Below are 115,343 nucleotides of genomic sequence, written 5' to 3' on the forward strand. Positions count from 1 at the left end.
CGCGCTGGGCAAAAACTGCGTTGTTGCTGCAGATCTGGCTGAAATTTCATTCGGCGAGTTTGACGGGGTTTCATTTGACGATCTCAGCCAGCACTGGCCGCAGCTTGAACGTTACTGGCAGGACCCGGTGAATAACACCCTGCCAGGAGCGGAAAGTCTTTCGCTGTTTCACGAAAGAGTGATTTGTGGTTTCCGGCAGGTTCTGAATGCAGAGGCAGAGCTGACCATGGTGGTCACTCATGGCGGAGTGATCCGTATGTTACTGGCTCATGTATTGGGTCTGGACTGGAAAAATCCGTTAATCTATTCCCGGCTTGCCATCGCCAATGGCAGTGAAACGCATCTCGAATACTATCCGGGTGACGAGGATGTGATCCGTGTGCTGTCTGTGGGTGAAGTAAAGGATTAATTATTTAATAACAATGATGTAACATGGAATTATTCCCCGATCACAAGGATGTCACCATGGTCAGTTCATTGTTTCCGGATTCTTCATTTCTTCAGTCAACGCTCGATGATATTGCGCCCACTGACCCGACTCTGGCGCTGGAAAGCGGTGAGCTTCGCTGGCTCAGCAGGGGAATGGCAGAGTTTGTTCCCGCAGGACAGGGGCCGGATACGCCTTATATGGTGCTGTCATCCGGGATCCACGGTGACGAAACCATTGGCATGGAGATTGTCAGTGAGCTTATCTCTGAAATAGAGCAGGGAGTGCTGGCTTGCCGTACCCGCTGTCTGTTTATTATCGCCCACCCGCAGGCAACGCATGATCACACCCGGTTTATCGACGAAAATCTTAACCGTCTGTTTGCCGGAGCGGGAGAGCACACCAGTTGCGAAACCGAAATTGCCAAACGCCTGATGAGTGAAGTCGACCGCTTCTACAGCGGCAGTGAAATGTCCCAGCGCTGGCATCTGGATCTGCACAGCGCGATCCGTGATTCCAAACACTATACCTTTGCCGTCAGTCCGGCCAGCCCGCATCCGGTCAGAAGCCGTGCGCTGTGTGATTTTTTAGCAAGTGCACGGATTGAAGCCGTGCTGCTTTCTGAGGCGCCGTCCAGTACCTTCAGCTGGTACAGCGCAGACAAACACGGCGCTCAGGCACTGACGATGGAACTTGGTAAAGTCTGTCCTTTTGGCAGGAACAAGTACCGCAAAGTAGCGGCGTTTTCCAAAAACCTTCGTCATCTGCTGGCCGGTGAAGAATACAAAGGCCGTCAGAGAGCGCCAAAAATCTACCGGGTGACCCGTACCATCATCAAAACCCACCGCGAGTTCAGTTTTACCTTTGCTGATACCCTGGCCAATTTCACCCGGTTTAAGAAAGGTGAGTTGCTGGCTATCGACGGAGAGGAATTTATCTACGCTGAGTGTGACCGTGAAGCAGTGGTGTTTCCGAACTCCAGGGTAGCGATCAATCATCGTGCCGCCCTGATGGTGACGGAGACCCCAATGCGGTTTGAAAACGATCAGTTGATTGCGCAATAGCGGTAAACCCGGCGTTACCGGACTATGGTTCTTGGCAAGCGCCGGGCAAATCGGTAAGGTAATCCCACTTTTAGCCGATTCTTCTTGTTATGGATTTCAACCAGTTACTACAGCGTCACCACAGGCGCTGGCAAAAAGCCTTTGTTGTTGGCGGGATAGCCCTGTCGCTGCTGTCTCTGCTCTACCTGGCGCTGGGTGAAGTCTGGATAACCCCTTTCAGTTTTTCTGAGCCTTTAAGTCAGATGCTGCTGGTTGAGCTGCGCATGCCACGATTGTTTTCTGCGCTGGCGATAGGCGCGGCGCTGGCCGTCTCCGGTGCCAGCCTTCAGGTATTGCTCGGTAACCCGCTGGCAGAACCCGGCGTGCTCGGGATCTCCGGCGGTGCCAGTGTGGCGATGATCATTTTGTTGTTTTTCTTACCCTTCGCACCTACCGCCGAAGTGACCATGCTGGCTGCGGTACTCGGCTCGCTGGCTTTTACCATGCTGCTGGTGTGGCTGGCACGCAGCATGAAGCTCAGTACGCCAAGACTGCTGCTGGTTGGGGTGGCGATTGGTATTCTGACCGGCGCAGTGGTTACCTGGGCATTTTATTTCAGTGATGATATGAGCATGCGGGCCCTGATGTACTGGCTGATGGGCAGCATTGGCGGCACCAGCTGGTCCCAGCATACCCTGACAGTTTTGATGCTGCCGGTGATCTTCTGGCTTTGCCGTCAGGGCAGTAAGCTCGATAAGCTGATGATAGGGGAAGTTCACGCCCGTCAGCTGGGTGTGGATGTTGACAGGCTTCGCTGGCAACTGATTCTGGCGGTGTCGCTGCTGGTGGGTATGGCTGTCGCGCTGGGCGGGATCATCAGTTTTGTTGGCCTGGTCGTGCCGCATTTGCTGCGCCTTGGCCTGGGCAGTGAGAACCGCTATCTGTTGCCGATGTCCGCCCTGGCTGGCGGCAGTCTGCTGGTGTTTGCCGATATCATTGCCCGTACCGCGCTCGATTCTGCTGAACTGCCACTTGGCGTGGTCACCACTTCGGTGGGGGCGCCTGTCTTTATCTGGATGCTGCTAAGAAATCATGATTTACGTTAACCAACTCAATGTATCGCCCCGGCTGCTTCCACTCTCTTTTCAGCTTGAAAAGGGTGAAATACTGCATGTAATTGGGCCCAATGGCAGCGGCAAAAGTACGCTGCTTTCGGCGGTATCAGGCCTGCTTGACTGCCAGGGGGAAGTCCGGATTGAGGATACCCTGATAAGTGACTGCTCTCTGGAAATGCTGGCCACCCGCCGGGGCTATCTGCCTCAGCAGGCAAGGCCGGCGTTCAGTCTCAGTGTGTATCATTTCCTTTCACTTTCTGTACCGGCGACTGCACCGCAGGATCAGGTCATGGATGTACTGGAGTCTGTTTGTCACAGGCTTAAAGTCAGCGATAAACTCAGCCGTCAGGTGAGCCAGCTTTCCGGTGGTGAATGGCAGCGTGTCCGGCTGGCAGCGATTTGCCTGCAGGTGTGGCCATCCCTCAACCCGTATGCAGAGCTGCTGTTGCTCGATGAACCGGCAGCGCCGCTTGATATCGGCCAGGAAAAATTGCTTTACGATTTGATTGATGAAGTTGCTTCGCTGGGGCTAAGCGTCATCATGGCCAATCACGATCTCAACCGTACCCTTCACCGGGCTGATAAAGCACTGTTGCTTGATCGCGGCGTGATGAAAAAGTTTGGTGATGTGGAGTCGGTGCTCTGCCCGGATCTGCTGAGTGAAGTGTATGAGACAACGGTGCGTAAAGCAGACCTTGATGGCAGGCCTCATTTGCTGTTTTAGGTGATAAAAGAAGGCCGCCAAAGGGAGGCAGGCGGCCGAAGTACAACAATATCAGCGGCCGGAAGTCCGGCTCAAAACTCAGGCAGGGTAGTGCTTAAACCGCACACCCATCATCTGTTCCATACAGTGAACCACCTGGCAGCTGTAACCAAACTCGTTGTCATACCAGATGTAGAGCACGCAGCGGTTGCCTTCCGCAATGGTGGCTGCACCATCAATCACGCCCGGGTGGCGCGAGCCTATGATGTCGCTGGAGACCACTTCGGTCGAATCTGTGTAATCAATCTGATCAGACAGCGGAGAGTGAAGCGCCATTTCACGCAGGTACAGGTTCATCTCTTCTTTTTCAGCTTCTGACGACAGGTTCAGGTTTGCCACCGCCATTGAAACGTTTGGCGTCGGTACGCGGATAGCGTTGCCGGTCAGTTTGCCGGTCAGCTCCGGCAGCGCTTTGGATACGGCTTTCGCGGCACCGGTAGAGGTCAGAACCATGTTCAGCGACGCAGAACGGCCACGGCGCTCGCCGCTGTGGAAGTTGTCGATCAGGTTCTGGTCGTTGGTGTAAGAGTGAACGGTTTCAATATGGCCGCTTTCGATGCCGTATTTATCGTTAATGGCCTTCAGTACCGGGGTAATCGCGTTGGTGGTACAGCTCGCCGCTGAGATGATTTTGTCATCTTCCTGAATCACCGTTTCGTTCACACCAAACACCACGTTCTTCAGGTCGCCTTTTCCTGGTGCGGTCAGCAGCACTTTGTCTGCGCCAGCGCACGCCAGGTGACGGCTCAGGCCTTCAGAGTCACGCCATACACCGGTGTTGTCGACCACCAGCGCGTTTTGAATACCATAGCGGGTGTAATCCACATCTTCCGGGCCGGATGCGTAGATAAACTGGATAAAGTTACCGTTTACGATAAGCGCGCTGCGCTCTTCATCAACCGTGATGCTGCCGTTAAAGTTACCGTGTACCGAATCGCGGCGCAGCAGGCTTGCACGCTTGGCCAGATCGCCGTCTTTGCCACCGCGGACAACCACAGCGCGCAGGCGAAGCGGGTAGCCAGCGCCACTTTTTTCAACCAGCAGGCGGGCCAGCAGGCGGCCGATACGACCAAATCCGTACAGCACCACATCTTTGGTTTGATTATCTTTGGTGCATTTAAGCGGATCTTCCAGAGCGGTTGCCAGGTAGTCACCCAGACCGGCCAGGTCTTCGTGATGCTTCCAGTAGCCATCGGCCAGGCGGCCAATATCGATCTGGCAGGCGTTAAGCGGCAGGTCGTTGAGCATTTCCAGCAGTGGCAGGGTTTGCTCTGTCGACAACTCTTCACCGGTATAGCGGCGTGCCAGGCGGTGCGCTTTGATAATGTCGATGGTGGAGGCGTTGATCAGCATACGGCCAAACAGGGTAATTTCGACGCCTTTGTTACGATACAGCTGACCAAGAAGAGGGGAGATGGCTTCGGCATTGGTTTGGCTGGTTTGCCAGTCAAGAAGATACTTTTCCGGGCTCATTGTATTAGGGGACCTTTTTCACGTTGTTGATACAAAAAAGCGGCATGAACGGAGGGTATTCATACCACGGATAACAGATGACAAAATATGCCATTGTTGAATTGTTGTTTCTTTAATGTGGCCGGATTGTAAGGGTTGAAATATTAATCTGCCAGCAAAATTAAGTGGCAAAAAACGTGGGGGATTTAAGCGAATACTGTTTTATATACCGTCAGCTGTTTTTTAGAATCAGGAGGTTAGAGTTGGCTTATTTTGAATGGCGAAATATCCGTGCCAGGAAATCAGCACGGTTTACAGAGGAGTTGTTGTTAATTTTGTGATCGGTTGGGCGGCCTTAAAGCTTGACCGCCTCTAAATTGAATAGATTTTGGACCCGTTGACCTGTTTAAGATCACTTATGTCCAGGCTGACCGTTTTGACGGTCAGCTGGCTGGTCGCGGGTGGTGCCGGATTTTCTGTTTTGTGATCATGGCTCGGGTAAGTCAGCACCATAGCGGTGATCGCTGCGGTAACGTAAAACACCAGAGCGCACTGTTTGCGCATGGCACGTTTGATTCGGGTTCTTTTACTTGTTGTTTTTAACTTCTTCATATTCGCCCTCAATTACGTCCGGATCGGTCCGGTAAACGCTCTGTCGCATCTGCTTCTGGAGTCGCTTGCCGGTAAAGAAAGCGGCAATGGCGATAAACGGCATCATCACAAGCCCCACGATCAGGGAGAAAAATCCGATAAACATCGCAAATACAGAAACAAGCAGTCTGGTCATATATCCTCATTCGTTGCACCGGACACTCTCCGGCGATGAGTTAATACTACTGGTACGAAAATGAATGGAAGATGAATTAAAAAACGGGTGCGTGGTTCGTGGGCGCTTCGCTGCGTGGGACGTGGAAAGGACGGTGCGGTATGTGGTTCAGGAGCCTAATACGGGGTTTACGTTCATGCTTTTGCTGTGAGGGCAAAGGGTTTCATTTGGTGTCATTCCCATCCAACTCGTTGATAAAGCTGTCGAAGTCGTAATCTGTATCGTCACTTAGCTCACCTTCAATCAAAAGCTGGCGTAGTGTCGTCAGTTTGGTTTCCTGATTTTCCAGTAAACGCAGGGCTGAGCGGATCACTTCGCTGGCAGAGCCATAGCGGCCGCTTTGAACCTGATCTGAGATAAAACTGTCAAAGTGGTCACCTAATGTAACGCTGGTGTTTTTGGCCATGAGAGAACTGCCTGATACCAAATAATACTCAATTGTGGTATCGGGCTGGTGATAATACAAGCAGGTTTTCAATCCCCCTGGCTGTTTGTCTCTTCTTACTGAGGCGTCTCCACCACCTGTAACTGTTGGTGCTTCTCATAGCACCTAGGCCTTCTCGGGCAGACTGCGCCGCGTGAGCAGATCAGCCTTGCGCGGTTATCGATGCCGCGTTCTATCCAGTTGATGTTGAGGATCCGGGCGACAGTCATCAGCAGTTTTCTCACTTTGAGCGGGATGACCGCGGTGCCGCCGTTTTGTACGCAGGCTTCTTTCAGAGCGGTGGCGACCGCGACGGCGTCGTGTCCCTGGGCGTTGATGGCCGGGTTTAGGTCTACGCCGCTGCACAGTACGTGTGGGTTGCCGGCAAAGTCTTTTACTTTGACCGATTCACAACAGTAAATATGGGGCACATCGTTCTGGATAAGGATTGAGATCTGCGCCACGCTGACGTTGAACTCTTTATCTTTGGTAACCATGCGAAATACTGACCAGTGCTGACACGGGTCTTCGACCATTCGCATGTTGCCCCACGGGAGCGGAATGCCATTGCCCCGGTAAACGGCTTTCAGTTTTCCCGGATTATAGGCATCAAAGTAATGCCAGTGCGGGTAGGGGGAAACCGCTGTCATCCGGCGCATCGCGATGGACTCGGAAACCCCGGCCAGTTTACATACGCTCAGTTCATAGCCGTGGCGGTCGAGAAGCTGGCGGAACGGCACGCGGGGGCAGAGCAGGGCTCCTGCAAAAAATGAGCATTCGAAGTCCCGCCAGGCGTGGAGGATTTTGGTGGAGTCCAGCTCCACCGAACTCGATGGCTGCTGTTCATCCCTAAGCCCGTAGCTGGGGTTGGCATCCGCCACCACCATGCTTTTCTCTCCGTCACCTTTGTGCAGTACCATGTGGCCAATGTTAACCGCCAGATCGTATTTGAGCCGTATCGGGTCTTTCTTCAGCATGGTGTTGATATGCAGGATATTCGGCGGCTGAAAGAAGGAGCGCTTTACCCTCTGGCGCTCACCCAGTGCGCTGTCACTTACCGGCTCCGGCGTTTCACTGAACCAGCGGATTTTCAGCCCCACTTCTTCACAGATCTCATACAGCTCTTCGACACTCAGCGGCATGCGTTTACGGCCGACTTCTTCTGCCGCCCGTTCCAGATCCGGGAAGTGATTCAGGTTGTGCTCCTGATAGGCGCGGATCAGCAGGTGGGCGAACTGACGCCCGGTGGTGCCGGTCTGGCTTAACATCTCAGGGATCGCGATTTGCAGAATATCGTTGGAGAACAGAAAGCCAGGCTCCAGTGCCATGCCTTTGATCCCGCCCCGGGTGCCTTTTTCCGGCACGATTTCCTGCTGCTCGTTCACATCATCGAGAAACCACTTCACCGGTTTTTGAAAAACAGCGGCGATCACTTCCAGCATTTCTTCCCCCGGTACCCGTTTTCCCCGTTCGATCATTGAGAGGTAGGAGACAGACGGCGCCGAATCCGGGTCGACTTTTACGCAGCGCGCAGAGAGGTCTTCCAGAGTTAAATGGTTACGTTTCCGTAAGTTACGGATCTTTGTGCCCAGAAAATGGGACTGGCGGAACAGACTTTTGGTCGATTTCATAACTGTAAAATTTACACTGTGTAATTTTCTTTGTGAAATTTTAGTTATTAATTCGTTAAAGTAAAACCCGGTTGAGCAACAAATGTGAGTATTTACTCAAAATAACGGATTTCTCACAAAGGACAAAAGCTCAAACGGAAACCATTTTCAGGGACGAACACAAGGACGAAGCCATGAACTTACCACTAAGCAGGGAATGCCAAATCCATCAGGGCTTCTGTGAGTTTATTAATCAGGAAGTGCTGCCTTTGACCGGGATCAGCCCTCAGCAGTTCTGGAGTGGCCTGACTCAGTTGGTCAGCGAGTTAACTCCGGTCAATCAGGCGCTGCTCGAAACCCGGACCAGACTGCAAAAGCAGATCGATGAGTTTCATCAGCAGCACCGTTCGTACACCAGTGAGCAGTATCAGGCATTTCTGCGTGAGATTGGTTACCTGCTCGACGAGGGGGAAGATTTCAGCATAGAAACAGAGAATGTGGATGAAGAGATCGCTTCAATTGCCGGCCCTCAGCTGGTAGTGCCGGTGAAAAACGCCCGCTTTGCACTGAATGCTGCAAACGCGCGCTGGGGAAGTCTGTATGACGCCTTGTACGGCACTGATGTAATAAGCCAGAGCGAGCCGGGCCTGCAGCCAGGCAGAAAGTACAACCCGGCCAGGGGTAAGCGGGTTATCGCCTGGGCCAAAGATTTCCTCGATCAGGTGTTCCCGCTTAACGAGGGCTCGCACCACGATGTGGAGAGCTACAGCGTCTATTTCCACAACCTGTTGGCTTACTTTCCCGATGGCAGCAAAACCGGCCTGAAAACACCAGGTCAGTTTGTGGCAGCCAGTGATATGGACCAGGAGCCAAACTCCATCATCCTGAAGAACAACGGCCTGCATATCGAACTGGTGATTAACCACGCCGGAGCCATCGGCAGTCAGGACCTGGCCGGGCTGGATGATATTCAGGTTGAGTCTGCCATGTCAGCCATTATGGATTTTGAAGATTCAATCGCAGCGGTAGACGCCGAAGACAAAGTGGACGCTTACCGTAACTGGTTGGGGCTGGTGACAGGGTCACTGGAAGCCAGCTTTGAGAAAGGCGGTAAAACCCTGACCCGCAGAATGAACAGCGATAAGCACTACACAGGTAAAGACGGACAGGACTATACCCTGCATGGCCGTTCTTTGCTGATGATCCGCAATGTGGGCCACCTGATGACCAGTGACCTGGTGCGCCTGCCAAATGGTGAAGAGGCGCCTGAGGGCACTATTGATGCGGCGGTAACCGCGCTTATCGGCAGTATCGCGCTTACCAACCCGGAGAGCTGCCGGGTGACCAACAGCCGAACCAACAGCATCTATATCGTTAAACCCAAGATGCACGGCCCGGAAGAAGTGGCATTCTCCTGTGAGCTTTTTCGCCGGGTGGAGGAGATGCTCGGGCTTGAGGAGAACACCCTTAAGATCGGCATTATGGATGAAGAGCGCCGAACCTCGCTGAACCTGAAAGAGTGTATCCGCCAGGCGCGCTCCCGGGTGGTGTTTATCAATACCGGGTTCCTGGACCGTACCGGGGATGAAATTCACACCAGCATGCAGGCCGGGCCATTTTTGCCAAAAGGTGAGATTAAAAACCAGCCATGGATCAGCGCTTATGAGCGCAGCAACGTGGCGGTCGGGCTGGCGTGTGGCTTTGCCGGAAAGGCGCAGATCGGCAAAGGCATGTGGGCCATGCCGGATGAAATGGCGCAGATGATGGAGCAGAAAATTACTCATCCGCAATCGGGGGCGACCACCGCCTGGGTGCCGTCACCTACCGCAGCCACTCTGCACGCACTGCACTATCACAAGGTGGATGTGTCTGAGCAGCAACGTACAGCGTCAGCAGACAGCGCAGAGCTGCGCGAGCAGATGCTTCAAATCGCCCTTATGCCACAGGAAGTACAACTGACGCAGCAGCAAATCGGGCGGGAACTGGAAAACAACATTCAGGGTATTCTCGGCTACGTGGTGCGCTGGATTGAGATGGGCGTGGGCTGCTCCAAAGTGCCGGATATCAACGACACCGGGCTGATGGAAGACAGGGCAACCCTGCGGATCTCAAGCCAGCACATCGCCAACTGGCTGACGCATAAGGTCTGCACCAAATCTCAGGTGGACAGCATCATGGCCAAAATGGCCGCGGTGGTGGACAGACAAAACGAAGGCGACCCCGGTTATATCCCGATGACGCCGGACCTGGAGCAAAGCACCGCTTACCAGGCAGCAAGGGCTCTGATTTTTAAAGGCGCAGCACAGCCATCCGGTTATACCGAACCGCTGCTGCACCAGTACCGTAAACAGGCGAAATACCAATAACAATCGTGAAACCAAGTGTGTGAACAGCACAACCAAGTGAAAGGACAGCATCATGGATAACTACAGAACGGAAATCACTAACGCAGGTCAGTTTATCGAACAGCAGGGTAAAACCTGGTCGGCTATCAACCCGGAATACGTGGCACGGATGCGCCTGCAAAACCGCTTCCGCACCGGGCTGGATATTGCCCGCTATACCGCCAAAATCATGCGCGAAGATATGCAGGCCTACGATGAAGACAGCGCTAACTACACCCAGTCACTGGGTTGCTGGCACGGCTTTATCGGTCAGCAGAAGATGATTTCAGTGAAAAAACACTTCAGCACTACCCGTGGCCGTTATCTGTATCTGTCCGGCTGGATGGTCGCGGCGCTGCGTTCGGAATTTGGTCCGCTGCCGGATCAGTCCATGCACGAGAAAACCACGGTCGCGGAGCTGATTGACGAGCTGTACACCTTTCTGAAACAGGCCGATGCCCGCGAGCTGAACCACCTCTACCGTGAACTGGATGGTGCGCGAAACAGTGGCGATACGGTGAAAGCTCAGGCGGTGCAGAACCAGATCGACAACTTTGAAACCCACGTTGTGCCGATTGTGGCGGATATTGATGCTGGCTTTGGTAACGAAGAGGCGACCTACCTGCTGGCGAAGAAGATGATTGAGGCGGGTGCCTGTTGTATTCAGATTGAAAACCAGGTGTCTGACGCCAAGCAGTGTGGTCACCAGGACGGTAAAGTGACCGTGCCGCATGAAGACTTCCTGGCGAAAATCAATGCGGTTCGTTACGCGTTCCTGGAGCTGGGCGTAGAAGATGGCGTAATTGTGGCGCGTACCGATTCGCTGGGCGCAGGCCTGACTCAGAAGATCCCGGTATCACAGACCCCGGGCGATCTGGCTGACCAGTACAACGCCTTTATTGACGGTGAAGAGATCTCCTCACTTAGTGAGCTGGACAGCGGTGATATGGTTCTGAAGCAGGGCAACCGCTACATTAAACCAACCCGGCTGCCAAACGGCCTGATCCGCTTTAAGCCGGATACCGGTGAGGACAGGGTAGTGCTGGACTGTATCACTTCACTGCAAAACGGCGCAGACCTTTTGTGGATTGAGACCGAAAAACCACACGTTCAGCAAATCGCCGGTATGGTGAATCGTATCCGAGAAGTGATCCCAAATGCCAAACTGGTGTACAACAACAGCCCGTCATTTAACTGGACGCTGAACTTCCGTCAGCAGGTATTTGATGCATGGCAGCAGGAAGGCAGAGACGTATCGGCTTACGAGCGTGAGAAACTGATGAGCAGTGTGTACGATGAGTCAGAACTGGCGCGCTCTGCGGATGAACGTATCCAGACGTTCCAGCGTGACGCGGCCCGTGAAGCCGGTATCTTCCATCACCTGATCACTCTGCCAACGTACCATACAGCGGCGCTTTCTACCGACAATCTGGCCAAAGACTACTTCGGTGCAGAGGGTATGCTGGCTTACGTGAAAGGCGTGCAGCGTAAAGAGATCCGTCAGGGACTCTCCTCGGTGAAACACCAGGATATGTCCGGCTCCAACATCGGCGATGACCATAAAGAGTACTTCTCCGGAGACCAGGCGCTGAAAGCGGCAGGGGAGAACAACACCATGAATCAGTTCGCCTGATAAAACCAAAAGGGGGCTTAATGCCCCCAACGTTTCCCTTTTCTTCGTTTGGGCCAGCCATGATGGTTGGCCCATTTTTTTATTTCTGGCTGACCCAGACAGAAACCGAACCGCCGTCGGTTGAGAACTCGCCCCAGCCGTCGTTATTGGTCAGGACTTCACCTTTGACGTTACCCAGCTTGTCCACGTAGCGGGTATTGGCGTGGCCGGTGTACATCCACTTTTTGCCGCCAGGGCCATCACTCATGATCACTGCCATGGAATTCGGATGCTCAGCGTCACCTTCACGGGTCCAGCCGATCACATCCCAGTGGTCCAGGTAGCTGTGCTGCTTGCCGTACGCGTAGTTCTTGCGCAGTGACACCAGCTCTTTAATCGACTTAACCGGCACCATGTTGATGTCATGGCCTTTATCCTTGTACTGAGCGCCATAGTAGTCGGCGTAGAAGACGCTCGGATAGCCTTCTTCACGCAGCAGAATAAATGCGTAGGCCAGCGGCTTGAACCACCAGTCGACGGTAGACTCCAGTGACTGAAGTGGCTGGGTATCGTGGTTCTCAACCAGGGTTACGGCTTTGACCGGATTGTCTTTCATCAGGGTGTTATCCATGATGCGGCGCATATCGTAACGGCCTTCCTGGCGGGATGCCTGGTAGAAGTTCATGTGCAGGGGCGCATCGAACAGGGACATAGTGCCGGACGTTTTGTTGATAAAGTTATGCAGCTGGCCGACATCATAGTTCCAGTATTCACCTACAGTGAACAGCTCTTTGCCGGTCTTCTGGCGAAGGTACTCGATCCACTCTTTAAGGTACTGGTATTTAATGTGCTTAACCGCATCCATACGGAAACCGTTGACTTTGGTGGTTTTAAGGTACCACATCCCCCAGTCTTTCAGCTCCTGTTTGACTTCCGGGTGGTCCATATCCAGGTCGGCGTACATAAGATAGTCGTAGTTACCTTTTTCGCTGCTGACTTCCCAGTCCCAGCCTTTGCCGGCGCCTTTAAAGCGGAAGATGGCTTTCTCTCCGTCATTGGCATCGTAGTCTACACCGTCAAAGTGGTACCAGCGCCACTGGAAAGAAGAGTGCACATCATTACGTCCCGGGAAAGTGAAGTCGACCCAGGCCTCAATCCATTTATGTCCCAGTTCACGGTTGCGGTCATCCCAGTCCACTCTGACTGTGTCGACCCAGGATTTGCCGTCGGCACCGCCGCGGTGGTTAAAAACCACATCTCCGTAGATCTGGATGCCGTTTTTCTGTGCAGCCGCTATAGCGTCCAGGTAGCTTTGTTTATCGCCGTATTTTGTGCGAACCGTACCTTTTTGATTAAACTCACCCAGGTCATACATATCGTAGACGCCGTAACCCACGTCACCGCTGCCGCCCGCGCCTTTATAAGCTGGTGGCAGCCAGAGTGCGGTAAAGCCATTGTCTGCCAGGGCTGGAGCGTTAGTTTCTACCTGATCCCAGAGTTTGCCATCGTCGGGCAGATACCAGTGGAAGTACTGCATCATGGTGCCATTCTGGTGGGCAAAAGCCGATCCGGACAGCAGTAGTGCAAGAGGCAGTATTGCCCGTTTAAATATTCTCGTTGTCATGCTATTTCTCTCTTTATTATTTTTGTTGCAGGCGTACAGGTCAGCGTTTGGTTTGCTGTGTCAGCCAACTTTGCTGACGGGCGTAAAACCAAAACAAAGCGCTTTCCAGACGCGGAGAAGCTAGCACCATTCCGGGCGCACAAATTTTGATCTGCTCTGCAATTTAACTACTGTTAGATTTGTAATATCAATAAGTTGGATCGGGATCTTTTTTGGTGGTAATGAACGTGTCACAGAGTGTAAGCGTGTGTATTCACCGGGGCGGGCAGATCAAAAAAAGGGCAATGGTATTTGCCATCGCCCGGGTTGAGTCTGGTCGTCAGGTGCGGAAACTATCCGAGTTTAAACCGGCTTACTACCGACACCAGTTGTTTTTGAGTTTCGCCTAACTGGTGGACACTCCTGCTGGTCTGCCCGCCGTTTTCAGTCAGGTTCAGCACCATTTGAGAAATGGACGCCATGTTCTGATTGATCTCCTCTGCCACGCTGCTCTGCTCCCGTGCAGAGCCTGCGATATGGCTGACCAGCTCGTTGATTTCATCGATAAAGCGGGTCATGGAATCGAGCGAGTCGTTGACCCGGTTGGTCTGTTCAGCTGCCTGCTGACACTGGTTTTTGGTACGGTCCATCTGCTCTACCACGGTTTGGGTGCCACCGTGGAGTTTATCGAGCATCTCGCTGATCTCTGTGGTGCTGTTGCGGGTGCGTGATGCCAGCGCCCGTACTTCATCGGCGACCACCGCAAAGCCGCGGCCCTGCTCACCGGCGCGGGCCGCTTCAATAGCCGCGTTAAGCGCCAGCAGGTTGGTCTGTTCAGCGATTTCACCGATCACCGCCAGTACATCGGCGATTTTCTGGGTGTCGTGACTCATGCTGATGATGGCTTCGGAAGTGGAGTCCACTTCACTGATCAGTGCAGACACGCCGCTGACGGCTTCATTGACCACCTTGCGTGAGCGGGTACCTTCCTGGCTGGCTTTCAGCGTATGCTGCGCGGCATTACCGGCGTTCTCGGCCACCAGCTCTGCCGTGGTACTCATTTCATGCACTGAGGTGACGGCCAGATCCATTTCATTTTTATGGGCGCTCAACAGCGAGTGGTTATCGTTGATCTGCTTTTCAATCCGGCTGATTTCACTGTCGATGGTTTCGGTAGAGCCTGCGACCTTACTGATCATGGTATGCAGGCTGGCGATAAAACTGTTAATGCCCGTGGCAACCTGGCCCAGATCGTCCTTTGAGTGGACAGCAAGGCGCTGAGTCAGGTCGCCGTTTCCGTTGCCAAGCTCTGACGCCAGTTTGCGCAGGGAAATAATCGGGCGGAAGGTGACGATAATCAGTACCACGCTCAGCGGCACCATCAGCAGCGCGCAGATCAAAAGGGAAGTGGTGATCTGATTATTAAGTGCAGCGGTGTTGGCTGCGATATGGCTTTTATCGATATAACCGGTCAGCGACCAGGTGTCGTCCATTACCTTCAGCTCCATCGGCACAGGAATGTGATCGCCCGGGTTCAGATTGGAAAACAGCACTGTCCCTTTGCCATCTTTTAACTCGGTAAAGGTGCCGGGAATGGCGGTTTTGGTCAGAAACTCGCTGAGCCGGCCAAGATTGAGGAAGTACACACTGCCGGTGGTGGCATCCTGGGGCACGGTAATGGTGACGGTCGGGCTGCCATCGTATTCAAACACATCACTCAGTACCACCTTTCCTGCGGCCTGGCCGATAAGGTTCTGATAGCGGTTGATGGTCGTCTGGTCGTCAAGCATACCATCGCGGTCGAAGAACAGTCCGTAAGTGATTTTAACTATGTTACTGAAGTCGGTTTCCTCAAGAGTGGGCTTAATATCCATGATGCTGACGTCCAGGGTTTTGGCCAGCAGTATGTTGTTCTGTACTGAGTCGAGCACCAGTTCCTTCACCAGATCCATTTTGGTTGTGATGGCATTGGTATCGTTTTTTTCAATGTAGCGGCTGATATGGACATTGGCGCTGATATAGGCGGTAGCGACAGAAACGGATATTAAAAGGAGCACCACCAGATAGAGTTTGGTTTTAAATGATATGTTTTTCATGTTCTTTATTATTCGCAGGAGAGGTCAGACTATTTTAGATTTGTGCAACAGGCCGGGAGTGATGCCAGTCGAAATAAATAATAAAATTCAATTCATCAAATGACTTTAATGGTTTTAATTGCAGGGTGTATCCATATCTTATTGAATTGTAGCGACTAATTGTTTAGTTCATTAAAACCTTTATTGGCATTAAATACCTGATTAAAGCGTTTCGCAGTCACAGTTGGATTTGTCAGGTTCATGGAGAATAAACCTATCAGCCGGGCAATATAAGCCCGCTGAAATAAGGAAATAATCATAATAGGTAACAGAATGAACATGAAACTAAAAAGTGTGCTGATGGGTGCTGCAGTGGCAACTGTAGCAGTAATGCCTCTGAGTAATGCAATTGCAAAAGACTATCCGCCTAAAACCCTGTCGTTTGTTGCGCCATCCGGTGCCGGCGGCGGCTGGGATCTGACGATCCGTACCGTTGCAAAAACCCTGAAAGACACCGGACTTGTTGAAGCAAACATGCCAATTACCAACCGCCCTGGTGGTGGTGGCGCCGTAAACCTTGCTTACATGCAGACTCAGAAGGGATCGGACAAGCTGATTTCAGTTTATTCGCCGCCTATTTTGCTGACCAACCTGACGGGTGCGAGTAAGTACAGCTATCAGGACACCACGCCACTGGCGCGTCTGATCACAGACTATGGTGCATTCGTGGTATCCAAAGACTCTAAATACAAGTCAATCAACGAAGTGATGGAAGCGCTGAAAAAAGATCCTAAGAGCGTGAAAATCGGTGGTACGTCTGCAGCGGGCAGTATGGACCACATCCAGTTCCTGCTGATCGCCAAAGCAGCAGGTGTACCAAACCTGAACAAGATCGACTACATCTCGTTTCAGGACGGTGGTGCAGTGGCTCAGGTACTGGGTGGACACGTTGACCTCATCTCGACCGGTCTGGGCGACGTGGTACAGCTGGTGAAAAGCGGCGACCTTCGCGCTCTGGCACAAACCGCTGACAAGCGTGTAGGTGACGGTGAAGTGGCGAAGATCCCAACCGTACGCGAGCAGGGTATCGATGCGACGTTTGAAAACTGGCGCGGCCTGTTCGGCCCGAAAGATATGCCGGCTTACGCGGTTGAGTACTGGAACAAGACTCTGAAAGAAATGGTGAAAACTCCGGAATGGGCAGAAGCCCGTCAGCGTAACGGCTGGGATGATGCTTACCAGACAGGTACAGAGTTCAACAACTTCCTGGCTCAGACCAACGAGCAATATAAGGAAATTCTGGCAGAAATCTTCTCCCGTAATTAATCAATATTTCAACAATAACCGGTGCCGTCTTACGGGCGGCACCCAAAAAGATATTTTCCAGATCTGTTAATTTAAAAACACAAGGATAACCTATGAAAGACAGTAACGTTCGCCCAAACTGGGATGCGTTTACGGGTTTATTTAGTGTTGCGTTCGGTGTGATATATGGCCTGATGGCGTACACCATGCCAAGAGCCGCATTTGGTAACCCATTAGACCCAATTTATTTTCCTCTCGGTGTGGCCGCTGTTGCCGTAGTTATTGGCGCAATACTGCTGGCTAAAAGTAATTTCAAAGCGTCTCTGACAGCGCTGAACAATCTGCTTAACGAAGATGAGCAAAAGAAGAATGACCGCAAACGCATTCTTTATACCTGCATCATTTCCGTTGGCTACGCGCTGCTTTTTGAAGAGCTGGGCTATGTGATCAGTACCTTCCTGTTCATGTTCTTTATGCTGACGATTACCAGCGGTAAGAAAGCCTGGCTGAAAAGCACGATCATCGCTGCTGCGTTCGCTGTAAGTGTCTACTTTATTTTCTCGACACTGCTCGCCATTAGTCTTCCACCATTACCGTTTATGGAATAACAGCTATGACTGAGATACTTACCAACTTATTTAATGGATTTGGCGTTGCGCTTCAGCCGTATCACCTGCTTCTGGTGACCGTCGGCGGTGTGCTTGGAACCATTGTTGGCATGCTGCCAGGCCTTGGCCCGGCGACCGGTGTAGCGGTACTGCTGCCAATGACTTTTGCAATGGGCCCGACAGCGGCACTGATCACCATGACCGGTGTTTACATCGGCGCGATGTTCGGTGGCTCACGAAGCTCAATTCTGATTAACACTCCGGGAGACGGGGCTGCGCTGGCCGCCACGTTTGACGGTTACCCGATGGCCATGAAAGGCCGCGCGGAGTCGGCACTGGCTATCTCTGCCATCGCATCGCTGATCGGCGGTACCATCGCAGCGGTACTGATGACCCTGCTGGCTGAGCCGGTAGCAAGCTTCGCGCTGAAATTCGGCCCGGCGGAATACTTCCTGCTGATGGTAGCGGCACTGTCGATGACCGCGTCGATGTCGAAAAACAACATGCTTAAAGGTTTCCTTTCGATGGTGATAGGTCTTGCGATTGCAACTATCGGTATCGATGCCCAGAGCGGGGTAGAGCGCTTTACTTTCGGTAACCTTGAGCTTCAGACCGGTATCGACTTCCTGGTCGTTATCATCGGTATCTACGCCATGGGTGAAGTGTTCAAGAGCTTCCGTTCTCTCAGCCAGGGTACCAAGAAAGCGCAGACTAAGTTCAAGCGAATCTGGATTCAGGGTGACGACTGGAAACGCTCTAAATGGCCTATCCTGCGCAGTGCACCCGTTGGTTTCATCATCGGCTCCCTGCCAGGCGCGGGCGGTACCATGGCCTCTCTGATGTGTTACAACAACGAGAAGCAACTGTCCAAAAACGGCGAAGAGTTTGGTAACGGTGCGATTGAAGGTCTGGCGGCTCCTGAGTCTGCAAATAACGCGGCATCAATCGGTGCGATGATCCCAATGCTGTCACTGGGCGTACCTGGCTCAGGTACCACAGCGGTAATGATGGGTGCTCTGCTGATGCTGGGTATTCAGCCAGGTCCGATGCTGTTCACTCAGTATCCGGAAACCGCATGGGGTCTGATTGCGAGTATGTTTGTGGCTAACTTCATCCTTGCGATTGTGAACATCCCGCTGGCAGGTGTACTGGTACGCGTACTGGCGATTCCACCTAAAGTCCTTTACCCAATTGTACTGGGTCTGGCATTCATCGGTTGTTTCGCCATCAGTAACTCAGTGATCGACTTCTACATCCTGATCATCCTGGGTATTGCGGGTGTGGTAATGAAGCGTGCAAACATCCCGACAGCACCGATGATTCTGGCGGTGATTGTAGGTGGTACCATGGAGCAGTCGTTCCGTCAGGCTTACCGTATCGCTAACCAGGACCTGTCCATCTTCATGGGCTCAGCGGTATCTCAGGTACTGATTGCCATCACGCTGCTTTCGATTGCACTGCCGGTGTTTGGCATGCTGAAGAAGAAGCGAGAGCAGGTACAGCCAGCCTGATAGCCTCCCGGGCCCTGCACCAGACGGTGCGGGGCCTTTTGTTCATTAACATCATTTAAAACTTTTATGCTCCCCGGTGAGTATGACCTGAATCAAACTGACCTCTTATACCTGCCGGGATAATTACACCAATACCATTAATCTAAACTGACTACCGAGAACGCTCCGCGATGAATCTATACCATTTTGAAAAAATCCGGGTGACCAGCAGGCGGCTGCAACGGGTGCGTGTATTTCTCGAAGGAATGGGACTGGGTATCGACAGCGATGTAGAGCTGTTCGTAGCCGGATACTGGCAGGGAGAAATTGCCGCAGTTGGGGGCCTTGCCGGAAACACCATCAAATCTGTGGCGGTTTCGCCGTCACATCAGGGAACCGGTCTGTCGAGCAAGCTGCTGACAGAGCTCGTCACCCACGCTTATGATCTTGGCCGCTATAACCTGTTTATTTACACTAAACCTGAAAACTATCCCATGTTCCGTGAGGCTGGTTTCTATATGCTGACGTCGGTCAAAGACCGGGTGGTACTGCTGGAAAACAGCCGTCACCGCCTGAGCGACTACTGCAACGGCCTGACCAAACTTCGCCAGCCGGGTAACAAGATCGGCTGCATTGTGATGAACGCCAATCCCTTTACCAAAGGTCACCGATACCTGGTGGAATACGCAGCGTCCCAGTGTGACTGGCTGCACCTGTTTGTGGTCAAAGAAGACCGTTCATATTTCTCCTATCAGGAGCGGATGAAGCTGATCCGGGCCGGCGCGGGTGATTTGCCCAATGTCACCATCCACCCTGGCTCGGACTACATGATTTCAAGGGCGACTTTCCCGAGCTATTTCATCAAGGACGAAGGGGTGATCAATTACTGCCATACGGCGGTGGATCTGCAGCTGTTTCGTAACCACATCGCTCCGGCGCTTGGGGTGACGCACCGTTTTGTCGGTACCGAGCCTATCTGCGCGGTGACCAATTTCTACAACCAGCAAATGCACCAGTGGCTGAGTACGCCGGTACTGCCGGGCAGGCCCATTTCACTGGTGGAAGTGCCGCGCTGTGAAATCGGGGAAGCGCCGGTTTCAGCGTCGCTGGTCAGAAAACTGCTGACGGAGAAAAACTGGGCGGCGATCAGGCCCCTGGTGCCGGACTCGACTTATCAGCACCTGCTGGAAAACTATTACGTGCCGGAGCCTGAGGCTGTGCTGAGGGCGACCGAAAAACTGGCTGTTTAAGCGCCAGAGTCATCAGAAGCAAAAAAAAGAGCGCCATTTCAGCAATGAAGTGGCGCTCTTTTTTCAGGGGGAGGGCTTCTAAGAGAATGGTAACAAACAGGTCAGCAGTATTGGCCGAACTGCGCTTCCAGTGCCTCAAAGTACGCTTCTTTGGTGTGTGCACTCCGGCTCAGGCAACGGGCCAGACTATCCTGACAGATCAGACACCGGCGCGCCTGCATTTCACAGCCTTTGCGCGAGACCGACATGCCGGTCGCATCGAATACATCAATATTGAACAACCCGCCGAACAGGTGGCCGTTCTCAATGTTCATCATCGCTTTTTTCAGCGCCAGTGCATCCTGACTTTCAATGACCAGCAGCGCTTCGCTGAACGAACGGGTATGTACGATCTGCCGGGTACGGATGCGCAAATCCTGTGACGCCAGGCACTGTTTGATTTCTTTTATTCCGGTGCCAAAGACCTCCGCCTGAAGCTGTTTGAACCGGTAGTCACGGGGGACAAAGGTAGTGAATTTTATCAGCGGCAGCTGGTAGGAAAGAGTGAGCGCGTTCATCCGGCTGACCTGCTGCTGTCTGAACGTCAGTGATTCCAGGGTGGTTGTCATAGCAGTGTCCTTCTGTTTGGGCCTTCGCGAGCGCAGCCGAATTGCTGCAGAGCTGCATCGCGGGCTCGTGTTGACAGTTACAGATGACCATAACGGGGAACACACCGGAATAATGTGGCTGGCCGGAGGCTTTTATCCGGCGTTAGTGACTTAATTGCTTTTTATGAATTTAACTGCAGGGCACGGCACTGCTTGCTTAGGGGGTTAAATTCATAAAAACCATTAAAGCTGTTAACGGGCAGAATTTCGATGATGCGCTTCACGATGGTGGCCCGGGCCTCTCAGTAAACTGGTTATTACCGTTTCAGGTGCCGTACTGCCATCTGGTCTTAGACAGCCTGGCAGATATAAGACACCGCGGCGGCCAATGACAGAATACTAACAAGGGTAGATATAAGGATGAATCAGGACGTGTTACTCCTGGAAGGTGTGACTCTGATGATGCTGGGAATGGGTTTCGTTTTCAGTTTTCTGTTTCTGCTGGTAGGGGCAATCAAGTTGCTCTCCAGTGTGGCAGTCAGAGTTCAGCCCCCCATTGCACCAGCGGCCAAACAATCACAGCCGGCCAACCCCGTTAATCAGGACGACAACCTGATCGCAGCCATTTCCGCTGCACTTCACCACCATAAGAAAAAATTCAGTTAAGAGGTTAATCCATGTCGAAGAATGTAAAACCATTAGGCGTTACTGACGTAGTACTGCGCGATGCGCATCAGTCGCTTTTTGCCACCCGGATGAGGATTGACGATATGCTGCCGATCGCAGCCGAGCTGGATAAGATCGGCTACTGGTCTCTGGAAACCTGGGGCGGGGCAACATTTGACGCCTGTATCCGTTTTCTGGGTGAAGACCCGTGGGAGCGCCTGCGCCGCCTGAAAGCCGCGATGCCAAATACCCGCCAGCAGATGCTGTTTCGTGGTCAGAATATCCTGGGTTACCGCCACTACGCTGATGACGTAGTAGACAAGTTTGTCGAGCGTGCCGTGGTAAACGGTATGGACGTGTTCCGCGTGTTTGATGCCCTGAATGACGTGCGCAACATGCACCAGGCAATCCGCGCGGTCAATAAGCAGGGCGCACACGCCCAGGGCACCATTTGTTACACCACCAGCCCGGTGCACACCATGCAGTCCTGGATTGATGTGGCGGAGCAGCTGGTTGAAGCGGGCGTCAGCTCGATTGCGATCAAAGATATGTCCGGCGTGATGTCTCCTTACGAGGCGTTTGAGCTGGTCTCCACCCTTAAAAAACAGCTCGACGTTGAGCTGCATCTTCACTGTCACGCAACCGCGGGTCTTGCGGATATGACGCTGATGAAAGCCATTGAAGCCGGAGTAGATCGTGTGGATACCGCTATCTCCTCAATGAGCGGCACTTATGGTCACCCGGCCACCGAGTCTGTAGTTGCAGCACTGAAAGGCACTGAGCGCGATACCGGTATCGACCTTGGTCAGCTTGAAAAAATCGCCGCTTACTTCCGTGAAGTGCGCAAGAAATACCACGCGTTTGAAGGCCAGCTGAAAGGCACCGACTCACGTATTCTGGTCGCTCAGGTGCCTGGCGGCATGCTGACCAACATGGAGAGCCAGCTGAAACAACAGAACGCTCTGGATAAAATTGACCAGGTGCTCGAAGAGATCCCGCGTGTACGTGAAGACCTGGGTTACATCCCGCTGGTAACGCCAACTTCTCAGATTGTCGGTACTCAGGCGGTGATCAACGTGATGATGGGCGAGCGCTACAAAACCATCACCAAAGAAACCGCAGGCGTACTGCGCGGCGAATATGGCCGCACGCCGGCACCGGTGAACAGCGAACTTCAGTCCCGCGTAACAGAAGACAAACCGATCGAGTGCCGTCCGGCGGATCTGATAGAGCCGGAAATGGACGCGCTGACTCACCAGGTGACAGAGCTGGCGGCAGAGAAAGGCATCAAACTGGCAGACGATGTGGTGGATGACGTGCTGACCATCGCCCTGTTTAATCAGGTTGGCTGGAAGTTCCTGGAAAACCGCGGTAATCCGGATGCGTTTGAGCCGGTTCCTGAAGTTAAACAGGAAGAGAGTGCAGCTCCGGCGAAGAAGCAGAGCGCGGAAGAGCAGGCTGTGTACACTGTCAATGTGAACAATCAGAGCTACGTGGTACAGATCAACGAAGGCGCTGACCCGCAGGTACTGGCCGCTGCACCAACGCCAGCCGCTGCTGCAGCCCCGGCTCCGGCGGCTGCACCGGCCGGAAACAGTGAACCTGTTACTGCGCCACTCGCGGGTAACATCTGGAAAGTTCACGCATCGGCAGGCCAGGCGGTCAAAGAGGGCGACGTACTTCTGATCCTGGAAGCGATGAAGATGGAAACGGAAATCCGCGCATCCCGTGATGGTACCGTAGCCAACGTAGACGTATCGGAAGGGGACGCCGTTCAGGTAGGTGACACCCTGCTGGCGATGGGGTAACAGATGGACAGTGTATTAGGACTCATCCGCGATTTCGGATTTCTGCATCTGCAGATGGGGCAGGCGGCGATGATCCTCGTCGGCCTTGGCCTGCTGTATCTCGCGATTGTGAAAAACTTTGAGCCTCTGCTTTTGGTACCCATCGGTCTTGGCGGCATCCTGGCAAACCTGCCGGATGCGGGCCTTGCGATCAGCGCGACGGAAGCTGCGCTGCATTCGGCCAAACCTGAGGTTATGTCAGCGATGGCATCGGTGCTGGGTATTGCCGACAGTGGCGCGGAAGTAGTGAAACATGCGATGGAAACGGCGACCCCGGCCCAGCACGTTGAGCTTCATCTGCTGGCTGAGCAGTACCAGTACAGTGATGGTATGCTCTACACCTTCTACAAAGTGGCGATTGCCTCGGGTATCGGCCCACTGGTGATCTTCATGGGTGTAGGCGCGATGACCGACTTTGGTCCGCTGCTGGCAAACCCCAAAACCCTGCTGCTTGGCGCGGCGGCTCAGTTCGGTATTTTTGCGACCGTACTTGGCGCACTTGGTCTCAGCCAGCTTGGGATCATGGATTTCAGCGTAGCGCAGGCGGCGGCAATTGGTATCATCGGCGGTGCTGACGGCCCGACGGCCATCTATGTATCGAGCATGCTGGCACCGGAACTGCTGGGTGCGATTGCCGTGGCGGCATACTCGTACATGGCACTGGTCCCTATGATTCAGCCACCAATCATGCGCGCTCTGACCACTGAAGGAGAGCGCCAGATCGAGATGAAACAGCTGCGCACAGTCGGAAAAATCGAGAAGGTGTGTTTCCCTCTGATGCTGCTGATCCTGATTGCGATGCTGCTGCCATCGGCGACGCCGCTGCTGGGTATGTTCTGCTTCGGTAACCTGATGCGTGAATGTGGGGTTGTTGAGCGTCTTAATGACACGGCGCAAAATGCCCTGATCAACATCGTGACCATTTTCCTTGGTCTGTCGGTGGGTTCCAAACTGATGGCGGACAAGTTCCTTCAGCCACAAACCCTGGGAATCCTGGCGCTGGGCATCGTTGCTTTCTGTGTCGGTACCGCGGCTGGCCTGCTGATGGCGAAACTGATGAACCGGTTCAGTGAAGATAAGATCAATCCGTTGCTTGGTTCAGCCGGTGTTTCGGCGGTGCCAATGGCGGCGAGGGTATCGAATAAAATTGGTCTGGAAGCCAACCCGCAAAACTTTTTGCTAATGCATGCTATGGGGCCGAACGTGGCTGGCGTAATTGGCTCTGCGGTTGCGGCTGGTGTAATGATCAAATATGTGATCGCAGGCTGATTAATTGTCGCAAATAACGAACTGGTGCCTTTATTTTGTCTAGTGATAAAGGCATCATTAGTTTTGGTCAGCTTAGCTATGGATATATCAAAAGTTGCTTCGGCGACTTTTTGTGCTAAGTGTTTGTAAGGTGAATAAAAGTTAATATGTCATTTCGAAACCGGATTTTTCTGCTGATATTAGCGCTTATGTGTCTGCAATTGGTTATTGCAGGCGGGAATTTTCATTTCTCACTGATAAGAACACTCGAGCACCAGGTTGGTGAGCGGGCCTTGATTCAGGCCCGTGAAATTGCCAGTGATCCGGAATTAATTCAGGAAGTCAGAATTAAAAATTTGCCCGCTATTGACCGGGTGATTAAACGTTTGCAAAAAATATCAGATGCCAATTTTATTGTAGTCGGCGATGAGACTGGCGTAAGACTTGCTCATCCCATAGACGAACGGATCGGAAAACCCATGCAGGGTGGCGACAATATCGGGGCACTTGAGCGCGGTGAATCTTATGTCTCAATACGCGAAGGCAGCCTGGGTTATGGTGTGCGCGGTAAAGCGCCGGTAGTGGACTTTGATGGCCAGATTATCGGCGTAGTATCAGTCGGTTATTTGCTGAACCGTTTTGATGAGTGGGTGGCGTTTTATTTAGAGCCATTAATCTATGAAGTGCTGGCGATATTATTTTTGACTGCCGTTGGCGGATGGTTCTTTTCTAACCACATTAAGCGGAAAATGTATGGAATGGAGCCGTCAGAAATAGCGCTGGCGCTGCAAATGCAGAACTCTATTTTGCATTCTGTTTATGAAGGTGTAATTGCCATCGATAAGCAGGGTCATATACTTGCGGTAAATAATACTGCGCGTGAACTGCTTGGGGTTAATAAGGAATCTGAGAGCCTGAAAAATCGCCAGATCATGGAGTTTATCACCAATTCGCAGTTTTTGTTTCAGACTCCATTTGAGAATAATCTGAAAGATGAAATTATTTCCATCAACAGCCAGACACTGATCTTAAACAGAGTTGCGATGTTTGCTGATGATATTTTAGTCGGCTGGGTGATCAGTTTTCGCCATAAAAACGATATTAACTCACTGACTGCAGAACTGAGTCAGATAAAACAATATACCGAGAACCTGCGCGTAATGCGCCACGAACACGCCAACAAGCTGTCCACTATTGGCGGTCTGATTGAAATTGGTGAGCCGCAGGCAGCACTGGCGATGATCAACTCAGAAAATACGCGTAAACAGCAACTTATCGACTTCATCAGCCAGCGTATCGCCTGTAAGCAGGTGGCGGGTATTTTGCTGGGCAAGTATGCGAGGGCCTGTGAGCTGGGGCTGGATCTGGAATTTGATCCAACCTGTCAGCTGGGGCCGCAATTACACAACATCACTCCGGATGAGCTGTCTGCCATTCTTGGCAACCTGCTTGATAATGCTTTCGAGGCCACACTAAAAAATCCGGAGAGTAACAAACAGATCTCACTGCTTATCACCGACGCTGGTAAAGAACTGGTGGTGGAGGTGGCCGATAATGGCTGCGGCGTCTCGCCTGAGCTGGCATCGACCATTTTTTCACGCGGTGTAACCAGTAAACAGGAGAGCGACAAGCACGGGATCGGTCTGTACTTAATTAATCGCTATGTGACTAACGCAGGGGGCGTAATTTTGGTCGATGAAGCAGAGCCGAAAGGCACCATCTTCTCGATATTCATCCCAAATCAAGGTAAGGAATCATGAACGCCATAGATGTATTAATCGTCGAGGATGAACTCGGCATTGCTGAGCTGCATGCTCAGTTTCTCCGCCAGACAATGCGCTTTAACCCGGTAGCCATCGCGTCTACAGTGGCGGAAGCGAGAACCATGCTCAAGGTTTACAAACCCAAACTCATTTTACTCGACAACTTTTTGCCTGATGGCCGTGGAGTAGACCTGCTGCGTGAAATTGTCGCCGAGAAGCGGGAAGATCCTGTTGATGTGATCCTGGTGACCGCCGCCAGTGAAATGGATACCGTGAAGGACGCCATGCACCTTGGCTGCTTTGATTATCTGCTCAAGCCGGTTGCTTATGACCGCCTGAAAGAGACGCTTAACCGTTACCTGAAGTTTAACAGCGCCATGAATGCCTATGACAATATCAGTCAGCGTCACGTGGATGACCTGTTCAACCTTCAGGTGCGGGATAAAGAATCCAGTAAGCTGCCGAAAGGAATTGGTGAGCTGACGCTGGATAAGATCAAGCAGGTCTTTAGTGAGAACTGCAATAAGAAGTACACCGCCGATACCCTTGGCCATGAAGTGGGGATCAGTAAAACCACCGCCCGCCGTTATCTGGAATACTGTTCTGCCTCTGGCTTTCTCAATGTGGAAAACGAGCATGGCCGGGTCGGCAGGCCTGAACGGGTATATGTAAAAAACTGCTGAGTTCATCTCTCTCAGTCCTTTTGTTCTTTTCTCTCAAACCGGCCCCCGTGGCCGGTTTTTGCTCATTGATCCTGCGCATTTCTGAATTAAAACCATTGAAGTCATTAACGGTTTTTCCCCTCCGGCGAACTATGAGCGTCATCAGCAATCCATCTCAGGCCATTAAGGAAAATAGAGTAATACCAATTCTGTTTACCCTACATAACGATAACGAGGAAAACCTATGGACATTATGCAGCGAGCCTGGGCGGGCACGTTGGAGTCGAGCGACCTGCTGGTCGAAGTGATGCCATACGATGGCCTGGCAGTGGATATTGAGATCGAAAGCACGGTCAGCAAGCAGTTTGAGCCCCTGATCCGCCAGACCGTGGAGCAGATGCTGGAAGAGATGCGCGTGTCCGGCGTGCGGATTGTCGTCAATGACAAAGGGGCACTGGACTGCGTGATCCGCGCCCGGGTTCAGGCTGCAGTAATGCGCGCAGCTAACACAGTGGGGGAGATCTGAAATGAGTAAGTTACGCAGAAGCATGTTGTTTGTACCGGGCTCAAACGCCGGGATGCTGAGTAACTCGTTTATCTACCAGCCGGACGCCATCATGTTCGACCTGGAAGATTCGGTTTCGGTCAGGGAAAAGGATACGGCCAGGCTGCTGGTAATGAATACCCTGATGCACCCCCTGTATCAGGAACTGGAAACCATAGTGCGTGTGAACGGCCTGGACTCCGAATACGGTCACGCGGATGTCCGCGCGGTGGTGAAAGCTGGCGTGAATGCGGTGCGTCTGCCAAAAACCGACAGCGTGAAAGATATAGAAGATATGGAGCAGGCCATTGCCCACGCCGAAGAAGAGTTTGGCCGCGAGCCGGGTTCGACCAAAATGCTCGCCGCGATTGAATCAGCGCAGGGCGTAAACAACGCAGTGGCGATTGCCAAAGCTTCAGAGCGTCTGATTGGTATTGCCCTTGGCGCAGAGGATTATGTGCGTGACCTGCGTACCCAGCGCAGCCCGCAGGGGACAGAGCTGCTGTTTGCCCGTTGCACTATTTTACAGGCAGCGCGTGAGGCCGGGATCATGGCGTTCGATACCGTTTACTCCGATGCCAACAATGAAGAAGGTTTCCTGATGGAAGCAGAGCATATTAAAGGGCTTGGCTTTGACGGTAAATCGCTGATCAACCCGCGTCAGATTGAGATGATCCACAACGTGTTCGCGCCTTCACAGAAAGAAGTGGACCACGCCATTGCGGTAATCGAGGTTGCTGAAGAAGCGGAGCAGCAGGGCTCGGGTGTGGTGTCCCTCAACGGGAAAATGGTCGATGCGCCGATTATTGAGCGCGCCCGCTGGACATTAGAACGCGCCAAAACCGGCATCAAACAGTGAGAGAAAGAGCGATGGAAAACCTGATTAACCTGCCAGAATCTTTGACCGCGTTCGAAAGCGCGCATCTGAACACTCCCCATCTTGCCAGCCGGGAAACCAAGAAATCGCGCAAGGTTTGTGAAAGCCTGGCAAAAGCGATTGAAAACAGCGGTCTGAAAGACGGCATGACCATTTCATTCCACCACTCATTTCGTGGCGGCGATAAAGTGATTAACCTGGTGATGGAGCAGATTGCGGCCATGGGGATCAAAGATCTCACCCTGGCATCGAGCTCACTCTCTGCCATTCACGCGCCGCTGGTGGAGCATATCCGCTCGGGTGTTGTGACTCAGATTTACACCTCCGGTATGCGCGGCGAACTGGCGGAAGAAATCTCCCGTGGCCTGCTGGAGAAACCGGTACACATTCACTCTCACGGCGGCCGGGTACACCTTGTGGAATCGGGCGAGCTGAAGATTGATGTGGCGTTTCTGGGCGTGGCCAGCTGTGATGAGTTTGGTAATGCCAATGCAGTCAGTGGCCGGGCCCGTTGTGGCTCGCTTGGTTATGCCAAAATTGATGCCCGTTACGCAGACCAGGTGGTGCTGCTGACCGAGCAATGGGCCGACTACCCGAATCAGCCTGCTTCGATTGCTCAGGATGAAGTGGACTGGGTCGTTCAGCTTGATGAAGTCGGGGACGCGTCGAAAATCGGCGGTGATGCCACGCGTATGACTACCAACCCGCGTGAGCTTCTGATCGCCCGTAAAGCGGCAGATGTGGTGGAGAACTCAGGCTACTTCAACCAGGGCTTTTCACTGCAGACTGGTTCAGGCGGCGCATCACTGGCAGTAACCCGTTTCCTTGAAGAGAAAATGGTGCGCAAAGGGATAAGTGCAGGCTTTGGCCTTGGCGGGATCACTGCGACCATGGTGGCGCTGCACGAAAAAGGGCTTATCGATACCCTGCTCGACGTTCAGTCATTCGACATGCACGCGGCAGACTCGCTGGCGCGCAATCCAAAGCACATTGAGATTTCGGCCAACCAGTACGCAAACCCAATGTCCAAAGGTTCTGCGGTAGACCGCCTCGACGTGGTTATCCTCAGTGCACTGGAGATAGATACCGGCTTTAACGTCAACGTGATCACAGGCTCAGACGGCGTGATCCGCGGCGCATCAGGCGGGCATAGTGATACTGCAGCGGCGGCCAACCTGACCGTAGTGGTTGCGCCTCTGGTTCGTGGCCGGATCCCGACCGTGGTGGAAAAAGTGCTCAACCGGGTAACCGAAGGCAGCCAGGTGGATGTGCTGGTGACTGACCACGGCGTGGCCGTTAACCCGGCCCGTCCGGAAGTACGCGAACGCCTGGAAGCGGCTGGTATCGAAGTATTCGACATCAGCTGGCTGCGTGAGCGCGCTGAGCTTATTACCGGGCCGGTACGTCCAATTGAGTATCTGGAAAAGGTGGTGGCTTACGTGCGCTACCGGGACGGCTCTGTGATTGATGTGATCCGTCAGGTAAAAGAATAGCGAATGATGTACGAAGGAGAAAAGGTGAGCATCGGTCAGGTGCTCGCCAATAAAGAGGCCCGCGCGGCCAGGCAAAAACAGTGGCTGGCGCGTCATACGCTGCCGCTGGTCAGCTTTACCATCAACATGGTGGGAGAGGTGAAAAACAATGCCATCGCGCAGGCCGCTTTCAGGCAGGGACGCCAGCAAATTTTTGACCAGTGTCAGTCGCGGGATATTTCCGTGGCTGACTGCTGGCAGGCCGACCTCAGTACTGGTCCTGAGCTGCTTATCGCGCTCGCAGGGCCGGATGCGACTGAGATTAAATCGGCGATGCTGGAAGTGGAGCAGCACCATCCCCTGGGCCCGCTGTTCGACATTGACGTTATCGGAACCGATGGCAGAGCCATCTCCCGCCAGGATTTTCAACACCCGCTCAGACCATGCCTTATCTGCGATCAGCCCGCCAAACTGTGCGCGCGCAACCGCACCCACTCTTTGTCTGAGTTAATTAACCGAATGAGTGAGTTAGTCCATGCAAGCCAATAATGCCCTTAAGCTGTTGATGAGTGACACCGACTGGTATCATTCATCCCGTCTGAATATCGCCGGACTGGTCGGTAACCTGGCCTACCACGCTATGATGCTGGAAGTGCACCTGACCCCCAAACCCGGGCTGGTGGACTGCGCCAATAACGGTGCGCACCGCGACATGACCCTGGACACCTTTATCGACAGCGCAGCAACACTCCGGCCTTTTATGAAGCGCTTTACCGCGCTGGGTATGGAGTGCGATGACAGCGCCAGCCTGCTGCTCGCACTGCGCCCGGCCGGGATTGAGGCAGAACAGGCGATGTTTGAAGCAACATTCGGAGTCAACACCCACAAAGGGATGATATTCTCCATGGGGCTGATTTGTGGGGCGGCGGGCTGGCTGGCTTCCAAAGGCAGGACATTCCGGGCAGAAGCGATACAGGATGTGATTAAATCCGCCTGCCAGGGGTTGACCGAAGAGCTTAAAACCCCAAATCCGGTCACGGTGGGCGAGTGGCTCTACCGTCAGCACGGCCTGACCGGCATTCGCGGCGAAGCAGAGCAGGGGTATCCGTGCGTGTATCAGCACAGTTTGCCGGTTTATCAGCAGGCTATAGATGCCGGCCAGTCTGAGCAGCAGGCGCTGCTGGCTGCGCTGGTTAGCCTGATGACGCATAACCAGGACACCAATGTCATCAACCGCGGCGGACTGATGGGGCTGGATTTTGTCCGCCATCGCGCCAGGCAACTGCACTCCATCGCCGGTGGCGAACTGGACCTGCTGGAAAAGCATCTCTGTGTGATGGACACAGAGCTGACAGAAATGAACATCAGCCCGGGGGGCAGCGCCGATTTGCTCGCGGTCACCTGGATGCTGGCACAACTTGATGAATTAAGTAATAAAGGAAGTTAAAACACATGCTGGTGATAGGCATTATCGGAAACATTCATGGTCACTTAAGTGGCGCAGAAAAAGTAGCAGAGCAGCCGGTCCCGAACGGGATTTTTATCGTACCGGTAAACGAGCCTGAAACCCTGACTGAAAAGGAGCGGATCCGCTACCCGGCACAGGGCACGAATGTGGATATTGAACCGGAGTTTGTGCTGCGTTGCAAAGTGTCCTACGAGGATGGAAAAGTATCAGCACTGGCACCGTTTTCGATGACCATCGGCAACGATTTTACCATCCGTCAGCTGAGCGGATCGGATAAAATCTCGCAGCGAAAATCCTGGGGGCGCCATTCAAAAGGCCTGCATACAAACTGGTGGCCGCTGGAAGGCTTTTGCCGCGAAACCCTGCCGGTTCACACCGAGATGGCATCCTGGATTGAGCGTGACGACACGATGCAACTGGCCACCGATGCGGTAGGGTTTGATGAACTTAAGCTCTTCTATGCAGAACTGCTGGAGTGGGTCACTGAGCGAATCAACCAGCAGGAAGAGTTCGGCATGTATGACCGCATTTTGCCGGGCTTTGAAGCCGCAGGATGGCCGGAAGAGATCCTTCTGTATACGGGTGCACCAAACTATTCTGCCTGGGGTGAAGAACACTTCCTGCAGCGTGGTGACCGGGTACATATCGCCTGTTACGACAAGCGTGAGTTCAGTGCGGATGAGGTGGAGCAGATGTTTGTTTCAGAAGCGCATCAGAATGACAGCCGTATTCTCAGCTTCTCCCAACTGGTTGTTTAATCCCTTCTCTAAAAGCTTCCCTTAAACAAAAAAAGAGCAATGACTTTGGTCATTGCTCAAATCCCAACAAAATCCCTACAAGGATTACAAACTCAAGTCTGCTGGAATAAGGTCGGCCTTATCATCCAGTTCAAGCTGGCTGGTAAAGGCATGGCTGTGCTCGTGACAAAGCGGGACAACAAACAGGGCGCGCTCATCCTGGTTTTTCTTTTTCACCAGAACGCCGTGGGCATGATTTTTGGTGCAGTTAGCTTCGGAGCAAAAACAGTATTCGGTTTTGGTGAAGTGGCGCCAGTAGCTTAACCAGTGTTCTTTTGATTCATCGGACAGATTTTGATTAAACGCATTAGTGACTATCATGAAAAACCCCTTAGTTGGTACAGGACCAGTCTAAGGGGTTCGTTTGATCAGGTAATTGATCCACAGCTCAGTGAAAACGAGCGTTTATGGCGGTTAAAGATTTAATGAATTAAACCAGTTTCGCCAGATCAGCAGGGCGGTAGTATACCGATTTCAGTACTTTACCCTGGCGGATAGTCTTCTCTTCGGTTACCACGTCTTTGGCACACTTGGCGATGATGTAATCGCCTTTGGTCACAGCCATCAGCCCGATACCCTGTTTGGCGTAGTACTCCTGAGTATCGGTGTACTCCTGCTCGTTGCGGCAAACCTTGCTCATGTTGCTTGAGTGCACTTCATCCCAGCAAGGCAGGAAGTTGATGTCGCGGTTTTGCGCCACGTGCAGCAGCAGGTCGATCAGGTAGCTGATCGCCAGGTTGTCGGTCATTTTTTCCTGGCCCAGGTGAACCAGGCGGCCCATCAGAACGTAAACAGAATCCACGATGGCGTCTGCCTGCTCTTCTTTACAGGTCGCGTCTGCCAGTTCGGTAAGCTCTTCAATCGCCAGAGAGGAATGCAACTGGTCTGCCTTTTCGTCCAGGCTCAGTGCGTCTGCCACCGGCAGATCGAACGTTGAACGGAATTCATTGATGTCACGGTAAAGGTGGTCGTAAATTTCTTGTGTCAGTACAGTAAGTTGCATTCTTAAAATTTCCAGTAGCTCAACGACCAGCCGAATTTGCCATCCTCACACTTTTGCTGAAAAAGCTAGTAATTTCAGCTCAAAAAATGGAACCCGGCTCAATTGCGGCTAGACTTACATTAATATCAACTAAAATACACGCAAATGACTTCAGTTGGAAAACCCTGATCATCCACGAGTAGAGAACAAATGCAAGCATCGGCAGCCAGTGACAGTGAAAAGGTTATCCGCCGTCTGTACCAGATAACCAACAGCTACCATAAAGGACTCGACGTACAGATCGCCGAGCTGCTGGAAATGGGGCTGGAGCGGTTCAATCTGGATATCGGGATTTTGTCTAAAATTGAGGGGAATCAGTACACGGTGCGCAACTGTGTGTGCCCGGAGGGGCTGGGGCTGCATAAAGGCGACGTCTTCATGCTCGATCAGACCTATTGCCAGGTAACCTGCCGGGAAAACGAGCCGCTGGCGGTCGAACATGTGGGAGAAAGTGAGTATTACCGCGGTCACCCGGCTTACAAGGCGTTTAAGCTGGAGTCATATATCGGGATCCCGATTTTCTGTGATGGCAGCCTGTACGGGACTTTGAACTTCAGCAGCGCCAAACCCTATCATCGCCACTTTAACGAGATTGATATCGATGTGCTTCAGCTGATGGCCTCCTGGCTGGAGGTCGAGCTGATTCGCCGTAAACAGGAACATCAGCTCAAAGTGCTCAATGAAAAACTCGAGATTCTGGCCCTGTATGATCCGCTGACTGGCCTGCCAAATCGTCGTGCCCTGTTTGACAGTGTCCCCAAAGCACTCAGACGCCTGAATTACGACCACCAGATTGGTGCCGTCGCTATGGTCGATATAGATTACTTCAAGAAAGTGAACGACACTCATGGCCATCAGTTTGGCGATAAAATCCTTTGCGAAACCGCCCGGCGGATCACCGATGCCATGCGGGAGAGTGATTACGTTGCCCGTTTTGGCGGCGAAGAGTTTATCGTCTGGTTACCCAAAGCCAGACGTGAAGACGCGATTGCTATTGCCGAGCGGATCCGCCATTCGGTGAGTGAAATTCTGATCGATGAAAAACCGCTGACCGTATCCATCGGCCTGTGCGTGTTTGAGTTTAACGGCTGCAGCCTGATTGCTCCGTCACAGCTGTTTGATGAGTTCATCTCTACCGCGGATAAAGCGCTGTACGACTCCAAAGATCAGGGCCGTAACCGGACGGTGGTTTATCAGCATCCGATGTAAGCGGGCTGTTTTCCTGACTATTGCTTTACCAGCCCAAGCGGGCGCTTGCCATCGCATGCGCCAATCTCTGCATTGCTGTCTGGCATCTCCGGCTGGTTGGTGCGGTTGAGCTTGCGATACTTGTGTGGCGTCATTCCCACATAGCGCAGGAAGGTATCGTAGAAACGGCTTGAAGAGTTAAAGCCCACCGTCAGCGAAATATCCAGAATCGTCTTGTCACTGTCGCTTAACAGGGCGCGGGCGTGGTTGATGCGCATCGCGGTCACGTACTGTTTGATGGTCAGCTGCATTACCTGACGAAAGATCCCCATCGCATAGTTGGCGTTCAGCCCGACATGGTCGGCAATCTCCTGCACAGAAAGGGGAGCATCATGATGGTTCGCGATATATTCCAGCATCTGACTGACATAAGACTGAGCGTGCTTGGACGCGCCCCGCTTTTTCGATTTATCCGCACGCCCACTGAGCAGTGACTGCCAGCCATCCAGGCCAACCCGCTTCAGCATCAGCGCAATCTCATCACTGGCCAGCTGCTGGCGGCTGGCTGACGGCTGGGAAAGCTCGCTCATCCAGCGCGCAATTTCAAACTCCGATACCAGCATCGGACTTTTGGACTCAAGCACCATCCCGTGAGTGATCTGATTGACCATCTCCCGGTTAAGTGGCCATGACAGAAACTGATGAATAGGGATGTTGAGGATCCCCATGTTATGGCAACCAGCCGGGTCGGTCAGGCAGTGGGGGACGCTCGCCCAGAAAAAACCGATATGACCATCCCGGATGGTGACAGTTTCCCCGTTGATCAGATACTCCACATCGCTGCCAAACGGAATGTTCACCTCCACCTGCCCATGCCAGTGGTTACCAGGCATCTTATGCGGCACCCGCAGCTCCACGTCTATTTGCTGACAGGCAGAATAGAGTGACAGCGGACTGACCGAAATCGTGTCTTCTGAGTAGTGCTCTACGGCTGATATTTTGTATTCGCTTTCTTGTTGGGTCATCTTGCTGCCGGACAGAATTGAGAAGAGTTATTTCTAGCAAAAATTCGGATCGATAAGAGAGGTGAAGTTCACGATTATGACAGTCAATGTATTGATATATCGTATGTCTCGGGATGTTTTATAATTTTATTCGCTGTATCGGAATTTGTCATTTTTGTCCTGAAAACTCAGATTTATTGTGGCCGTGCGGAAGATCTGAGTTTTCAGGATAGCCAGTTGCAGAAGAGGGAAGATAAGGTAGCCGGGCTGATGCCAATATGATTGCGTAAGAACAATCAATAGGATGAAACAAAAATGAAAGCCCCTAAGATCACTTTTATCGGTGCCGGTTCCACTATCTTCGTTAAACACATCCTGGGTGATGTATTCCACAAGCCTGAGCTGAAAGGCGCACAAATTGCCCTGATGGATATCGACCCAATCCGTCTGGAAGAGTCACAGATTGTCGTGAGCAAGCTGATGGAGTCTGCAGGCGCGACCGGCAGCATCACTTGTCACCTTAACCAGAAAGAAGCCCTGAAAAATGCTGATTTCGTTGTTGTCGCCTTCCAGATCGGCGGCTACGAGCCATGTACCGTAACTGACTTTGAAGTGTGTAAAACCTACGGCCTTGAGCAGACCATCGCGGATACTTTGGGCCCTGGCGGTATCATGCGTTCGCTGCGCACTATCCCTCATCTGTGGAAAATTTGTGAGGATATGACAGAAGTCTGTCCTGACGCGACCATGCTGAACTACGTTAACCCAATGGCGATGAACACCTGGGCGATGTACGAGAAATTCCCGCATATCAAGCAGGTTGGCCTGTGTCATTCCGTGCAGGGTACTGCTGAAGAACTGGCCCGTGATCTGGACCTGGATTACAACGATCTTCGCTACACCTGCGCCGGTATCAACCACATGGCGTTCTACCTGACCATGGAGAAGAAGACCGCCAACGGTGAATACGTTGATATTTACCCGGATATGCTCAAAGCCTTTGAAGCAGGCATTGCGCCTAAGCCAAAAGACGAGGGCAACCTGCGCTGCGTGAACCTGGTGCGCTACGAAATGTTCAAAAAGCTGGGCTACTTTGTCACCGAGTCTTCTGAGCACTTTGCAGAATACACCCCTTACTTTATCAAACCGAACCGTCCTGACCTGATTGAGCGCTACAAGGTGCCACTGGACGAGTATCCAAAACGCTGCGTAGAGCAAATCGCAAGCTGGAAACAGGATCTGGAAGAGTACAAGCAGGCTGACCGTATCGACATCAAAGAGTCACACGAATACGCCGCGACCATTATGAACTCTATCTGGACCGGCACACCAAGCGTGATTTACGGCAACGTGCGTAACGACGGCCTTATCGACAACCTGCCACAGGGCTGCTGTGTTGAAGTGGCGTGTCTGGTTGATCAGAACGGCATCCAGCCAACCAAAGTCGGCACTCTGCCAAACCATCTTGCTGCGCTGATGCAGACAAACGTGAATGTTCAGACCCTGCTGACCGAAGCCGTACTGACTGAAAACCGCGAGCGCATCTACCACGCTGCCATGCTGGATCCGCACACTGCGGCCGTGCTGAGCATCGAAGAGATCTACTCGCTGGTGGACGACCTGATTGCAGCGCACGATGACTGGCTGCCTGAGTGGGTCCACAACTAATTCTTATAAAACCAATAAATAACCCTGCATAGGCGGGCGGTGAGCCGCCCGCAAACTAACGTGAAACTGGCTGCGGCCTGGGAGAAGCAATGAGCGTATCAATGAATACCAAACTCAGTTACGGGTTTGGCGCATTTGGTAAAGATTTCGCGATTATCATCGTGTACATGTATCTGATGTATTACTACACAGATGTCGTCGGCATTTCTGCCGGCGTTGTGGGTACCATTTTCCTGATCGCCCGTATCTGGGATGCGGTGAACGACCCGATTATGGGCTGGATCGTCAACAACACCCGCTCCCGCTGGGGCAAGTTCAAGCCCTGGATTTTAATCGGCACCATCGCCAACTCTGTCGTGCTGTTTATGCTCTTCAGCGCTCACCATTTTGAAGGTACGGCTCTGGTTATCTACATTGCCATTACTTACATCCTGTGGGGCATGACTTATACCCTGATGGATATTCCGTTCTGGTCTCTGGTTCCGACCCTGACCCTGGATAAAACCGAGCGGGAAGAGCTGGTGCCATATCCGCGTTTCTTCGCAAGTCTTGCGGGTTTTGTAACCGCTGCTGTTGCGCTGCCGTTTGTTGACTACGTTGGCGGCGAAGACAAAGGTTACGGTTTCCAGATGTTTACTCTGGTACTGATTGGCTTTTTTGTGCTCTCGACTATCGTTACCCTGCGCAACGTTAAAGAACGCTACTCATCGGATAAAATTGTTGAGCCTGCCAAGCAGGAGAAAGTCTCACTCAAGCGTCTGGTGTCGTTTATCTACAAGAACGACCAGCTGTCGAGCCTGCTTGTGATGTCTCTGTCTTACAACCTGGCGACCAACATCATCACCGCGTTTGCCGTTTACTACTTCACTTACGTGGTGGGTAACAAAGACTTGTTCCCTTACTACATGGCATACGCTGGTGCGGCCAACCTGGCAGCGCTGGTTCTGTTCCCTAAACTGGCCAAGTGGTTCTCCCGCCGCATGCTGTGGGCAGGTGCTTCTCTGCTGCCAATCCTGGGCAGTGCGGTACTTATCTACATCGGTATCTACGACCAGCAGAACGTGCTGCTTATCTCACTGGCAGGTGTGCTGCTGAACATCGGTACCGCATTCTTCTGGGTACTGCAGGTCATCATGGTGGCAGACACTGTGGACTACGGTGAAGTGAAACTGGGTATCCGTTGTGAGAGTGTGGCTTACTCGGTACAGACCCTGGTAGTAAAAGCGGGCTCAGCGTTTGCTGCCTTCTTTATCGGCATCTGTCTGTCAATGGTCAACTATGTGCCGAATATCGAGCAGACCGCAGATACCGTGTTTGGCATGCAGTGCATCATGATCGGTCTGCCAAGCATCTTCTTTGCCATTACCCTGGTCGTGTACTTTAAGTTCTACAAACTTAACGGTGCATACCACCAGAGCATTCAGGACGAGCTGATGGCCAAGTACGGCGACGAGCCGGAGCAGGAGACTCAGGTATCGCCAGCGCCGGTTCAGGCATAACCCGATACAGAAATTATCCCTACAGAAATAACAAGCAGCGGTCTCGCCAAAGAGGCCGCTTTTGCAAAGGATGACAACAATGAACAAGAAAATTCTGGCTGCCGTTATTATCAGTTCGCTTTCTGCTGGTGCCTGGGCGGGCAACAAACATAACGTGATTGAAAACCCTAACTTTGACCAGCACGGTCAGGGATGGAGCTACTGGTTTGCCAACGCCAGTTCCAGCGAGGTGTTTAAGGGCGATTATCGTGCCCGTATCGCTATCGGCAGGGACCACCACGTTACCCAGCAGGTGACGATTCCGGAAAGCGGATACTACAGCCTGAAAGCGCACACTATCGTGCCGGGCAAAGACGCCCGTATGGGTATCGCCAACCTTGCAGGGGAAGAGCTGTATGCTACCGGACTGAAATCGGGCAAGAACTACAAACTAAACAAGCTGAAAAAAATTCCGCTGGAAAAAGGTCAGGTCGTCGAAGTCTTCTTTACCGGCAGTGATGCCGGAGCGGTGAGCGTGGATGCGGTAACGCTGAAGCGTGAGAAAAAGATTAAGCACGGTCTTAACCAGGTGATCGGCTTTGAGGTTGAGCATCAGCGCGGCGACACTATTATTCACCCTGAGCGTAAGACCGTTCAGCTATCGGTGCCGTATGCCACCGATGTAACGAACCTGATGATCACCGAAAACCATATCTCGAAAGACAGTCGCAGTACCCTGCAGGAAGGGGATCTGGTGGACTTCACCCGTCCGGTCAAGATGGTGCTGACTGACAGCAAAGGTCACAAACAGACCTGGCGTGTCGAAGTGGTGGTGAAAGAGAAAGAGGTCACTGTTACTTCATCGAATCAGGAGCTGCAAGAGTCATTCAACTGGGCGATCGACAAAACCAAACAGTTTGTGATGACCGGCAGAAACGATCTGGTCAACCGCGACGAGAACAACAACGACGGCACCGGCCGCGCTGATTACCTGCCGTCTTACTGGGCCGGCTACTTCGACCGCACTGCATTTTACTCGCGCGACTTCCTGCACCAGGCACCCGGCGCGAAACTGGCAGGCCTGGATGAGGAAAACTTCTCCATGTTCCGCATTTTTGCCAACCACTCGACCGAGTCACGTAAGTGGTACACCCTGTGGGCGGTGAACTTTGACGGCACGCCGCACACCATCGATTACAAGGATGATTCCTGGTTTGTCCGGGAGGTTCCGGCGCAGTTTGAGTTTGTTGAAAAAGCTTATCAGCAGTACCTCTGGACCGGCGACGAGCGCTATATCAATGACCCTGCGCTTTGGCAGTTCTACACCAAGGTGCTGACCGACTATATCGAGCTGCACGATGATCAGGATCCAAACGGCATTGCAGAGGGCTACGGCGGAATTTTTGAAGGTTCGGCAACCTATAACGAGCGCGGTGAGTTCCCGATTGAAGCCGGTGACGGTATCGGTTCGCAATACCAGGCCACCGTGGCTTACGCCGCCATGCTTAAAGCGCGCGGCGAAAGTGGTGAAGCGGCTATCTGGCAGCAAAAAGCGGACAAGCTGAAAACCTTCTTTAACGAAGAGTGGAGTATTAAGGATCCGTCTCAGCCACTGGATAACTACGTCAATATCGTCCAGAAAGACGGCCTGCGCCTGAATGACTTCGGCAAAGAGAACAGCTGGTTTATGCCAATGAAACGCATCACCGACCCGGGCGAGCGAAACGACCGTTACCTGGACTTTATCTCTGAGAAACTGGGTGATGGCATTGGCAGCAACCCGGATGCACCGAACAATATCGAAGCGTACACCTATATCCCGGAAACTTTCTTCCCTTACTTCCGTAATGAAGAAGCGTGGAAATGGATGCAGTACATCATTGACCGCAAGGATCTGCCGCACGAGCGTCCGACTCAGGGTACCAACGGCGACTACCCGGAAATCTCTTACACCTTTATCTCCAATACGGTAGAGGGGCTGATGGGAGTAAGACCGGATGCAGCCAACGACAGAGTGACCACCACCTCACACCTGCCGTCAGATATCAAATGGCTTGAGGTGAACTACCTTCCGGTTGGTGAGCATGAACTGAAAGTGCGCCACGATGGCCTGAACAAGACGGCGCTGACTAATCAGGGTGAGGAAACCATTCACTGGCAGGCTCGTTTTTACGGCAGCTATGATCAGCTGATTGTCGATGGCCGTGCAGTAGATGCCAAACGTGTGATTCAGTATGGCGTGGAGTACAGCGCGGCTGAAGTGGACGTTGCGCCGGGTGAGGAGATTACGGTTACGACTTACTAAGCAAGACAACCAGTTCATTCCTTGAGCCTTTTAGTGTGGAAACGTAAGGCTTTGGGCGTCACTGTCTGTTGGGTGACGCCCTTTTTTTTATCTCATCAGATAAGGAAAGAGTTTGCGCTTCTCTTCGGCACTCAGCGCGCTTACCCGGGCGATATTGGTATCCGGAATGGCTTCCGGATTCGGGTAGTGCCTGAGTACTTTTTCCATACTCGCTTCACGGATCAGGTGGAAGACCGGATAAGGTGAACGGTTGGTCAGGTTCTCGGCATCGTCTGGATCTGTACCGTAGAAACAGTAATCGGGGTGGAAAGTGGCAACCTGATAGGTGCCTTCCCAGCTTTGCTGGCGGATCAGGGCTTCTACCCAGTCAATAAACAGGTTGTAATCATCAAAATCAGCAAGCATGTTGGGGACCACCACCAGAGTGGTTTCCAGCTCTTCTGCTGGTGTCTGATCCAGTTCGAGAAACTGGCTCAGTATATCTTCCAGCAGGGTTTCTTCACTGGCGGCTTCTGAAACGAATATCTTGATCTGTTTGTTACGGTTAGGTTTGGCAGCGAACGGGCACAGATTGAGCCCGATCACCACATCTTCAAGCCACTTTTGGACCTGATCGTGAATTTGTTGAGACATGACTTTTACTTAATCGTTATTTAGTTTGGGTGTGCAGAACCCGAAAGGTCAGCACGCCCTAAGACTAGCCCTGTACACGGTTGTCTGCAATCTTCTTATAAGAACGAACAGGGCCAGGTAGAGTACGCTTCCTCCAGCGATCACGCCTCCCCATCCACCGTGTTGCCAGCAATAGATAAGCCAGAAACCGCCCAGACTGCCACCCACATAGTAATGCACCAGATAGAGTGCGGTTGCTGTGGCTTTGGCCTGACGGGCATGCTGGCTGACCCAGGTATAAGCAAGGGAGTGAGTAAAGAATGCGCCTGCACTGACCAGTAAAAGCCCGGCCAGGATGGCCCAAACGGATTCAATATAGCCGGTCAACATGCCACAGAGGCTTACCAGACTGCCAAGCGCCATCCCTGCTGGGGCGCTGAAATGCTGGCTCCAGCGACCGCTCAGGCGGGAGGTAACCGTTCCGGCCAGGTAACAGAGAAAGATCATCGACGCGATACCAACAGGTACAGAGTAGGGCGCTTCAACCAGGCGGAAGCCGCTGACCGAGTAAAGGTTCACGAACAGACCAAAGTTCAGGCCGCCAATTGCCATCGCAGGCCAGAGCATCGGCTCACGCAGATGGCTCAGGGCATTTCGGTTATGTACAAACCAGAGCCCGGGCTGGGGTTTGAAATTCTTCTGTTTGGGCAGGGCCGAAGCAACAAACAGGGCACCAGCCAGACTGAACAGCGCCATAAAGATAACCGCACTCTGCCAGTTGAAGTGATCACTGATAAGTCCGCCGGAAATCCGGCCAAATATACCGCCCAGAGAGTTGGCACTGACATAAGCTCCTACTGCAACAGCCAGTGCTTTTGGAGAAAACTCTTCCGCCATATAGGCCACGGCTACCGCGGCAAACCCGCCCAGTGTCAGCCCCATCAGGGCGCGGGATAGTGACAATGTCGCGAGGTTGTCGCTGAACAGCATGGCCAGTCCCACAGGAGGGAGGGAAAACAGGCTTATCAGCATTACTCTGCGCCGGCCAATGATCTCAGAGCAGACCGCCCAGGGCACCAGTGAGAATGCAAGAGTCAGGGTACTTGCTGCCAGTATCCAGTTCACCCGGGTTGCGGAAACATCAAATTCCTCAGCCATCAGCGGCAGCATCGGCTGGAACAGGTAAAGATTACAGAACACCAGAAATGAGCCAAATGCCAGCGCAAAGCTGACCCGGCGAAACTGTGGGCTGGATATTTCAATCATGGTGTGTCTGGCTACTCAGAAAGAAAAAACATACCGTTACGTTAGCAACTCAGCTGCTATAGTGAAAATATATTAAAGATATGGACGCAATCTGATTTTTATATGGACGGCAAATCTCTGACGTATTTTGTTGCTGTAGCTGAGCACAGCAATATGACCCGGGCTGCCAGAGAGCTCAACATCGCTCAGTCTGCGCTGAGTGTTGCCATTCGCAAGCTTGAAACCAGCCTCGGGATGACCCTGTTTCGCCGTGGAGAGCGGCAGATGAACCTGACGTCCGAAGGCGAGGTGTTACTGCCGCACGCCCGTCAGGTACTGCAAAAGCTGGAGGATGCCAGGCTGGCCATGCAGGAGCTGAAAGGGCTGGAGAAAGGTGAAGTGCGTATCGGCGTACCAGGCATGATGGGTTCTTACTTCTTCCCACAGATCCTGATGGGTTTTAAATCCCGTTACCCGGAACTGAAGCTGACGATTGTGGAAGCCGGCGCGCAGGCTATTCGCAACATGTTGCTTGAAGGAGAGCTGGACCTTGGCGTTATTGTTGATGAAAACGTACCAGCCGAGCTGGAAACCGACCGGATTTTTCGCTCACAGATGGTGGCTGTGGCTGGCCGGCATCATCCGATCACAGAGCAGACGTCGGTGAGCTTCGCTGAGTTTTTCTCTCATGAACTGGTGATGTTTAAATCCGGTTATTTTCATCGTGAGTTTTTTGACAGGATAAGTCATGAGCAGCAAATCGAGCCAAAATTTTCCTTTGAAACCAACCTTCTGCCTTTGATCCTGCGAATCGTTCGCCAGGAATTTGCGGTATCAGCATTGCTTGAACTGGTGGTCAGCGAAGAGCCGGATGTTGTTGGTATTCCTTTTTCTCCGCCCAAGTATTTCGACCTCGCGATGGCCTGGCGCAGGGACGGTTATCTTTCTATTGCTGACCGTACCTTTATGGACTTTGTAAAGCGGCATACAGCGCAGGACAATGTCTGATACTGCGCTGGTGTCTGGTATGCAGAGTGTTAAGTGAAGCAAGCTCATAAAGCAGTATGTCGGAGCTATAACTTATTCAATCTGTTGGGCATTCCTGTAGCCATTGTCTACTATTAAGTCAGTGGCTTTAAAAGGATGGAACGGTCTTATGCAGAGCGAAGCGAACAACCAGTCAGATGCTGCCAGCCCTCCCGGCTCACTGGCGAACATGGAAGGCCTGGATTACATCAATGCCATTGCCAGGGTAGGAGACTGCCTGTCCATGTATCATCGTTTGCTGGCTCAGTGGATGGAAGGAGACGGAGATTTTGGTGAGCGCGTCAGGCTGGCCTGGCAGAGCCGCGATTTTGATAATCTCATCATTTGTGTCCACAGTTTAAAAGGCAGCAGCGGTAACCTTGGGGCGATGAACGTGTCTGCCCATGCCCTTGAAGTCGAGCATCTGCTCAGATTCGACAGGGATAATCCCCGGCTGGAGTTTGAACTGGAAAAGCTGATCGCGCATCTGGATCAGTTTTTTACCGAGCTGACAAAGCGGGTCACACCACCACAAAAGCCACAAACAACACAACAACAAGGGGCCGGTACCAACGATATTATTTTGGAATTAAGCCAGCTGGCTGCATTGCTGGACCATTTTGATACCGGAGCTATTGAGTACGTTGAACAGTACTTTACCCGTTTTGATGCCGTCATCGGCGGGGAAGAGTTTGATGAGTGCTACCGGCTCATCCATGCGTGCGATTTTGCCGCAGCGACTGAGATATTAAGGAAGATCATAGCCAGCCAGCGAGCAATTAAGGGGTAATACGCAATGAATACACCGAAATCCCAAACCATTTTGGTTGTGGATGATACCGCTGAGAACCGGACGTTACTCACTCAGATCTTAAAAGATCAATACCGGGTGCTGGCGGCTGTCAGCGGACTTCAGGCAATTGAGCTTTGTGAGCGTTTTGTACCGGACATGGTATTGCTCGACATTGTAATGCCAATGATGGATGGCTACGAAGTGTGCCAGCGCCTCAAAAACAATCCGATTACGTCATCCATTCCTGTGGCCTTTCTGACCGCCAAAAACCAGATTGAAGATGAGCAGCGTGGCTTTGATGTGGGCGCGGTCGATTACATCCAAAAGCCAATCAGCCCGCCAATCCTGCTTTCCCGCGTGGGGACTCACCTTAAGCTTCGCAAAACGATGGAAGAGCTGGAACACCAGCGTAATGAACTGGAGCAGCGGGTAAGGGAGCGCACTCAGGATCAGGATCTGCTCCAGCAGGCAATCATGGTCGCGATGGCTTCTCTGGCCGATGCTCAGTACAACAACAGTGGGCTCAAACGTCGCCAGCGTACCCAGAAATACGTCAAACTGCTGGCTGAGAACATGGGCAGCAGCCATTTGTCAGCGGTGGTGTCTGGTGAAATTCCACTGAACTCAAGACTGATGGTGGTGGCTGAAGTGTACGAGTCCCTGACCTCCAGTAAGGTCTCCAAACCGCCACTGACTCACGAACGGGCAGTTGAGATACTGCTCTCTTCCGCCGGTACTATGTTTGATCACCAGGTCATTGAAGCTTTCCTGCTGGTGGAGCAGCAGATGGCGCAAATAGCCGCAGAAAACCATCCGGAGGTCTCCGGGCCGGGAAAGGCTGAGCAGGCCCAAGGCGAGAGCTAGCAGCCTGCGATTGACAGAACAACCACTACATTGCCTTACAGGTTTTGGTGTTGCTCTGCCAGCCAGAGTTTCAGTTCTTCAGGGGGCATGGGTCTGCCAAAGGCCCTGCCCAAACTTCACTTCCATAGACAACAGGGCCAGATGCCGGAGCTTTGTGCCTGCGCCTTCTGCTACCACCGCCATCATCTTCTGTCTGGCGATACTGACGATGTGACTGATAAGCGATGAACGAAGCTGTAATGCCGTGACCAGAGTGGCATGTCATGAGACGGCGTAGCATTCAGGCAGATTTTGGGTACAATGGCGGCCAAATTCATTGCAGGTCTGTTATCTATGTCAAAACCGCGTGCCGCCAAAGCCAAAAGCCCCAGGGGGCGCAGTGCTCCCGTTAAGCCAAAATCAGAAAAGCAGAAGGGGCTTAAACCTCAGGGTAGTCTGCCTCAGGTTACCCGCTTTGATTCCCTGCATCCGGCGAATGCGCACAGCGGACGTTATGACTTTGCCGCGCTGACCAAAGCCCTGCCAGAGCTCAAAGCCTTTGTGGTTAAAACGCCAAAAGGGGAGTCGTCAGTGAATTTCTCTGATGACCAGGCGGTAAAGACACTGAACAAGGCACTTTTAACCCATCATTACGGGGTAAACGGATGGGATATTCCCGCAGGTTTTCTTTGTCCGCCCATCCCGGGCCGGGCGGATTATGTACATCACATCGGCCAGTTGTTGTCTGAGCTGAATGGCGGAAAAGTGCCAAAAGGCAGCCGCATCAGTGGGCTGGATATCGGTACCGGCGCGAACATTATCTACCCGCTTATTGCCGCAAGTTGTTACCAGTGGCAGATGACTGGCAGTGATATTGACCCGGTCTCGGTAAAAAATGCGAAGAAAATCGCCACAGCCAATCCGAAACTGGCCAGGAGTCTGAACTTTGAGTTGCAGAAAAACAGTCGGCATACCTTTACCGGCGTAATTAAGCCGGGTGAGTTTTATGACTTCACCATGTGTAATCCTCCGTTTCACCGCTCACTGGAAGAAGCGGCCAAAGGTACTCAGCGCAAGTTGACCAACCTCGCCAAAAACCGTGACAAACGCGGCAGCAACGTTAAAGCAGATAAGTCGGCAGATCTGAACTTTGGCGGTCAGAAAGCGGAACTCTGGTGTCCTGGTGGCGAAGAGGCCTTTGTTCGCAATATGGCGTTTGAAAGTGAGAAGTTCGCCACCCAGTGTTTGTGGTTTACCACGCTGCTGTCGAAGAAAGAGAATGTTCGCCAACTGACCCGTGCACTCAACAAAGTGAAAGCCAAACAGATCCGGGTTGTTGAAATGCGTCACGGCCAGAAGGTGACCCGCTTTATGGCCTGGAGCTTCCTGGATAAGAAAGAGCAGCAGGCATGGGCTGCAACAAAGTGGCGCTGACCCCGGTCTTATAGATATCGGAAGCAGAGCGGGGCAGCCAGATGAAGTACGAGATAGAGATCTATCTGCCCTGCGATCCGGACTGGTTTTGTGACGGTTTGCTTCACTTCTTTTACCTTGTTTTCGCGGTGATCGTGCTGGTTTTTCTGGTGCTGCTGGTGCGCGAGTACCGGCAAATTAAGCGGAGAAAGCCCCGAAGGAGGCGCAGGTCACGGCACGAAAATTGACTAAGCCTGTTAACACTGTAAGAATTTAACTCTTCTTATCAGTGAGATATGTTTATGCAAGCAGTCCTTCGCGAAGACACGGAACGAGTTGGCCCTTTTCAGTTATTCATCCTGTTACTCTCGATCTTCGTCCTTATTTCTACTCTTGCTCAGCTTCTGTTTGGCCTGCCTTCAGAAGTTGACAGGATCCTGCGCTGGTCTGACAGCTATATCTGCCTGTTCTTTTTTATCGATTTTCTTATTCAGCTGAAAAAGGCCCCCAATCGCTGGGAGTATTTCCGGAAATGGGGCTGGATCGATCTCATCTCTTCCATTCCGATGACCACATACCCGCAGCTTGCCAGGGTGGTGCGAATTATTCGTCTGTTCCGGGTTATCCGCTCGCTGCGTCGGGTGGTGTCGGTTTATGCCCATAACAAAGTCCGCAGTTCGTTTTCGTTTGTGGTGTTTGTCTCGATGATGATGCTGACTACCGGGGCGATCGCGATTCTGTTGCTCGAAGGCGGACTGGCTGACTCCAACATTCACGATGCAGAAGATGCCATCTGGTGGGCCTTTGTGACCATTACTACCGTGGGTTATGGCGATTTTTACCCGGTTACCATGGAAGGAAGGGTTGTTGCCGCGGCACTGATGACTGCCGGGGTAGGTTTGTTTGGTACTTTTACCGGTTTCGTTGCCTCCTGGTTTGTGGAAGATGACGCAGAAGACCAGGGTAAACACATTATTGCGAACCTGCGTGAAGATGTTGGGGAGCTGCGTGATGAGATCAGTCAGTTGAAAGAAATGTTAAGAGAGTTAGACAAGAAATAATCCTCCGGGGCTGCACTGTTCTGATGGATATTTCATCCGGCTTTGCTGGTATTTCTGTCATTATCTGTTTTTTATTAAACAGCTCAGCGATTAAAATGCGTCCAACTTATGCCTCTTGTGAATATCTTGCTTTGTGGTCGTTTTCCCTTTGTGTTGCTCTTTTATAAATAGCTCAATACTGGCGCCGAGTGAGTCATCCCGCACATTTATAAAAGTCAATTTCATGTCATTTTCTTACATACGTTGAAGGGATTCACACATTCATCATAATGACGTTTTTTTAACCAACTTGTTGCAGTAGTATTAAACTGATCACAAAAGCACTGGGCAAGGTATCCAGTGTGTAACAAGGAGGTAACTCCAGATGTCAGTATATGACTTACCCGGAGATTGGCAATTTGCCAAACCGGCAGGCTTGCAGGTTAATAACACGTCAGTTGGCTCAGGTTTTTCAACGCCAGCACGCGGGGGGAGTGACGTATCACAGCTGTTATGGCAACTCTCTTCATTAGCTTTGGCGCCTGCCAATAGAAAACCGTTACAACTCGGCTCTGTGCTTGGCCGGGAACATCAACACAGCTTTCCTGCGGTCGGCAGCCGCAGGGCAGAAAACTATCTCAGCCAGATCCGTCAGGTCGTGTCACTGCAGACCACCTGCGATAACTGGCGGGCAAAACGTCTTAATCTGCGCAGCAATCTGCTTTGGCGGTTGCAGCGTTGCTGGGACCAGGCGGGAGAAAAAGCGCTTGGGCTGGAAGGGCGGCGACACCCGCTTGTATATCAGGCCAGGCGTTCATTGGCTCCGCTGTATGTCAGTTATCAGGATCAGGGCGATTATGTCGGTCTGTTGGCGATCAATGATCACCACAGCATTCGTCCGGTGGAAGGCCGCGTGAGCTGGATTGGCTGGGATGGCGAGATCTTAAAAGAGTGGCAGGTGTGTACCACTGTCAGTGCTCAGGAGATGCAGAAGATCTGGTCGCTGCCTAAAGCAGAGTTAAACTCCCAGATAGGGTTTTTACATATCAGCTTTAACCGCGGCGACATTGAAGCCAGCTGGTTCTCAGACGTTCCGAAGAACCTGCCGCTTCAGGCATCAGACATTGAAGTTACAGTAGAAGGTGACCTTGTCACTTTATACTCCGAAACCCCCAAGTTCTACGTTCACCTGGAACATGGCGGAAAAGGTTACTTCTCTGACTCCTGCTTCACCCTGCTGGCGCATGAGCCTAAAACGCTCCGCTACCGGGGAGAAGATGCCGATAAGATGGCGGCATCACTCGAAGTGTTGGATCTTGCCGGAAGCTGTTGAAAAGTAAGTTTAAAAGCCCCGTGATTTCACGGGGCTTTTTTTTGTTGCGTGGTTCGTGGGACGTGGTTCGAGTGGGTCAGTTCACTCCGCGTGGTAATGCAGACGAGACTAAAGAGTTGGCACCGTCCTTAAGTGGCGCTTCTTCTGGATTGGCTGATTTTAGCAGAGAAGACTCCGGCCAGTATTTTGCCATCAGCAGGCTCAGATATGCATTACCACGGGGGACCGTGGGAACGAGCCCCTGTAGTATTTCAGGGGCTTGTGTCAGAGTTCAGTACTACTCAGCAGTAACGTCCCAGCACATACTCATCGCCGCTTTTGGCGGTAAACTCCTTATCTACACTATGCGCAATCGGGTCACCTTTGGCGCCGCTTTCCATAAGGCTTATCCAGTAGCGGTGGCTGGACTGGGTTTGGGTGCACAAGGTAGTGCGCGACTCCAGTTGAATATCATTGATGGTGGCGAGGCTTTTTGGCCCCTGACGCGCGCCGAGCATGATTTCCAGGTGGCTGCCGTGCTCGTCTTTAAGCAGGACTGACTCCGGCTCCTGTTTGTGCCCGGCCAGGGCAACGAACTGTTTTGGGTTCTCCAGTCCGGTCAGGGTTCCGTCGGAAAAGCAGGCGACCAGGTTACAGTAGTACACCATGTAGTTGGTTACATCCTGATGAGAGCCTTTTTCCAGCGGGAAGGCGCTGTCCAGTATCTCTTTTGCCCGTTGCTGCTTTTCTGTCACTCGTTGCGCGTATTGATTATCTGCATCGAGGACAGCGGTGGATGGTTCAAAAGCAGTGCCGGTTTGTAAGTTGTGGTTATTCGTTGCTGTTGACATCGTCATGGTGGTGTCCTCATCCGTGGTTTCATTGTGTCTGGCAGAAGGAGTGACGTCCTTACCTCTGCACAGTTTCACTGTAACCACTTTTCCCTGCGCAATTTCACATCAGAAATTTCACAGTGTGAATTTCACAAAATCAGAGGTAAAAATTTCACAAAAAAAGCCCCCATAACGGGGGCGAGGAGAGAGATAACTTCTTTAGATGATTATTATTTGTTATTTGCCATACGTCTGCGTTGTTTAGTGAACGGTGAATCGCTCAATCTCGTGGCGCATTTCCTCAGACAGGCTCGCCAGTTCCATGGTTGCCTGGCTGCTCTGCTCAGCGCCCTGCGCAGTCTGATTTGAAATGTCACTGATGGTGGTGATGTTCTTATTAATTTCCTCCGTCACACTGGTTTGCTCTTCCGCGGCGGTCGCGATTTGGTTGTTCATTTCAGAAATCTTGTCGACACAGGATTTGATTTCATGCAGTGAGTCGCCGGCCAGCTGCGCTTTGGTGACTGTCAGTTTGGCAAGCTCATAGCCTTCTTCCATCGATTTGACTGAATCCCGGCTGCCCTGCTGAAGTCTTGAGATAGTGGTTTGGATCTCTTCAGTTGAGACCTGAGTGCGTCCGGCAAGGGTGCGCACTTCGTCTGCTACCACCGCAAAACCGCGTCCCTGTTCCCCGGCACGGGCCGCTTCGATGGCCGCGTTAAGTGCCAGCAGGTTGGTTTGCTCAGAAATGCCCTGGATGACTTCTACCACGCTGCCGATCTCTTCGGTGTGCTGATTCAGGGTTTGAATGGTGTCGCTGGATTTCTGCATTTGCGCCACCAGCTTCTCAATCATATCCACCGTTTCACCCACGACCTGATCGCCTTTTTCAGCTGCTGTATCCGCCGCCCTTGAGAACTCAGCCGCATTGGCTGCGCTTTGCGCGACTTCATGAACGGTCGAGTTAAACTCATGAATCGCTGTTGCGACCATCTGGGTCTGCTGCTGCTGATCGACGACGTTCTGTTTGGTCTGCATAGAGATAGTCGAACTTTGCTCGGCGGCGCGTGCAAGCTGGGCAGTAGAGCTGTTGGAAGTACGCACGATACGGGCAAAGTCATCCACAATGCGGTTGACGTAACCACAGATATGAGCAAATTCATCATTGCCGCTGATACACAATTGCTGGGTCAGGTTCCCATCGGCAATCTTAGCCGATGCGGTTTCGAGCTGATCCACAGAAAGGTTGATGCGGCGGATAATCATGGTGGAAAGGAATAAAATGATGGTCAAACTGATAAGAGTTGCACCACTAACTATCCAGAAAAACTGTGTTGAGTTTTGCTGAGCCGCTTCAAAATTGGCTTTACCTTCAGCTGACTGCAAATCCAGGAAGGCATTGGCTTCTTTGATGATCGGACTAAAATGCGGGTTAATGGCCTGCAGCAGCGCCCGGTTGGCACCAATATAATTGCCTTCGCGCAGTGCTGCGAGGGCAGGAGTAAAGCCCATGTCAGTAATGGCGTCTATTTCTTTGATAAGTTTGCTGACCTGACTTCTTTCCTCTCTGTTGAGTTCAGCCCCGGCAATTTTGTTGTCGATGATGTGGTGAACTTTATCCAGCGATTCCTCAATGGCCTGAATATGCTTATCAACCGGGTGATTGTGCATATTGGCGAATTTGGAGTTAGGGTCATGCTGGAAAGCCAGTAACATAGAAGCCCGGGCGCTACCCAGCTCGTTGATAAGTTCCCCGGCGTTAACCGAGTGTTGGAGACCCTGGCTGTAGAGGTCATCAAGGGAAGCGGTCGCAGACTGCATACCCGTCAGCCCCTTGTAGCCGAGAAAGGCAAAGGCCACGAGGGTGACCACCGCCATCAGTTTCAGCCGGTTTTTCACGGACTGGAACTTACTCCAGAACCCGTCAGCCATCATGTCGTTGTTAGTTTGCACGTTCATAGCCTGTCCTTAATTGTTGTTATGCCTTATAAAGTTAGACCAGTGCGCACTATTCATCCTGTCGGGAAATTGATCTGGATCATTGGGGGTGTTAAATCTTTGTAATGGTTTGGGTGTGGTGTGAAGGCCAACATGAAAGCTTACATAGCTGCACTGTTTAAAGCCCGGGTATTTTTACCGGCTGACGAAGTCATTCTTTTAGCCTGGCTTTGCAGGTATTACTCTGCGTGAACCAGGCGCTTTCGAAATCGCTCGCCCTGAATTGCGCGAACGATCATCGTGATGCCTTTTGCATCGCTCTGTTGTGTTCGAGTGCTCGCTGGGTGGTCCAAATGTTTCGATTTCGAAAAGCAATCAAGTCAGACCATATCACCTCATGCGAAATGACGTTTTATTGCCTAAACTATCTGTAAGGACGAAACGCAGGGGAGAGCGGCATGGAACTCGTTCTGTACGGAGTCTTGACCGTTATAATTGTCTTGCTGGTTGCCCGCCAGTGTAAAGCCCGAAAGAAAAAGCCATCGCAGGATGGAGCCGCCAGTGCGCTCTATCTGGCCCAGAATAACCCGCAAAAACCGCTTCGTACCAAAAAGCCCAAATTAACCGTGATTAACGGTAACACGGCAGCCAAAGTACAGCCTTCGGATCCCAGACCGGTTCATCTCAAGCTGGTTCACAACAAACCGGACACTTCCCGATCTCCGTCTGAGAACTCACAGTAAGCGGCGATATTTCTGGTATTGGCCGGGTGGTTGTGGCTAGAATCAGAGTTTCCGTATTGATAAAAGAGGCAGATTAAATGGAGTGGGTACTGCTCACCTTGATGGTGGTAATTGCCGGAATGCTTATCACCATGCAGCGTTTTGCCAAACGCATGAAAGCGCCGCGCCTGGCTTTGGTTGAGCCAGCGAAAATCGAACCAGTGATTCTGCCAGACAGCTATCATCTGCACCCTAAACTCAGTAACGAGACCACTCAGGTACGCATCGTGCAGTGCGAAAGCCGTCTGAGCCGAAAACTAAAACACCAGACCCGTAAATGACTTTTTGATTAATTAACTCTGAACCGGAATCACAGTTTTGTTTACTGCTTTTGTTTCAGAATGTTGAACTGGGAACTCCGGCAACGTAATTCATACCGTTTATAATACTCTTGCTGCATTGCAATCAAACTAATAACTATAAAGGAGTTAAATGCAATGCAACTAAGCTTAAAGAGAAAGATGGTTTTCTCGGTGGTAGTCGCGATCGCCCTGACGGTCGCAGCTCTGGTCGCGATGAGTTATCAGTCACTGTCTCAGTCGAGCTGGCAGGCGATCATCAGTGAGAGTCACAACACCGCGGAAGCCCACGCCAAGGGTATTGGAGACTGGTTTTACGATAAGCAGCAGTCTCTGCGCGGGCTTCGTGAAGAGATCGAACGTAATCCGGAACTTGATCTCGTTCCTCACCTTCGTCAAACCCTTCAGTCTGGTTCATTTGGCCTGAGTTACTATGGTAACGAGCAGGGCGAAATGTACCGTCATGACCCTTCTCTCAACAAAGCCGGTTACGACCCACGTACCCGCGGCTGGTATAAGCAGGCCATGGCAGCTCAGGCACCGGTGACAACTGCACCTTACGTCAGCGTGACGATGAAAACCCTGGTGGTAACCTTAACGGAGCCGGTAAGGGTGAATGGTCGCATTGTTGGTGTGGCAGCATCTAACCTAGCATTGGACAAGCTGATTAAAGATGTACTGGCGATTGAAGTACCTGGCGGCGGTTATGCGGTACTGGTCAACAACAAGGGTCAGGTGGTTGCACACCGCAATCAGGATTTGATCCTGAAACCTATTACTGAAATGTCACCCGAGCTGAGTGTTTCATCACTGAACAGCGCAGCTAATGACGGTCAGATGCTGAATGCAGCCATTGATGGCCGTGACCAGGTACTGATCACTCAGCAGATCGCGCATACCGACTGGATGCTGGTGATGGTAATGGACAAAGAAGTACTGCAGCAGCCACTGAACAAGATGCTGTTTGAGCAGTTGGGTACCGGTGTGGTTATTCTGCTGGTGATGGCAGTGCTGACTTCCTGGTTTGTCGCCCGCCAGTTGACCGAGCTGGGCCGCATCACAGAGGCCCTGACGGATATTGCAGAGGGGGATGGTGACTTAACCCGTCGTCTGGAGGTGCGCAGTCAGGATGAAGTCGGACAGCTTGCAGACAAGTTCAATCTGTTTGTTGGCCGTTTACATACTATGGTGAAGAATGTGCGTGATGTGTCTGAGTCGCTGAATAAAGGGGCAACAGATGCGGCGGGCGCGGCGACATCGCGCAGTGAGCGTATTCGCAAGCAGCAGGATGAAATCACTATGGTAGCCACCGCCGTTACCGAGATGGCTTCAGCTACCTCTGAAATCGCTGGCAACGCTGACAATACGGCTAAAAACGCCAACGAATCGGTGGAACTGGGCGCTGCGGGTTATCAGCAGATGAAGCAGAGCCAGGAGTCGATTTATCAGCTGGCGGAAGCGCTGAACAGTGCGGTATCGATCATTGGTGAGCTGGAAAGCCATGGTCAGGAGATCTCGACGATTATTGCCACCATCAGCGGCATTGCGGAGCAGACCAACCTGCTGGCACTGAACGCGGCCATCGAAGCGGCCCGCGCTGGTGAGCAGGGAAGAGGCTTTGCTGTTGTTGCAGATGAAGTGCGGGTACTCTCTCAACGTACTCATACTTCTACTGAAGAAATCCACAGCAAGATCAACGGACTCCAGCAGGCAACACAGAAGGCCGTTTCGGTAATGACGGAAAGCCATAAGCTGGTTGAAAACAGCGTTGAAGAGGTGAATAAGACCGGTGACAGTCTTAACGCCATCAGTGAGGCGATTCAGAACATCAGTGATATGGCGACTCAAATTGCTTCCGCTGCGGAAGAGCAGTCTCTGGTGACGGCTGATATTAACGGTAACACTGAGTCGGTGCGTGAGGTGAGCGATCATCTTGCATCCGATGCGCAACATGCTGTCGGGCAGGCGAGGGAACTGCATAATCTGGCCAGTGAGCTGGATCAGGAAATCCGTCGCTTCAGGTTGTAATCATCTGGTAAGACAGCTCAGGGCTCCCGTTACGGGAGCCTTTTTTCATTTCCCCATCCCGTGTAGACTGCGTTTTCGTTTTATCTGTAATACAGGCCCGCGCATGAATAATCCACTTCAGTACCTGCAGGGATACCCGGACACCATTCTGGACCAGGTACGCCAGCTGATCAGCAATGACAAACTCGGTATCTGGCTGGAGCGCCGCTATCCGAAAAACCACTCCATCACCTCAGATAAAGCGCTGTTTGACTACACCATGGCGATCAAAAACCGCCACCTGAAGAAGTCATCCCCGCTGAGCAAGGTGGTGTATGACAAAAAAATCCACATGGTGAACAACGCCCTTGGCCTGCACAGCTATGTTTCCCGCGTGCACGGCAATAAGATTAAAGCCAAGAATGAAATCCGCATCGCTACGATGTTTAAAAGCGCTCCCGAGCCGCTTCTGCGTATGCTGGTGGTACACGAACTGGCGCACCTCAAAGAGAAAGAGCACAACAAAGCGTTTTATCAGCTCTGCTGTCACATGGAGCCGGATTACCATCAGCTGGAACTGGATGCCCGGCTGTATCTGACCTATCAGGAGCTGAGCGCTAAAATTTCAGGTTAAACTGGAACACCAGTACGTCAACGTTGGTCAACGAAGCTTCCAGACCGATGTTTTTGTAGTGGATGTCGATCAGAGGAGCAAGTAAAGGACTTACTCCAACTAACTGATACTTGTTGTCTTCTTTGCTGTACCCGGTCATGCCACCCACACGAAAGCCAAAATCAATATACTCATTCCAGAACCAGGTCCTGTAATAGCTGAGCATATACGAACGGTTGTTAAAGCTGTTGATCATAGTCCCCAACTCCAGGCTCTGGTATCTCAGCCCCATGATGTAGTTACGCTCATTCTTACCCGAGGAGCCAAGGTGTAGCGCCTGACCGTAGTAGGTCAGAGAGTAATCGTAACTAACTGGTTTTTCGCCGGATTCGTCAGCGTGGCTATACGCGCTAAACAGCAGGGCAAGGAGTATTAACGGGGCGGTGCAAATGTTCATACGATTTTCTCTGGTTAGACTTTTAGCCTGCGGCCGGTGCGGTTAACAGACAGAGAAGATGGTACGGAATCACGTCCATTGATAAAGTAATCAATTGTGAGTAATGGTCATTGATTGTCTGAGATTGCAACGCTGTGGTTACAATCAGTACTGGTTGGTGTAAAAGCCGAATACCGCTACCAATCGAAAGGGATGAACTGGTCTGAGATTTCCTTTCCATACAATGTTATCAATCTTTTCAGTCATACCTGGGCCTGATACTATTCACTGGCTGTTTATATAAGTAGCTGTTTAGTACATAGGATGTATATGTGGAAACTTGACCCTCAATCCCGCAATCAACTAACCGACTTGGAGCAGAACAAGTCGTACCGGCTGAAAAACACAGATTGCCGCATTTTGGCATTGCTTGCCGCGAGGGCTGGTGAGAGCGTTCCAAAAGAAGATCTGTTTGAGGCGGCCTGGAAGGGGAGAGTGGTTACTGAGTCCAGTCTGAGCCAGGCTATTGCACAGCTCCGCCGGGTGTTGGGGGACAGCGGAAGAGAACAAAAAGTCATCAAGACGACCCCAAAACATGGGTACATGCTTTTACACGGCAAGGTTGAACTGGTCCGCCCGACTAAACCGGGTGATGGTGAGCCTGATGATATCGTCGAGGATGTTCAAGTGATCCCTGTGGCTCCTCATGCACCAGGAACAAGTCCGGTGCTGCCGGGGCTCAGAGCCTCGGTTCAGGTTGTGACGATCGCTTCTCTTTCCATTCTGTCACTGTTTTTGCTCTATTGGCTGGTCTATATATTCATGACTCAAAAGAGTGTCGATGAACCTCAATGGATTCAATCCGGCTATCATGGGGTAGATTACTATTTTAGTGATGACCATAGTGGCAGGGAACTGTATGAAGCCATTGCTGATATTTACCCTGATGTTGTAGATAAAATATTTCTTTCTGATAACCCGGAGGAGATATTTGTTGCCTGTGTTTATAAAGCGACTCAGTTTGGTGAAATGAAGACAATGAACCTGAGTTTCTCCAGCGACTATACGCCTGAAGAGATCAAGAGGGCGGTACATGAAAAATGCCAATAAGATAATCGTCGCTTTACTCTTAATTAACCTGTTCCTTGTGTTATCGGTGTTGCTGGTGAATATGAACAGTTTTCCTCCTTTTCTGGATAACAGGGAGGAAACAATGTTTTTCAGCAGGGGGATAACCTATGCTCATGAAGAGACAGAGTCATACCGCGAGCTATACACTATTGAGTCAAACTGGAACGGTATTTACACACTGTATGCAACCATTACTTCAGACTCCATTCCGGAAGTGTTTAAGACAAAGCAATCACTTTATTTCTGGAAACCAAACCTGTTTTCAACCAGAGATGTAATCAGGAGCCAATCTTACACCGCACAAAACGAGCCGGATATTTCGGAGGCCCATCTGATCGATGGGCCGGTAGAGCAGTTTTTCAAAACCGTGTATGAAGATGAATCCAGCTTTTGCTATACAAGCCTGCTCACCCGAAGTGTGCAGTGCGTCAGTGCCGGCCATTAGATTTGCTCACTCCGGGTTCGCTAAAAAGCAAACTTGAAACCGGCCCTATAGCCGACTTCAGAGCTGTGCCGGTTAGAAAACTCTATTCCAAGTAATACGTTAAATCTGTCCAGTATGGGTATGACCCCAAACCCGAGTCCGAAGCTATTGTCAAAACGTATGATCGACTTTGACTGGTCAAGAAACTCATGCTGATAGGAAATATCTGCTAACCAGGTGTCAGCAACCAGAACCGAAGCCCTTGCTTTACAATAGTATCCACCTTCGGACTTATTTTTTGAGTCTTTATTGCTGACTTTTCCGTAGTACCCTAAAGCGCCACATGTCAAAGGTGTACTTACGATTCCGTCATTATAAGGAATATACCCTCCACCAAAACTCCACTTGTCAATGCTTGCGCTAAATTTAGTGGCAAAATCAGCGTATCCTTCTACGATATACTGATCCATAGCGTTAATACTTAAATCCAGGTATAAACCACCAAGGAGTTCATCTTTGTCATTGGTATAATTATCTTTATAATATGGCTTGAAAGCATCCGTTGAGTATTTATAGGCATTATAACCGACAGAAACGTATGTTCCTGAAGGGTATAATTCAGCTCCAGAACCTGCAGAGAATAATAACAGTGATAAAACAGTAATACTGTGCTTTGAATTAATTTGCATCTATAACTCCGGTAGTGATGTGGTTGGGATTTCTGGTGTGTATTTGTTGTTGGGGTGCTATTCTATCTGTGTATATGTCACTGTTGTGCATGGATTAGCGGACATGTGAAACAGGGAATCCGGACGTCAGATCCAGACTGGGATAAAGATCACAGCCACTTTGTATGATGAACAAAATCAGATGCGGGCCTGGAAATGCATGGTCAGCATCTTGCCTGAAGACTCAGAAAGAGTTATTGACAGAAAACGTAACTTCGATCACAGAAGTTGGTCAAAAATTACCCTATCATGTATTACAAGAAATCGTTGGATGAATACAATAAATGACAAAATCAAAATCAACGTTGGCAATAGACCAGATTGTTTATGACATCTTAAAAGAGAACGTACCGGCAGGTGCTTTTTTAAGAGGGGAGAATGAATTAGCACAATCTTTAGGAGTATCAAGGACTTCTGTGAGAAGTGCATTGCAGACACTGGCGAGCAAAGGGCTGATTACGATCACTCCAAAGGTCGGCAGCGTTGCCAATACCCCCGACCTGTGGAATTGGCTGGATCATGATGTGATCCGCTGGGTGACAGAGTTTCGCGAGGCGGATACTTTCATCCCTCATTTGCTGGAAGTCCGTCTGATTGTTGAGCCAAATGCCGCGGCACTGGCTGCGCTGAACGCGACCGGTGACAATCTGGCGGCACTGGAAAAGAGTTACAACATGATGGCGTCCGGGCTGGAAGATAACGACAGGGTGAGAATTAACGCCGGTGATATCGAGTTTCACAAGCAGTTACTGTTTGCTACCAAGAATCCGTTTTTGATCTCATTAGGAGATGCGTTAACGGCGACTATGGCCGTATCGTTTTCAAGAACGCTCGAAGAGAACGTGATTCTGAGTAAGCCTGCACTGGATGATCACTACTACGTTATGGACGCGGTACGAATGCGCAAGCCGGAACAGGCCAGAGAAAAAATGCGTGAGATCGTAATGGGCGCCATCGAGAAGAGCGTAAAAACGTTTAGTGGTACAGATTTGATACGTTAGATAGTCAGATAGAGCTTATGGTGGGCACCATTACTGTCAGGTGCTCACGATTAATGTAATCAGGCTTGTAATACAAGTGATGCTATTAAGTAATACAAGGAGGGGCAATGAAAGCGAACTGGGTTGCTGTAGATTGGGGAACGACCAATTTTCGGGCTTTTTTAATGTCTGCCAGCGGACACTGTATTGATGAGGTCCAGGCGCAGAGAGGCCTGCTGGCAGTAGAGCAGGGCCAGTATCCGGCAGTATTTCATTCCCTGACCGCTCACTGGGAGCAAAGCCATGGGAAGCTGCCTGTCATTATGGCAGGTATGGTGGGATCGCAGCAGGGCTGGCTTGAAGTACCGTATGTGTCGACGCCTGCGTCAATGAGAGACCTGGCAGACAATGTCCGGCGTGTTGATCTGCTGTCAGGCGATAAAGCCGTGATTGTGCCTGGTGTCAGTTGCAAAAACAGCTTCGGTAACTTTGAGGTGATGCGCGGCGAAGAAGTTCAGTTACTTGGCCTGAGCGAGATTCTCCGGAGTGATTTTGATGCGGTTCTTTATGGTACACACAGCAAACATGCGCACTGGCGTAATGGAACCCTGCACAGTTATTCAACGGTGATGACCGGGGAGCTTTACTCTCTTCTGACTCAGCACAGCATATTAGGGAAATCCCTGCCGGAGCAACATTTTGACTCAGAGGCATTTATTCAGGGTGTTGAACTTGGTTATAAGCGCCCTTTGAACCATGTTCTGTTTAGTGCGCGTTCAAATAAGTTATTTGGGAAAATAGCTGACCAGTCCGTCAGCTGTTATCTGTCCGGGATATTAATAGGGCATGAGTTTTCGGCGCTTAACCGATCAGACAAACTCTATTTAATTGGTTCTAAGAAGTTGGGTGAGAATTACGCTAAGGCTCTGGGTTATCTCAACATTGAGTTTGAAATTATTAACGGCGATGACTGTTTTCTTAAAGGCATGACAAAAATCTACAACCAGGAGATAAATAATGAACGGTGATCAACTCAGAAACCACGCATGGTTTAAAGATCTGCCACTAATTGCAATTCTTAGGGGGGTTGAGCCTGATGAAGTTGTAGATATAGCTAAGGTGCTAATCAATAACGGTTTCCGTTTTATTGAAGTCCCGCTTAATTCACCGGATGCCGTAGTGAGCATTAAAAAACTGGTAGAGGCCTATGGCGACGAAGCGATCATAGGAGCGGGTACCGTTACGAACATTGAGAAGTTGATGCCGGTACTTGAAACCGGCGCCAGACTGATTGTTACACCGAATATGAACCCGGAAGTGATCCGAGCTGCGCGCGCGCATGATTGTGTTGTGTTTTCCGGGGTGCAGACCGCGACAGAAGCATTTGCAGCCGTTGATTGTGGTGTAACAGCACTGAAGTTTTTCCCCGCAGAACTCATTCAGCCGTCAGGAGTTAAAGCGATCAAATCGGTGTTGCCACCGGAAGTGATCTGCTGTCCTACCGGCGGTATTGAAGCGGACTCTGAGCAGATGAAAACCTACCTCGATGCCGGGGTAGACGGATTTGGCCTGGGGTCAGGACTCTATAAGAAGGGCTTAAAGCCCTCAGAGCTAGACGTGCGCGCAAAAGCGTACCATGACAGTTGGAAGTCTTTATAACGAACGAAACGCAAAAGGTTACCCTATGAAACTACAGAAAGTTGCCGCTCTTATGGCTATGCCGCTTCTCGCGGCATCCATGCAGGTCCACGCAAAGAGCATGCGCATTGGTATTGGCGTGCCGGAGTCTCACTTTGAATATGCCGCGATGCAGAAGTTTGAAAAGTACGTCGAAGACAACACAGATATTGATGTGACTATTTACCCCAGCAACCAGTTGGGGAACGACCAGGAAGCTCTTGAGCAAATCAAGTTTAATGCGGTTCAGATGAACCTGCCGTCACCGGCTATCCTTGGTAATATAGTCAAAGATTTCAATATATTAACTCTTCCATTCATTTTTCCAAATGAAGAAGTCGCCAACCAGGTTGTCGATGGTGAATGGGGTAAAGAGCTTTCATCAAAACTTGAAAAAGCGGGTTATGTTGGCCTCGGGTATGGGAACTTTGGTTTCCGCCATGTCACCAATAATGTCCGGCCGATCAAAAATGTCGCCGATATGAAAGGGCTTAAGCTGCGTACCATGCAGAATAAGGCTCACCTGGATGCGTTTCGTGCACTGGGCGCCAACCCGACACCGATGGCATTTTCTGAGCTGTTTTCGTCGCTCCAGCAGGGCGTTGTAGATGGCCAGGAAAACCCTTACACCAACATTTACTCTCAGCGGCTGTATGAAGTGCAGAAGTACGTGTCTGATACGGGGCACGTCTACTCCTGGGTTGTCTTTGTGGTTGGTAAAAAGTTCTATGACGGGCTTTCACCATCAGAGCAGGAAACCATGCAGAAAGCGGCCCGTCTGGCAATTGAACATATGCGGGTATCGGTTAAAGCTCAGGATGAGAAATCACTTCAGAATATGATGGATGCCGGACTGACTTATACGCCAATATCTCCGGAAGTAAAAGCAGAGATGCATAATAAAGTGGCTCCGGTTGTTCAGAAATATGCGGATAAAATTAACCCGGAACTGTATAAAAAGCTGACCGAAGAAGTGACCAGGTTACAGTAATCTTTCATTCAAGGGCTGTGCAATGCAGCCCTTATAAAAATATGGTGTCATTATGAATGATAAGAAAACTTCATTCCTGGACAATATAGAAGAGTACATCAGTACGTTTCTTTTTATTGCTCTGATTGTTCTTTGTTTTTTACAGATATTATTCAGGTTTGTTTTTAATTTTTCTCTGTCCTGGACTGAGGAACTTTCCAGATACGTGTTTATTGCGCTGGTTTATTTTGCTGCAAGTCTGGCGGTTGTTCGTGGCGCTCACGTCCGGGTAGAAGTTATTGATGGCTTCGTTAAAGGAAATGCCAAAAAAGTACTGGATTCAGTTATCGACCTCTCGTTTGCCGCATTTATGGTCTGGATCGGCTATTTCGGTCTGGAAATATCGGTAGAAGCGCTGGAAATAGAGCAGACAACTCCGGCACTGGACTGGCAGGCAGGGTGGGTATACGCCATTGTGCCTTTCACATTTTACTTAATCGCGATAAGGCTGGTTCAGAGAGTGTACCGGAGAGCAACCGGCAGGCTTGAGCACGAGTACGCGATGAGTGAAGCAGAAGAAGCACTGCAGAAAATTGAAGATGAAAGAGGGGGCAAATAATGGATGCGTTTCTGATAACTATGCTTGTCTTCGTCATCTTACTGGCGACAGGTATGCCGATTGCGATCAGCATCGGTATGTGTACCGCTTTTGCTCTGGTGCTGGCAGATATTCCTATGTCGTTTATCGCCCAGACGGCGTTTACCTCACTTGATTCATTTACTTACCTTGCCATTCCTATGTTTATTATGGCGGGCTTTGTGATGGAAAAAGGCGGACTGTCCAAGCGGATAGTGAACTTCGCATCGAGTCTTGTCGGGCGTACGTCCGGTGGCCTGGGTATTGTTACCGTTGTAGCCTGTATGTTCTTTGCTGCCATTTCAGGTTCCTCTCCGGCTACAGTAGCGGCGATCGGCTCAATGATGGTTCCTTCAATGATAGAGAAGGGATACAACCGTCACTTCGCCGGTGCGTTAACGGCATCAGCGGGCTCTCTGGGGATCCTTATTCCACCTTCTATTCCGATGATCATCTATGCAGTCACAGCGGAGATATCTATCGGTGATATGTTCCTGGCCGGCTTTCTTCCCGGTGGGATGATTGGTTTCGGACTGATCCTGGCGGTATACCTGATTGCCAAAAAACGTGGCTATAAAGGTCAGGATGAAGGGTTTTCTCTGTCTAAAGTGAAAGAGACATTTCTTGAAGCCAAATGGGCGCTGTTGACCCCGGTTATTATCCTGGGCGGTATCTACTCCGGTATTTTTACTGCCACCGAAGCGGCCTGTATTACGGTGATTTACACCCTGATTGTCAGCTTCTTTATCCACAAAGAAATGACAATTAAAGATCTGATCCCTACGGTATCGAGAGCAGCACTTACCACCGGTTGCGTAATTATCATCCTTGGTTTTGCCACGGCTTTTGCCCGTTACCTGACCATCAGTATGATCCCGCAAATGATCGGTGAGGCGATTCTGCAACTGACAGATAACCCAACCATTATCCTGCTGATTTTCGTCGCGCTGATCATGTTTACCGGCCTGTTCATCGAGACCGCGGCACAGATCCTGATTTATACCCCGCTGTTTCTGCCTATTCTGGTTCAGCTCGGGATCAGTCCATTCCACTTCGGCATCATCCTGATTGTAGGTACGGAGCTTGCTCTCATCACGCCCCCTGTCGGCGTAAACCTGTTTGTTGCCAAAGGCATTACAGGCTCTTCCATGGTTCAGCTGACCCGTGCGGTGGTTCCATTTCTCATAAGTATGTTGCTGGTACAGATAGCGCTGGTGTTTATGCCAGGCGTGATCACCTTCCTGCCAGATTTGTTTAAGTAAGGCTGAGTTATGAAGATTGTAGGTTACGAGAAGTTTATTGTTGCGCCTCGCTGGGGCTTTCTGAAAATCATAACAGATGAAGGGATCGTCGGCTGGGGAGAGCCCTGTCTGGAAGGGCGTACCCATACCGTACATACCTGTGTCGATGAGCTGATGGAATACCTGATAGGTAAAGACCCGAGGGACATTGAGTTGCACTGGAACTACCTCTACCGCTCGACTTTCTATCGTGGCGGGGCGGTGATGATGAGCGCGCTTTCAGGAATAGATCAGGCGCTGTGGGATATCAAAGGCAAAGCTCTGGGTGTGCCGGCTTATCAGCTGCTGGGTGGAAAGTGCCGGGACAAGATCCAGACGTACTCCTGGATTGGCGGTGACCGTCCTGATGATGTGGTGCGTATGGCGAGAGAACGAAAAGCGCTGGGCTTTAACGCGATTAAGATGAACGGCACAGAAGAGCTCAACTTTATTGATGACTACAGCAAAGTTGACGCGCTGCTCGAACGTGTACAGGGACTGCGCGATGCGATGGGGCGGGACTTTGGCATAGGCATTGATTTTCACGGCCGGGTACACAAAGCGATGGCTAAGGTGATGATGAAAGAGCTGGAGCCGATGCGGCCGATGTTTGTTGAAGAACCTGTGCTTGCCGAGCATTTTGACTGTATTCATGAAATCGCGCAGTACGGTGCAATCCCAATCGCGACCGGTGAACGCCTGCATTCCCGCTGGGAGTTCAAAAAGCTTCTGGAGCGCGGCGGGGTAGATATTATTCAGCCGGACGTGTGTCACTGTGGTGGCCTGACGGAACTTAAGAAAATTGCCTCAATGGCAGAAACTTATGACGTGGCCCTGGCTCCGCACTGCCCGCTGGGGGCAATAGCTCTGGCGTCTTCCGTTCATATCGATACCAGCTGCCAGAACGCCATCATCCAGGAGCAGAGTATCGGTATTCATTACAACAAAGGTAACGATGTTCTGGATTACATCAGAAACAAGCATGTCTTTGATTTTGAAGACGGGTACTGCCTGAATATCGAGGGACCGGGACTGGGCATCGAAATAGATGAGGAGTTTATGCGTGCGCAGCATGAGAAGGCGCTTGGCGAACCGAAATGGCGTAACCCTCACTGGACAAACAAAGACGGGTCTTTTGCGGAGTGGTAACCATGAGTAAATGCGGAACGTGCGGTTCGTGTGGTGGGGGAGTCCATCACAACGAAATACTGAGAGATGATAACGGTGCCTTAAAACGGGCGCTGTATAAATCGATGGGCCACAGTGACGAAGCGTTGCGAAAACCGATAATCGCAGTGGTGAACAGCTACACCAATGCCACCGCAGGGCATGCCAACCTGGACGCAGTTGGCGCTGAGGTTATCCGGGGTATCGAAGAGGCCGGCGGGACAGCCATGACCTTTGGCACCATCGCCCCTTGTGATGGTATTGCTGAAGGCCATATGGGAATGCGCTACATACTGGCGGCGAGGGAGGTGATCACCGCTTCGATTGAAGTGATGGTCAGGGCGCATAACTTTGACGCTATGGTCCTGCTGGGTTCATGTGACAAAATTGTTCCGGCGATGCTGATGGCGGCGGCCCGTCTGGATATCCCCGCGATACTGGTGAACGGTGGTCCCATGTATCCTGCTGAATATAAAGGCAAGCACTGGGATGGCAACATCGTTACTGAAGCGATTGGCTGGAAGAACAAAGGCCAGATCGACGAGCAGGAGTTCCGGCGGATTGAAGACCTTGCTGAGCCAACGATAGGCTCATGCACCATGTATGGTACTGCAAATACCATGTGCTGTTTGTCTGAGTCACTCGGAATGACTCTGCCACAAACCGCGACAATTCCCGCCATTCACCCGGAAAGGCTAACCGCAGGTTATCGCAGCGGTGTCAGAATAGTGGAAATGCTGGCTGAAGGCCTGACGGCCCGGAAAATCATTTCCAAAGAGGGAATACACAACGCCATCTGTACGCTGCTGGCAACCGGCGGCTCAACCAATGCCATTATTCACCTGCAGGCGATTCATCATGAAGCTGGCCTGGGTGAGCTGGATCTGGATGTGTTTGATCAGATGAGCCGTAAAGTGCCTCTGGTCGCCTCTATTTATCCCGCCTCTGAATATGACATGGTTGATTTCTTTGAAGCAGGTGGCGTTGCGGCAGTCGAGAAAGAGCTGGCTCCATTGCTGGAGTTGGATGCATTAACGGTATCCGGTACCAAAGGTGAGTGCCTGCAACACGTTCCGCAATCTCCAAACCGGGAGCTGATCCGGTCGCTGCAGGCGCCCTTTATGTCTGAGTCCGGAGTCGGGGTACTGAAAGGCAACCTTGCCCCGCTGGGTTCGGTAGCAAAACCCGCCGCGGTACCAGAATCGATGTTTTTCTTCAGTGGAAAGGCCGTGGTTTTTGAATCTGAGCAGGACGCGATTGATGCTATCGTGGCAGGCCGTATTCAGCCAGGTTCGGTGCTTGTGATCCGCTACGAAGGAACAACAGGCGGAGCAGGGCTTCCTGAAATGTACAAGCCCATGAAACTGCTGGAAGGAATGGGACTTTCTGAAAGCTGCGCGCTTATCACTGACGGACGGTTTTCCGGCTCCAACCGGGGATTGTTTGTTGGCCATGTCTCGCCGGAGGCTTATGACGGAGGCCTGATCGCTCTGGTGGAAACCGGAGATGAGATCTCTGTTGATCTTACAACCAGAGAGATAAACCTGCACGTTACAGATGATGTCATTTCAGCGCGGAGAGAGGGATGGCATCGTCTGGAAAAATCCGTTCCTGAAGGTTTTTTACGCCTCTACCGGGCGCGCGTTTCGTCAGCAGCACAAGGGGCACTTCTGAAATGATTACCACGGCAGATGTTTACGGCGTAAACCCCATAGTGGCAATGCCGTTTGATTCAAACGGGAATGTTGATATTCCCGGCTTTAAGAGACTGGTGGAGCACCTGATTGGTACAGGCTGCAATGGCCTGACCCTTTTTGGTATCGCGAGTGAGTTTTACAAGCTCAGCCAGTATGAAAAACAGGAACTGGCGGACTGGTTTCACCACATAACCTCAGAATCGGCGGTATTCAGTTGCGTGTCGGTTACTGAGCATGCAACAGAGCTTGCGGTGCAACAGGCGGTGGAGTACCAGCAACAGGGCTTTGATGCCCTGATGCTGCTGCCTCCGTTCTTTCTTAATCCCGCCAACGAGCAGATCATCCATCATATTCAGAGTGTGTTGGATGCAGTAGATATACCAGTACTGATCCAGTACGCACCTTCGGAAACCGGCGTTCCTGTCACGCCGGTTGAGATGAAAACCATAACAGAAGACTATCCGAATGCGGTCTTCAAGATAGAGTGCAATCCGCCTGTGGCTTATACCCGGGAGCTGCTGGACCTCGTACCGGAAGGTGTGGTTATGAATGGCTACGCAGGTCTTTACATGCTGGATATGCTGGAGAATGGCGGGAAAGGTGTTATGCCTGGCTGTTCATTTACAGAGATATACGTCGAGATTTACCGTCGCTGGAAGCGGGGAGATAAAGAGCAGGCGAAGGCTCTGCATACCAGGCTGCTTTCGTATATACGCCTCTGGATGAGCCACTGTGAATATATTATCTCGGTGGAAAAGGAAATACTGAAGAGAAGAGGGATCATCCCGGACAGTTACTGCAGAAGACCGGACTATAAGCTGGACTCAACTGACCACCAGGTGATTGATGAGTTTATGACGGAGTTTGAGTGTTATCTGTAAGAGAGGAAAAGACTGTTTTCGTCAGGCCCTTATTACAAGATAAGGGCTGGCCATAGTATGCTGCGAGTAGAGCAGCGTTTTTGAAGCTGTGTCCTATATCCCCTGCCAATATGCCCGAAAAGCATGCCGTGTATCTGGTGCTTAACGGGCTATACTCTATCGAAATTTCCAGTGGGAATGAATTGGAGTTATTGCATATTCCATTTGTGATGTGCAATAACTTTCTCTTAATTTACTGCATGGAAATCGACCTGTTGGTTCTCCTGCATACACTGTTTGACCCGTTTGTTGGTGACGATAGTGTTTATTAACTTTCCAAGCTTGATAGAGGTCCTTAATGAATAAAAAGCTTGCCATACTTTTTGCCGCTTTGTCTGTGCCTTCCCTCGCGTATTCTGATACTAATCTCTTAGACACAAGTCTTTTAGATGAATCTGGATCTCCGATTCCACTCAGCCACTATACGGTAGAAGGTAATGAAATAGTCGGGAGCGATGTAAAAGAGAATGAAAGGGTGATCTGGTCGAGATTTACTCAGGTCATTCCAGAAAGCTTAAGACCTGAGATTTCCATTTACGAACCTATTGACGGGAATTCGGGGATTGACGGGTCAGTTCATGCTTATGATGATGAGAAAGTTCACTGGGTGGTACAGTTGGATACCGTGGGCTCGGTTTCGAAGAAAGATCTCGACCGCACCATGATCCATGAATATGCTCATCTGTTAACTTTACGTGTTAGCCAGATCCCGTTGTCGAAAGAGTCCGTATCTCAGCAGAAATGTCAAACCTACCTCGAAGAAGGTGAAGGGTGTACCAAACCAGACTCGTACCTCAATCAATTTGTTAAGGAATTCTGGTTGCCGGAACTAAGTGATTTCAGCGAAATCTATGAGGTCCCAGCTTCTGAGCGCTTTGATGAGAACAAAACTGATTTTGTAACAGAGTACGCGGCAACAAGCCCTTCTGAAGACATCGCAGAGAGCTTTGCTGAATACGTGCTGGCCGATAAGTTGCCTCAGCCGGACACGACAGCTAATAAAAAGATTAGGTTTTTTGAGCGTTTCCCTGAACTGAAATCGATAAAAAAAACCATCAGAAAGAGTGCTAAATTCGGCTTAAAGATATAATCAATGCCTGGCATTATTCTTGTCTGATGTAAAAATATTATATGTGTTGAGTGTCGTGCAGCTCAATGCATAAAGTGTGTGTGAATATTAAAGGTGACTGCTGTCATGGTAGTCACTTTATCCAAATCATCCCTGCTTCCTTCCTGTTACAGTTTTTTCTGGTCCCCGGTTTTTGATGAATATACCTCTTTTTATAAAGGGGGGGTGTCTGTTCAGGATATATAAGGTGGTAATTTATTAGTTTTAAGTGATTTAAGTGGGTTAAAGCACGCTGATAAGGTCTTTTATGTGTGTTTCGTTGGATAGTTTACATAAGCCATGGCCTGAAAGCCCACTAAGTATGACTCTTTTGACAAGTTCTTAATATTCGTCTGGTGGATATAATTACCACTGATTTTAACAAGTGCATCATCTTGTGAGCTCTTGCTTAAGTATTTCTCATCTGATTTTAGCTATTAATTGCATTGGTTTTTGTGAAAGTAATGGGTAAGGGTAAATATGCCATTTTTTAAGCATCAAATTGACCAGCTTTCTACCCCTATTAGCAACGAGTTAATATGCGGTGCTTATTTAAAACTTGATAAAAGTGCTTTTCGGCCGCTTCGCAATGAGTTCAACGTAGCTCAAACATCTTTACGCAAGCTCAGTCAGAATCCGAGTGAAGATGAGAAGGAAGCGCTGACTGAGGCTTGTAATGAAAACTGGCAGAGACTGTCAGACAGCCTGCTTGAGCAGTTCATCAGTACAACCAGAGATATTGAACTCGTTTCCTGGTTTATCGCAGCACAGTTCTTACTGGATTCAACTCTGGAGAGTGCAGCGAACAGCATCGAGTGGCTGGCTAACCTTGCTGAGCAGTACTGGTCGCACCTGAATCCGGTATTACCGCAGGAAAAACTAAAGTCGGAAGACGAATCTGGCCGGGCAAGAGAGCAGGCCGATGCGAAGGTGAAAGCCTTTTTTCAATTGGTTGGTGACAGCGAAGAGAGCTCTATTTTATATGCTCCGCTGCTGCAGACCACGCTGGTCGGTAATATAACTTTTTTCGATTTCCAGAGCTCAGAGCGTAAAGGTGAAATAAGTCAGCTGAAATCATCATTGGTTGCCACAGTTGCTCAAGAACGCATGGCAATACAAACCAAGATGGAGAACCTGGCTCGTTGTATCAGTCAGCTTGAGCGACTCTCGTCGGTTGTCGCCAAAAATGCTCAGGCATCAGGTACAGGTGGTGCCAATTTTGGTTTTGTAAAGTCTTTACTCGCTCGTATCGACAACGCTTTTATTCATCTTACAGGTGTCAAAGTCGCTGCAAAGTCGGAGAAGCCGGTTGTTACGGCTGAACTTCAGGATACTTCCTCACGTGAAGAGAGTTCCCCTGAGACTCAGAGTGTGAGGTCAGAGATAAGCGAGCCAACAGCAGCACATGCACAGAACGTCAGCCAGCACCTGCATGCAGGTAACCTGTCTGAGCTGGGAACTCTCAACAATATGAATCGTGATCTGGCTTTTCACCTCATGCGAGAGCTTTCCGATTACTTTCGTCAAAGTGAACCACACAGCCCGATTTCATTTCTGCTCGAAAAAGCCATCCGCTGGGGATACCTCTCATTACCTGAGCTTCTTCAGGAAATGATGACTGAGCAGAATGGTGATTCTATTAGCACGATTTTTAATGCCGTTGGGTTGGATCATCTGGATCAGGTTTTATTGCCAGATGTAGGTGTTCCGACTGTTGACATTAAAACCACACCGGCATCTCAGGCAACGCCTCTCGTTTCGGAAGAGCCGAGTGTCGAAGAGCCCGTATCGCAGACTTCCCCTGCAGATACCGAATCAACACAAGATAGCGAAACCAAGTCATCGGGCTCATCGGGCCTGACCTGGTAATCGTATTTAAATAAGGAAAGAAAATGGCAAGTATTTATATGCGTGTAGAGGGTATTACTCCTGATGGCGCGGCAACTATCGGTCAACTGGAAACTACAGACGGCAAAAACAGTGGCTGGATGGCGATTAACTCATACTCATGGGGTGGCGCTCGTAACGTTGCTATGGATATTGGCAACGGAACCAATGCTGACTCAGGCATGGTTGGTGTTAGTGAAGTAAGTGTTACAAAAGAAGTGGATGGTGCATCTGAGTACCTGCTTTCATACCTGTTTAACCCGGGTAAAGAAGGCAAGACCGTAGAGATTGCTTTTACCAAGCCTTCTAACGATGGCCAGGGTGCTGATGTTTACTTCCAGATTAAACTGGAGAAAGCTCGCCTGGTTTCTTACAACGTGAGTGGTTCAGATGGCTCCCAGCCGTATGAGAGCCTTTCACTGTCATACACGTCGATTTCTCAGAAACACCATCATGAGAAAGAAGGTGGTGATCTGGAGGCCGGTGGTGTTGTGACTTACGACCTGCCGACCGGAAAAATGACGTCCGGTAAGTAATCCTTCCTCAGGCATGCTGCGATAAGAAGCATGCCTGTTTCATGAAATATCTCAACTAGGACACCGATATGGCATTGAACTCACAACATAAGCGCGTCAGCAAAAACCGTGTCAGCATCACTTACGATGTTGAAACGAATGGCGCAGTAGAGACTAAGGAACTGCCGTTTGTTGTTGGCGTAATTGGTGACTTCTCCGGTCACAAGCCAGAATCCGAGAAAGTGGATCTTGAAGAGCGTGAGTTTACAGGTATCGATAAAGACAACTTCGATACTGTAATGGGGAGTATCCATCCACGTCTTTCTTACAAAGTAGATAACAAGTTAGCTGCTGATAACAGTCAGTTTGAAGTAAACCTGGGCTTCCGTTCAATGAAAGATTTCCACCCGGAAAATCTGGTGGAGCAAATCGAGCCGCTTAAGCAGTTAGTTGAAACCCGCAACCAGCTAAAAGTATTGCTAAGCAAAGCTGATCGCTCCAGAGATCTTGAGCGACTGCTGAAAGAGGTACTGCAAAGTGCGGATGGCATTAGTGGTTTAGCGGAAGAACTGGGTCTGAACCAAAAGGGGGCTGAATAATGTCTGTAGAACAACAAGCGGCACAAGGCGCGGGTGAAGCGGAAGCGTCACTGAGCTTTCTGGACCGCGCGATCAGTGCAACGGCACAAACTCCGGCAGATACAACGAAAGAGCTGCTGAGCATCCTGACATCACAGGCTCTTGAAGGTACTGTGACCTGGGATAAGAACCTGACACTGACGATTGAAAAAGCGATCAGTGCCCTTGACTGCAAAATCTCTGAGCAACTGTCGACAGTGATGCAGAACAGCCACTTCCAGAAAATGGAAGGCTCCTGGCTTGGCCTGCAGAAGCTGGTTAAAAACAGTGAACTGGGTCCGGATTTGAAAATCAAACTGGCGGATTACACCAAAGAAGAACTGCTGGAGCAATTTGAAGACGCGCCTGCCATCGACCGCAGCCGTTTCTTTACAATGGTTTACCAGGAAGAGTTTGGTACAGCTGGTGGTCAGCCATACGGCGCTTTGTTGGGTGATTACGAATTTGGTTATGGTGATGAAGATGTCGCTCTGCTGCGTTATATGGGCGAGGTGGCTTCTGCTTCACACGCACCATTTGTCGCGGCGGCTAATGCTGGTATGTTCGACTTTAATTCATTTGGCTCATTCGCAGACGGTAAACCTGTAGCCGCAGGCTTTGATTCGCCGGCGTACGCCAGTTGGAATGCGTTCCGCGAAAGCGATGATTCCCGCTACGTTGCTCTGACACTACCTAAAACAATGGCTCGTCTGCCATACGGTTCTGAGACTGTGCAGGTTAAGTCGTTTGCATTCGAAGAGCTCAGTACCCGTGAAAACGGTCAGCAAATCGTTTCTTCAGGCGATGATTTTGTCTGGAGCAATGCGGCATACGAGTTCGGTCTGCTTATGACTCAGGCATACACCAAGTACGGTTGGTGTACGGCGATCCGTGGCACAGAAAATGGCGGTAAAGTCGAGAACCTTCCGAACTTCACTCATTACTCTGACGCGGGTGATTTGCTGCAGCAATGTCCGGCGGAAGTTAACCTGACCGATGAGCGTGAAAAAGAGCTGAGTGACCTGGGCTTCCTGCCTCTGGTCCACTATAAAAATGCTAATTACGCTGTCTTCATGGGCGCCCAGACGACCCACAAACCAAAGACTTACACCGACCCGGATGCGACCGCAAACGCGGCGATTTCTGCGCGTCTGCCATACACCATGGCGAGCAGCCGCATTGCACAGTACCTCAAAGTAATGGGACGTGACCGCATTGGTTCAAACCTTGATCCAAATGAAGTCGAAAAAGACCTGAGTACCTGGATCAATCAATACGTCAACCCGAACGCGATTGGTAACGATGCAAAAGCAACGCACCCACTGGTAGAAGCCAAAGTGATAGTTGAAGAGCAAGCTGGCCGTCCTGGTGCTTACTCTGCAGTGGCTTACCTGCGCCCATGGCTGCAAATGGAAGAACTGACCACGTCACTACGCATGGTCGCCAACATTCCAGGTTAATCCGATTCGGGGACCAGGTCCCCGAATGTTTTGAATTGAGTCCTTAATGAATCAATACACCGATTTTTCTACCACATTCTTCAATACTTCTGCCGGGCAGGAGCTGTTGGCATGTGCGAAGAGTCAGTCAAGAGTTCAATTCAAAGCCGTGCTTAACCGGCTGATCGCAGAGCTGGATGACATGCTCAGTAACCAGTTGTCAGATGTAATTCAGCACCCTTATTTCAAACAGTTAGAAGCATCCTGGACCGGCTTGAATCTGTTAACGGACCTTCAGGTCTCACAACGCAGGGTAAAGATCAAACTGTTGGATTTGAGTTGGGAGATGGTCTCGTCTGATCTGAACTATTCATTCGATATCAGGCAGTCGTCACTTTACAGAAAGATCTATTCTAACGAGTTCGATACTGCGGGCGGGACACCTTTTGGCCTGGTGATGGTGGATCATAAAGCTTACGCGGATTACAGCGATGAGCTGGATTTTGATGACCTCTATACGCTTCAACTCCTGTCTGAACTGGGAGAAATGTCGTTCTGCCCGGTGGTACTGGGGGTGGATGAGTTCTTTTTCGGCGACCAGCCGCGCAGGCAGGTCCATGACTGCGCGCGAATCGACCGCATACTCAGCAGCGAGGACTATATGTCGTGGCAACTGCTTCGTGATAAGAGCTCTTCACGCTTTTTGCACCTGGTGATGCCGGAGTTTTTGATGCGCAGTCCTTACCAGAACTGCCAGGCTGGTTTTATTTTCAGTGAAGCAAAGCATGAAAGTCATGCGCTGTGGGGTAATAGCGCGTACCTGGTCATGGGGAACGTTATGCGCGAGTTTGATCGCATCAGTTGGTTTGGCTTTCTGCGTTCTTATGACGAAAACGGGGATTATGGCGCAATTGTTCAAGAACCGGCCTCCATTGCCTGCAAGGTTGAACTCTTCAGCGAGGATGACGGGTTCTGGTCATCACAGGGATTTATGCCGTTGACCAGTTTGTACCTGAGCGGTCACAAGGGATTTTTCAGCAATCAGTCAGTATGGCAAGCGCCGGATGAGGAGCAGCGTCAGTTAGGTATGTTGCAAACCAACTTAATGGCGTGTCGTTTTGGTCACTACATTAAAGCGCAGATACGCGATCAGGTTGGTCGTTACGACAGCGCGGAAAACTGTCGCCGCAGCCTGGAACGCTGGCTGGCCGGGTATATCAGCGACGTGAGTTACGGGGAGGATTCGATACTTGCCCGCTATCCGCTGCGATCATGCTATGTGCGGATAGAAGAAGCGCCTCATGACAGGACCCGTTATCTCTGTGAAATCATGCTTCAGCCGCAATATCAATACGAAATCATGGACGCAAAAGTTGTGTTAACCACTTCAGTGTCTGGTTCGGAAGTGGGGGAAAGCCAGTGAGTCTGATGATGAAACTGACGCAAAAATGGAACGACGATATTGATAGCGTGCGGGACGCCATTATCGACAACATCTGCGATCTTATTTCCAGCCGGGCACCGCTTTGGGCAGAAAAGTACAAAGTGAGTGAAGGCACCATTGCTGAGCTGGGCATGAGGAACATCGCGCGAGCTCAGAGCAAAACAGACAGCAACGATATTATCGCTGAGATTGAAGATCTGGTCAGTCACTACGAGCCGCGCCTGAGCATGGTCGATATTGAAATACAGGAAGGCACGCGGGAGGACACCCGGATGTGTTTTCGCCTCTCTGCCGTAGTTCATTCTGATATGGGTAATGAATCCATCACCCTGGACTCGTTCTTAGACCTAAGCAGCAACAAACTCGATGTAAGGAAGTCTAACTTTGTCTGATTCTCTGCTTTCCTATTTTGAACAGGAACTGCGCTTTATACGTGATGAAGCCTCTCTGTTTGTTGAGCGTCATCCGGGTGCCGCACGCGCGCTGGGAATGCGTAAAGACAGTATCGATGATCCGCAAGTCGCGCGGTTGATCGAAAGCGTTGCTTTGATGAATGGCAGGCTACAGCAGCGGTTGGATGAGTCCTATCCTGAGCTGACAGAGAGTCTGGTAAATCTCCTGTTTCCACATTACCTGCGTCCTGTACCGTCATACACAATGCTGGACTTTAATGTTCTGCCAGACGCAAATGCCAGACACTTTGTCCCAAAAGGTACAGAGTTTGAGGTTTCTGATGAGTCTTCAGAAAGCGCAGTATTTCGTATTACTGAAGACATTGAGTTGCTTCCGGTCAGGGTCACTCAGGCCGAAGTACTGTTCGCACCCTTTGAAATGGCGAGACCTCATGGCGCCGAAAACGCAAAGGCGATGCTGGAACTGACGATAGCGGCGACCGATGAAGGGATCGAGTTGTCGGATCTTGAGATCAGCACTATCCGTTTTCATTTGAACGGCGAAAACCATTTTGCTTTGCGGCTTTATGACGTTCTGGCTCAGGCAGTATCCCAGGTTTGTATCAGCAACGATGGTAATGTTCATCCGCTGAACAAAACAGCTATTCATCCGGTAGGGTTTGACGCAGAAGACACTATTTTGCCGTATCAGGCCGCAAGTTTTGGCGGTTTCAAACTGCTGACTGAGTTTTTCATGTTTCCGGAGCGTTTTCTTGGATTCAGGCTGGACCTGAGCCGTGTGGCAGGAAAGATCACAGGGTCTCAGTTCAGTATTCAGATCTATCTGAATGAAATGAGTGTCGAGCAGGCCCGTTCCATTCAGGCTCAGCATTTTTCGCTTTGCTGTGCGCCACTGGTGAACCTGCATTCTCAGGTTGCAGAGCCATTGCAGGTTGACTTCAGTCAGAAGCAGTATCCCATCCATCTTGACGCCAGTCAGGAGAACACGATGGAAGTGTTTTCAGTTGATCAGGTGATGGATGTGACTGAGGGTGAGCCGACACCGGTGCCGCAAATCTATGGTGAGAAATATAACGATACTGAAAGCGCTCTGCGTTGGCAGCTCGTCCAGAGCATTCATGAGAGAGGGGTGCTGGACAGCAGCCTGAAAGTATCTGACCCCGGGCACATCAGCTCATCATCTGAGACGAGAGTCTGGGCCGTTTCGACAACGGCAACCAATGGTGTTTCTGCTGGCTCACTGCCGGTGACCAGCAGCGTGACCTGCAGGGAGTCACTGACAATTCCGGCAGATATGACTCTGGTGCGCCGTCCAACCATGCCGGTCCGAAGCCGTGATGCAAACAAGAACGTATGGGCTCTGCTGTGCCACCTGCACTTTAACTATCACGCGATTCTCGGTACGGACGATGCGACGACAACCCTGAAAAACGTGTTTGATTTATACAATCACAATCAGGCTGTTCAGAACCACGTTTACATCGAGTCCCTGCAAGCGATAGAGCAGGAACAGGTTGTTGCCCCTATTCGTATTTCAGGTAAGAGCTGTTTTGCGTATGGCACAAAAATATCTGTGACTCTGGATCCTGCCAATGTTAATGGCGGACTTTCACTGTTTGCCCATCTGTTGGATCACTTCTTCGCTTACTTCGCAGGCTTTAACAGTTTTACACAGGTCGACATCTGTTTGGACGGGCAGGATGGTGTTTACCTTTCATTTCCAAGGAGAACCGGATGCAAGAGTCTGTTGTAAGCCGGTTCTCTGATGGCCGCTTTGAAGGTCAATTAGAGAAAGTCTGGCAAATCTTCAAGCACCAGGCCCACCAGAAAGGGTTGCGTCCTGCGGTGCGCTTCAGTGCGGAAATACTGCCCGCTTACTACCAGTCGGAAGTCTCTGATGTAACAAAGGAAAGTTCAGGAGAGTACACGGTTAAAACCTCCGTGGCTTCCCTTTCCGGTAACCACTGCGCGATGCCAAGAGCGATGTTTAGTGAGGCACTGAGAGCTAGGTTTGAACAGGGTGACGAAGCACCGCTGGCGTTTTTTGACATCTTCAACAACCGTTATTACCGCCTGTACTGCGAAACCAGGCAGAAACATGAGCTTGCCTACCAGATGGAAGAGGAGACATTCCACTGGAACAGCCATCAGCAGTCAGTTACCGACATGCTTTCGAAGCTGGCAGGCCAGACAGGAGAGAGCTCCCCGGTACCCGGGTCACACCTGGTGCAGTACACAGGGGTTCTGGGGTTGAAATTAACATGCCCGTTAGCACTTAAAGCGATTTTGCAGGACTACTTCGACGCCGATTTTGAAATTGAGCGAAGCGGCCTCGAGTACCTGCCATTGACTGCATGCTCCCTGACTCAGCTTGGCGCTACGGGACAGAACCAGCGCCTGGGTATGGACGCACTGGCAGGCAAGTCTACCCCCATGATGGGGCAAAAACTAAAGATAAAAATCTGCCCCAGGGATTACCAGCATTATCTGAAGATCCGGGAGGACGGGAACCTGATCCTCGCGGTGGACCATATGGTTCGCAGTTACATGGGGATCAATACCAGGCACGTGCTTTACATGAAAGTTAACAGCGGTTATCTGCCAAAGGTGAAGCTGTCAGCAAGTCATCAGAGAGCACTGCGGATAGGGCAGTCTGCCTGGATGAACAATCAACCCGAAAGCCAACAGTTTGTTGAGATGCCACTGACTAAAAGTTAGGACAAAGAATGATAAATATTGAACTGCAGAGCCTGGTAAAAAGGCTGACGCCAACACTTAAAAGTTCCCTGGAATCAGCTGCAGGGGAGTGTGTCAGCCGGGGGCACTTCTCTATCGAACCTGAGCACTGGTTTTTTCAGTTGCTGCAACAGTCTGGAGGGTGGGAAGCGGCGCTAACTAAAGCTTCTCTGACCAAAGAGGCACTGCTTGAGCGCTGCAATAACCGCCTTGCTGGCCTGGCATGCGGTAACGATACATCGCCTTCGCTCTCTCCGGAGCTGGTCGAGCTGTTAAAAGATGCGTGGATGTTGGCTTCATTGAACAACCAGCAGTTGATGGTGAATGAGTATCACGTCCTGATGGTGCTCAGGCAGCGCGCGGACCAGGCTGCTTATAATGGCATTTTAAGTCAATGGGTTACGGTTTTATCTTCAGAGTGGCTGCGAACTCAGTCTTTGGCGGCAGGTACACCCAGGCAAAGCAGCCAGGTTACCGAAGGCATGGTCGAAGCCAGTGGCGACTCTTCCACGCCGGCACTGGACAAGTACTCGCAGAACCTGACGGAAGCAGCCCGCAACGGAGAGCTCGATCCAATCACGGGGCGTGGTGACGAGATCCGCAAAGCCATCGATATTCTCTGCCGTCGCCGCCAGAACAGCCCGATTCTGGTTGGAGACCCGGGGGTGGGAAAAACCGCAATAGTTGAAGGTCTTGCGCAGGAGATTGTTGACGGAAACGTCCCGCCTGCGTTAGCAAATGTTGAACTGCGTAGCTTAGATCTGTCACTGCTTCAGGCCGGAGCAAGTATCAAAGGTGAGTTCGAAAATCGCCTTAAGGATGTGATCAACGAGATCAAGCAGTCGGCGACGCCTGTCATCATGTTTATTGATGAAGCGCACACACTGATCGGGGCCGGTGGCGCAGCGGGGCAAAATGATGCAGCGAATATTTTGAAGCCAGCCCTCGCACGTGGTGAGTTCCGTTCACTGGCTGCGACAACATGGGCAGAATATAAGCAGTACTTTGAGTCAGACGCAGCTCTGACAAGACGCTTCCAGGTTGTGGTGGTGGATGAGCCGGGTGAAGAAGATGCTGTTCATATGCTGCGTGGTGTGAAGAGAAGTCTGGAGAAACACCACAATGTGAAAGTGATGCAACAGGCGATTGATGCAGCAGTGTCGCTCTCTGTCCGCTACTTGCCGGAGCGTAAGCTTCCTGATAAGGCCATCAGTCTTCTGGATACCGCATGTTCACGGATCGGTTTAAGTCAGAGTGCTACGCCGCGTCAGATGGACGCCATTGCAGAAAAAATCCGTTATACCGAAAACGAAATCGGGACGCTTGAATATGAAGCTGCTCTCTGGTCGACAGAAGATAGCCGTTTGGGCGATGCCAGGGAGCGTCTGGTATCGCTCAAGGACGAGCACCAGTCCATCGAAGCGCGCTGGAACAGTGAGCGGTCTTTGGTGGAAGAGATCATTGCTCTCCAGCAATCACTGGATGAAGAGATGAAACAAAGTGGCTCAGCAGTTTCTGGTGACGATAAAGCCCGCCTGGCCGCGAAGATGGCAACACTGCGCGAGTTGCAGGGCGAGCAGCCGCTGGTTCTGCCTCAGGTCAGTGAGCAGACCATTGCAGAGGTAGTCGCGCTCTGGACCGGGATCCCTGTCGGCAATATGTTGAGCCAGGAAGTTGAAAGGCTGATGCATCTGGAATCCCACATCGGTGAGCGCGTTATTGGCCAGGTCACTCCAATTGCAGAGCTATCACAGGCGATTCGCCTCTCCCGTGCAGGCCTGACCGATCCCCGTAAGCCGGTAGGTGTATTTCTGATGTGTGGCCCCAGTGGGGTTGGTAAAACAGAAACCGCTCTGGCGCTGACCGACCTCCTGTATGGCGGTGAGCGTAATATCACCACCATCAACATGACGGAGTTTAAAGAAGAGCACAAAGTATCAATGTTGCTCGGCTCTCCCGCTGGCTATGTCGGGTATGGCAAAGGGGGAGTGCTTACCGAAGCGGTTCGTAAGAACCCATATTCTGTTCTGTTGCTTGATGAAATGGAGAAAGCGCACCCGGGTGTGCACGATATTTTCTACCAGATCTTTGATAAGGGTTCGATTTCAGACAGTGAAGGCCGGAACATCGATTTTCGTAACACCATTATCATCATGACATCCAACGCTGCGGACGGAGCTGTGGTGAATGCGTGCGTCAATGGCAGACCAGAGGTCCCGGAACTGACGCACACCATCTTTCCTGAGCTGCAAAAGCATTTTAAACCCGCGTTCCTGGGCAGGGCGACCGTAGTGCCTTACTTCCCGTTAAATGATGAAGAGATGGCAAAAATCGCTGAGCTCTCACTTAAGCGCATCAGCAAAAGGGTAGCAGAGCATTACGGTGCAGCTTTCAGCTATCACCCTGATGTGATCCAGCTTCTGGTGGACATGAATGATTCACCGGAAACCGGAGCTCGTGCTGTTGAACAGTTGATCAACCGCCAGCTCATGCCAGAACTGGCAAACCAGTGCATTGTGCGTATGAGCGAAAACAAACCCGTGGAGGCGGTGAGTGTTCACGCGGAAGGCGGGAAGTTCTGCATCCAGATTCGGTAACTGTGTTATGGGGCACCAGACCCCGTTTTAATCGCGGGTTGTGAGCCAGCCCGCGCATAACAATAACGATTTGTATCACTAATTGCTGTCAGGCTGCCAGGAAGTGCGCCTTTTTAAGCAACACCACATCAGAGTACTAATACATGACGCATTCAGTTTTTTCTAAGCAACAGCTGGAATGGATTCGCCAAAATATCAAAGTCGCGGTTATCCACGGCGGTGATAAAGGGCAAGAGGGAAGCTTTATTTTTGAGAACCTGAGCCCTCGCTCAACCAAGACATACGCACCGGTAGCGCACGATATTGCCAACGCACTGCGCGAATCAGGTTTTTGCAGTGTTGAGGTGCTGGCAGAAGACATTCACCTGGCACAAAAGCTTAGAGAACAAGCGATCGATTTGGTGATCACCAACAGTGGCGGTCTTCAGGGGTTTGATTCCATGTGTCATTTGCCATCCATGCTGGAGATGCTGGGCGTACCTTACGTAGGCCACTCCCCTATGACGGCAGGCATCCTTGATAACAAACACCTGTTTAAGCATGAAATCAGGGCGGCAGGCCTGCCAACGGCCCCATTCTTAACGATCGGTATTGACGAAAGTTTTGACGACGCTGTTAAGCAGCAGGCTATTGACCGGATTGAGGCGGAGTTTACGGATGGATTCATTGTGAAGCCAGTTTCCGGTCGTGCTTCTGTTCACGTTTACCCCGTGTTTGAGCGCAGCGATCTCGCTGGCGTCGTTGAGAAGGTCCGCCGTGCGACGGGTAATACAGTTATGATCGAACCTTTCCTGGGTGGCAGGGAGTTCGTGGTTGCAGTTGCCGGGGAACACGTCTTCAAACAGGACACTCTGACCCGGTCCGCGATGCCGATGGCTTTTTCTATCACCGAACGTGTATTGGAAGAAGATGAGCCGATCTTTACGTCGATGGATGTTAAACCGATCACCCAGGACCGTCTGGTCGCGGTAGACGAAGAACCGCTGCGTAGCCAGTTGGCTGATATCGGGCAAAAAATCTATCGCCAGCTTGGTCTGCAGACACTGGTTCGTGTCGATTTGCGAATGGATAAGTCGGGCAACCTCTATGTGCTGGAAACCAACCCTAAACCGGACCTGAAACGACCGGAAGGTGAGAAGGTCAGTCTGGTATGCCACGACCTGAACCGTGAAGGCATGAACTACACCGATCTTGTTCAGTCTCTGGTGTTCAATCGCCTCGCTTTTCTGAAACAGAAGCGCCCAGTGGCTCTTGCGCACTGCCTGACCGAACAGTTTGACGCTCTTAGTGCGTGTTAGGAGTTCGTGTTGAGCACATTTAAGCAATATAGCCGGCTCTTGTTGGGCGCTTTACTGGTTCTGCTGTCGCTGACACTGATCTTTGTAGTTGGTTATGCTCAGGCACTGAAAAGCTACCAGCAACAAAGCCGTGATGCGATTCTTGCGCAGACGGAAGCTGCGCGGATAGGTATCGAGCAGGTACTTAGTTCCGGGGTACCGCTGCATGATATCGCCGGGCTGGAAAAGGTCTTGGCACCAATCGCGAAGGCGGATTCATCAGTGGTCGATATTCGGGTGATTTCCGGTGAGCAGGAGCTTTATCGGTATACCAATGATCACATCGCAGGCAGCCTGGTCAGCATGCCACTGAGTAATAAGTTCACTCAGGTGGGCGTACTCGAAGTGCTTCTGAGCGACCATGAGATAGAGAGAACCATTGATGAACACTTTCAGCCGATGGTGGGGCTGGTAGTTGTGCTGACGGCACTGTTTGTCATTATTGTCCTGCGCAGTGCCAACCCCAAAACCTATTTCACAGCATTTGGTGGGGTGTTTCTGGCGATGGCGGTCAGCGTATTGCTGATGGTTGCTGCACTTTACAAATCTGGCCTGGAAAACAAAGCTGGCTCTTTGGCGAACATTGTAACTCAACGACTGGCTCCGGTTCTGAGCGCAGGTATCAGCCACAAACAGGTGAGTGGCATCGGCGGCATGCTGGACAGCTTTCGCCGTTCGAATCCGGAAGTTTCGTCTATTTCGGTATCTCAGGGGCCGGAGTTGATCGCACGGAGTGAAGCGTCCGGTGGCGCTATGTCCGTCGACAATATGGCCGAGTTTTTGGTCGGAGAGGCTGCAGGCAATCAGGTATCCGTTGCTTTCTATCCGGAGGCGTTACTGGCACAGCTCATCCGTACGCTAAAGAACTTTGCCATACTTTTTGCCGGCTGTGCCTTTATCTGTTTTGCGTTTATCCGCCTGCTCAGTCATTCCGAACAGCAGCCTGAGAATGAGCTTGTTCTGGCTCAGATAAAACCGTTGCTGCTGGTTACTGTGCTGATGGAATCTCTGATGGCGCCAGTGTTGCCGCAGTACCTGACGCATATTGCAGTAGAAAGCGGTGCGAGTGAAAGCTGGTCTTCTTACTTCTTCACTCTTTACTTTGTCGGTTTTGCTGCAACCTTGTTACCTGTGTCACGACTGGTTGAAGTCATTGATATTCGTAAAGTATTAAGCGTTGGCATATTACTGTCGTCGGCGGGCTGTCTGCTGCTGGCCTACGACTCTCAACTGATGACCGTACTGTTGGCGCGTCTGGTTTCCGGGATAGGACAGGCCACTATTTTTATTTCGGTACAGGCTTACATACTGCGTTGCAGTGATAAGTCTAACAAAACACAGGCCGCCGGAATCATTGTGTTTTGCTTTAACGCCGGCTTTATCTCTGGCGCTGCTATCGGCGCACTCCTTGCAGATACTGTGGGTGTTCAGGGCATCTTTTTGCTCTCCGTTTTAGTGGGGGGACTGATGTACCTGTTTGGCTGGTCGTTGCCTTCTATGGCGCCTCAAAGTCATAAACCGGGCTCTCTGAAAGACAATCTGACAGTGATGTTGAAAGACTCCTCTGCTCTGATACGTGTTCCCTCATTTATACGCACCATGCTGTTGGTGGGGATCCCGACCAAAATGATGCTGACTGGTGTGGTGTTTTTCGCCGTGCCTATTCTGCTTTCCGGTGCGGGAGTTGAGCGTGAGAGTATTGGCCAGGTTCTGATGGCATATGCTTTCTCTGTACTTTTTGTCAGCGGAAAAGTATCTCCACTTATTGACCGGATTGGCTCTGCGAAATGGGCACTCTGCCTGGGCAGTATTATTGCAGCCGTGTCTCTCGGTGTATTGTCGGTGGCGTTTTTCTTTGAAGACACCGGGTATCTGGTACTCACAGCTACAGTAGCCATGCTGGTCATGGGGATCTCGCATGGCCTTATAAATGCACCGGTGGTAACGCACGTAGTGACGACTACTAAAGGGGCCAATGCTAACTCTGTTGCGTCTACTTATCGTTTTCTGGAAAGGTTAGGGCATGTACTGGGTTCAGTGATTGTCGGGGCTCTGCTTGCTCACGTCGGAAATGGTTACGCCTTTTTCACATTGTCTCTCTTTTTCATATTGGCCAGTGTACTGATGTGGGTATTTGACAGAGAGCAAGCCAGGGAGGCAGTCGCATGATCCGGTTGCTTATGATCCTGATTACTCTGCTTTCGTCTGCCTTATGCCATGCAAAGTGGCCACAGTGGCTGGGTGAGCACCTCAATGATACCAATCAGACCAGATGGGAGATCAGCGCCAACGATACCAGCGTGATGTTTGCGCCCCGGGGAGAACATCCGGTGGTGTGGGTGCTTATTTCACGTAAAGCAGACTCATATGACACTGCTTTTTCTACCATCCTGAAAGTTTTCCGCACTGAGATGCCCGGCGTTTCGTTTCGTGTGTTTCTGCTTCCTGAAACACAAACTGAGCTGAAAGCCTGGACGCGGCAGGCAGAGAAAGAAGCCAGCCTGATCTATACCGTTGGATCCCGGGCGACTGTTTCTCTGCATAGCGTGTACGCTGGTGCCCGGCTGCCGGTTGTCTCAGTCAATGCCAAAGATCCGGTGTTGATGGGGCTGACGGATAGCTACACCAGCAGTCATAACAACTTCGCATATACGTCACTCAACCTTCCGGCAGACATAACGCTCAGTTTTTTGCGCCGGTTCCGTTCCGGGCTGACTCAAATCGGTATTTTGTACGCCAGGTCAAACACCAGTGCTTACCTTACGCAGTATTTGCCTCTGAAAAAAGAAGCCGAAAAACAGGGGATACGTATCTTCCCGATAGTGGTGGATAAAAGCGAGCCGGGGCAGTCGCTGGACAGGGTATTGCCAGCTCAGGTGAAGGCCATGCAGCTTAGTGACCCAGATATGAGTCACTCACTGCTCTGGCTGACGGGTAGCTCAAGTCTGCTTAACCGTATCGGCGAGATCAACACATACTCTCAGAACCTGCCTCTGCTGACGGCGGTACCGGATGCCGTCAACGGCAGTACACAAAGCGCGCTTATGTCGGTAGGGGTTGGGTTTGAAAACAACGCTCACCAGGCCGCTCTCTACGGCATTGAGATTCTGGAGAAAGACATTGCACCACGCTCTCTGCCCGTCGGTGTACTTTCTCCACCGGATATTTCCATCAGCTTTAAGCAAGCCGAGCGGGTGGGCACCAGGATTCCGTTTGTTTTGCTTGAGATGGCAAGTGACATCTACGCAAGTGACGGCAGCGTGGTTCGCTCCGCTGGTATGAGTATGGAGAACAGCCAGCCATGATCAGATGTATGTTGTTTTGTTTCCTGGTATTTGGTGTCAGCCAACCCGTTTTGGCAGAAAGTCGCCCCGAGAGGCTCCTGCTCGCGACCCAGGAATGGTTTCCCTACCAGTACGAAGAAAACGGCGAAATGAAAGGTCCGGGTATTGAAAAAGTGAAGTGTGTGATGCGGGTTATGGAGCAGCCTTACCAGCTTACGATGACCAAATGGGATCGCGCTCAGTTAATGACAGAAGTGGGCTCACAGCATGGTTTTTTCCTCGCATCTCATAACAGTAAGCGGGATGAGTATGCCGAGTACTCGGTAGCGCTGGAGCAGCAAAAGTGGAGCTGGTTCTCACTGTCAGATTCAGCAGAGATGTCTCATTCGATGTTTAAGTCTCAGATCGAAGTTGCTGCCCTGTTTGGTTCTAACAAATGGTTCTGGCTTGAGAAGAATGGTTACCGTGTCACTAAAAAGCCACGAACCCCCAAGGCACTGCTCGAACTGATGCTCAAGGGTGAGGTTGGTGCAATCCTGGGTAATGACGCTGTGATAGACGAGACCATAAAAAAAATGGGTATCAGCTACCGGGCTATATCGAAGACACGGGTGAAATCTCAGACTCTGGGAGTGTATTTTTCGAAAGCATTCACCAGGAAATACCCCCGGTTTGTTGGGGAGTTTAACCAGGCAGCCACTAAGTGTCGCTAATTCAACATACAGAACTTACTGAAGATCATTGAAATGCCATTATCAATCAGAATTATCAGTTCACCCGATGGTGAAAGTATTGCTCAGTGGAATCAGGCTTTTCCTGAAGAAGGGGGAAGCATTGGCCGTGCTTTTGGCGCGACCCTGCAGCTTAGTGACGCGACCCGGGAGATATCCGGGACACACGCCACTATTCGTAAAACCTCGCGCGGGTATCAAATTGCCGACAGCAGTACCAATGGGCTCTATATCAACGGCTCGGACACGCCCCTGGGTAGCGGAAACCAGTCAACACTGAGTGACGGAGATGTCCTGGACATTGGCCGTTACCGCCTGCTGGTCTCCTGTTTTGTACCTGAGTTGGCCAGAGCGCAGTCTGGGTCAGAAAGCCTGTCTCCGTCACCATTTGGAGATGATCCATTTCGGACCGAAGAGACTCCGCCAGTGCAGAGCATTCCTGACGTCACAGATGAACCTGACGTGACGATATCAACACTGGACGTTGTGGATGACGACCCGTTTTTAAGTCCGGATACCGTAAGGGGGGAGGAGCGGCGGAATTTCAGTCTGGATTTTCAGGTCGATGACGCCGATAGCCCGCTGAGCGATAGCGACTATCAGGCTTCATTTCCTGTTCACTCTGCGCCTGGCATACAGATGGCGGATGGCAGCAGTACAGAGGCAGGAGCCCGCTCTGTGCAGTTTGCTGTTGCAGAATTTCAGACCTATGAACAGCGCCAGCAGGAATGGACTAACAAGGCCCTTGAAATGGCACTGGGCAGGTTGCTCTCTGATATTTCGCCCAATGCTATGGAGTCCATGTTTGATGACCTGGCTGGCAAAGGCTTCCTGTCCCGGAAACCTAAGTACTGGGATATGTACAAACGTTACTTTGACCGTCAGGTCAACAATCGTGACTGGCAACTGAAGTTCCAGGCGTATTTTCGCGAAGCCATGTGCTTACAGAGAAAAATGGAGGGGGGAAAGCAATGATGAGTCGTCTGTGTCTGCTGCTCGTTGCGCTGTCACTTTCAGGGTGCAGCCTGTGGAGTGATGAACCGATAGAGCCAAAACTGGTTGTAAACATCAGCGCCGCTACAAACATCAACCCAAATGTTGAGGGCACGCCTTCCCCCGTGGAGCTGCGTATCTACCAACTGACCAACAGCAATGCATTTGAGCAGGCTGATTTTATTCAAATCTATAACGATGAGCAGGGCGTACTGAAAGCTGAGCTGGCGCTTGCCCGGCGCCTGCCAAGCCTGTTACCGGGAGAGAAGCGTCAGGAGGTCTTTCCTTTGGGGGCCGGAGTGAAGTACATCGGTGTGATTGCCGGATTTGCAAACTACCGTGATGCAAAAAACAAAGCCATCTACAAGCCTGTGATTATCAATACTGCCGCGATCAATATCGAAGTTGATGGCATCAATCTCTCTGTTTCGGGGGAAGAAGAAAAATAATGGATAACAACAAAGTGGTTTGGAGTGAGGGAATGTTTCTCTCACCACAGCATTTTCAGCAGCAAGAACGCTACGTCGAAAACTTTGCGCGTGAGTTCGCCGGGCAGATGAACCCTCAGTCTTACGGTCTGACTTACCTGGAGCTGGACCGTTCCATGCTCAATATCGGCAAAGTATCGGTACGCCGGGCCAGGGGAATTTTCCCTGATGGCACTCCGTTTGAAATTGAGACGGCGCTGGTTATGGATGTGCCGAAAAACACCAGCCATAAAAAAGTCTACCTGGCATTACCGGTATCAAGACCCGGCGCGGTAGACATTGGTGATGACAACCGCCTGCGTCATAGCGCTGTTGAGCACCCGGTCTATGACATCAGCCGGGAACACAGCGATCCGGTACAACTGGAACTGGCGTTGCTCAACATTCAGCTGAAACTGGAAGGCGATGAGCTGAAAGACTTTGTTCTGATCGCGGTTGCTGAGATAAGCGAACACAAGTCTGAGGGGGCGGTGGTGTTAAATCAGGCATTTATCCCTCAGTGCCTGCACTATGGTGCCTCAAGTTATCTGACAGACTCTGTTGCAGATGTGTTTGCTCAGGTGCAATACCGCTCACGGGCGATCCATGCCCGGCTGCAGGCAGAAGCAGGCAGCAAGAGCTACCAGTCATTAATGCGGGACTATCTGTGGCTGCAGGTGCTGGGTACCTGGTCACCAAAGCTGGAACAGTGGAATTTTGATGGCACTTTGCTGACGCACCACCTCTACCTGGAGTGTGTGTCTATGGCCGGGCAAATGCAGGGGCTTGAGGGTAAGCTACCGAAGTCTTTTCCTGCATGGAACCCGGACAACCTTTACGCCATCTTCTCTGCGGTCTTTGCAGAGCTGTTGGTGCTGCTGCGTGAAGTGCAAATCGACAACGTAACGACACTCAAGTGGGACCGGCAGCTGTTTGTCAGCCGGCGTCTGCTGCGAACTCTGGTGGATGATCGCAGCCTGTATAACCAGGGACGTTTTGTGTTGGTGGTTTCATCTTCCATTGGTGCAATCCGTTTGAGTGAAGATTTCCCGCGTGCAGCCAAACTTGCTGGTAACAGTGATATCGCGGGTTTGGTGCGAAACGCCTTATCTGGCGTGCCATTGCGGCACCTGCCTTATGCTCCGTCAGAGCTGAAATCACTCAATGATGCGGCCTATTTCGAAATCGATACCAAGTCCGAACTGTGGCAGGCACTGGTGAAGCGTGATGAAGCAATTGCGCTTCATATTGATGAACGGATCGATGACATCAACGTCGATTTCCATGTGATCAGGTAGGTGCATTGTGGCAGGACTATTTAACGAAGAGCCAACGGTTCAGATCCGGCGGGCGACAGCCAGCAGTGCTAAATCAGGGCAGAGCGTTCCTGGCATAAAGGTGGATACCTCAGGAACGGAGCAACTGATCGAAAACCTGACGGTATATGGCAGCCCATTAATGAATGCAGCGACCGAGCTTCTGGGCATTCTGGTTACCATCAAACGTCAGGGGGGCCCGAGGGATATCAACCGCTTTCGTCAAAGACTACTTGATGCGATCGAAGCTTTTCGCCTGCGTGGATTGCACCTGGATTATCACCCAACCGTGATTGAGAAAAGCTGTTTTGTGCTCTGCGCGGCGTTCGACGAGGCCGTGCTTTATACCCCGTGGGGAGAGCTGGCCCGATGGGAAAATCACTCGCTGCTCAGCAAGGTGTTCTCGCAACGCAATGGTGGTGAAGCTTTCTTTATATTGCTGGATAAAGCGGGACAACAGCCAGGCAAGCTGGTGGACTTTATTGAGCTTCAGTACGTGCTCTTGTCGCTCGGTTTTAAAGGCCGTTTTCGTCATGAGGATGAAAGCCAACTACATGAAATTACCTCCCAGGCCTACAGTCTGGTTCGCCATTACCGGGAGGAGGGCACACTACCTGAGCCTGTAACACCGGAGCTTATTAATGGCAAGCAACCCTGGCTGATGATCAGCATGGGCAAGACCCTGTTGCTGACTTTCCTGATCCTTGCGTCCGGATACGGATTTACCGAGTACTGGTATCACAGCAGGATCCAGCCGATGTTAACGCAGTTTAATGCCGTTGATATGTCTGATATCAGCTTCAGGAAGAGCAGCAGTGATTTGGTGTACTTAAGTACCGATGCAGATATAGGGCGCGAAACAGAAAGTGTCGGAGAGGATGAAACAAACGAAGGAAGGAAGGTGATCCAGCAATGGGAAATCATACTGGCCGTGTTCACGAAAACCGGCGATGCGGTTCGCCTCTCCTCTGAGTTAAACAAAGCGGGCTACGACTCTTTTACCCGTGAAAGTGATCATGGTGTCGAGCTCTACATCAACGCCGGAGACAATTTAAACACCATTCGCAAGCTGAAAAACGAGCTCAATGTTCGTTTTGGTTTGAACGCTACGATCAAAAGAGCGCAGAAATAACATGTTCAAGAAGATACTTTCGATTTTGCTGGTTATCGCTGTAACGTCAGCAACCCTTGCTCTCTGGTTCTGGCTGCCGGAAGAGCAACCTCAGTGGCTTAAGTGGGGGGCACTGGCCCTGACTCTGGTTATCCTGTTTCTGGTCTCTGTCTGGTGGTGGAGGCAGCACAAGCGTAAGCACGCAGTGTCTGAAGAGCACGATCTTCAGGTGCTCTTCAAACAGGATGCCCGGGTGATCCAGCAACTTTTTCGCGTGGCCTGCAGGAAAATCATGGGTCAGGGCCGTAATAAACTTGAGAGCTTATACAGCCTGCCCTGGTATCTGGTACTGGGTGGTGAAAAGGATGCCAAAAGCGCCATTTTGCTGCAAAACGGTTTTGAACCAGTAAATGAGCGTCATTTGGATGAAAGTGACACCGAGCAGTATTTACGCTTCTGGAGTAATGACAGTGCCGTTGTCATTGAAGTTGGTCACCGTATTTTTGACGATGAAGGCATTGATGAGTCTCTGTGGAAAGTACTGGCTAAACAGATTTTAAAATACCGGCCAAGGCAGGGACTAAACGGTATCGTGACCGTGATCGGTTGTGACCGTTTAATGACCGGGGATAAAAAAGAGCGCACTAAACTTTCCGGGATCTATCAGGAAGCGATGCTATCGATGGGAGATGCACTGGCGCTGAACGTGCCTGTGTATGCGGCGTTTTCGAAAGCCGACGCGATTGCTGACTTCACCGGATTTTTTGAAAGTTATACCGCGTCCGATACGGAAAAACCGTTTGGCATTACTTTTGAGTGTGATCAGTCCCGCCGATATGACCGGCACCAGTTTGAGGCTCAGAGCCATAAACTACTCCAGTCAGTTGCAGAGCAGCAGTTTGAGCTGCTTCGGAACGTCAGCAGTGAAAAGTCAGGTTCAATTCTAGCGTGGCCTTACCAGTTGCGTATTTTTCTGGAGAGAGTTAACGAGCTTCTGACGGATATTGGCCGCGAGAACCGTGTTCGTGAAGCTGTGTGGATCCGCGGAGCCTACCTGATGTCATCAGGGCAGAAGGGCGGTGAATATGACTTATTAACTCAGGCGATTGCTGATCGCGCCGAGTTTAATTCGGTCAGTCATAGTGAACAGTCGCCAGGTCGCCGGGGATACTTTACTCAGAAGTTGTTCACCAGAGCAATTCTTCCGGAGAAGAGCATTGTCGGCGTTAACCAATGGCGGCACGCAGGGTATCTGCTGCTCCGGACTCTGGTGCTGTGTTCTATCGTCGGGCTCATTGCTGTAGCAGGACTTAACCTCAAAGATAACTGGAATGCAGATGAAGACTGGCGCTCTGAAGCTATCGCTCAGATCCACTTCTATCAGGAAGATATTAAGAAGTTGAGTAAGGACTATTCCATGTCCGATCTGGTTGTTGTGCTCAGTGAACTGGGTGACGTGGTGGTTGAGGGAGTTCAGCCTAAGCCCTGGTATGAAAAAGTCAGTATTAAGCAGGCTGATACCGCAGAAAGTGTTTACCTGGTATATGAGAAACAGCTTCACCAGATCCTGCTGCCTAAGCTGGAAGAGCTGATCAGTACGGAGCTGTATGTGTACGTAAACCTCGGTAATCCAAGTAAGATCTTTGAAATTCTTCGCTACTACCAAATGCTGTTTGACCGTGAGCAACTGAATTTTGAAGAGCTTCAGGCTTACCTGTTGGACAACTTAAGAGATCAGGGAGAGCTTTCTCCGGATGAGCTGGATGAACTGTCACTGCTGATCGAAGACGTATTCAGCGGCGACTACGACAAAACCCTGCAGCCTAACCAGGAGCTGATCGCCGTTGCGACCAACAACCTTGAAGGCCTGTCACCTGAACGTCTGATTTATGCCCGCATTAAGAGTATGCCTCAATACCGCAATCAGGTGGATTTGCGTAGTCAGCTGGGGGAGAACTTCGACAGCCTGTTCGAGTTCTCGAGTGATTTTCATGGCTATCTGATTCCGGAAGTATTTACCCGGCAAGGTTATGGCCGGATTGACCTGACTGCCAAATCTGACCTGCTTTACGATCTGATGAGTGAGTTCAAGGCAATTCAGGGTGATATGTCCGGCGCATCTGTTGTGGAACTGACTGAGCTGAGTAAGCAGGTTCAGCGCCTCTATTTTGCTGATTACATCTACCACTGGAAAGATTTGGTCAACAACATCCACGTTAAGAAATTCAACAGTGCGCCCAAGTTAGGGTATGCGCTGCGTAATGTCCGCACACCCGCAACCAGTCCGTTAATGGATGTTCTGGACGCAGTTGTGGTCAATACCACTCTGGCGGTAGAAGAACAGCCGGATACCAAAGGTAATAAGCGGTTAGCCGGGCAACTTGGCCTGAAGAAAGCAAAGAAAGTGCTGAACAAAGCGAACAAGATCAACCGCGCTGTCGGCGAAAAGCTACTCAGGCTTCAGCCTTCGTTTGTCGTGAATGAAGCGTTTATTTCCTTCTCCCGTTTTGTGAACGGCGATGGAAAAGAAGCACCGGTAGATAACCTGCTTGCACAGGTTGACGAACTGAACACCTACTATGATGCGGCCCTGTCAAGTGCGAACCCGGGTAAGTCGTTCCATGAGTACGCGATTGCGCATGCTCAGGGCAGCGTGGACCCAATTGTCAGCTTCCGCCGTGCCGGTAGTCGGGCGCCCGGCAAAGTCGCACTATGGACGAAAAGCATCGGAGACCAGGTATGGAGCCAGGTTGTCGCCAGCAGTACCTCGTACCTGAACACTCAGTGGGATGAGCGTGTCTATCAGTTTTATGTTAGCGCGATTGAAGGACGTTTCCCGTTTGCGCAGCACGGCCGTGGTGAGGTCAATCTGGATGATTTCAGTCAGTTCTTTAAAGCGAATGGACGTGTTGAGCAGTTCGTAGATGAATTCCTGAAACCATTTGTTTATTGGGATAACGGCCGGCTGAAACTCAATGAAGTAGACGGTCTGACGCTGCCAATCAGCGCAAACACCCGTAACCAGTTAGAGAAGGCGAAAAGGCTGAGCACCATCTTTTTCGGATCGGCGGGTGAAGAACTGACCGTTAACGTTGGTTTCAGAGCGAGCTCCATGAGTACGGACGTAACAGAGTTCCAGCTCCGCGAAGCAGAAAACATTTTCAGCTATAAGCATGGCCCGAGGGTATGGCGCAATGTGATGTGGCCTTCATCTGCTATGGACGGTTATCTGAGTGCAGAGTTTCTCAGCGGGAAAAACCGGGTCGCCAGTCAGGCTTACACAGGGCAGTGGGCACTGTTCCGCGCAATTTTTGCCAGCAGCAGTACTGCAACCAACAACCGGTTGGTTCGCAAGCTTAACTACAAAATCAACTCAAAGAACATCGTACTGGATTACACATTACAGGACAGTAATCAGGCGTTAGATAAGTCTTTGTTTGTTCAGTTTTCGCTGCCTAAGCAGTTGTAAGGGGACGACAGTTGGAAGGACCCCTTAGCCGGATACAGACGTTGGACAGCAGCGAAATATATATATGCCAGAAGGGACATCAGAACCTGGTAAACAGTGATACCTCCAATGAGTACGTGAAGCAGTTTGCATCGCCAGATGCACTGAAACGTGAATGGAGCGCATTGCAGGAATGCAGTGGGAAACTGATCCAACGCGTGGTGGGTGTCGACTGGGAGCAGCTGCATCTCAGGCTGGAGTTTGACCAGAATGCCATTCCTCTGAGTGAGTTTGGCTCAGAGGAGTTGCCACTGTTTGTGTCGTTATTACCGGCCATCGTTTCCGCTATCCGGCATTGTCATCAGAAGGGGTGGGTTCACGGGGATATCAAACCTTCCAATATACTTTATGTCCCTGATTTAAAACAAATTCGATTGATAGATTTCGGTGCCAGTTATCGCACTGGAACTTCTCGGGAAGCACTTAATGACTGGCAGGTAACACCTATGTTTGCCATGCCAGAGCGGTTAAGTGGAGAAGGGCTGGTGGAAACGGGAGATGACTGGTTTTCACTGATAAAAATCATCGATCAGGTCATGCCTTTAGCGCATGACCACTCATTACTTCCGGTGCTTGAGCAGGTTCATACCAGCCTGATTGCCGGTGCAAGATATAAGGAAAGCCTATGAATAAGAAACAGCTTGCTGCAGCCAACCTGGACTTTGATGTGTCGTCAATCCGGGGAGATGATGGTGAATTGATCCCGAATCTCGGGTGTGCGATAGCAATTGAAGACTGGTTGAAAAAACTCTCTTCGGCTTGTGGCCGGAGAAAGTCCCGAAGAGCACTGCCATATCTGGAAAGAGCTATCGATGTGATTTACTCAGAAGTTGAAGCAGATCTCTATCGAAGCTCAGGCGGAAAGGCGAGTGCTTATAGTGCCGCAGAGGTGGCAAAGCATCCGGTGTGGAACTTCTTTGTAAAAAGAGCCATGAAGAAATTTGGGAGTGTGTTGCGGGTTGTTAAACCACACAGATCTCCAACGGAGTCTATCCGTTCAAAACTTATTAACCGTACCTTTCGGGATATGCTTAAAAATAAGCGCCGGGTTGTAAAAAAATCTTATGACAGTGTTCTGGTTTCTGGTGAGCTTGGTCTGCTGAAAGTGGAACTCCTTGATGCACAGGTTACTGCACTGATTGATGCATACCAGAATCACGTCAGGTGTAATGATGAGCTTTGGCCTGCGCTTAATGAGCTGTTTAAAAAGAATGTCGGTACTTCTGGCAAAGTAGAGGGTTCAGCTGAAGAAGGCGCGTTTGCTATTGATGAAGCTGCAGATTTTTTTGCTGAGTACAAAGTTGGTTACGAGAAGGTTTGGGACTTCGGTAAAATCAAAAACCAGGTTAATACTGCAATGCAGGTTGGTGTCCGTGGCGGTATCAAAGCAAATCTGCATGCGAACTTTGGCCAGGGCGGGTCGGCAGGTTACCGTGAGAAAAAACTTGGAGAAGAGTTCGGCTCCAAGTTAGCTTCAACTAAGTACTCTCAGGAGTACAAACCGGTAAAAAAAGAGGAGAAGCAGGAAGAGGACAGCTCTTTTGAGCCGATGCAACTGATCCCTGGCATTGACCTCGAGGTGAATGTTGCACTGGCAGCGCAGCTTGGGGTGAAACTGACGTTCTCTCATGAGCTCTCCATTGGGGACATCATGACGATGAATAACGAAGCAGAACTCTTTGCGGGGGCGATTGTAAAGGCTGAGATAGTCGGAACTGTGAACAGTGCAAATATCTTTGCTGAGAATGAGGTATTTAAGTTTAAGGCTGGTGCGGGTGCATTTGCCGGGGTGAAAGCGACAGGTACAAGCTCAATATCATTTAAAGCCAGGGGCCTGAAAGTGGTAGGGGGAAGCGTTACCGGGTCGGCTTGCGCAGGTATAGGTGCTAACGCGGCGGTTGAAAGCATAGTGAAAGGCTCAGGTGATTTTAGTTTTAAAGCTGGCGCCGGTGTAACGGTTGGTGTTGGTACTAATGTGGAGTTCGGTACCATGGTCAATCCAATGCTTCTGAAGGTGTTGCTCTGGGATAAACTGGGTCACCACCTGCGCTCAAAGCAAACCAGGCAGATCAAAGACATTCGTTACAACAAAGAGGTCAATCGCGTAGCGATCTGCCGTTGTGATGAAAATATCGTCTCATCACTGAACTGGCTTGATGACGATTATCGGGCCCTTGCTGAGGAACTTTGGCGTATCCCGACATTCTCTAATGTGTCCACACAAGATGAAATAAAGACGTACCATGATGAGATCTCAAGACCAGACCAGCAAGTACTGGATCAATATCTGAAAACGCTGGGAGTGAATGAGTCACGTTACATGAGCAACGAGGAAGTAATGGAATCGGCTATTGATATTGACAGAACAGCCCGTCTGAATCAGTCGGTAGCCAGGATTACAGAAGAAGCGAATAAAGCGAAGTCCGGGAAAGGTAGTAAATCTGTTACTGGCGGCATAGCCATGATGGGACTGCTGGCGGTACAGCCACACACTGCATAACTGGTAAAACGAAGAATGACGGGAGTTGAATCCCGTCATTCTAATCCCTTTCAGGTAGAGCAAAAGTGATAACTTGCATACCTACTAGTGACTTAAGCAATTATGAGTAGCAACGTATTACAACACCAAAGTCGCTCCCTCGTGGCAAAACTGTCAGACAATGAGGAGTATATTGTCACTCATTTAACGGGTGAGGAGAGTGTTTCGGGAGGCAGCAGGTTTTCGCTGTCTGTCGCTGCCAGTTCTGAGGTTGATGTCAAAAACCTGGGTAAAGCGATGAAGGTCTCTTATACACAGGCAGATGAGAAGCACCTGTTTACCGGCTTGTGCAGTACTGTCCGGTTCACCGGGCACAGTAAAGAAAAACAGCAGTACTTCTATCAGCTGGAGATGGTCGACCCTCTTAGCCTGTTGGCACACCGTTGCAGCCGACAGATTTTTCAGAACATGACCACAAGGCAGATAATTGAAAAGCTGCTGGGGGAGTCAGAACTCAAAAGTTACTTCTCTTTTTCGGTCTCCGGCAGTGGCAAAAAACATGAGTACTGTGTTCAGTTAGATGAAACCGATCAGGTGTTTATTAACCGGATGCTTGCCAGCGAAGGTTGGCATTTTCATGTAAAACACCAGTCAGGCAAGCCTTCGGTATGCATCGGGGACTCTAATCAGCGCTTTGATAAGATAAAATCGTCTGTTCTCAGTTACCAGGAAGGCAGTCGTCATTCATACCGGACTCTGAGTAACTGGAGTCAGTCGAACCGGGTCGGCAGTGGAAAAGTATCATTTTCAGACCATACTCAGGAGCTTGCGGATGTCTTTGACAGTGGGGTTCGAAAAAGTGCAGCTGGCAGTTCTGGCTCCGCCTTATCCCAGGAGTTTTTTGCCTGTGGGCACGATACCAAAGCAGAAGTGCGGGATGCTGCAAAGCGGCAGATGGAAGCGCTGGATCTCTGCAAGTCGGCTTCGCACTCGACCTCTAACATTGCAGCGCTTGCGTGTGGGCATAAGTTCAAACTGGAAAATCATCCGCTTAAATCGATGAATCAGGAGTATCTTGTCACTCAGATCGCGCACCAGATCTGCTGTGAGGAATCCCGTACAGACCTGACCTACCGTAATCAGTTTACCTGTATTCCTTCATCAGTGGTCTATCGCCCGGAGTTGCAGAGAAAGCCCCGCGTACACAGCCTGCACACCGCAACAGTGACGGGCCCGGATGGAGAAGAGATATACCGGAACAAAACCGGCTGTGTGAAAGTGCAGTTTCACTGGGACAAAAACGGTAAGAAAGATGAAAACAGTTCTTGTTGGTTACCTGTCTCCCAGGGGTTAGCAAGTAAAGGTTTTGGCGCGCAGTTTACCCCAAGGGTAGGTGATGAAGTTCTGGTGCAGTACATAGACGGTGATCCGGACCGCCCGGTAATCACAGGATCGCTCTATAACAAAAACAGCGCAGCACCATACAGCTCTGCGACTCAAAGCGGAATTAAGACCCGCACGACCCCGAAAGGCAGCAGTAAACAGGGCAATGAGCTGCGTTTTGAAGATCAGAAAGACAAGGAACAGGTTTTCCTGCACGCCGAAAAAGATTTGGTGCTTGATATCAACAATGACAGCCAGGCGACGATAAAAGGAACCAAAACAACCAGGGTGGAAAAGAGTGCCAGCTTAAGCGTTAAAGAGGCGTTATCCATTGAAACTGAAGATAAGCTGACGGCCAAAAGTAAAGATAACTGGACTGGCGACGCCGGTAAGGACCTGATCCTCAACGCGGCTTCAAACATGAACATCGAAGCCAAATCGGACGTGAACGTCGACGGCAAGCAGGTTTCAATCACTGGCAAAAGCAAAATAGAACTCAAAGTGGGCGCCAGCAAAATCGAAATCAGTTCGGGTGGAATCAAGATTGATGCGCCACAAGTATCCATCGCCGGCAAATCTAAAGCTGAAATGAAAGCGACCATGATCAACGTCGAAGGGCAAGGCAAAGCAGATTTTAAAGGTGGGCTTGTTACCGTAAATGGTAGCATCAGCACTCAGGTTAAAGCGGGAGCCATGGTTCAGATTCAGGGCGCAATTGCGAAAATAAATTAATGATATTGAAGAAAATCCCTCACAAATTTGCTCAAGACATTTTGAGTTTATATGAACCTAATGACGCGTTTGCTGATTTAGCAGACGAGAATACCATGCCATCTGAACTGGTGGCTCAGGCTATGCAACAAGAGCTGTTTGCAGATGTGGTGACGTTCCTTGCACATGCAATGCCGGTGCGTGAATCCATCTGGTGGGCGGTCACCTGCGCGGGCTCACTGACTCACTGGAGTGAAGACGAGTTCAATGCTATTCGTGCTGCAAGGGCCTGGGTACACACTCCGGACGAAACAAGCCGCAGGTTCGCGGAAAAAATGGCAGAGAACGCAGGTCTTGAAACCGGTGCAGGTTGGGCCGCGCAAGCTGCGTTCTGGAGCGGCGGCAGCATGATCAAACCGGAAGACCCGGCAGTGCCACCGCCACCATATCTGTACGCGCAGGCTGTTGCAGGCAGCATAAATCTGTCTGCTGTTTTACCCGATGGTGAGCATGCTAAAGAGCGCTATGCAGAGTTCACAGAGGTGGGCCTGAACATCGCCGCAGGCGGAAACGGCAAACAATAGGAGAACAGAGTGCTACCAGCAGCCAGAGCCACAGATATGCACGTATGCCCAATGCAAACACCGGCAGTCGTGCCAATACCTCATGTAGGAGGACCATTGCTTCCTATGCCCAGCACAGTTTTAGTCGGCAACCTGCCATCGGCAACCCTGGGTCAGATGTGCGTCTGTGTGGGGCCACCAGATGCAGTGGTAAAGGGGAGTGCAACGGTTTTAATCAATAACAAACCCGCCGCCCGTATGGGAGATATGACTGCTCATGGCGGGACGATTGTCATGGGGATGCCTACCGTGCTTATTGGGGGGTAGGGCAGAATTTTTGCTCTTGTTTGCTTTGTGCCAGGCAAGAGCAAAGTTATGTGGCGTGATGTTGCTGTATCGCGTAAGACATAGCCAGGAAAGCGAACAACTCCATAAGCATTCGCTAGTTTTACCTGAACATATTTTCTTTCAATACCCTAAAAAACTTTAATACATTTCACTGAATTAATCGTCAGGCTTGAATAACATACCACTTCATTATCCTGGAATATGGTTTGGAAAAACTGTTCCTCATGATATTCAAGAAGGTGCATTTCAGAGTAGTCTGGTTCATACTTGAGGCTGAACTTATCACTCTTGTCTTTTAGCTCAATTGAGAACAGGTCTTTGTCCCAAAAGTAAACATCATAGGTCTTGTTTAATACTATTTCATCACCGACAGATGTAATGGATGTGTTCATAACACTCTTGCTTAAAAAACCGTTGTCAATAGAGTGCATTTTCCTATATTTATAAGCGCCTAAAGAGCTTAACTTAACTCCGTCACCATAAACAACGACATTCCCGAAACCAGTTAATATGTCTGGCTTGGCGGACTTGCCATCTACTATAGTTACAATAAAGGCAATACAGGCTAAAGTGACATAAGAAATAATAAATTTATACCTGAGCTTCATGTCTCCCCCCCCTTTTTTGAAGTGTTTGTCTGACACTGTTTTTATTTGCGTGAACATTAGCTGCAGTTATCAATTATAGTTTTGGTTATTTGATCGACTGGTAGTTCACCAATTATTGTAATGTTGTAAATTTGTCTTTCCTTATACTTGCTTGAGAGATATATGCATGACAGATATAGCTGCCCGGTTCCTTTCGATATAAATATTTTAGACACGGTTGGCGGAACATGACTAGATATTGCGTTGTATACTTCCTGACTTGCCATATTGCTTTTTATGTAATAATTAATGCCGTTTGAATTCTTATTGATCCAAACTTGTCTCGAGACACTATCTGATTTCAGATAAAACAATCCTGACCATATAAAGGCCAGGGTAGATAATAAGATTAATATAATGGTTAAGGCTCGGCTTAAGAAAAATTTATCCGAGAAAAACAGGTGTGGAAACTTGTTATAATTTTCTCTGTTGATTTCTTCACTATTTTTGTCTGTGTGAATGATAAGCCGATTTTGCTGTGCGGGTTTAGCTTTTCTTCTTAAGTAATTTTCACTTAAGCAGACATGCCCGGATATCAACTTGTAACCTTCTCTGGGTGCATTTCTTATTACATTTTGGTCTCTGCCATTGTCTCCCAGTGCAAGTCTCAACTGAGCAATCACTTGTGTCAGACTTGAATCAGAAACAACTTTATTTTCCCAGGATCTGGTAATTAGCTCTTCCTTTAGGACAACTTCATCTTGATTCTCCAACAACAGCAGCAGTACTTTACACTCTGCTGACTTGATTTTTTTTTGGAGCCCGGTTCCTTGCTCCTTTAACTGGATCTCACAATCCGGCTCAAACTCCCACATCTCTTCCCCCAAAACACAAACCCGTTAGCTGCAAAAACGCCATTACCAGATGAAGTGGCTTAACACTTATCCAGCAGTGTACTGCTTTCCTCTGGCCGCGATGAGCTCATGATTGAGGAAGCGATCTGACAGTATGGCTCACTTTTATTGTCATCATAATGTGTCGTCTCAACTTTCCAACAACATACCGGTACATTCATGTTGTTACAGATCGCTGTCGCATGTCCATTATGAGTCGATTTTAGTTACGTGATACCGTACTTATAGTATAGCCAGTAATTTCATTTGGCTTTGTATTCTCTGTCATATTCTGGATCCGAGTCTCTGTAAGTGCCACGATGTTAAAGGAATGAGTTTTAATCTTGCCTTTAAGTTCGGGATTTGCAGGCTCTCTGCAGAGCCACAACGAACTGGTTTTACTTTTTAAATACGCAACCCTTTCCATAGTAAATATGAAGGCTTTCCATGTCATAAGTGACAATAATGTCTTTTTCTGTTGATTTGATAATTGGCAAAAAGTATCTTTGTGTATCACATGGAGTGAATTTTTACTGAGTGTTTTGAACTCTTCATCCACTGTAAGCAGAGAACCTGGACGGATGATTGGTATAAAGCATTTTTATTATTGCCATTCGAAATCTTCTGCAGTAGATATTCCTGTTTTGTGCAACAGTTTACCCCAAAGAACCATTATTAAATAGGTTTGAATTATTATGTCAAATCCGTTGAAAGACATATTTAGCCCAGAGGCAAGGATTTTTCGTCAGTCTTATTCAATGAACTCACATCCGGGAGCAGGGCTAATGCTTCAGCAGCCAGTTCCTTTAAGCTTTATCAGGTTGTCCCGGTATGATGTATCTGTCTCAGATATCGTAATGACAGGGCCTTTGTCAAAAATGGCAGAATCACTTCATGATATATCACTTAAAAGTCAATCGATATATACAACGAAAAAACACAAAACTATAAAGGTGTGGTTCAATCGCAGAGACAGGAAGTTTGAAAATGCTTCTTTGTACCCTATGGCGGAAGCCGTTATAAATAACACCGCATTTCTTACAATCAGAGGGGTAGGGCTCGGACTTGGAACGACTGTTGTTGATCTGATACATAGTGCAGGTATTAATAATGGGGATTTCAGATTTGGATTGGAACAAATCCTTAATATGGAGTTTAAGAACAGTGCTCTGAAAAGTGCTGTGCTGGAATTGTCCTTGTACGACGTGTTCAATAAACCAGTAAATTTTTTGTTTGAAATGGTATGGAATAAGCACTTAAAATCCAGTCATTCATCTCCACTGAGGTCAGTTCCTCAGGGAAAAGCGGCTTTTTATACCCTGGTGTCACTTATCCATCAACATGTAAAACCACTGGTAAAGCCGGGCTCTATGGATGAGGGAGTTGACTTTAAAATCAGTAACTTGCCTTACAATATGCCCAAACAGTGGAAGAGTGCCAGCCAGAAATCTTTATTTGCCCGCATAAAAGCAATGGCATCTTTATTAACGGCAGAAGACTACATTATTCGTGTAGGCAGTTGTTTTAATAAGCATCATGCAGGTTTCGTTATCGATTTAGATACTCACAATATAGATATTAGTGAGTTGGTCTATTTTCTGTCTTACTATAAGGAAAATGAAAAGCTGGTTAACTGCTTTCAGACTGCCGGGCTGGATGTAAGTCCATGAATTAACAGCTTCTTTATGTTAATTCTAAGGAGGGCACTTAAAACATGATACTAACTGCCACAACGCCCTCTGGGGTACTTCTTGCAGGCATCATTGATTTTTAACCATTTCACCTGGCTATCGGTGAAGATATGGTAATTGGGCGCAACCACATCAGGATCATCGAGAGAAGTAATACTCAGCGTGAGGTAGTCAGGGTACCCGGTACTGCGATACGTCAGGGCAGAGCCGCAGTGAGGGCAGAAACCTCTTCTGATGGTTTCTGAGGAGGCATACTCTTTTGGTTGTTCGCCGAGCCAGATAACCTGGTCAACTTTGAAGTCCATCCAGGCCCCGACCGGGCTGCCTGTTGTTTTCTGGCAATCCCGGCAATGGCAGTAATCAGCATCAAATGGAGTGGCTGACAGCTCATATTTTATCGCTCCGCAGTGGCAACTGCCTTTCATCAGATGGCTTCCTTATTCGTCTGTTTGCATAATCTAATGTACAGAGAAGCAGGCCTTACGCCCTGTCAACAAGACGCAAAGCCTGCCCCTGGCCGCACAGTTTACCGGCGTACTGAACACATTCCGGAAACCTGATCAGCAGAAAGAACTTCTACCTGATAGGTTTTGTATCCCGGATAGTAGCTGTAAGTGCTCTCATCTGAGACGGAGGTATGTCTCAGGTTGGCGCCAACACCGCCGTCCGGAACCATTTCAAATCCGCCATTGCGCGCTTTTACTTTGCTTGAAGTGCTCGACAAAGCGTACTTGGTCAGTTTTATCGGGTAAGTCTGAAGCGTGATACCTTTTGACAGGGTCTCGCGGTCAAGCTGAGAGATATCTCCGTCGTATCCTTCCAGCAGGTGCTTGGGAACACTCATCACTTTAAGGAACAGCTTGAAGTTGCGATAGTCAACGTAACCGCTTTTAACCAGCTCCGGCAGGGCGAAGTTAACCGTATTACGGCCGAAAGTGTCTTCCCACTGGTCGATTGGCACCATTTCACTGCTTATGATCTCGCGTTTTTCGCCTTTGTTCTCAGAGCAGTAGAAGTAATCACAGATCTGCTTTGGCTTGTTGGGGTATTTTGCCATGCCGTCTGCAACAGAGGTTCGCTCTGTTCTTGCCTCCAGGCCGACAAGGATCTGCATGCCTTTCTCATGTGTGCCCTTAGGTACAAATGCAACCAGCTGTTTTTTGGTGAAGTTCAGTTTCGGGCCTCTGTCACCCCAGAACATGGCACCATTTACTGTGTATCCGTTGTCGGTGATGTACGAGTATTCCTTGGCCATCGTGTTGGCTCTCGGAATAAACTCAGCTTCCGGCACGGATTTCAGAGCGAACGAGCCTTTTGGCGTATCCAGGCTGTTAGGGAAGTCAGTGTACAGCGGGCGCACTGAGGAAATAACTTTGGAGTTACCTTTCAGCGCCAGCTCTCCGACACTGATGTAGCTCGACTCATCAGGCAGCTCGAATCCATCCAGCACTTTTTTAGGTGCGACATCGATAAAGCCTAAACCCTCGGTCGCCTTGCCCAGAATGGTCGATGCCAGTGGAACCCCGGCCATTTCAGCGCCTTTGCCCGCTATGGTAAATCCGGCTTTCAGCCCGGTGATCACATTGTTGAGTTTCTCGTTACCTTCGGTTTTGTAGACGGCTTTGGCAAACCGGGTGGTTTGCATTGTCTGAGCCAGTTGTCCGTAGTTGCGGTAGGTCATCAGGCCCAGTGCATCGGCATCCAGCTTTTGTCCGTCTTTCAGGTAGGAAGCCAGGAAGTTCCGCTCGGCGTACTGGCCGCTGGAAATGACCGGAGTAGAGCTTGCAAAGCTGCGTCCGCCCAGTTCAATTTCACCGTTTTGTACCATATTGATGTTCAGGACCAGATTGATGGGATCCAGTGCAGCACAAGGGTCGAACGTGATTGGGATATCACCATACACAAACTGACCCGAATCGTGAGCATAGAGAGGTGAAATGGTTGAACCGCTGCGGGCAAATTTAGCCGGATCATCCAGGCCTGCCGGCTTAAATGTACCAAAAAGGTTGTAGGGTTGGGTGTTCAGGTACGGTGTGGCAGATTGTGCGCTGAGCGTGAACTCGACGCTGTTGTATGTGTATGGCGCATGGTTAATGTAAGCGATGATGCGGGCAACAGAGCGGGCACGGTTGTATAACAGCACGTAAGGGTAGCTGTAATCTTTGTTTGCCTTAGGTTGTCCGGTTTGCTTGTCAAAACCTAAGTTATGGTCCAGCATTTCCCAGCCATCTTCTTCGTAGAAGTCCGGAAGTGCCTGATAGTCACCGCCATTCGAAAACGGGAACTTGATCTTATCGTTTGAGTAGAAAGGAGAGGTGACCCGAATGACATCGCCATAGTCGTTAGACTTAAAGTCATTGATTAACCAGTGCTGCATTTGCCAATGAAATGGCTGGTTTTCATAGCTTATTGCATGAACATCCAAATCCGGAGATTCGGTTGTGTTCATGGAAAAAGCACACGGGGTCGCCAACAGGGCTGCAATAGCCATGTGTAGATGTCTTTTTTTCATTTATTCACTGCCTATAATAAGATTAATGGAATTAACCTTTATTCAGCTGACTTTGCTAAATTGGAATTATAATTAGGTTATGATTACAGTCTGGGCCTGTATATTGATTGACGTTGTTAGTGACCTGGTATCCTGGTGTAAGTAAAACTGGTAATTACTAATAAATAGAAGTTTTTTATTATCTTATTGTTCGGGTTGAGCCGCTGGCATAACCAGTGCAGCCTGCTCAAATCCTTGTGGATACAGCCCTTTAGGTATCTTTGTCTAATTTAGTTTTTTATGGATTACAATATCAATAAATTACCTAACTAACATGGGGTTAGGTGCGCTTTTGATGCGGGGATTATGCGCTTATTTTAACCGCATTTGCGTGAGCCTGGTCTCATTCTGGTCTGCTTTAAATGTAATGTCCGATATGACGGGCATGTATGTCTGAAAAGACTATGCAACAAGTGCTCTTGTGAGCTGATCAATAAAATATGAAGTGCTGTATTTTATAATTTCCCTTGTTGCTGAAACCAAAGAGGGATGATAGTGTCTCGCTATATAGCAGATGCTTAATTATATTATTCAGGTTCCGGGGGATAATTATGAAACGAGTGATCGATAAAGCAATTGAACTACGTAAAGCGGGCAGATATGACGAATCCCGTGCTTTACTCAGTAGTCTGCTTAATGATGAGGACTTCGCGGCACAAGCGCACCTGCAGATCGCGTGGTCGTATGACAATGAAGGCAGGGAGCAGGAGGCGACTGGGCATTACAAATCGGCTCTTTCCGGCGCTCTTTCTTCAACTGAGCGTTTTGACACCCTGTTTGGTCTGGCAAGCACTTACCGGAGTTTGGGTGATTACCAGCAGGCGCTGGGCTACTTTGAACAGACGATGTCTGAATACCCCGACTCTTTGGAAGTACAGCCTTTCTATGCGATGTGTCTTTACAACCTGGGCCGGCACAAAGAGGCGATCTCACTTCTGCTTGAGCTTTTGGTTTCAACGACCAACAGCGACCAGATTAAAGAGTATCAACGCGCCATTCTGCTGTATGCAAAAGATCTGGACAGAAAGTGGTGATAAACAGCAACCCGGTAGTCAGAACTTCACATTAAACTGAATCACCAGCACGTCCCGGTTAGCCAGCGACACTTCAACCCCCACATTGCGGTAATGAATATCCAGCAGTGGGGCGATCAGAGGCGTGATGCCCAGTGCCTGATAGGGGTTTTCCTCTTTGGTATAACCTGTCATACCGCCAAGGCGAAAGCCGTAGTCAATCCAGTCATTCCATACCCAGGTTTTATAATAACTGAGCATCCATGAGCGGCGTTCAAAACTGTTGTTCATGGTGCCAAGTTCAATATAATCGTATCGCACTCCGATGATGTTATTGCGCTCGTTTCGTTCATTGGACTGCAGGTGGAAGGTTTTCCCCCAGTAGGTCAGGGAATAGTCATACGTGGTTGTGCTTTCGGCAAAGCTGAGTGTGCTGAACAGAGATGCAATAATGACTGAGAGCGCCGTTTTGATCTTCATATCTTTCAGGTGCCACGCAAAGAGAAGCTGATATTATTAGTTTAGTTCTGCATGGCCCGTTTTGTGATACACTCCACGCCCTTAATTTCAGCCAGAAGGTCATTCCTGTGAGCAACAAAAAAGAAATCCAGCAACTGAACAACCGTCTTGATACCTGTAACCGCAAACTGGCGGCTGCAAGAAACCGTGGCGATCAGGAGATGATCACTAAGTTTTCTGACGAAGTGGAAAAGATCAACAAAAAGCTGAGCCAGCTTAAACACAAGCAAAGCTACGACCTGAACAAAGAACGCAAAGCCCTGCTGGATATGCCGTTCTCACGTGAGATCACCAAAGCTGAGCAGGCGGACATGGGTAAACTGAAGAAATCAGTACGCGGTCTGGTTGTGGTACACCCAATGACCAAGATCGGTAAAGCACTGCAGCTGGAAGTAATGACGGGTTTTGCGCCTAAGAAGTTTTGATTAAGCCTTTGTTTTAAAGGTGAATTAAATACCGTCATCCCGGAAACGCTCCACTGAACTACTCACATACTCGCTGGCGGGCGTTATCCGGGATCTCATGCAGACAAGTGCGTAACTGATATGTGCTCATTGGCAGTTTCCGAATTGCTTCACGAGATCCCGGCTCAGGGCCGGGATGACGGAGTTTTTTGTTTAGCTCATTGCATTCAAAAAAACTTGTCATCCCGGACGCGTTCCACATCAGTGTTCTCACACTCACAGGCAGGCGCGAGCCGGGATCTGGTTGAGTGAGCGGAGATGCGAACAGAGCATTCCCTTGCAAATCCTGTCAGATATGTTTCCTGTCAGGTGCTGAGATAGCTTCAGGAGATCCCGGGTCATAGCCCTGGATGACGGAGCTATTTGCTTAGCTCATTGCAGTCAATGAAAACTCGTCATCCCGGACGCGTTCCACATCAGTGTTCTCACACTCACAGGCAGGCGCGAGCCGGGATCTGGTTGAGTGAGCGGAGATGCGAACAGAGCATTCCCTTGCAAATCCTGTCAGATACGTTTCCTGGCAGGTGCTGAGATAGCTGCAGGAGATCCCGGGTCATAGCCCGGGATGACGGAGCTATTTGCTTAGCTCATTGCAGTCAATGAAAACTCGTCATCCCGGACGCGTTCCACATCAGTGTTCTCACACTCACAGGCAGGCGCGAGCCGGGATCTGGTCGAGTGAGCGGAGATGCGAACAGAGCACTCCCTTGCAAATCCTGTCAGATATGTTTCCTGTCAGGTGCTGAGATAGCTTCAGGAGATCCCGGGTCATAGCCCTGGATGACGGAGTTGCTGGTTTACCCACCCCCACCCAAATACCGCTTCCGGTACTCCTTAGGCGGCACTCCCGTCAGCTGCTTAAACGCCCGCGAAAAATGGCTGATATTGGCATACCCAAGCTGCTCAGCAATCCCGGTTAACGAGTAGTTGTTCGGATTCTCCATCATCTGACAGGCGAGGGTCAGCATAATACTTTCCCGTACCTGTTTATAGCTGGTGCCTTCTTCAGCCAGGCGCCGTTGCAGCGTTCTCGGGCTCATATCCAGTAGTTTGGCGGCTTGTTCGAGTGTGAGCTGACGATAAGAGAAGTAGGGCATTAGCGCCTGGTAAACCGTATCGATGAACCGGGTTGGCATGGTCGCGCTGTTTTTGCGTGGCCGGGGTTTAACCAGTTTGGGTTTTGCATCCAGCAGCCTGTCATTCAGGCAGATCGCGGTCTGACTTCGGGCGGTGTAAAGAGTGACCGCACTGTTATTGAGTATCACAGCCAGCTCATCGGCGCTGTGTGCCTGCAGCGCAATCACGTCCGGTCGCCACTCTTCTCCGCTCAATGCAGAAATCAGCTCAATGACCAGCAGTACTGCGGCGATCTCAGCCCACAGAAAACCGTCTCCGGGTTTATACACTTTTTGCCGGCAGAGCCAGTGCCGGTTGGCAAGTTTACTGATTTCATACCGGCTGTTTGGCGCGTCTTTACTCACAATATCGAGGATCTGCTGCAACGCCTGGCGGATGCTCTCTGGTCTTTCGAGCCGGGAGATGAGATCAGGAATAAACCGCTCACGAATCGTAGCCTGAATAAGCTCCCCGTAGATATGCGGGTCTGCGTGTTGGGCGATGAGTTCAAGCAGATGCTGTACCGGACGTTCGGGCACAAAATCATATCTGCCCGCCAGGATATTCTCCGGCAGGCCTGCCTGACTTATCAGTGTATACACATCCTTGTTTACCTGTTTGATCATCTGCAGCAGGGATGCCGCGTGAGCTGTTTTTACCAAAGGAACCAAAGACATAAATCATCGCCATTTTGTAAATCTCATTTCTATCTTAACTCAAAACAAATCTGCTTGGCGTGAAATGGTAAAAAACAGCAATGAAGCTGAAGTAAATTCTCCCCCGTTAATTCATTTAAGGGGTCAATATGAAGCCAGAATCTCAGCCATCATCCACGCTGACATCCCGTCACATCACATACGGTCTGCTGGGCCTGTGTATCACACTGTTTCTGTTCTACGTAGTGGCTGACAGACTGATCCCCAATACGGATATGGCAAGAGTGCAGGGGAGCGTTATCCCCGTATCGGCGCAGGTCTCCGGTGAAGTTGTGTCGGTGGATGTTACCGCTAACCAGTTACTGGAAAAAGGCGCGCCGCTGCTGACCATCGATAACTCAGACTATCAACTGGCAGTCAAAAAAGCTGAGCAGGGCCTGGCTCAGGCGGGCAAACAGGTAGGCGTTCAGACCGCAGGGGTGGAGTCGGCTCAGGCCAGGCTGTCTGATGCAATGGTCAACCTGGAAGATGTCCGCCGTCAGTCCCGCCGCATCTTTGCAATGGCAGAAAAGGGCATCGTCGCTCAGGCGGATGTCGATAAGCAAAAAGCCGCGCTCGCGCATGCTAACGTTGGCGTGGATAACGCTAAAGCCGGACTTGAGCAGGCCAAAAGCCAGCTTGGTGAGGGCGGAGAGCAGAATACCGATATTCAGGCCGCATTGCTGGCACTGCAAAAGGCACAGCTCGATCTGAAACGCACCACGGTTACCGCACCGGCAAAAGGCGTGGTCTCAAACCTGACGCTTGATGAAGGCGTATACGCAGGCAAAGGTCAGCCGCTGATGACGTTTATCTCTGCCGAAGACGTATGGCTGGAAGCCTATTACCGCGAGAACAACCTTGGCAATATCAACACCGGTGACAGGGTGGAGATCGTGCTGGATAACGCCCCGGGCGAAGTGTTCAAAGGCCATGTTGTCAGCATCGAACATGGGGTGAACTGGGGCCAGTCTGCGCAGCCTTCCGGCCTGGCGTCAGTCAGCTCAAAAGCCGGTTGGCTGCGCCAGAGCCAGCGCTTTCCGGTGATGATTCGTTTTGATGATGAGCGGGCGCAGGGGCTGCTCAGAATAGGCGGTCAGGCAGATACCATCGTTTACACCGGTGACAACACCATTATGAATGCGCTGGGCCGGGTGTGGATCCGTCTGATCAGCTGGATGTCTTATGTACGATAAAACCATCGCCATGCGCATGACCGCCCGCTATGTCACGGGCGTGATCATCTCCGTTGCCATGGCATACACAGTCAACTGGCCGCTGGCGTATGTGATGCCGGTGTTTGTGGCGAAGTTCTTTGCAGACAGAAAACCGCCCACACGCCAGACCTGGTTTGAGCTGCTGGAAGCCATGCTCGGCACCGTGTTTATTGCCATCATTGTCTCACGCGGCCTGAGCGGTTACCCGCTGGTGCTGCTGGCCTTCGTTGCACTGATCATGTTCTGGGCTTATTACCTGTTCCAGGACCCGCAGCAGGACTTCTTCGCCATGATGCTGATGATGGGCATATTGCTGGTGCCATATATGTCCCTGAGTGCGCCGGGGCTCGGCATGATGCTGGGGACCGGATTGCTGATATCCGGGGGGCTGGCGATTTGTGTGTTCTGGCTGCTGTATGTGCTGATCCCGTGCCCGGACCCGCAAAAAGGCACACCGCAAAAAGCCGCCGCGCCGGACCATCATCACAGGGTTTGTAAAGCGTTTGAAGCGCTGCTGGTGAGCTTTCCGGTTATTGCGCTGACGTATGTTCTCCAGCTTGATGGCGCGGTACTGGCAATGGCGTATATCGGCCTGCTGTCTCTGGAGCTTTCAGGGGAGAAGAGCGCGAAGCTGAGCCGCTTTCTGCTGCTGGCAAACATTGGTGGGGGAGTGATTGCGCTGCTGCTGTGGGAGCTGCTGGTGATGGTTCCGCGCCTGCCTTTCTTGCTGGCATTGATGACCCTGGTCTGCTGGCTGTTTGCCAAACGGGTTTTCGGCCCCGAACCGGGCAAAGCCATGATGAGTGCCAGCGCGTTCTCAGCAATATTGGTGTTGCTTGGCGCTGTGCTGACCATAGCCAATCGGGATATGGAGGTGATTTTCTATACCAGAATTGGCCAGATAGCGCTGGCGAGTGGTTACCTGGTATTTGCGGCATGGATGCTGGAGTTAAGAAAACCGGCACTAAACAACACCAGATTCCACACAAGTAATTGTATTGAATAATGAAATTGTCATCCCGGCCTTGAGCCGGGACCTCGTAAAGCGATCCGGGAACTGGTGATGAGCACATATCAGTCAGGTATCCATCCGCACGGGCTTCCGGGCTCCCACTTTGCGATCCGCAAACACAGGCTGTCTGTCATCACTTCTTATAGTAGTGTAACAAGCTTACGAACTCCCCCAACCACTATGAAAGGGTATTATATAAAACCTATAACCCTGATATGATTACTGTTCAGTAGAAAAGGAGCCAGATTTGGATCAGGCACATCGTTATAAGATTGAATCTTCAATACACTTGCTAAAATCCGCCCGGAGTGCTGTGTTTGCCATATTACTTATTTCATTTCGAATGGTTTCGGTGGAACCGGAACAGACTCAGGCCGTGTACAGATTTGCCCGTTTCTATCAGCAGGAAATGCCACTGTTTCTTGAGCTGCCTTTACTGGCGTTGTTTGTCCTTCAGGCTGTCGTTTCCTGTAAGCTATTTCTGGACTGCAGAAATCTGAGCCGTCTTGAACGTGAACTGGACCAGGCGAACGCGAAACAAGCAGCATGCCAGCAATGTAATTAAGATCTCCCGGAGTTCCAAGATTTGAACAACATCCCAAACAACAAAGAAGCCCTGTTTTTCATCGGTGACATCCACGGCCAGCACCACAAGCTGGAACAACTGCTGGAATACGGAAACTTCCATCCGCAGTCAGGTTGTGATGAATCCAACCACGATTACACGCATATCGTCTTTCTGGGCGATCTTATCGACAACAAACCAGAGCAGGGCGCAGACCACGTTGCCACGTTAAAGCGCGTGCGTTCGCTGGTTGAAGACGGGCTCGCATCATGCGTAATGGGAAACCATGAGTTCAACGCGGTGGGCTGGTCATTACAAAAACCGGATGGCAGTTACTGCCGCAGCCACGATAAGCCGGGCAACATCCTGCAGCATCAGCTGTTCCTGGAGCAGATGGGCGAGGGTGAGGAATACCGCAGCGCCATTGAATGGTTTAAAACCCTGCCGCTGTTTATCGACTTTGGCATTGCCCGCTGTATTCACGCCTGCTGGGATGAAAAAGCGATTGAGCGCATTCGCCCGTACCTGAATGATGACAATACCCTCAAAGAAGAGCACTGGTATAACGCATTCAACCCACAGCATGAGCTGTATGAACTGTGCGAAACCCTGCTGAAAGGTCCTGAACTGGCGCTGCCGGAGGGGCACTCCTTCCTGGATAAGAACGGCACCGAACGCAATAACATCCGCGTTGCCTGGTACAGAAACAGCGCCCGGACATATCGCGATATCGCACTGGTTCAGCCCAGGGAGCGCGCCAACGTACCGGACGCTGAGCTGCCGTTTGAATTTCACGGTCACAGCGGTGATGTGCCGGTGATCGTCGGACATTACACGCTGCCGCTGCGCTCTGGCATGTTGCCTGAGCCGCAAAGCCGTAATGTGGTGTGTGTGGATTACAACGCCGCGCAGAAAGATGGCGTTCTGATGGGTTATGTCATCTGCGATAACGATGAAACGCTTGAAGAGCTGGTGAATGCGGAGAATTTTGAGTACCCAAATAAACCTGAAGTGCGTAATTACGTCAGCTTTGGCATCAGCCAGATCATGGAGCGCCTGACAGAGTCATACCCGGAGCTGGATTATGACAGCGAGCGTTATGCCCGCCTGTGGGATGGGGTATGGTACAAACTTATGACAGGCTGGGACCCGATGAACGTCCACGGCATTAAAGAATGTGCTGATGAATACAACGAGTACATCGACCACGTATGCAAAATGTTGGTCTACGGTATTGAAGAAAAAGCAGAAACGGTCGCGGGCTACCTGTTCATGGTCCACACCCTGGTAATGGAGCGTGAAGAAGCCGACAACACCCGCACCCAACTGGGCCGCATCGCCCACGAGCTGACCCATTTCTGGGAACACATCAGTGGCGCCAAACTGGCGACCGAATAAGCGTTATGTTACCCGATTCACATAACCGGACATGACCTATGGCACCCGATCAGCCGGGTGCTATAGTCATTATATGGACCTGCCCATCATCAAATGAGCGTGACTCATTTTGGCGCATTGCGACGCCGTATTGGGGTGGGTCCATTTCTTTTTCCCTCCCTGAAAATCTGCATCACAATCTGTCGCCTTAGCTTGCTAAGTAACCCGTAAATCAATAAAATAACGTTTAACATGAGACCTCTTTTTGAGAGCATATTTCCATGCAGCTCAAAAAATGAGGTTGCACTCAACCATTGCACATATCAATGGTTGTATAATCCCTGAAAAATCATAGCTATGAAAACCCAGTGAATCCAAATATCCAGTTCTACCACAACCACGCCGACAAGCTCACAGAACAGTACTTTTCTCAACCGTTTGAGAAAGTACATGCCTCATGGCAAAAGTACTGGCCAGACGCGGGCGACAAAGTGCTCGACGTTGGTGCGGGCGCAGGCCGTGACGCCAAGTGGTTTGCAGAAAAAGGCTGTGACGTACTGGCACTGGAACCGGCTGAAAACCTGCGGGAGCAGGGCAGACAAAACACCCCGGCTGATGTGACCTGGCTGGACGACTCCCTCCCGGCACTGAAGAAAACCGAAAACCTCGGTATGCGCTTTGACGTGATCCTGCTCAGCGCGGTGTGGATGCACATCGCTCGCACGCACCGTGCCCGCGCATTTCGCAAGCTTTCGAACTTACTCGCGCCGAATGGCAGGCTTATCATCAGCCTGCGTCACGGCGAGTTCAGCGATGATCGGACTACGTTTGGAGTTTGTGCCCAGGAGCTGGAGTCGTTGGCGAAAGATCATGCGTTGATGGTGCGTCACGTATCAGAGTTGCAGAGCGACGCGCTTGGCCGTGGTGAAGTGCAGTGGCAAACGGTGGTAATGAGCCTGCCGGATGACGGATCTGGTGACCTTAATACTGTGCGCCACGTTATCGTCAACGACAGTAAATCAGCCACCTACAAACTGGCACTGCTCCGGACTCTGCTGCGCATCGCCGATGCTCATTCGGGCGCGGTACTGGACAGAACAGACGATAAAGTAGCGATTCCTGTTGGCCTGGTTGCTTTGTACTGGATGCGTCAGTTTAAGCGTCTTATTGATGTAGAGATAGACGGCATTCCCGGCATTCAGCAGAACAGCAATACCAGCAAAGGGCTTGGCTTCGTCAAAGACGATGGCTGGAATCAGCTGAAGCATTTGGCTGCGGATGACCTGGCGGTTGGTGCAACGTTCTTTGGTGATGAAGCTAAAGCACTGCAAAAAGCTTTCAGCCATACCATAGCCACTATCAAGCAGGGTCCGGTGACGTTTATCTACCAGGGCAGCAAAGACAACCGCCTGTTTGAGATAAATCCTCCGGCTGCCCGCCGTAAAACACAAACTTCAGTAGTTCTGGACAGCGAATTTCTGGCGAGCTTTGGTACTTTTGTACTGAAGGAAAATCTCTGGGACTGCTTCCGCTTATACAGTTCCTGGATTGAGCCGCTGGTCGTTAACCAGTGGGTAATGGAGATGCAGCGTTTTGAGCTGAATCGTCAGCGCAATATCCCTCTGCAAACTTACCATGAAAGACTGGTCTGGATTGACAGCAATCATGACACCCGGGATGTACGCAAACGGGTAGAGCAGATGCGCGATGACGAGATAAAGATCAGCAGCGTCTGGAGCGGAAAGTCTCTGAAAAAGGAATACCACGTAGACCACTGCCTGCCATTTGCCTACTGGCCGAACAACGACAGGTGGAACCTGCTGCCAACTACCAAAACCGAAAACCTTAACAAGCGCGACCGCCTGCCAACCGCTTCCCGGCTTAAAGAATCAAAAAGCCGGGTCATGGACTGGTGGCAACAGGCCTGGCAGGAAGAGCGTGATCAGATCCGGTTCTTTAATGAAGCGGCGTTGTCACTGCCGAACATTCCGCCGCAGTGCCGGGATTTTGAGGAAGTGTTTGAGGCTATGGGGTTGCAGGTTAGGGGGGTTAAGAGTCGGTTGTTGGTGGGGGAGTGGTGAGTGATAATTGAAAACTAGCAGTTCTATTTCTTGCTGGAAGTAGTAGCTTACCAAAGTTAGTTATTTTAATAGTAATTTGACGGTATGGTTGTTTGTAGGTTTTGTTGGTATCAACCAGCTTTCAGACCTACAGGTAATGCTTATATCACGATGCGCAATGAGTAGCATTGTGCTATGGGTCACTGAGTTAGTTTGTATATTATTTTAAAATTCACGAGTTGTAGAACGGGAGTCAAGAACATTCATTTTTGGAATAGGGAGTAGTTATATTATGGTGTACAAAGGAACTGTCAAATCCATTGGTAGCGGTACAGTTTATGTCCACAATCAAAGTAACCAAAATGTAGTTGTTGCTAGCCAAATCTTGTTGGACGGTGGAGAACGAATATTAGGACCAATAGGACTATGTAATCTTACGAATGATGTGATGCTGGAGGGGGATGAGGTTGTAATTTCTGTAGCGAGCCCTTTTCTTACGAAGAAGAGAGTTGCAGCTGTAAAAAAAACAAGTACAGGTGAAATGTTCAAAAGTAGAACAAACTTAGGTTGCGTGTACTTGTCAATAATTTTTTGGACGATCATTGGTGCACCTATAATTGCATATATATCTGCCGCTCTTACAGAAAGCTGGATTGTAGCTGCTTTGGTTGGTGGTTTTATGATGTTTGTGGGTGTGTTGGGGTCACTGTTTGACTATATACACTGGGTGAAAAGGAAAAACGCCATTTAGACATATCGCAACCATCAAGAGTATGCACAGTTCCTCATGTAGTATTTTCTGATTTAGTGGTAGGAGCCGAGCAATAATGACTCGGAAAGCATGTTGAGAAGGCTGGGGTGATTTATTGCAGTAGTTGTATAGATCATGGTAGACCCCAAATATATCAAGTTTCTCAAGTGTGACAGATTTTGGCCTTAGCTGGTTTTACCCCTATAGAAGTACAAGGAAGGCAGTGCGAATGGCGTGAACTGATTAAAGTGGTAATAAGTAATGGTCACATAGCCTTATGTATGGTTGTTTTTTCACTGTTGTGTCAGTGTTTTTATATGTATGCATCATGGAAAGACAGGTGTTACATGCAATTAATTATTATTTCTGGTGTCTTTAGCTAGGTAAACTATAATGGATTCGTTTTTTAATAATGTGACCGATATATGGTGGTGGTTAC

Annotated in this window: 103 protein-coding genes (1 of these 103 only partly in view); 80 read left to right on the forward strand and 23 right to left on the reverse strand. The window is 50.5% G+C overall.

The annotated features are described in order from the left end of the window. The 4 genes from ACVB80_RS16195 to btuD all read left to right on the forward strand — a co-directional run. Nucleotides 1-409, forward strand: partial view of a histidine phosphatase family protein gene (locus tag ACVB80_RS16195; RefSeq protein ID WP_481082321.1) — the 3' portion only. Its footprint begins 200 nt before the window's first position; only the last 409 of its 609 coding nucleotides appear in the window; its start codon lies off the left edge, out of view; its stop codon occupies nt 407-409. Between the two features lie 23 nt (nt 410-432). Next, entirely contained in the window at nt 433-1,491 is a 1,059-nt protein-coding gene (locus ACVB80_RS16200; protein WP_481082322.1) for a succinylglutamate desuccinylase, read from the forward strand. Between the two features lie 89 nt (nt 1,492-1,580). Continuing rightward, nucleotides 1,581-2,576 carry a vitamin B12 ABC transporter permease BtuC gene (btuC, locus tag ACVB80_RS16205; protein WP_481082323.1) on the forward strand — a complete coding sequence of 332 codons (996 nt, stop codon included), beginning with the start codon at nt 1,581-1,583 and terminating at the stop codon, nt 2,574-2,576. Further along, nucleotides 2,563-3,309, forward strand: coding sequence for a vitamin B12 ABC transporter ATP-binding protein BtuD (gene btuD / locus ACVB80_RS16210; RefSeq protein WP_481082324.1), 747 nt, complete (start codon nt 2,563-2,565; stop codon nt 3,307-3,309). The genes btuC and btuD overlap by 14 nt, the downstream gene beginning before the upstream one ends. Before the next feature lie 78 nt (nt 3,310-3,387). Here the strand turns inward: btuD and ACVB80_RS16215 are convergent, their stop codons facing one another. The 5 genes from ACVB80_RS16215 to ACVB80_RS16235 form a co-directional block, all read right to left on the reverse strand. Further along, nucleotides 3,388-4,821: a glyceraldehyde-3-phosphate dehydrogenase gene (locus tag ACVB80_RS16215; RefSeq protein WP_481082325.1), complete on the reverse strand. Its 1,434-nt coding sequence runs from the start codon at nt 4,819-4,821 to the stop codon at nt 3,388-3,390. Between the two features lie 351 nt (nt 4,822-5,172). Then, nucleotides 5,173-5,412 carry a hypothetical protein gene (locus tag ACVB80_RS16220; protein ID WP_481082326.1) on the reverse strand — a complete coding sequence of 80 codons (240 nt, stop codon included), beginning with the start codon at nt 5,410-5,412 and terminating at the stop codon, nt 5,173-5,175. Continuing rightward, the gene (locus ACVB80_RS16225) at nt 5,387-5,587 is read right to left on the reverse strand and encodes a hypothetical protein (protein WP_481082327.1); all 201 of its coding nucleotides are present in this window, start codon (nt 5,585-5,587) and stop codon (nt 5,387-5,389) included. The genes ACVB80_RS16220 and ACVB80_RS16225 overlap by 26 nt, the downstream gene beginning before the upstream one ends. A gap of 202 nt (nt 5,588-5,789) precedes the next feature. Continuing rightward, nucleotides 5,790-6,032 carry a type II toxin-antitoxin system ParD family antitoxin gene (locus ACVB80_RS16230; protein WP_481082328.1) on the reverse strand — a complete coding sequence of 81 codons (243 nt, stop codon included), beginning with the start codon at nt 6,030-6,032 and terminating at the stop codon, nt 5,790-5,792. Nucleotides 6,033-6,127: 95 nt separating this feature from the next. Beyond that, nucleotides 6,128-7,681: a DUF3612 domain-containing protein gene (locus tag ACVB80_RS16235; protein WP_481082329.1), complete on the reverse strand. Its 1,554-nt coding sequence runs from the start codon at nt 7,679-7,681 to the stop codon at nt 6,128-6,130. Nucleotides 7,682-7,854: 173 nt separating this feature from the next. On the opposite strand from ACVB80_RS16235, the gene ACVB80_RS16240 reads away from it, so the two are divergent. Both ACVB80_RS16240 and ACVB80_RS16245 read left to right on the forward strand, forming a co-directional pair. Further along, nucleotides 7,855-10,026, forward strand: coding sequence for a malate synthase G (locus ACVB80_RS16240; protein WP_481082330.1), 2,172 nt, complete (start codon nt 7,855-7,857; stop codon nt 10,024-10,026). A gap of 52 nt (nt 10,027-10,078) precedes the next feature. After that, a complete protein-coding gene (locus ACVB80_RS16245; RefSeq protein WP_481082331.1) occupies nt 10,079-11,677 on the forward strand; it encodes an isocitrate lyase in 1,599 nt (532 codons plus the stop codon). A 79-nt stretch (nt 11,678-11,756) separates the two neighbouring features. Here the strand turns inward: ACVB80_RS16245 and amyS are convergent, their stop codons facing one another. Both amyS and ACVB80_RS16255 read right to left on the reverse strand, forming a co-directional pair. Then, nucleotides 11,757-13,280, reverse strand: coding sequence for an alpha-amylase (amyS, locus tag ACVB80_RS16250; RefSeq protein WP_481082332.1), 1,524 nt, complete (start codon nt 13,278-13,280; stop codon nt 11,757-11,759). 332 nt (nt 13,281-13,612) lie between these two features. Continuing rightward, nucleotides 13,613-15,355, reverse strand: coding sequence for a methyl-accepting chemotaxis protein (locus tag ACVB80_RS16255; RefSeq protein WP_481082333.1), 1,743 nt, complete (start codon nt 15,353-15,355; stop codon nt 13,613-13,615). Between the two features lie 318 nt (nt 15,356-15,673). Between ACVB80_RS16255 and ACVB80_RS16260 the strand changes: the two genes are divergently transcribed. The 4 genes from ACVB80_RS16260 (at nt 15,674) to citC (ending at nt 19,987) form a co-directional block, all read left to right on the forward strand. Next, the gene (locus ACVB80_RS16260; RefSeq protein ID WP_481082334.1) at nt 15,674-16,660 is read left to right on the forward strand and encodes a Bug family tripartite tricarboxylate transporter substrate binding protein; all 987 of its coding nucleotides are present in this window, start codon (nt 15,674-15,676) and stop codon (nt 16,658-16,660) included. 92 nt (nt 16,661-16,752) lie between these two features. Further along, a complete protein-coding gene (locus tag ACVB80_RS16265; protein ID WP_481082335.1) occupies nt 16,753-17,247 on the forward strand; it encodes a tripartite tricarboxylate transporter TctB family protein in 495 nt (164 codons plus the stop codon). Nucleotides 17,248-17,252: 5 nt separating this feature from the next. After that, nucleotides 17,253-18,758: a tripartite tricarboxylate transporter permease gene (locus ACVB80_RS16270; RefSeq protein ID WP_481082336.1), complete on the forward strand. Its 1,506-nt coding sequence runs from the start codon at nt 17,253-17,255 to the stop codon at nt 18,756-18,758. Between the two features lie 170 nt (nt 18,759-18,928). Then, entirely contained in the window at nt 18,929-19,987 is a 1,059-nt protein-coding gene (gene citC, locus ACVB80_RS16275; RefSeq protein ID WP_481082337.1) for a [citrate (pro-3S)-lyase] ligase, read from the forward strand. A gap of 101 nt (nt 19,988-20,088) precedes the next feature. On the opposite strand, the gene ACVB80_RS16280 is transcribed toward citC, so the two are convergent. Then, the gene (locus tag ACVB80_RS16280) at nt 20,089-20,595 is read right to left on the reverse strand and encodes a citrate lyase holo-[acyl-carrier protein] synthase (RefSeq protein WP_481082338.1); all 507 of its coding nucleotides are present in this window, start codon (nt 20,593-20,595) and stop codon (nt 20,089-20,091) included. Nucleotides 20,596-20,994: 399 nt separating this feature from the next. Here ACVB80_RS16280 and ACVB80_RS16285 point away from each other — a divergent pair, with 399 nt between their 5' ends. The 11 genes from ACVB80_RS16285 to ACVB80_RS16335 all read left to right on the forward strand — a co-directional run bounded on the left by ACVB80_RS16285 (nt 20,995) and on the right by ACVB80_RS16335 (nt 31,879). After that, nucleotides 20,995-21,240, forward strand: coding sequence for an OadG family protein (locus ACVB80_RS16285; RefSeq protein WP_481082339.1), 246 nt, complete (start codon nt 20,995-20,997; stop codon nt 21,238-21,240). Nucleotides 21,241-21,251: 11 nt separating this feature from the next. After that, nucleotides 21,252-23,048, forward strand: coding sequence for a sodium-extruding oxaloacetate decarboxylase subunit alpha (oadA, locus tag ACVB80_RS16290; RefSeq protein WP_481082340.1), 1,797 nt, complete (start codon nt 21,252-21,254; stop codon nt 23,046-23,048). Between the two features lie 3 nt (nt 23,049-23,051). Beyond that, the gene (locus ACVB80_RS16295; protein ID WP_481082341.1) at nt 23,052-24,356 is read left to right on the forward strand and encodes a sodium ion-translocating decarboxylase subunit beta; all 1,305 of its coding nucleotides are present in this window, start codon (nt 23,052-23,054) and stop codon (nt 24,354-24,356) included. Nucleotides 24,357-24,502: 146 nt separating this feature from the next. Beyond that, nucleotides 24,503-26,095: an ATP-binding protein gene (locus ACVB80_RS16300; RefSeq protein WP_481082342.1), complete on the forward strand. Its 1,593-nt coding sequence runs from the start codon at nt 24,503-24,505 to the stop codon at nt 26,093-26,095. Continuing rightward, complete coding sequence (locus tag ACVB80_RS16305) at nt 26,089-26,781, forward strand: response regulator (RefSeq protein ID WP_481082465.1); 693 nt, start codon at nt 26,089-26,091, stop codon at nt 26,779-26,781. The genes ACVB80_RS16300 and ACVB80_RS16305 overlap by 7 nt, the downstream gene beginning before the upstream one ends. A 223-nt stretch (nt 26,782-27,004) precedes the next feature. Next, nucleotides 27,005-27,286 carry a citrate lyase acyl carrier protein gene (gene citD, locus ACVB80_RS16310; protein ID WP_481082343.1) on the forward strand — a complete coding sequence of 94 codons (282 nt, stop codon included), beginning with the start codon at nt 27,005-27,007 and terminating at the stop codon, nt 27,284-27,286. A 1-nt stretch (nt 27,287) separates the two neighbouring features. After that, nucleotides 27,288-28,163, forward strand: coding sequence for a citrate (pro-3S)-lyase subunit beta (gene citE / locus ACVB80_RS16315; RefSeq protein ID WP_481082344.1), 876 nt, complete (start codon nt 27,288-27,290; stop codon nt 28,161-28,163). A 41-nt stretch (nt 28,164-28,204) separates the two neighbouring features. Next, nucleotides 28,205-29,674, forward strand: a complete 1,470-nt coding sequence (gene citF, locus ACVB80_RS16320) for a citrate lyase subunit alpha (RefSeq protein WP_481082466.1) — start codon at nt 28,205-28,207, stop codon at nt 29,672-29,674. A gap of 3 nt (nt 29,675-29,677) precedes the next feature. Beyond that, a complete protein-coding gene (citX, locus tag ACVB80_RS16325; protein ID WP_481082345.1) occupies nt 29,678-30,202 on the forward strand; it encodes a citrate lyase holo-[acyl-carrier protein] synthase in 525 nt (174 codons plus the stop codon). After that, a complete protein-coding gene (gene citG / locus ACVB80_RS16330; RefSeq protein WP_481082346.1) occupies nt 30,189-31,100 on the forward strand; it encodes a triphosphoribosyl-dephospho-CoA synthase CitG in 912 nt (303 codons plus the stop codon). Before citX ends, citG begins: the two co-directional genes overlap by 14 nt. Nucleotides 31,101-31,105: 5 nt before the next feature. Continuing rightward, nucleotides 31,106-31,879, forward strand: coding sequence for a DUF5718 family protein (locus tag ACVB80_RS16335; RefSeq protein ID WP_481082347.1), 774 nt, complete (start codon nt 31,106-31,108; stop codon nt 31,877-31,879). An 84-nt stretch (nt 31,880-31,963) separates the two neighbouring features. Here ACVB80_RS16335 and ACVB80_RS16340 read toward each other — a convergent pair whose 3' ends face one another. Beyond that, nucleotides 31,964-32,239 (reverse strand): hypothetical protein, encoded by a 276-nt coding sequence (locus ACVB80_RS16340; RefSeq protein WP_481082348.1) that lies wholly within the window; start codon nt 32,237-32,239, stop codon nt 31,964-31,966. 109 nt (nt 32,240-32,348) lie between these two features. Further along, a complete protein-coding gene (locus ACVB80_RS16345) occupies nt 32,349-32,921 on the reverse strand; it encodes a nucleoside triphosphate pyrophosphohydrolase family protein (protein ID WP_481082349.1) in 573 nt (190 codons plus the stop codon). Between the two features lie 189 nt (nt 32,922-33,110). Between ACVB80_RS16345 and ACVB80_RS16350 the strand changes: the two genes are divergently transcribed. Next, nucleotides 33,111-34,169 carry a sensor domain-containing diguanylate cyclase gene (locus tag ACVB80_RS16350; RefSeq protein ID WP_481082350.1) on the forward strand — a complete coding sequence of 353 codons (1,059 nt, stop codon included), beginning with the start codon at nt 33,111-33,113 and terminating at the stop codon, nt 34,167-34,169. 17 nt (nt 34,170-34,186) lie between these two features. Here ACVB80_RS16350 and melR read toward each other — a convergent pair whose 3' ends face one another. After that, nucleotides 34,187-35,173 carry a transcriptional regulator MelR gene (gene melR, locus ACVB80_RS16355; protein WP_481082351.1) on the reverse strand — a complete coding sequence of 329 codons (987 nt, stop codon included), beginning with the start codon at nt 35,171-35,173 and terminating at the stop codon, nt 34,187-34,189. Between the two features lie 294 nt (nt 35,174-35,467). Here melR and melA point away from each other — a divergent pair, with 294 nt between their 5' ends. From melA to ACVB80_RS16370, 3 genes are all read left to right on the forward strand, one after another. Then, nucleotides 35,468-36,820: an alpha-galactosidase gene (gene melA, locus ACVB80_RS16360; RefSeq protein WP_481082352.1), complete on the forward strand. Its 1,353-nt coding sequence runs from the start codon at nt 35,468-35,470 to the stop codon at nt 36,818-36,820. An 89-nt stretch (nt 36,821-36,909) separates the two neighbouring features. Beyond that, on the forward strand, nt 36,910-38,319 hold the full coding sequence (gene melB, locus ACVB80_RS16365) for a melibiose:sodium transporter MelB (protein WP_481082353.1): 1,410 nt from the start codon (nt 36,910-36,912) through the stop codon (nt 38,317-38,319). A 79-nt stretch (nt 38,320-38,398) separates the two neighbouring features. Continuing rightward, nucleotides 38,399-40,603 carry a hypothetical protein gene (locus ACVB80_RS16370; RefSeq protein WP_481082354.1) on the forward strand — a complete coding sequence of 735 codons (2,205 nt, stop codon included), beginning with the start codon at nt 38,399-38,401 and terminating at the stop codon, nt 40,601-40,603. Between the two features lie 87 nt (nt 40,604-40,690). Here the strand turns inward: ACVB80_RS16370 and ACVB80_RS16375 are convergent, their stop codons facing one another. Both ACVB80_RS16375 and ACVB80_RS16380 read right to left on the reverse strand, forming a co-directional pair. Further along, nucleotides 40,691-41,236, reverse strand: a complete 546-nt coding sequence (locus tag ACVB80_RS16375; protein WP_481082355.1) for a DUF1415 domain-containing protein — start codon at nt 41,234-41,236, stop codon at nt 40,691-40,693. A 48-nt stretch (nt 41,237-41,284) separates the two neighbouring features. Next, the gene (locus ACVB80_RS16380; protein ID WP_481082356.1) at nt 41,285-42,481 is read right to left on the reverse strand and encodes an MFS transporter; all 1,197 of its coding nucleotides are present in this window, start codon (nt 42,479-42,481) and stop codon (nt 41,285-41,287) included. Nucleotides 42,482-42,583: 102 nt separating this feature from the next. Between ACVB80_RS16380 and ACVB80_RS16385 the strand changes: the two genes are divergently transcribed. The 7 genes from ACVB80_RS16385 (at nt 42,584) to ACVB80_RS16415 (ending at nt 48,908) form a co-directional block, all read left to right on the forward strand. Beyond that, the gene (locus ACVB80_RS16385) at nt 42,584-43,468 is read left to right on the forward strand and encodes a LysR family transcriptional regulator (RefSeq protein ID WP_481082357.1); all 885 of its coding nucleotides are present in this window, start codon (nt 42,584-42,586) and stop codon (nt 43,466-43,468) included. 148 nt (nt 43,469-43,616) lie between these two features. After that, on the forward strand, nt 43,617-44,276 hold the full coding sequence (locus ACVB80_RS16390; RefSeq protein ID WP_481082358.1) for an Hpt domain-containing protein: 660 nt from the start codon (nt 43,617-43,619) through the stop codon (nt 44,274-44,276). Between the two features lie 6 nt (nt 44,277-44,282). Further along, the gene (locus ACVB80_RS16395; RefSeq protein WP_481082359.1) at nt 44,283-45,143 is read left to right on the forward strand and encodes a response regulator; all 861 of its coding nucleotides are present in this window, start codon (nt 44,283-44,285) and stop codon (nt 45,141-45,143) included. A 333-nt stretch (nt 45,144-45,476) separates the two neighbouring features. Further along, nucleotides 45,477-46,556 carry a 23S rRNA (adenine(1618)-N(6))-methyltransferase RlmF gene (rlmF, locus tag ACVB80_RS16400; RefSeq protein ID WP_481082360.1) on the forward strand — a complete coding sequence of 360 codons (1,080 nt, stop codon included), beginning with the start codon at nt 45,477-45,479 and terminating at the stop codon, nt 46,554-46,556. A gap of 41 nt (nt 46,557-46,597) precedes the next feature. Continuing rightward, on the forward strand, nt 46,598-46,783 hold the full coding sequence (locus tag ACVB80_RS16405; protein ID WP_481082361.1) for a hypothetical protein: 186 nt from the start codon (nt 46,598-46,600) through the stop codon (nt 46,781-46,783). A 54-nt stretch (nt 46,784-46,837) separates the two neighbouring features. Then, the gene (locus ACVB80_RS16410; protein WP_481082362.1) at nt 46,838-47,596 is read left to right on the forward strand and encodes an ion transporter; all 759 of its coding nucleotides are present in this window, start codon (nt 46,838-46,840) and stop codon (nt 47,594-47,596) included. Nucleotides 47,597-47,960: 364 nt separating this feature from the next. Further along, nucleotides 47,961-48,908: a glycoside hydrolase family 2 protein gene (locus ACVB80_RS16415; RefSeq protein ID WP_481082363.1), complete on the forward strand. Its 948-nt coding sequence runs from the start codon at nt 47,961-47,963 to the stop codon at nt 48,906-48,908. A gap of 281 nt (nt 48,909-49,189) precedes the next feature. Here ACVB80_RS16415 and ACVB80_RS16420 read toward each other — a convergent pair whose 3' ends face one another. Continuing rightward, nucleotides 49,190-49,816 (reverse strand): aldolase/citrate lyase/malate synthase family protein, encoded by a 627-nt coding sequence (locus ACVB80_RS16420; protein WP_481082364.1) that lies wholly within the window; start codon nt 49,814-49,816, stop codon nt 49,190-49,192. A gap of 165 nt (nt 49,817-49,981) precedes the next feature. Next, nucleotides 49,982-51,679, reverse strand: a complete 1,698-nt coding sequence (locus tag ACVB80_RS16425; protein ID WP_481082365.1) for a methyl-accepting chemotaxis protein — start codon at nt 51,677-51,679, stop codon at nt 49,982-49,984. Nucleotides 51,680-52,116: 437 nt separating this feature from the next. Between ACVB80_RS16425 and ACVB80_RS16430 the strand changes: the two genes are divergently transcribed. The 4 genes from ACVB80_RS16430 to ACVB80_RS16445 all read left to right on the forward strand — a co-directional run bounded on the left by ACVB80_RS16430 (nt 52,117) and on the right by ACVB80_RS16445 (nt 55,380). Further along, nucleotides 52,117-52,401: a hypothetical protein gene (locus ACVB80_RS16430; protein WP_481082366.1), complete on the forward strand. Its 285-nt coding sequence runs from the start codon at nt 52,117-52,119 to the stop codon at nt 52,399-52,401. A gap of 77 nt (nt 52,402-52,478) precedes the next feature. After that, nucleotides 52,479-52,721, forward strand: coding sequence for a hypothetical protein (locus ACVB80_RS16435; RefSeq protein ID WP_481082367.1), 243 nt, complete (start codon nt 52,479-52,481; stop codon nt 52,719-52,721). 156 nt (nt 52,722-52,877) lie between these two features. After that, nucleotides 52,878-54,767 carry a methyl-accepting chemotaxis protein gene (locus tag ACVB80_RS16440; RefSeq protein WP_481082368.1) on the forward strand — a complete coding sequence of 630 codons (1,890 nt, stop codon included), beginning with the start codon at nt 52,878-52,880 and terminating at the stop codon, nt 54,765-54,767. A 103-nt stretch (nt 54,768-54,870) separates the two neighbouring features. Then, nucleotides 54,871-55,380, forward strand: a complete 510-nt coding sequence (locus tag ACVB80_RS16445; protein ID WP_481082369.1) for a M48 metallopeptidase family protein — start codon at nt 54,871-54,873, stop codon at nt 55,378-55,380. Here ACVB80_RS16445 and ACVB80_RS16450 read toward each other — a convergent pair. Beyond that, nucleotides 55,364-55,816, reverse strand: a complete 453-nt coding sequence (locus ACVB80_RS16450; RefSeq protein ID WP_481082370.1) for a hypothetical protein — start codon at nt 55,814-55,816, stop codon at nt 55,364-55,366. The genes ACVB80_RS16445 and ACVB80_RS16450 overlap by 17 nt on opposite strands. 309 nt (nt 55,817-56,125) lie before the next feature. Here ACVB80_RS16450 and ACVB80_RS16455 point away from each other — a divergent pair, with 309 nt between their 5' ends. Further along, nucleotides 56,126-56,905, forward strand: coding sequence for a winged helix-turn-helix domain-containing protein (locus ACVB80_RS16455; RefSeq protein WP_481082371.1), 780 nt, complete (start codon nt 56,126-56,128; stop codon nt 56,903-56,905). Next, complete coding sequence (locus ACVB80_RS16460) at nt 56,889-57,371, forward strand: hypothetical protein (RefSeq protein ID WP_481082372.1); 483 nt, start codon at nt 56,889-56,891, stop codon at nt 57,369-57,371. Before ACVB80_RS16455 ends, ACVB80_RS16460 begins: the two co-directional genes overlap by 17 nt. Nucleotides 57,372-57,391: 20 nt before the next feature. On the opposite strand, the gene ACVB80_RS16465 is transcribed toward ACVB80_RS16460, so the two are convergent. Further along, a complete protein-coding gene (locus tag ACVB80_RS16465) occupies nt 57,392-58,039 on the reverse strand; it encodes a hypothetical protein (RefSeq protein WP_481082373.1) in 648 nt (215 codons plus the stop codon). A 323-nt stretch (nt 58,040-58,362) separates the two neighbouring features. On the opposite strand from ACVB80_RS16465, the gene ACVB80_RS16470 reads away from it, so the two are divergent. The 33 genes from ACVB80_RS16470 (at nt 58,363) to ACVB80_RS16630 (ending at nt 98,372) form a co-directional block, all read left to right on the forward strand. After that, complete coding sequence (locus tag ACVB80_RS16470) at nt 58,363-59,079, forward strand: FadR/GntR family transcriptional regulator (RefSeq protein ID WP_481082374.1); 717 nt, start codon at nt 58,363-58,365, stop codon at nt 59,077-59,079. Between the two features lie 107 nt (nt 59,080-59,186). Then, the gene (locus ACVB80_RS16475; RefSeq protein WP_481082375.1) at nt 59,187-60,086 is read left to right on the forward strand and encodes a 2-dehydro-3-deoxygalactonokinase; all 900 of its coding nucleotides are present in this window, start codon (nt 59,187-59,189) and stop codon (nt 60,084-60,086) included. After that, nucleotides 60,076-60,717, forward strand: coding sequence for a 2-dehydro-3-deoxy-6-phosphogalactonate aldolase (locus tag ACVB80_RS16480; protein WP_481082376.1), 642 nt, complete (start codon nt 60,076-60,078; stop codon nt 60,715-60,717). Before ACVB80_RS16475 ends, ACVB80_RS16480 begins: the two co-directional genes overlap by 11 nt. A gap of 25 nt (nt 60,718-60,742) precedes the next feature. Next, entirely contained in the window at nt 60,743-61,726 is a 984-nt protein-coding gene (locus ACVB80_RS16485; RefSeq protein WP_481082377.1) for a TRAP transporter substrate-binding protein, read from the forward strand. Between the two features lie 52 nt (nt 61,727-61,778). Next, nucleotides 61,779-62,324: a TRAP transporter small permease gene (locus tag ACVB80_RS16490; RefSeq protein ID WP_481082378.1), complete on the forward strand. Its 546-nt coding sequence runs from the start codon at nt 61,779-61,781 to the stop codon at nt 62,322-62,324. Continuing rightward, nucleotides 62,324-63,604 (forward strand): TRAP transporter large permease, encoded by a 1,281-nt coding sequence (locus tag ACVB80_RS16495; protein WP_481082379.1) that lies wholly within the window; start codon nt 62,324-62,326, stop codon nt 63,602-63,604. The genes ACVB80_RS16490 and ACVB80_RS16495 overlap by 1 nt, the downstream gene beginning before the upstream one ends. A 9-nt stretch (nt 63,605-63,613) precedes the next feature. Then, the gene (gene dgoD, locus ACVB80_RS16500; RefSeq protein ID WP_481082380.1) at nt 63,614-64,771 is read left to right on the forward strand and encodes a galactonate dehydratase; all 1,158 of its coding nucleotides are present in this window, start codon (nt 63,614-63,616) and stop codon (nt 64,769-64,771) included. 2 nt (nt 64,772-64,773) lie between these two features. Continuing rightward, nucleotides 64,774-66,468, forward strand: coding sequence for a dihydroxy-acid dehydratase (gene ilvD, locus ACVB80_RS16505; protein ID WP_481082381.1), 1,695 nt, complete (start codon nt 64,774-64,776; stop codon nt 66,466-66,468). Continuing rightward, entirely contained in the window at nt 66,465-67,367 is a 903-nt protein-coding gene (locus tag ACVB80_RS16510) for a dihydrodipicolinate synthase family protein (protein WP_481082382.1), read from the forward strand. Before ilvD ends, ACVB80_RS16510 begins: the two co-directional genes overlap by 4 nt. Nucleotides 67,368-67,704: 337 nt before the next feature. Continuing rightward, nucleotides 67,705-68,496, forward strand: coding sequence for a hypothetical protein (locus ACVB80_RS16515; protein ID WP_481082383.1), 792 nt, complete (start codon nt 67,705-67,707; stop codon nt 68,494-68,496). Nucleotides 68,497-68,994: 498 nt separating this feature from the next. Continuing rightward, on the forward strand, nt 68,995-70,383 hold the full coding sequence (locus ACVB80_RS16520; protein WP_481082384.1) for a type VI secretion system protein TssA: 1,389 nt from the start codon (nt 68,995-68,997) through the stop codon (nt 70,381-70,383). Between the two features lie 23 nt (nt 70,384-70,406). Then, complete coding sequence (locus tag ACVB80_RS16525; RefSeq protein WP_481082385.1) at nt 70,407-70,937, forward strand: Hcp family type VI secretion system effector; 531 nt, start codon at nt 70,407-70,409, stop codon at nt 70,935-70,937. A gap of 68 nt (nt 70,938-71,005) precedes the next feature. Then, complete coding sequence (gene tssB / locus ACVB80_RS16530) at nt 71,006-71,515, forward strand: type VI secretion system contractile sheath small subunit (RefSeq protein ID WP_481082386.1); 510 nt, start codon at nt 71,006-71,008, stop codon at nt 71,513-71,515. Beyond that, nucleotides 71,515-72,993 carry a type VI secretion system contractile sheath large subunit gene (gene tssC / locus ACVB80_RS16535; RefSeq protein WP_481082387.1) on the forward strand — a complete coding sequence of 493 codons (1,479 nt, stop codon included), beginning with the start codon at nt 71,515-71,517 and terminating at the stop codon, nt 72,991-72,993. Before tssB ends, tssC begins: the two co-directional genes overlap by 1 nt. A gap of 46 nt (nt 72,994-73,039) precedes the next feature. Beyond that, nucleotides 73,040-74,395 carry a type VI secretion system contractile sheath domain-containing protein gene (locus tag ACVB80_RS16540; RefSeq protein ID WP_481082388.1) on the forward strand — a complete coding sequence of 452 codons (1,356 nt, stop codon included), beginning with the start codon at nt 73,040-73,042 and terminating at the stop codon, nt 74,393-74,395. Further along, nucleotides 74,392-74,808, forward strand: coding sequence for a type VI secretion system baseplate subunit TssE (gene tssE / locus ACVB80_RS16545; RefSeq protein WP_481082389.1), 417 nt, complete (start codon nt 74,392-74,394; stop codon nt 74,806-74,808). The genes ACVB80_RS16540 and tssE overlap by 4 nt, the downstream gene beginning before the upstream one ends. Then, entirely contained in the window at nt 74,801-76,582 is a 1,782-nt protein-coding gene (gene tssF, locus ACVB80_RS16550; protein WP_481082390.1) for a type VI secretion system baseplate subunit TssF, read from the forward strand. The genes tssE and tssF overlap by 8 nt, the downstream gene beginning before the upstream one ends. Next, nucleotides 76,564-77,547, forward strand: a complete 984-nt coding sequence (locus tag ACVB80_RS16555; protein WP_481082391.1) for a type VI secretion system baseplate subunit TssG — start codon at nt 76,564-76,566, stop codon at nt 77,545-77,547. The genes tssF and ACVB80_RS16555 overlap by 19 nt, the downstream gene beginning before the upstream one ends. Nucleotides 77,548-77,555: 8 nt before the next feature. Continuing rightward, nucleotides 77,556-80,162, forward strand: a complete 2,607-nt coding sequence (gene tssH / locus ACVB80_RS16560) for a type VI secretion system ATPase TssH (RefSeq protein ID WP_481082392.1) — start codon at nt 77,556-77,558, stop codon at nt 80,160-80,162. Between the two features lie 143 nt (nt 80,163-80,305). Then, nucleotides 80,306-81,460: a D-alanine--D-alanine ligase family protein gene (locus ACVB80_RS16565; RefSeq protein ID WP_481082393.1), complete on the forward strand. Its 1,155-nt coding sequence runs from the start codon at nt 80,306-80,308 to the stop codon at nt 81,458-81,460. A 9-nt stretch (nt 81,461-81,469) separates the two neighbouring features. Beyond that, a complete protein-coding gene (locus tag ACVB80_RS16570) occupies nt 81,470-83,668 on the forward strand; it encodes an MFS transporter (protein ID WP_481082394.1) in 2,199 nt (732 codons plus the stop codon). Continuing rightward, complete coding sequence (locus ACVB80_RS16575; protein WP_481082395.1) at nt 83,665-84,804, forward strand: ABC transporter substrate binding protein; 1,140 nt, start codon at nt 83,665-83,667, stop codon at nt 84,802-84,804. Before ACVB80_RS16570 ends, ACVB80_RS16575 begins: the two co-directional genes overlap by 4 nt. Nucleotides 84,805-84,812: 8 nt before the next feature. After that, nucleotides 84,813-85,496, forward strand: a complete 684-nt coding sequence (locus ACVB80_RS16580; protein WP_481082396.1) for an ABC transporter substrate-binding protein — start codon at nt 84,813-84,815, stop codon at nt 85,494-85,496. Nucleotides 85,497-85,529: 33 nt separating this feature from the next. Then, complete coding sequence (locus tag ACVB80_RS16585) at nt 85,530-86,489, forward strand: type VI secretion system-associated FHA domain protein (protein WP_481082397.1); 960 nt, start codon at nt 85,530-85,532, stop codon at nt 86,487-86,489. Further along, complete coding sequence (tssJ, locus tag ACVB80_RS16590; RefSeq protein ID WP_481082398.1) at nt 86,486-86,956, forward strand: type VI secretion system lipoprotein TssJ; 471 nt, start codon at nt 86,486-86,488, stop codon at nt 86,954-86,956. The genes ACVB80_RS16585 and tssJ overlap by 4 nt, the downstream gene beginning before the upstream one ends. Beyond that, on the forward strand, nt 86,956-88,272 hold the full coding sequence (gene tssK / locus ACVB80_RS16595) for a type VI secretion system baseplate subunit TssK (RefSeq protein WP_481082399.1): 1,317 nt from the start codon (nt 86,956-86,958) through the stop codon (nt 88,270-88,272). Before tssJ ends, tssK begins: the two co-directional genes overlap by 1 nt. Nucleotides 88,273-88,279: 7 nt before the next feature. After that, complete coding sequence (gene icmH, locus ACVB80_RS16600; RefSeq protein WP_481082400.1) at nt 88,280-89,422, forward strand: type IVB secretion system protein IcmH/DotU; 1,143 nt, start codon at nt 88,280-88,282, stop codon at nt 89,420-89,422. Nucleotide 89,423: 1 nt separating this feature from the next. Beyond that, on the forward strand, nt 89,424-92,870 hold the full coding sequence (gene tssM / locus ACVB80_RS16605; RefSeq protein ID WP_481082401.1) for a type VI secretion system membrane subunit TssM: 3,447 nt from the start codon (nt 89,424-89,426) through the stop codon (nt 92,868-92,870). A gap of 41 nt (nt 92,871-92,911) precedes the next feature. Further along, nucleotides 92,912-93,538: a protein kinase domain-containing protein gene (locus tag ACVB80_RS16610; RefSeq protein WP_481082402.1), complete on the forward strand. Its 627-nt coding sequence runs from the start codon at nt 92,912-92,914 to the stop codon at nt 93,536-93,538. Next, the gene (locus tag ACVB80_RS16615) at nt 93,535-95,409 is read left to right on the forward strand and encodes a hypothetical protein (RefSeq protein ID WP_481082403.1); all 1,875 of its coding nucleotides are present in this window, start codon (nt 93,535-93,537) and stop codon (nt 95,407-95,409) included. The genes ACVB80_RS16610 and ACVB80_RS16615 overlap by 4 nt, the downstream gene beginning before the upstream one ends. Before the next feature lie 102 nt (nt 95,410-95,511). Next, complete coding sequence (locus ACVB80_RS16620; RefSeq protein WP_481082404.1) at nt 95,512-97,503, forward strand: type VI secretion system Vgr family protein; 1,992 nt, start codon at nt 95,512-95,514, stop codon at nt 97,501-97,503. Then, nucleotides 97,503-98,066 carry a DUF6931 family protein gene (locus ACVB80_RS16625; protein WP_481082405.1) on the forward strand — a complete coding sequence of 188 codons (564 nt, stop codon included), beginning with the start codon at nt 97,503-97,505 and terminating at the stop codon, nt 98,064-98,066. The genes ACVB80_RS16620 and ACVB80_RS16625 overlap by 1 nt, the downstream gene beginning before the upstream one ends. A 9-nt stretch (nt 98,067-98,075) precedes the next feature. Further along, the gene (locus tag ACVB80_RS16630; protein WP_481082406.1) at nt 98,076-98,372 is read left to right on the forward strand and encodes a PAAR domain-containing protein; all 297 of its coding nucleotides are present in this window, start codon (nt 98,076-98,078) and stop codon (nt 98,370-98,372) included. Nucleotides 98,373-98,521: 149 nt separating this feature from the next. Here the strand turns inward: ACVB80_RS16630 and ACVB80_RS16635 are convergent, their stop codons facing one another. Both ACVB80_RS16635 and ACVB80_RS16640 read right to left on the reverse strand, forming a co-directional pair. After that, a complete protein-coding gene (locus ACVB80_RS16635; RefSeq protein ID WP_481082407.1) occupies nt 98,522-99,037 on the reverse strand; it encodes a hypothetical protein in 516 nt (171 codons plus the stop codon). Nucleotides 99,038-99,057: 20 nt separating this feature from the next. After that, entirely contained in the window at nt 99,058-99,855 is a 798-nt protein-coding gene (locus ACVB80_RS16640; protein ID WP_481082408.1) for a winged helix-turn-helix domain-containing protein, read from the reverse strand. Between the two features lie 713 nt (nt 99,856-100,568). Here ACVB80_RS16640 and ACVB80_RS16645 point away from each other — a divergent pair. Then, entirely contained in the window at nt 100,569-101,543 is a 975-nt protein-coding gene (locus ACVB80_RS16645) for a hypothetical protein (protein ID WP_481082409.1), read from the forward strand. Nucleotides 101,544-101,593: 50 nt separating this feature from the next. On the opposite strand, the gene ACVB80_RS16650 is transcribed toward ACVB80_RS16645, so the two are convergent. Beyond that, nucleotides 101,594-101,989, reverse strand: coding sequence for a GFA family protein (locus ACVB80_RS16650; RefSeq protein ID WP_481082410.1), 396 nt, complete (start codon nt 101,987-101,989; stop codon nt 101,594-101,596). A gap of 101 nt (nt 101,990-102,090) precedes the next feature. Further along, nucleotides 102,091-104,076: a hypothetical protein gene (locus ACVB80_RS16655; RefSeq protein ID WP_481082411.1), complete on the reverse strand. Its 1,986-nt coding sequence runs from the start codon at nt 104,074-104,076 to the stop codon at nt 102,091-102,093. A 590-nt stretch (nt 104,077-104,666) separates the two neighbouring features. Here ACVB80_RS16655 and ACVB80_RS16660 point away from each other — a divergent pair. Next, entirely contained in the window at nt 104,667-105,149 is a 483-nt protein-coding gene (locus tag ACVB80_RS16660; protein ID WP_481082412.1) for a tetratricopeptide repeat protein, read from the forward strand. A gap of 18 nt (nt 105,150-105,167) precedes the next feature. On the opposite strand, the gene ACVB80_RS16665 is transcribed toward ACVB80_RS16660, so the two are convergent. Beyond that, a complete protein-coding gene (locus ACVB80_RS16665) occupies nt 105,168-105,608 on the reverse strand; it encodes a hypothetical protein (RefSeq protein ID WP_481082413.1) in 441 nt (146 codons plus the stop codon). Between the two features lie 107 nt (nt 105,609-105,715). On the opposite strand from ACVB80_RS16665, the gene ACVB80_RS16670 reads away from it, so the two are divergent. Next, the gene (locus tag ACVB80_RS16670) at nt 105,716-106,072 is read left to right on the forward strand and encodes a YibL family ribosome-associated protein (RefSeq protein WP_481082414.1); all 357 of its coding nucleotides are present in this window, start codon (nt 105,716-105,718) and stop codon (nt 106,070-106,072) included. An 836-nt stretch (nt 106,073-106,908) separates the two neighbouring features. On the opposite strand, the gene ACVB80_RS16675 is transcribed toward ACVB80_RS16670, so the two are convergent. Beyond that, nucleotides 106,909-107,904 carry a helix-turn-helix transcriptional regulator gene (locus ACVB80_RS16675; protein WP_481082415.1) on the reverse strand — a complete coding sequence of 332 codons (996 nt, stop codon included), beginning with the start codon at nt 107,902-107,904 and terminating at the stop codon, nt 106,909-106,911. Nucleotides 107,905-108,032: 128 nt separating this feature from the next. On the opposite strand from ACVB80_RS16675, the gene ACVB80_RS16680 reads away from it, so the two are divergent. From ACVB80_RS16680 to ACVB80_RS16705, 6 genes are all read left to right on the forward strand, one after another. Beyond that, entirely contained in the window at nt 108,033-109,118 is a 1,086-nt protein-coding gene (locus ACVB80_RS16680) for an HlyD family secretion protein (RefSeq protein WP_481082416.1), read from the forward strand. Further along, nucleotides 109,108-110,145: a DUF2955 domain-containing protein gene (locus ACVB80_RS16685; RefSeq protein ID WP_481082417.1), complete on the forward strand. Its 1,038-nt coding sequence runs from the start codon at nt 109,108-109,110 to the stop codon at nt 110,143-110,145. The genes ACVB80_RS16680 and ACVB80_RS16685 overlap by 11 nt, the downstream gene beginning before the upstream one ends. A 319-nt stretch (nt 110,146-110,464) precedes the next feature. Next, the gene (locus ACVB80_RS16690; RefSeq protein ID WP_481082418.1) at nt 110,465-110,716 is read left to right on the forward strand and encodes a hypothetical protein; all 252 of its coding nucleotides are present in this window, start codon (nt 110,465-110,467) and stop codon (nt 110,714-110,716) included. A 21-nt stretch (nt 110,717-110,737) separates the two neighbouring features. Then, nucleotides 110,738-112,114 (forward strand): metallophosphoesterase, encoded by a 1,377-nt coding sequence (locus ACVB80_RS16695; RefSeq protein ID WP_481082419.1) that lies wholly within the window; start codon nt 110,738-110,740, stop codon nt 112,112-112,114. A gap of 347 nt (nt 112,115-112,461) precedes the next feature. Then, on the forward strand, nt 112,462-114,174 hold the full coding sequence (locus ACVB80_RS16700) for a class I SAM-dependent methyltransferase (protein WP_481082420.1): 1,713 nt from the start codon (nt 112,462-112,464) through the stop codon (nt 114,172-114,174). Between the two features lie 271 nt (nt 114,175-114,445). Next, nucleotides 114,446-114,904 carry a hypothetical protein gene (locus ACVB80_RS16705; RefSeq protein ID WP_481082421.1) on the forward strand — a complete coding sequence of 153 codons (459 nt, stop codon included), beginning with the start codon at nt 114,446-114,448 and terminating at the stop codon, nt 114,902-114,904. The last annotated feature ends 439 nt before the right edge of the window (nt 114,905-115,343 follow it).

It is taken from the genome of Vibrio sp. 9-16B-A1 (assembly GCF_056726165.1).

Bases quoted from the DNA above. Each gene is read 5' to 3' on its own strand.
- ACVB80_RS16200 (WP_481082322.1), top strand. From the start codon at position 433: ATGGAATTATTCCCCGATCACAAGGATGTCACCATGGTCAGTTCATTG.
- btuC (WP_481082323.1), top strand. From the start codon at position 1,581: ATGGATTTCAACCAGTTACTACAGCGTCACCACAGGCGCTGGCAAAAA.
- btuD (WP_481082324.1), top strand. From the start codon at position 2,563: ATGATTTACGTTAACCAACTCAATGTATCGCCCCGGCTGCTTCCACTC.
- ACVB80_RS16215 (WP_481082325.1), bottom strand. From the start codon at position 4,821: ATGAGCCCGGAAAAGTATCTTCTTGACTGGCAAACCAGCCAAACCAAT.
- ACVB80_RS16220 (WP_481082326.1), bottom strand. From the start codon at position 5,412: ATGAAGAAGTTAAAAACAACAAGTAAAAGAACCCGAATCAAACGTGCC.
- ACVB80_RS16225 (WP_481082327.1), bottom strand. From the start codon at position 5,587: ATGACCAGACTGCTTGTTTCTGTATTTGCGATGTTTATCGGATTTTTC.
- ACVB80_RS16230 (WP_481082328.1), bottom strand. From the start codon at position 6,032: ATGGCCAAAAACACCAGCGTTACATTAGGTGACCACTTTGACAGTTTT.
- ACVB80_RS16235 (WP_481082329.1), bottom strand. From the start codon at position 7,681: ATGAAATCGACCAAAAGTCTGTTCCGCCAGTCCCATTTTCTGGGCACA.
- ACVB80_RS16240 (WP_481082330.1), top strand. From the start codon at position 7,855: ATGAACTTACCACTAAGCAGGGAATGCCAAATCCATCAGGGCTTCTGT.
- ACVB80_RS16245 (WP_481082331.1), top strand. From the start codon at position 10,079: ATGGATAACTACAGAACGGAAATCACTAACGCAGGTCAGTTTATCGAA.
- amyS (WP_481082332.1), bottom strand. From the start codon at position 13,280: ATGACAACGAGAATATTTAAACGGGCAATACTGCCTCTTGCACTACTG.
- ACVB80_RS16255 (WP_481082333.1), bottom strand. From the start codon at position 15,355: ATGAAAAACATATCATTTAAAACCAAACTCTATCTGGTGGTGCTCCTT.
- ACVB80_RS16260 (WP_481082334.1), top strand. From the start codon at position 15,674: ATGAAACTAAAAAGTGTGCTGATGGGTGCTGCAGTGGCAACTGTAGCA.
- ACVB80_RS16265 (WP_481082335.1), top strand. From the start codon at position 16,753: ATGAAAGACAGTAACGTTCGCCCAAACTGGGATGCGTTTACGGGTTTA.
- ACVB80_RS16270 (WP_481082336.1), top strand. From the start codon at position 17,253: ATGACTGAGATACTTACCAACTTATTTAATGGATTTGGCGTTGCGCTT.
- citC (WP_481082337.1), top strand. From the start codon at position 18,929: ATGAATCTATACCATTTTGAAAAAATCCGGGTGACCAGCAGGCGGCTG.
- ACVB80_RS16280 (WP_481082338.1), bottom strand. From the start codon at position 20,595: ATGACAACCACCCTGGAATCACTGACGTTCAGACAGCAGCAGGTCAGC.
- ACVB80_RS16285 (WP_481082339.1), top strand. From the start codon at position 20,995: ATGAATCAGGACGTGTTACTCCTGGAAGGTGTGACTCTGATGATGCTG.
- oadA (WP_481082340.1), top strand. From the start codon at position 21,252: ATGTCGAAGAATGTAAAACCATTAGGCGTTACTGACGTAGTACTGCGC.
- ACVB80_RS16295 (WP_481082341.1), top strand. From the start codon at position 23,052: ATGGACAGTGTATTAGGACTCATCCGCGATTTCGGATTTCTGCATCTG.
- ACVB80_RS16300 (WP_481082342.1), top strand. From the start codon at position 24,503: ATGTCATTTCGAAACCGGATTTTTCTGCTGATATTAGCGCTTATGTGT.
- citD (WP_481082343.1), top strand. From the start codon at position 27,005: ATGGACATTATGCAGCGAGCCTGGGCGGGCACGTTGGAGTCGAGCGAC.
- citE (WP_481082344.1), top strand. From the start codon at position 27,288: ATGAGTAAGTTACGCAGAAGCATGTTGTTTGTACCGGGCTCAAACGCC.
- citX (WP_481082345.1), top strand. From the start codon at position 29,678: ATGATGTACGAAGGAGAAAAGGTGAGCATCGGTCAGGTGCTCGCCAAT.
- citG (WP_481082346.1), top strand. From the start codon at position 30,189: ATGCAAGCCAATAATGCCCTTAAGCTGTTGATGAGTGACACCGACTGG.
- ACVB80_RS16335 (WP_481082347.1), top strand. From the start codon at position 31,106: ATGCTGGTGATAGGCATTATCGGAAACATTCATGGTCACTTAAGTGGC.
- ACVB80_RS16340 (WP_481082348.1), bottom strand. From the start codon at position 32,239: ATGATAGTCACTAATGCGTTTAATCAAAATCTGTCCGATGAATCAAAA.
- ACVB80_RS16345 (WP_481082349.1), bottom strand. From the start codon at position 32,921: ATGCAACTTACTGTACTGACACAAGAAATTTACGACCACCTTTACCGT.
- ACVB80_RS16350 (WP_481082350.1), top strand. From the start codon at position 33,111: ATGCAAGCATCGGCAGCCAGTGACAGTGAAAAGGTTATCCGCCGTCTG.
- melR (WP_481082351.1), bottom strand. From the start codon at position 35,173: ATGACCCAACAAGAAAGCGAATACAAAATATCAGCCGTAGAGCACTAC.
- melA (WP_481082352.1), top strand. From the start codon at position 35,468: ATGAAAGCCCCTAAGATCACTTTTATCGGTGCCGGTTCCACTATCTTC.
- melB (WP_481082353.1), top strand. From the start codon at position 36,910: ATGAGCGTATCAATGAATACCAAACTCAGTTACGGGTTTGGCGCATTT.
- ACVB80_RS16370 (WP_481082354.1), top strand. From the start codon at position 38,399: ATGAACAAGAAAATTCTGGCTGCCGTTATTATCAGTTCGCTTTCTGCT.
- ACVB80_RS16375 (WP_481082355.1), bottom strand. From the start codon at position 41,236: ATGTCTCAACAAATTCACGATCAGGTCCAAAAGTGGCTTGAAGATGTG.
- ACVB80_RS16380 (WP_481082356.1), bottom strand. From the start codon at position 42,481: ATGATTGAAATATCCAGCCCACAGTTTCGCCGGGTCAGCTTTGCGCTG.
- ACVB80_RS16385 (WP_481082357.1), top strand. From the start codon at position 42,584: ATGGACGGCAAATCTCTGACGTATTTTGTTGCTGTAGCTGAGCACAGC.
- ACVB80_RS16390 (WP_481082358.1), top strand. From the start codon at position 43,617: ATGCAGAGCGAAGCGAACAACCAGTCAGATGCTGCCAGCCCTCCCGGC.
- ACVB80_RS16395 (WP_481082359.1), top strand. From the start codon at position 44,283: ATGAATACACCGAAATCCCAAACCATTTTGGTTGTGGATGATACCGCT.
- rlmF (WP_481082360.1), top strand. From the start codon at position 45,477: ATGTCAAAACCGCGTGCCGCCAAAGCCAAAAGCCCCAGGGGGCGCAGT.
- ACVB80_RS16405 (WP_481082361.1), top strand. From the start codon at position 46,598: ATGAAGTACGAGATAGAGATCTATCTGCCCTGCGATCCGGACTGGTTT.
- ACVB80_RS16410 (WP_481082362.1), top strand. From the start codon at position 46,838: ATGCAAGCAGTCCTTCGCGAAGACACGGAACGAGTTGGCCCTTTTCAG.
- ACVB80_RS16415 (WP_481082363.1), top strand. From the start codon at position 47,961: ATGTCAGTATATGACTTACCCGGAGATTGGCAATTTGCCAAACCGGCA.
- ACVB80_RS16425 (WP_481082365.1), bottom strand. From the start codon at position 51,679: ATGAACGTGCAAACTAACAACGACATGATGGCTGACGGGTTCTGGAGT.
- ACVB80_RS16430 (WP_481082366.1), top strand. From the start codon at position 52,117: ATGGAACTCGTTCTGTACGGAGTCTTGACCGTTATAATTGTCTTGCTG.
- ACVB80_RS16435 (WP_481082367.1), top strand. From the start codon at position 52,479: ATGGAGTGGGTACTGCTCACCTTGATGGTGGTAATTGCCGGAATGCTT.
- ACVB80_RS16440 (WP_481082368.1), top strand. From the start codon at position 52,878: ATGCAACTAAGCTTAAAGAGAAAGATGGTTTTCTCGGTGGTAGTCGCG.
- ACVB80_RS16445 (WP_481082369.1), top strand. From the start codon at position 54,871: ATGAATAATCCACTTCAGTACCTGCAGGGATACCCGGACACCATTCTG.
- ACVB80_RS16450 (WP_481082370.1), bottom strand. From the start codon at position 55,816: ATGAACATTTGCACCGCCCCGTTAATACTCCTTGCCCTGCTGTTTAGC.
- ACVB80_RS16455 (WP_481082371.1), top strand. From the start codon at position 56,126: ATGTGGAAACTTGACCCTCAATCCCGCAATCAACTAACCGACTTGGAG.
- ACVB80_RS16460 (WP_481082372.1), top strand. From the start codon at position 56,889: ATGAAAAATGCCAATAAGATAATCGTCGCTTTACTCTTAATTAACCTG.
- ACVB80_RS16465 (WP_481082373.1), bottom strand. From the start codon at position 58,039: ATGCAAATTAATTCAAAGCACAGTATTACTGTTTTATCACTGTTATTA.
- ACVB80_RS16470 (WP_481082374.1), top strand. From the start codon at position 58,363: ATGACAAAATCAAAATCAACGTTGGCAATAGACCAGATTGTTTATGAC.
- ACVB80_RS16475 (WP_481082375.1), top strand. From the start codon at position 59,187: ATGAAAGCGAACTGGGTTGCTGTAGATTGGGGAACGACCAATTTTCGG.
- ACVB80_RS16480 (WP_481082376.1), top strand. From the start codon at position 60,076: ATGAACGGTGATCAACTCAGAAACCACGCATGGTTTAAAGATCTGCCA.
- ACVB80_RS16485 (WP_481082377.1), top strand. From the start codon at position 60,743: ATGAAACTACAGAAAGTTGCCGCTCTTATGGCTATGCCGCTTCTCGCG.
- ACVB80_RS16490 (WP_481082378.1), top strand. From the start codon at position 61,779: ATGAATGATAAGAAAACTTCATTCCTGGACAATATAGAAGAGTACATC.
- ACVB80_RS16495 (WP_481082379.1), top strand. From the start codon at position 62,324: ATGGATGCGTTTCTGATAACTATGCTTGTCTTCGTCATCTTACTGGCG.
- dgoD (WP_481082380.1), top strand. From the start codon at position 63,614: ATGAAGATTGTAGGTTACGAGAAGTTTATTGTTGCGCCTCGCTGGGGC.
- ilvD (WP_481082381.1), top strand. From the start codon at position 64,774: ATGAGTAAATGCGGAACGTGCGGTTCGTGTGGTGGGGGAGTCCATCAC.
- ACVB80_RS16510 (WP_481082382.1), top strand. From the start codon at position 66,465: ATGATTACCACGGCAGATGTTTACGGCGTAAACCCCATAGTGGCAATG.
- ACVB80_RS16515 (WP_481082383.1), top strand. From the start codon at position 67,705: ATGAATAAAAAGCTTGCCATACTTTTTGCCGCTTTGTCTGTGCCTTCC.
- ACVB80_RS16520 (WP_481082384.1), top strand. From the start codon at position 68,995: ATGCCATTTTTTAAGCATCAAATTGACCAGCTTTCTACCCCTATTAGC.
- ACVB80_RS16525 (WP_481082385.1), top strand. From the start codon at position 70,407: ATGGCAAGTATTTATATGCGTGTAGAGGGTATTACTCCTGATGGCGCG.
- tssB (WP_481082386.1), top strand. From the start codon at position 71,006: ATGGCATTGAACTCACAACATAAGCGCGTCAGCAAAAACCGTGTCAGC.
- tssC (WP_481082387.1), top strand. From the start codon at position 71,515: ATGTCTGTAGAACAACAAGCGGCACAAGGCGCGGGTGAAGCGGAAGCG.
- ACVB80_RS16540 (WP_481082388.1), top strand. From the start codon at position 73,040: ATGAATCAATACACCGATTTTTCTACCACATTCTTCAATACTTCTGCC.
- ACVB80_RS16555 (WP_481082391.1), top strand. From the start codon at position 76,564: ATGCAAGAGTCTGTTGTAAGCCGGTTCTCTGATGGCCGCTTTGAAGGT.
- tssH (WP_481082392.1), top strand. From the start codon at position 77,556: ATGATAAATATTGAACTGCAGAGCCTGGTAAAAAGGCTGACGCCAACA.
- ACVB80_RS16565 (WP_481082393.1), top strand. From the start codon at position 80,306: ATGACGCATTCAGTTTTTTCTAAGCAACAGCTGGAATGGATTCGCCAA.
- ACVB80_RS16575 (WP_481082395.1), top strand. From the start codon at position 83,665: ATGATCCGGTTGCTTATGATCCTGATTACTCTGCTTTCGTCTGCCTTA.
- ACVB80_RS16580 (WP_481082396.1), top strand. From the start codon at position 84,813: ATGTTGTTTTGTTTCCTGGTATTTGGTGTCAGCCAACCCGTTTTGGCA.
- ACVB80_RS16585 (WP_481082397.1), top strand. From the start codon at position 85,530: ATGCCATTATCAATCAGAATTATCAGTTCACCCGATGGTGAAAGTATT.
- tssJ (WP_481082398.1), top strand. From the start codon at position 86,486: ATGATGAGTCGTCTGTGTCTGCTGCTCGTTGCGCTGTCACTTTCAGGG.
- tssK (WP_481082399.1), top strand. From the start codon at position 86,956: ATGGATAACAACAAAGTGGTTTGGAGTGAGGGAATGTTTCTCTCACCA.
- tssM (WP_481082401.1), top strand. From the start codon at position 89,424: ATGTTCAAGAAGATACTTTCGATTTTGCTGGTTATCGCTGTAACGTCA.
- ACVB80_RS16615 (WP_481082403.1), top strand. From the start codon at position 93,535: ATGAATAAGAAACAGCTTGCTGCAGCCAACCTGGACTTTGATGTGTCG.
- ACVB80_RS16620 (WP_481082404.1), top strand. From the start codon at position 95,512: ATGAGTAGCAACGTATTACAACACCAAAGTCGCTCCCTCGTGGCAAAA.
- ACVB80_RS16625 (WP_481082405.1), top strand. From the start codon at position 97,503: ATGATATTGAAGAAAATCCCTCACAAATTTGCTCAAGACATTTTGAGT.
- ACVB80_RS16640 (WP_481082408.1), bottom strand. From the start codon at position 99,855: ATGTGGGAGTTTGAGCCGGATTGTGAGATCCAGTTAAAGGAGCAAGGA.
- ACVB80_RS16645 (WP_481082409.1), top strand. From the start codon at position 100,569: ATGTCAAATCCGTTGAAAGACATATTTAGCCCAGAGGCAAGGATTTTT.
- ACVB80_RS16650 (WP_481082410.1), bottom strand. From the start codon at position 101,989: ATGAAAGGCAGTTGCCACTGCGGAGCGATAAAATATGAGCTGTCAGCC.
- ACVB80_RS16655 (WP_481082411.1), bottom strand. From the start codon at position 104,076: ATGAAAAAAAGACATCTACACATGGCTATTGCAGCCCTGTTGGCGACC.
- ACVB80_RS16660 (WP_481082412.1), top strand. From the start codon at position 104,667: ATGAAACGAGTGATCGATAAAGCAATTGAACTACGTAAAGCGGGCAGA.
- ACVB80_RS16665 (WP_481082413.1), bottom strand. From the start codon at position 105,608: ATGAAGATCAAAACGGCGCTCTCAGTCATTATTGCATCTCTGTTCAGC.
- ACVB80_RS16675 (WP_481082415.1), bottom strand. From the start codon at position 107,904: ATGTCTTTGGTTCCTTTGGTAAAAACAGCTCACGCGGCATCCCTGCTG.
- ACVB80_RS16680 (WP_481082416.1), top strand. From the start codon at position 108,033: ATGAAGCCAGAATCTCAGCCATCATCCACGCTGACATCCCGTCACATC.
- ACVB80_RS16685 (WP_481082417.1), top strand. From the start codon at position 109,108: ATGTACGATAAAACCATCGCCATGCGCATGACCGCCCGCTATGTCACG.
- ACVB80_RS16705 (WP_481082421.1), top strand. From the start codon at position 114,446: ATGGTGTACAAAGGAACTGTCAAATCCATTGGTAGCGGTACAGTTTAT.